This window comes from Thauera sp. ZXT1-4 (assembly GCF_052598215.2).
The window spans coordinates 1-113,437 of the sequence record NZ_JBQWSN020000010.1 but is presented as its reverse complement, the minus strand read 5'-3'; the positions used below and the strand labels follow the sequence as shown (position 1 = coordinate 113,437).

General features: G+C 66.5%; 99 protein-coding genes (1 of these 99 cut by a window edge). 39 read left to right on the top strand and 60 right to left on the bottom strand.

Features of this window, described 5'->3' with window-relative positions; all coding sequences use genetic code 11:
• The 3 genes from ACUH78_RS10095 to ACUH78_RS10085 form a co-directional block, all read right to left on the bottom strand.
• A protein-coding gene (locus tag ACUH78_RS10095; protein WP_418364902.1) for an aminopeptidase P N-terminal domain-containing protein crosses the window boundary here: on the bottom strand, nucleotides 1–1,172 show its 5' portion. It extends 184 nt beyond the left edge of the window; 1,172 of the gene's 1,356 nt are visible here — the first part of the coding sequence; the start codon lies at nucleotides 1,170–1,172; its stop codon lies beyond the left edge, outside the window.
• Between the two features lie 92 nt (nucleotides 1,173–1,264).
• Nucleotides 1,265–1,945 (bottom strand): N-acetylmuramate alpha-1-phosphate uridylyltransferase MurU, encoded by a 681-nt coding sequence (gene murU, locus ACUH78_RS10090; protein WP_418365001.1) that lies wholly within the window; start codon nucleotides 1,943–1,945, stop codon nucleotides 1,265–1,267.
• A gap of 17 nt (nucleotides 1,946–1,962) precedes the next feature.
• The gene (locus ACUH78_RS10085; RefSeq protein ID WP_418364903.1) at nucleotides 1,963–2,991 is read right to left on the bottom strand and encodes an aminoglycoside phosphotransferase family protein; all 1,029 of its coding nucleotides are present in this window, start codon (nucleotides 2,989–2,991) and stop codon (nucleotides 1,963–1,965) included.
• Between the two features lie 114 nt (nucleotides 2,992–3,105).
• Between ACUH78_RS10085 and ACUH78_RS10080 the strand changes: the two genes are divergently transcribed.
• From ACUH78_RS10080 to rsmA, 4 genes are read left to right on the top strand one after another with little or no spacing between them, the layout of a single operon-like run.
• Nucleotides 3,106–5,610: an LPS-assembly protein LptD gene (locus ACUH78_RS10080; RefSeq protein WP_418364904.1), complete on the top strand. Its 2,505-nt coding sequence runs from the start codon at nucleotides 3,106–3,108 to the stop codon at nucleotides 5,608–5,610.
• Between the two features lie 31 nt (nucleotides 5,611–5,641).
• A complete protein-coding gene (locus tag ACUH78_RS10075; protein WP_418364905.1) occupies nucleotides 5,642–6,958 on the top strand; it encodes a peptidylprolyl isomerase in 1,317 nt (438 codons plus the stop codon).
• A 5-nt stretch (nucleotides 6,959–6,963) separates the two neighbouring features.
• Nucleotides 6,964–7,974, top strand: coding sequence for a 4-hydroxythreonine-4-phosphate dehydrogenase PdxA (gene pdxA / locus ACUH78_RS10070; RefSeq protein WP_418364906.1), 1,011 nt, complete (start codon nucleotides 6,964–6,966; stop codon nucleotides 7,972–7,974).
• 24 nt (nucleotides 7,975–7,998) lie between these two features.
• On the top strand, nucleotides 7,999–8,802 hold the full coding sequence (gene rsmA, locus ACUH78_RS10065; protein ID WP_418364907.1) for a 16S rRNA (adenine(1518)-N(6)/adenine(1519)-N(6))-dimethyltransferase RsmA: 804 nt from the start codon (nucleotides 7,999–8,001) through the stop codon (nucleotides 8,800–8,802).
• A 148-nt stretch (nucleotides 8,803–8,950) separates the two neighbouring features.
• On the opposite strand, the gene ACUH78_RS10060 is transcribed toward rsmA, so the two are convergent.
• Nucleotides 8,951–9,142, bottom strand: a complete 192-nt coding sequence (locus tag ACUH78_RS10060; RefSeq protein ID WP_418364908.1) for a YgaP family membrane protein — start codon at nucleotides 9,140–9,142, stop codon at nucleotides 8,951–8,953.
• A gap of 267 nt (nucleotides 9,143–9,409) precedes the next feature.
• Between ACUH78_RS10060 and ACUH78_RS10055 the strand changes: the two genes are divergently transcribed.
• The gene (locus ACUH78_RS10055) at nucleotides 9,410–11,143 is read left to right on the top strand and encodes a PAS-domain containing protein (protein ID WP_435749682.1); all 1,734 of its coding nucleotides are present in this window, start codon (nucleotides 9,410–9,412) and stop codon (nucleotides 11,141–11,143) included.
• A gap of 22 nt (nucleotides 11,144–11,165) precedes the next feature.
• On the opposite strand, the gene ACUH78_RS10050 is transcribed toward ACUH78_RS10055, so the two are convergent.
• The 13 genes from ACUH78_RS10050 to ACUH78_RS09990 form a co-directional block, all read right to left on the bottom strand.
• Nucleotides 11,166–11,867, bottom strand: a complete 702-nt coding sequence (locus ACUH78_RS10050) for a Crp/Fnr family transcriptional regulator (protein ID WP_418364910.1) — start codon at nucleotides 11,865–11,867, stop codon at nucleotides 11,166–11,168.
• A 31-nt stretch (nucleotides 11,868–11,898) separates the two neighbouring features.
• Nucleotides 11,899–12,672: an exodeoxyribonuclease III gene (gene xth, locus ACUH78_RS10045; protein WP_418364911.1), complete on the bottom strand. Its 774-nt coding sequence runs from the start codon at nucleotides 12,670–12,672 to the stop codon at nucleotides 11,899–11,901.
• Complete coding sequence (locus ACUH78_RS10040; RefSeq protein WP_445333375.1) at nucleotides 12,669–14,789, bottom strand: M3 family metallopeptidase; 2,121 nt, start codon at nucleotides 14,787–14,789, stop codon at nucleotides 12,669–12,671. The genes xth and ACUH78_RS10040 overlap by 4 nt, the downstream gene beginning before the upstream one ends.
• Nucleotides 14,790–14,896: 107 nt before the next feature.
• A complete protein-coding gene (locus ACUH78_RS10035) occupies nucleotides 14,897–15,670 on the bottom strand; it encodes a DUF2189 domain-containing protein (protein WP_418364913.1) in 774 nt (257 codons plus the stop codon).
• Nucleotides 15,671–15,971: 301 nt separating this feature from the next.
• Entirely contained in the window at nucleotides 15,972–16,907 is a 936-nt protein-coding gene (locus tag ACUH78_RS10030; RefSeq protein ID WP_418364914.1) for a phosphoribosylaminoimidazolesuccinocarboxamide synthase, read from the bottom strand.
• Between the two features lie 85 nt (nucleotides 16,908–16,992).
• Nucleotides 16,993–18,288: a DUF3422 family protein gene (locus ACUH78_RS10025; RefSeq protein ID WP_445333374.1), complete on the bottom strand. Its 1,296-nt coding sequence runs from the start codon at nucleotides 18,286–18,288 to the stop codon at nucleotides 16,993–16,995.
• Nucleotides 18,289–18,592: 304 nt separating this feature from the next.
• Nucleotides 18,593–19,642 (bottom strand): class II fructose-bisphosphate aldolase, encoded by a 1,050-nt coding sequence (gene fba, locus ACUH78_RS10020; protein ID WP_418364917.1) that lies wholly within the window; start codon nucleotides 19,640–19,642, stop codon nucleotides 18,593–18,595.
• Between the two features lie 29 nt (nucleotides 19,643–19,671).
• On the bottom strand, nucleotides 19,672–21,762 hold the full coding sequence (tkt, locus tag ACUH78_RS10015) for a transketolase (protein ID WP_418364918.1): 2,091 nt from the start codon (nucleotides 21,760–21,762) through the stop codon (nucleotides 19,672–19,674).
• A gap of 25 nt (nucleotides 21,763–21,787) precedes the next feature.
• Nucleotides 21,788–22,669, bottom strand: coding sequence for a phosphoribulokinase (locus ACUH78_RS10010; RefSeq protein ID WP_418364919.1), 882 nt, complete (start codon nucleotides 22,667–22,669; stop codon nucleotides 21,788–21,790).
• Between the two features lie 18 nt (nucleotides 22,670–22,687).
• A complete protein-coding gene (locus tag ACUH78_RS10005) occupies nucleotides 22,688–23,776 on the bottom strand; it encodes a class 1 fructose-bisphosphatase (protein WP_418364920.1) in 1,089 nt (362 codons plus the stop codon).
• A gap of 75 nt (nucleotides 23,777–23,851) precedes the next feature.
• Nucleotides 23,852–24,763 (bottom strand): CbbX protein, encoded by a 912-nt coding sequence (cbbX, locus tag ACUH78_RS10000; protein WP_418364921.1) that lies wholly within the window; start codon nucleotides 24,761–24,763, stop codon nucleotides 23,852–23,854.
• A 190-nt stretch (nucleotides 24,764–24,953) separates the two neighbouring features.
• A complete protein-coding gene (locus ACUH78_RS09995) occupies nucleotides 24,954–25,379 on the bottom strand; it encodes a ribulose bisphosphate carboxylase small subunit (protein ID WP_418364922.1) in 426 nt (141 codons plus the stop codon).
• A 35-nt stretch (nucleotides 25,380–25,414) separates the two neighbouring features.
• A complete protein-coding gene (locus ACUH78_RS09990) occupies nucleotides 25,415–26,881 on the bottom strand; it encodes a form I ribulose bisphosphate carboxylase large subunit (protein WP_418364923.1) in 1,467 nt (488 codons plus the stop codon).
• 123 nt (nucleotides 26,882–27,004) lie between these two features.
• On the opposite strand from ACUH78_RS09990, the gene ACUH78_RS09985 reads away from it, so the two are divergent.
• Complete coding sequence (locus tag ACUH78_RS09985) at nucleotides 27,005–27,925, top strand: LysR family transcriptional regulator (RefSeq protein ID WP_418364924.1); 921 nt, start codon at nucleotides 27,005–27,007, stop codon at nucleotides 27,923–27,925.
• A gap of 64 nt (nucleotides 27,926–27,989) precedes the next feature.
• On the opposite strand, the gene fba (ACUH78_RS09980) is transcribed toward ACUH78_RS09985, so the two are convergent.
• The gene (gene fba / locus ACUH78_RS09980) at nucleotides 27,990–29,054 is read right to left on the bottom strand and encodes a class II fructose-bisphosphate aldolase (RefSeq protein WP_418364925.1); all 1,065 of its coding nucleotides are present in this window, start codon (nucleotides 29,052–29,054) and stop codon (nucleotides 27,990–27,992) included.
• A gap of 244 nt (nucleotides 29,055–29,298) precedes the next feature.
• Nucleotides 29,299–30,753: a pyruvate kinase gene (gene pyk / locus ACUH78_RS09975; protein ID WP_445333373.1), complete on the bottom strand. Its 1,455-nt coding sequence runs from the start codon at nucleotides 30,751–30,753 to the stop codon at nucleotides 29,299–29,301.
• Between the two features lie 254 nt (nucleotides 30,754–31,007).
• On the opposite strand from pyk, the gene ACUH78_RS09970 reads away from it, so the two are divergent.
• Genes ACUH78_RS09970 through ACUH78_RS09960 form a run of 3 tightly spaced genes read left to right on the top strand, consistent with a single transcriptional unit; the run spans nucleotide 31,008 to nucleotide 34,506 of the window.
• Nucleotides 31,008–31,772: a fumarate reductase cytochrome b subunit gene (locus ACUH78_RS09970; protein WP_418364927.1), complete on the top strand. Its 765-nt coding sequence runs from the start codon at nucleotides 31,008–31,010 to the stop codon at nucleotides 31,770–31,772.
• Nucleotides 31,769–33,772 (top strand): fumarate reductase flavoprotein subunit, encoded by a 2,004-nt coding sequence (locus tag ACUH78_RS09965; protein WP_418364928.1) that lies wholly within the window; start codon nucleotides 31,769–31,771, stop codon nucleotides 33,770–33,772. Before ACUH78_RS09970 ends, ACUH78_RS09965 begins: the two co-directional genes overlap by 4 nt.
• Entirely contained in the window at nucleotides 33,769–34,506 is a 738-nt protein-coding gene (locus ACUH78_RS09960; RefSeq protein WP_418364929.1) for a fumarate reductase iron-sulfur subunit, read from the top strand. The genes ACUH78_RS09965 and ACUH78_RS09960 overlap by 4 nt, the downstream gene beginning before the upstream one ends.
• A 63-nt stretch (nucleotides 34,507–34,569) precedes the next feature.
• Here ACUH78_RS09960 and ACUH78_RS09955 read toward each other — a convergent pair whose 3' ends face one another.
• From ACUH78_RS09955 to ACUH78_RS09935, 5 genes are all read right to left on the bottom strand, one after another.
• Nucleotides 34,570–35,754 (bottom strand): phosphoglycerate kinase, encoded by a 1,185-nt coding sequence (locus ACUH78_RS09955; protein ID WP_418364930.1) that lies wholly within the window; start codon nucleotides 35,752–35,754, stop codon nucleotides 34,570–34,572.
• Nucleotides 35,755–35,832: 78 nt separating this feature from the next.
• Complete coding sequence (gene gap, locus ACUH78_RS09950) at nucleotides 35,833–36,861, bottom strand: type I glyceraldehyde-3-phosphate dehydrogenase (protein ID WP_418364931.1); 1,029 nt, start codon at nucleotides 36,859–36,861, stop codon at nucleotides 35,833–35,835.
• A 142-nt stretch (nucleotides 36,862–37,003) separates the two neighbouring features.
• Nucleotides 37,004–39,019: a transketolase gene (gene tkt / locus ACUH78_RS09945; RefSeq protein WP_435749671.1), complete on the bottom strand. Its 2,016-nt coding sequence runs from the start codon at nucleotides 39,017–39,019 to the stop codon at nucleotides 37,004–37,006.
• Between the two features lie 127 nt (nucleotides 39,020–39,146).
• Nucleotides 39,147–40,022 carry a phosphoribulokinase gene (locus ACUH78_RS09940; protein WP_418364933.1) on the bottom strand — a complete coding sequence of 292 codons (876 nt, stop codon included), beginning with the start codon at nucleotides 40,020–40,022 and terminating at the stop codon, nucleotides 39,147–39,149.
• A 73-nt stretch (nucleotides 40,023–40,095) separates the two neighbouring features.
• Nucleotides 40,096–40,905 carry an inositol monophosphatase family protein gene (locus ACUH78_RS09935; RefSeq protein WP_418364934.1) on the bottom strand — a complete coding sequence of 270 codons (810 nt, stop codon included), beginning with the start codon at nucleotides 40,903–40,905 and terminating at the stop codon, nucleotides 40,096–40,098.
• A gap of 51 nt (nucleotides 40,906–40,956) precedes the next feature.
• Between ACUH78_RS09935 and ACUH78_RS09930 the strand changes: the two genes are divergently transcribed.
• The 4 genes from ACUH78_RS09930 (at nucleotide 40,957) to ACUH78_RS09915 (ending at nucleotide 45,128) form a co-directional block, all read left to right on the top strand.
• Nucleotides 40,957–41,679, top strand: coding sequence for a 16S rRNA (uracil(1498)-N(3))-methyltransferase (locus ACUH78_RS09930; RefSeq protein ID WP_418364935.1), 723 nt, complete (start codon nucleotides 40,957–40,959; stop codon nucleotides 41,677–41,679).
• 46 nt (nucleotides 41,680–41,725) lie between these two features.
• Nucleotides 41,726–43,207 (top strand): polyphosphate:AMP phosphotransferase, encoded by a 1,482-nt coding sequence (gene pap, locus ACUH78_RS09925; RefSeq protein ID WP_418364936.1) that lies wholly within the window; start codon nucleotides 41,726–41,728, stop codon nucleotides 43,205–43,207.
• Nucleotides 43,208–43,350: 143 nt separating this feature from the next.
• Nucleotides 43,351–44,709 carry an amino-acid N-acetyltransferase gene (gene argA / locus ACUH78_RS09920; RefSeq protein WP_418365002.1) on the top strand — a complete coding sequence of 453 codons (1,359 nt, stop codon included), beginning with the start codon at nucleotides 43,351–43,353 and terminating at the stop codon, nucleotides 44,707–44,709.
• Between the two features lie 146 nt (nucleotides 44,710–44,855).
• The gene (locus ACUH78_RS09915; protein ID WP_418364937.1) at nucleotides 44,856–45,128 is read left to right on the top strand and encodes an oxidative damage protection protein; all 273 of its coding nucleotides are present in this window, start codon (nucleotides 44,856–44,858) and stop codon (nucleotides 45,126–45,128) included.
• Nucleotides 45,129–45,231: 103 nt separating this feature from the next.
• Here the strand turns inward: ACUH78_RS09915 and phoU are convergent, their stop codons facing one another.
• The 6 genes from phoU to ACUH78_RS09885 form a co-directional block, all read right to left on the bottom strand.
• Nucleotides 45,232–45,927, bottom strand: a complete 696-nt coding sequence (gene phoU, locus ACUH78_RS09910; RefSeq protein WP_418364938.1) for a phosphate signaling complex protein PhoU — start codon at nucleotides 45,925–45,927, stop codon at nucleotides 45,232–45,234.
• Between the two features lie 100 nt (nucleotides 45,928–46,027).
• On the bottom strand, nucleotides 46,028–46,687 hold the full coding sequence (gene rpiA, locus ACUH78_RS09905; RefSeq protein WP_418364939.1) for a ribose-5-phosphate isomerase RpiA: 660 nt from the start codon (nucleotides 46,685–46,687) through the stop codon (nucleotides 46,028–46,030).
• 38 nt (nucleotides 46,688–46,725) lie between these two features.
• Complete coding sequence (moeA, locus tag ACUH78_RS09900; protein WP_418364940.1) at nucleotides 46,726–47,976, bottom strand: molybdopterin molybdotransferase MoeA; 1,251 nt, start codon at nucleotides 47,974–47,976, stop codon at nucleotides 46,726–46,728.
• Nucleotides 47,977–48,036: 60 nt separating this feature from the next.
• Nucleotides 48,037–49,236, bottom strand: coding sequence for a c-type cytochrome biogenesis protein CcsB (gene ccsB, locus ACUH78_RS09895; RefSeq protein ID WP_418364941.1), 1,200 nt, complete (start codon nucleotides 49,234–49,236; stop codon nucleotides 48,037–48,039).
• Entirely contained in the window at nucleotides 49,233–51,305 is a 2,073-nt protein-coding gene (locus ACUH78_RS09890) for a cytochrome c biogenesis protein ResB (protein WP_418364942.1), read from the bottom strand. The genes ccsB and ACUH78_RS09890 overlap by 4 nt, the downstream gene beginning before the upstream one ends.
• Before the next feature lie 140 nt (nucleotides 51,306–51,445).
• A complete protein-coding gene (locus ACUH78_RS09885) occupies nucleotides 51,446–52,075 on the bottom strand; it encodes a c-type cytochrome (protein WP_418364943.1) in 630 nt (209 codons plus the stop codon).
• 121 nt (nucleotides 52,076–52,196) lie between these two features.
• Here ACUH78_RS09885 and yihA point away from each other — a divergent pair, with 121 nt between their 5' ends.
• The 3 genes from yihA to ACUH78_RS09870 all read left to right on the top strand — a co-directional run bounded on the left by yihA (nucleotide 52,197) and on the right by ACUH78_RS09870 (nucleotide 54,681).
• A complete protein-coding gene (gene yihA / locus ACUH78_RS09880; RefSeq protein ID WP_418364944.1) occupies nucleotides 52,197–52,895 on the top strand; it encodes a ribosome biogenesis GTP-binding protein YihA/YsxC in 699 nt (232 codons plus the stop codon).
• A 234-nt stretch (nucleotides 52,896–53,129) separates the two neighbouring features.
• A complete protein-coding gene (gene hemB / locus ACUH78_RS09875) occupies nucleotides 53,130–54,146 on the top strand; it encodes a porphobilinogen synthase (RefSeq protein WP_445333372.1) in 1,017 nt (338 codons plus the stop codon).
• On the top strand, nucleotides 54,136–54,681 hold the full coding sequence (locus ACUH78_RS09870) for a GNAT family N-acetyltransferase (protein ID WP_445333371.1): 546 nt from the start codon (nucleotides 54,136–54,138) through the stop codon (nucleotides 54,679–54,681). The genes hemB and ACUH78_RS09870 overlap by 11 nt, the downstream gene beginning before the upstream one ends.
• On the opposite strand, the gene ACUH78_RS09865 is transcribed toward ACUH78_RS09870, so the two are convergent.
• From ACUH78_RS09865 to bioB, 3 genes are read right to left on the bottom strand one after another with little or no spacing between them, the layout of a single operon-like run.
• Nucleotides 54,657–55,304, bottom strand: coding sequence for a pyrimidine 5'-nucleotidase (locus ACUH78_RS09865; protein WP_435749664.1), 648 nt, complete (start codon nucleotides 55,302–55,304; stop codon nucleotides 54,657–54,659). The two genes, ACUH78_RS09870 and ACUH78_RS09865, sit on opposite strands and share 25 nt — an antisense overlap.
• Nucleotides 55,305–55,332: 28 nt before the next feature.
• A complete protein-coding gene (locus ACUH78_RS09860; protein ID WP_445333370.1) occupies nucleotides 55,333–56,256 on the bottom strand; it encodes a methyltransferase domain-containing protein in 924 nt (307 codons plus the stop codon).
• Between the two features lie 11 nt (nucleotides 56,257–56,267).
• Complete coding sequence (gene bioB, locus ACUH78_RS09855; protein ID WP_445333369.1) at nucleotides 56,268–57,263, bottom strand: biotin synthase BioB; 996 nt, start codon at nucleotides 57,261–57,263, stop codon at nucleotides 56,268–56,270.
• A 58-nt stretch (nucleotides 57,264–57,321) separates the two neighbouring features.
• Here bioB and ACUH78_RS09850 point away from each other — a divergent pair, with 58 nt between their 5' ends.
• The gene (locus ACUH78_RS09850) at nucleotides 57,322–58,041 is read left to right on the top strand and encodes a ComF family protein (protein WP_445333368.1); all 720 of its coding nucleotides are present in this window, start codon (nucleotides 57,322–57,324) and stop codon (nucleotides 58,039–58,041) included.
• 149 nt (nucleotides 58,042–58,190) lie between these two features.
• Complete coding sequence (locus ACUH78_RS09845; protein WP_445333367.1) at nucleotides 58,191–58,700, top strand: tRNA (cytidine(34)-2'-O)-methyltransferase; 510 nt, start codon at nucleotides 58,191–58,193, stop codon at nucleotides 58,698–58,700.
• An 8-nt stretch (nucleotides 58,701–58,708) separates the two neighbouring features.
• On the opposite strand, the gene ACUH78_RS09840 is transcribed toward ACUH78_RS09845, so the two are convergent.
• From ACUH78_RS09840 to ACUH78_RS09815, 6 genes are all read right to left on the bottom strand, one after another.
• Complete coding sequence (locus ACUH78_RS09840) at nucleotides 58,709–59,701, bottom strand: NAD(P)H-dependent glycerol-3-phosphate dehydrogenase (protein WP_445333366.1); 993 nt, start codon at nucleotides 59,699–59,701, stop codon at nucleotides 58,709–58,711.
• The gene (locus tag ACUH78_RS09835; protein WP_445333365.1) at nucleotides 59,698–60,189 is read right to left on the bottom strand and encodes an SH3 domain-containing protein; all 492 of its coding nucleotides are present in this window, start codon (nucleotides 60,187–60,189) and stop codon (nucleotides 59,698–59,700) included. Before ACUH78_RS09835 ends, ACUH78_RS09840 begins: the two co-directional genes overlap by 4 nt.
• A 10-nt stretch (nucleotides 60,190–60,199) precedes the next feature.
• Nucleotides 60,200–60,667: a protein-export chaperone SecB gene (secB, locus tag ACUH78_RS09830; RefSeq protein WP_418364954.1), complete on the bottom strand. Its 468-nt coding sequence runs from the start codon at nucleotides 60,665–60,667 to the stop codon at nucleotides 60,200–60,202.
• Nucleotides 60,668–60,742: 75 nt separating this feature from the next.
• Nucleotides 60,743–61,012, bottom strand: coding sequence for a glutaredoxin 3 (gene grxC / locus ACUH78_RS09825; RefSeq protein WP_418364955.1), 270 nt, complete (start codon nucleotides 61,010–61,012; stop codon nucleotides 60,743–60,745).
• 2 nt (nucleotides 61,013–61,014) lie between these two features.
• Nucleotides 61,015–61,431, bottom strand: a complete 417-nt coding sequence (locus ACUH78_RS09820) for a rhodanese-like domain-containing protein (RefSeq protein ID WP_445333364.1) — start codon at nucleotides 61,429–61,431, stop codon at nucleotides 61,015–61,017.
• Between the two features lie 50 nt (nucleotides 61,432–61,481).
• On the bottom strand, nucleotides 61,482–61,811 hold the full coding sequence (locus tag ACUH78_RS09815; protein ID WP_445333363.1) for an ArsR/SmtB family transcription factor: 330 nt from the start codon (nucleotides 61,809–61,811) through the stop codon (nucleotides 61,482–61,484).
• Nucleotides 61,812–61,949: 138 nt separating this feature from the next.
• Here ACUH78_RS09815 and ACUH78_RS09810 point away from each other — a divergent pair, with 138 nt between their 5' ends.
• The 4 genes from ACUH78_RS09810 to ACUH78_RS09795 are packed head-to-tail and all read left to right on the top strand — an operon-like array spanning nucleotide 61,950 to nucleotide 65,937.
• Entirely contained in the window at nucleotides 61,950–63,272 is a 1,323-nt protein-coding gene (locus ACUH78_RS09810; RefSeq protein WP_445333362.1) for a murein hydrolase activator EnvC family protein, read from the top strand.
• 46 nt (nucleotides 63,273–63,318) lie between these two features.
• Complete coding sequence (locus tag ACUH78_RS09805) at nucleotides 63,319–64,701, top strand: S41 family peptidase (RefSeq protein WP_418364959.1); 1,383 nt, start codon at nucleotides 63,319–63,321, stop codon at nucleotides 64,699–64,701.
• Nucleotides 64,702–64,724: 23 nt separating this feature from the next.
• Entirely contained in the window at nucleotides 64,725–65,174 is a 450-nt protein-coding gene (locus ACUH78_RS09800; RefSeq protein ID WP_418365003.1) for a hypothetical protein, read from the top strand.
• 10 nt (nucleotides 65,175–65,184) lie between these two features.
• Nucleotides 65,185–65,937 carry a HesA/MoeB/ThiF family protein gene (locus ACUH78_RS09795; RefSeq protein WP_445333361.1) on the top strand — a complete coding sequence of 251 codons (753 nt, stop codon included), beginning with the start codon at nucleotides 65,185–65,187 and terminating at the stop codon, nucleotides 65,935–65,937.
• A gap of 18 nt (nucleotides 65,938–65,955) precedes the next feature.
• Here the strand turns inward: ACUH78_RS09795 and ribD are convergent, their stop codons facing one another.
• The 9 genes from ribD to pmbA form a co-directional block, all read right to left on the bottom strand.
• Complete coding sequence (ribD, locus tag ACUH78_RS09790; RefSeq protein WP_445333360.1) at nucleotides 65,956–67,053, bottom strand: bifunctional diaminohydroxyphosphoribosylaminopyrimidine deaminase/5-amino-6-(5-phosphoribosylamino)uracil reductase RibD; 1,098 nt, start codon at nucleotides 67,051–67,053, stop codon at nucleotides 65,956–65,958.
• On the bottom strand, nucleotides 67,034–67,546 hold the full coding sequence (nrdR, locus tag ACUH78_RS09785; protein ID WP_445333359.1) for a transcriptional regulator NrdR: 513 nt from the start codon (nucleotides 67,544–67,546) through the stop codon (nucleotides 67,034–67,036). Before nrdR ends, ribD begins: the two co-directional genes overlap by 20 nt.
• 45 nt (nucleotides 67,547–67,591) lie before the next feature.
• Nucleotides 67,592–68,842 carry a serine hydroxymethyltransferase gene (gene glyA, locus ACUH78_RS09780; RefSeq protein ID WP_418364963.1) on the bottom strand — a complete coding sequence of 417 codons (1,251 nt, stop codon included), beginning with the start codon at nucleotides 68,840–68,842 and terminating at the stop codon, nucleotides 67,592–67,594.
• Nucleotides 68,843–68,993: 151 nt separating this feature from the next.
• Nucleotides 68,994–70,697 (bottom strand): TRAP transporter large permease, encoded by a 1,704-nt coding sequence (locus ACUH78_RS09775; protein WP_445333358.1) that lies wholly within the window; start codon nucleotides 70,695–70,697, stop codon nucleotides 68,994–68,996.
• A complete protein-coding gene (locus ACUH78_RS09770; RefSeq protein WP_445333357.1) occupies nucleotides 70,694–71,281 on the bottom strand; it encodes a TRAP transporter small permease subunit in 588 nt (195 codons plus the stop codon). The genes ACUH78_RS09775 and ACUH78_RS09770 overlap by 4 nt, the downstream gene beginning before the upstream one ends.
• A gap of 126 nt (nucleotides 71,282–71,407) precedes the next feature.
• Nucleotides 71,408–72,490, bottom strand: a complete 1,083-nt coding sequence (locus tag ACUH78_RS09765; protein ID WP_445333356.1) for a TRAP transporter substrate-binding protein — start codon at nucleotides 72,488–72,490, stop codon at nucleotides 71,408–71,410.
• A 110-nt stretch (nucleotides 72,491–72,600) separates the two neighbouring features.
• Nucleotides 72,601–73,263 (bottom strand): histidine phosphatase family protein, encoded by a 663-nt coding sequence (locus tag ACUH78_RS09760; protein WP_445333355.1) that lies wholly within the window; start codon nucleotides 73,261–73,263, stop codon nucleotides 72,601–72,603.
• Between the two features lie 80 nt (nucleotides 73,264–73,343).
• Entirely contained in the window at nucleotides 73,344–74,447 is a 1,104-nt protein-coding gene (locus ACUH78_RS09755) for a TRAP transporter substrate-binding protein (RefSeq protein ID WP_418364968.1), read from the bottom strand.
• A gap of 80 nt (nucleotides 74,448–74,527) precedes the next feature.
• Nucleotides 74,528–75,874, bottom strand: a complete 1,347-nt coding sequence (gene pmbA / locus ACUH78_RS09750; RefSeq protein ID WP_445333354.1) for a metalloprotease PmbA — start codon at nucleotides 75,872–75,874, stop codon at nucleotides 74,528–74,530.
• 65 nt (nucleotides 75,875–75,939) lie between these two features.
• Between pmbA and yjgA the strand changes: the two genes are divergently transcribed.
• From yjgA to ACUH78_RS09735, 3 genes are all read left to right on the top strand, one after another.
• On the top strand, nucleotides 75,940–76,551 hold the full coding sequence (gene yjgA, locus ACUH78_RS09745) for a ribosome biogenesis factor YjgA (protein ID WP_418364970.1): 612 nt from the start codon (nucleotides 75,940–75,942) through the stop codon (nucleotides 76,549–76,551).
• A gap of 70 nt (nucleotides 76,552–76,621) precedes the next feature.
• Nucleotides 76,622–77,212: a molybdopterin adenylyltransferase gene (mog, locus tag ACUH78_RS09740; RefSeq protein WP_445333353.1), complete on the top strand. Its 591-nt coding sequence runs from the start codon at nucleotides 76,622–76,624 to the stop codon at nucleotides 77,210–77,212.
• 5 nt (nucleotides 77,213–77,217) lie between these two features.
• Nucleotides 77,218–78,480 carry a methyltransferase gene (locus ACUH78_RS09735; RefSeq protein ID WP_445333352.1) on the top strand — a complete coding sequence of 421 codons (1,263 nt, stop codon included), beginning with the start codon at nucleotides 77,218–77,220 and terminating at the stop codon, nucleotides 78,478–78,480.
• A 114-nt stretch (nucleotides 78,481–78,594) separates the two neighbouring features.
• On the opposite strand, the gene msrQ is transcribed toward ACUH78_RS09735, so the two are convergent.
• Nucleotides 78,595–79,278: a protein-methionine-sulfoxide reductase heme-binding subunit MsrQ gene (msrQ, locus tag ACUH78_RS09730; protein ID WP_445333351.1), complete on the bottom strand. Its 684-nt coding sequence runs from the start codon at nucleotides 79,276–79,278 to the stop codon at nucleotides 78,595–78,597.
• A 24-nt stretch (nucleotides 79,279–79,302) separates the two neighbouring features.
• Nucleotides 79,303–80,238 carry a protein-methionine-sulfoxide reductase catalytic subunit MsrP gene (gene msrP / locus ACUH78_RS09725; RefSeq protein ID WP_445333350.1) on the bottom strand — a complete coding sequence of 312 codons (936 nt, stop codon included), beginning with the start codon at nucleotides 80,236–80,238 and terminating at the stop codon, nucleotides 79,303–79,305.
• A 198-nt stretch (nucleotides 80,239–80,436) separates the two neighbouring features.
• Here msrP and aroG point away from each other — a divergent pair, with 198 nt between their 5' ends.
• Entirely contained in the window at nucleotides 80,437–81,519 is a 1,083-nt protein-coding gene (aroG, locus tag ACUH78_RS09720; protein ID WP_445333349.1) for a 3-deoxy-7-phosphoheptulonate synthase AroG, read from the top strand.
• A 115-nt stretch (nucleotides 81,520–81,634) separates the two neighbouring features.
• Nucleotides 81,635–82,711, top strand: a complete 1,077-nt coding sequence (gene dinB, locus ACUH78_RS09715; protein WP_445333348.1) for a DNA polymerase IV — start codon at nucleotides 81,635–81,637, stop codon at nucleotides 82,709–82,711.
• 50 nt (nucleotides 82,712–82,761) lie between these two features.
• On the opposite strand, the gene ACUH78_RS09710 is transcribed toward dinB, so the two are convergent.
• Complete coding sequence (locus ACUH78_RS09710; RefSeq protein ID WP_418364977.1) at nucleotides 82,762–83,313, bottom strand: cob(I)yrinic acid a,c-diamide adenosyltransferase; 552 nt, start codon at nucleotides 83,311–83,313, stop codon at nucleotides 82,762–82,764.
• Nucleotides 83,314–83,467: 154 nt separating this feature from the next.
• On the opposite strand from ACUH78_RS09710, the gene alaS reads away from it, so the two are divergent.
• Both alaS and ACUH78_RS09700 read left to right on the top strand, forming a co-directional pair.
• The gene (gene alaS / locus ACUH78_RS09705) at nucleotides 83,468–86,089 is read left to right on the top strand and encodes an alanine--tRNA ligase (RefSeq protein WP_445333347.1); all 2,622 of its coding nucleotides are present in this window, start codon (nucleotides 83,468–83,470) and stop codon (nucleotides 86,087–86,089) included.
• Nucleotides 86,090–86,278: 189 nt separating this feature from the next.
• Nucleotides 86,279–86,683 carry an FKBP-type peptidyl-prolyl cis-trans isomerase gene (locus tag ACUH78_RS09700; RefSeq protein WP_445333346.1) on the top strand — a complete coding sequence of 135 codons (405 nt, stop codon included), beginning with the start codon at nucleotides 86,279–86,281 and terminating at the stop codon, nucleotides 86,681–86,683.
• 19 nt (nucleotides 86,684–86,702) lie between these two features.
• Here ACUH78_RS09700 and ACUH78_RS09695 read toward each other — a convergent pair whose 3' ends face one another.
• On the bottom strand, nucleotides 86,703–87,509 hold the full coding sequence (locus tag ACUH78_RS09695) for an ion transporter (RefSeq protein WP_445333345.1): 807 nt from the start codon (nucleotides 87,507–87,509) through the stop codon (nucleotides 86,703–86,705).
• 114 nt (nucleotides 87,510–87,623) lie between these two features.
• Nucleotides 87,624–88,601: a TerC family protein gene (locus ACUH78_RS09690; protein ID WP_435749650.1), complete on the bottom strand. Its 978-nt coding sequence runs from the start codon at nucleotides 88,599–88,601 to the stop codon at nucleotides 87,624–87,626.
• Nucleotides 88,602–88,967: 366 nt separating this feature from the next.
• Between ACUH78_RS09690 and ACUH78_RS09685 the strand changes: the two genes are divergently transcribed.
• Entirely contained in the window at nucleotides 88,968–90,308 is a 1,341-nt protein-coding gene (locus ACUH78_RS09685) for a hemolysin family protein (RefSeq protein WP_445333344.1), read from the top strand.
• Nucleotides 90,305–91,423 carry an AI-2E family transporter gene (locus ACUH78_RS09680; protein WP_445333343.1) on the top strand — a complete coding sequence of 373 codons (1,119 nt, stop codon included), beginning with the start codon at nucleotides 90,305–90,307 and terminating at the stop codon, nucleotides 91,421–91,423. The genes ACUH78_RS09685 and ACUH78_RS09680 overlap by 4 nt, the downstream gene beginning before the upstream one ends.
• Before the next feature lie 24 nt (nucleotides 91,424–91,447).
• Here ACUH78_RS09680 and ACUH78_RS09675 read toward each other — a convergent pair whose 3' ends face one another.
• Nucleotides 91,448–92,227, bottom strand: coding sequence for a ParA family protein (locus ACUH78_RS09675; protein WP_445333342.1), 780 nt, complete (start codon nucleotides 92,225–92,227; stop codon nucleotides 91,448–91,450).
• 363 nt (nucleotides 92,228–92,590) lie between these two features.
• On the opposite strand from ACUH78_RS09675, the gene ACUH78_RS09670 reads away from it, so the two are divergent.
• From ACUH78_RS09670 to dnaE, 4 genes are all read left to right on the top strand, one after another.
• Entirely contained in the window at nucleotides 92,591–94,885 is a 2,295-nt protein-coding gene (locus tag ACUH78_RS09670; protein WP_418364986.1) for an NADP-dependent malic enzyme, read from the top strand.
• An 88-nt stretch (nucleotides 94,886–94,973) separates the two neighbouring features.
• Nucleotides 94,974–96,188 carry a phospholipase A gene (locus ACUH78_RS09665; RefSeq protein ID WP_445333341.1) on the top strand — a complete coding sequence of 405 codons (1,215 nt, stop codon included), beginning with the start codon at nucleotides 94,974–94,976 and terminating at the stop codon, nucleotides 96,186–96,188.
• Between the two features lie 59 nt (nucleotides 96,189–96,247).
• Nucleotides 96,248–97,222, top strand: coding sequence for a quinone oxidoreductase family protein (locus tag ACUH78_RS09660; protein WP_445333340.1), 975 nt, complete (start codon nucleotides 96,248–96,250; stop codon nucleotides 97,220–97,222).
• Between the two features lie 110 nt (nucleotides 97,223–97,332).
• Nucleotides 97,333–100,857 (top strand): DNA polymerase III subunit alpha, encoded by a 3,525-nt coding sequence (gene dnaE / locus ACUH78_RS09655; protein WP_445333339.1) that lies wholly within the window; start codon nucleotides 97,333–97,335, stop codon nucleotides 100,855–100,857.
• A 45-nt stretch (nucleotides 100,858–100,902) separates the two neighbouring features.
• On the opposite strand, the gene ACUH78_RS09650 is transcribed toward dnaE, so the two are convergent.
• The 4 genes from ACUH78_RS09650 to ACUH78_RS09635 form a co-directional block, all read right to left on the bottom strand.
• Nucleotides 100,903–101,211, bottom strand: a complete 309-nt coding sequence (locus tag ACUH78_RS09650; RefSeq protein WP_445333338.1) for an acylphosphatase — start codon at nucleotides 101,209–101,211, stop codon at nucleotides 100,903–100,905.
• Nucleotides 101,204–102,895: a SulP family inorganic anion transporter gene (locus tag ACUH78_RS09645; protein WP_418364991.1), complete on the bottom strand. Its 1,692-nt coding sequence runs from the start codon at nucleotides 102,893–102,895 to the stop codon at nucleotides 101,204–101,206. The genes ACUH78_RS09650 and ACUH78_RS09645 overlap by 8 nt, the downstream gene beginning before the upstream one ends.
• Before the next feature lie 167 nt (nucleotides 102,896–103,062).
• Complete coding sequence (gene metG / locus ACUH78_RS09640; protein WP_445333337.1) at nucleotides 103,063–105,237, bottom strand: methionine--tRNA ligase; 2,175 nt, start codon at nucleotides 105,235–105,237, stop codon at nucleotides 103,063–103,065.
• A gap of 174 nt (nucleotides 105,238–105,411) precedes the next feature.
• Complete coding sequence (locus ACUH78_RS09635) at nucleotides 105,412–105,984, bottom strand: OmpA family protein (protein ID WP_445333336.1); 573 nt, start codon at nucleotides 105,982–105,984, stop codon at nucleotides 105,412–105,414.
• A gap of 185 nt (nucleotides 105,985–106,169) precedes the next feature.
• Here ACUH78_RS09635 and apbC point away from each other — a divergent pair, with 185 nt between their 5' ends.
• From apbC to ACUH78_RS09620, 3 genes are all read left to right on the top strand, one after another.
• Complete coding sequence (gene apbC, locus ACUH78_RS09630) at nucleotides 106,170–107,261, top strand: iron-sulfur cluster carrier protein ApbC (protein WP_418364994.1); 1,092 nt, start codon at nucleotides 106,170–106,172, stop codon at nucleotides 107,259–107,261.
• 166 nt (nucleotides 107,262–107,427) lie between these two features.
• Nucleotides 107,428–107,994, top strand: a complete 567-nt coding sequence (gene dcd, locus ACUH78_RS09625) for a dCTP deaminase (protein ID WP_048705906.1) — start codon at nucleotides 107,428–107,430, stop codon at nucleotides 107,992–107,994.
• Nucleotides 107,995–108,144: 150 nt separating this feature from the next.
• Nucleotides 108,145–110,388, top strand: a complete 2,244-nt coding sequence (locus tag ACUH78_RS09620; RefSeq protein ID WP_320368283.1) for an Orn/Lys/Arg family decarboxylase — start codon at nucleotides 108,145–108,147, stop codon at nucleotides 110,386–110,388.
• Between the two features lie 92 nt (nucleotides 110,389–110,480).
• On the opposite strand, the gene ACUH78_RS09615 is transcribed toward ACUH78_RS09620, so the two are convergent.
• Entirely contained in the window at nucleotides 110,481–110,978 is a 498-nt protein-coding gene (locus ACUH78_RS09615) for a dihydrofolate reductase (protein ID WP_418364995.1), read from the bottom strand.
• A complete protein-coding gene (locus ACUH78_RS09610; RefSeq protein ID WP_320368281.1) occupies nucleotides 110,975–111,769 on the bottom strand; it encodes a thymidylate synthase in 795 nt (264 codons plus the stop codon). The genes ACUH78_RS09615 and ACUH78_RS09610 overlap by 4 nt, the downstream gene beginning before the upstream one ends.
• A gap of 186 nt (nucleotides 111,770–111,955) precedes the next feature.
• On the opposite strand from ACUH78_RS09610, the gene ACUH78_RS09605 reads away from it, so the two are divergent.
• Complete coding sequence (locus tag ACUH78_RS09605; protein WP_510497561.1) at nucleotides 111,956–113,341, top strand: hypothetical protein; 1,386 nt, start codon at nucleotides 111,956–111,958, stop codon at nucleotides 113,339–113,341.
• The last annotated feature ends 96 nt before the right edge of the window (nucleotides 113,342–113,437 follow it).

Below are 113,437 nucleotides of genomic sequence, written 5' to 3'. Positions count from 1 at the left end.
AGGACCATTCCTTCGACCAGCGGCCGCCACTCGCCACCGAGCTTGTATTCACCGGCATCGTGCACGTCCATGCCCAGCCAGTGGCCGGTGCGGTGCATGTAGAAGCGGCGGTAGTCGCCATTCTCGAGCGCGCCGTCGAGGCTGCCCTTGATCAGGCCGAGGTCGAGCATGCCCTGGGCAAGCACCTTCACCGCGGCGTCGTGGGGCTGGTTCCAGTGCGCACCGGGACGGGTGGCCTCACGCGCAGCCGCCTGGGCGGCGAGGACGATCTCGTAGACCGCGCGCTGCGGGCCGGAGAAGCGACCGTTGACCGGGAAGGTCCGGGTGATGTCTGAGGCGTAGCCGTCGAGCTCGCAGCCGGCGTCGATGAGCAGCAGGTCGCCGTCGGCGAGCGGCTTGTCGTTGTCGACGTAGTGCAGCACGCAGGCGTTGGCACCACCGGCGACGATCGACGTGTAGGCCGGTGCCTGGCTGCCGGCGGCGCGGAAGGCGTGCAGCAGCTCGGCCTCGATCTCGTACTCGAAGCGCCCCGGCCGGGTGGCGCGCATGGCGCGGCAGTGGGCGTCGGCGGAGATCTGCGCGGCGCGGCGCATGGTTGCGAGCTCGGAGACGTCCTTGACGAGGCGCATTTCGTCGAGCTCGGCGCGCAGGTCGCGCACCGAATGCGGTGGAGTGAGGCCGGTGCGGGCCTTGTCGCGCACGGCGTTGAGTGCGCCGAGCACCTTCGCGTCCCAGTCGTTGTCGTAGCCAAGGCTGGTCCACAGCAGGGGCTGGTCGGCGAGGTAGTCTGGGAGGCGCTTCTCGAGGTCGCCGATGGTCCACGCCTCGTCGAAGCCAAAGGCCTTGCGCGCCGCGTCGGGGCCCCAGCGATAGCCGTCCCAGATTTCGCGTTCCTCGTTCTTCTCGCGGCAGAAGAGGATCTGTTTCGTCTCCTGGCCGGCGACGAGCACGACGACCGCCTCGGGCTCGCGGAAGGCGGTGAGGTAATAGAAGTAGCTGTCGTGGCGGTAGGCGTAGTGGGCGTCGCGGTTGCGCACGCGCTCGGGGGCGGTGGGCAGGATGGCGACGCCGCCGCCGGCAGCCTGCATGCGGGCGAGCAGGCGATCGCGGCGGGCACGGAAGGGTGCGACCGCCACGGCGGTATTCAGGTTCGGAGTCGTGGGAGCGTTCATGGGCGAGATTATGGCACTGGCAGGGAAACGGTCGAGCGTCGGGGCGCCGGCGCCGCGCCCCCTGCGGTTCGACGGGTGACCCGGTGCGAGGTTCAGCCTGCGCGGGTGAGTTGGCAATCGAGTTCCGCCAGGCGTTCGGGGGTGCCGACGTCGATCCAGCGGCCCTTGTGGTGCTCGCCGCGGACCTGGCCAGCGCTCATGGCGTCGCGTAGCAGTGGGGCGAGCTTGGCCGGGTTGTTGTCGGGCAGGTTGGCAAACAGCGCAGGGTGATAGGCGCCCAGGCCGGAGAAGGTGAGGCGCGGCTGGCCATCGGCGCGGATGCGGCTGTCGGCGGCGAGATGGAAGTCGCCGTCCGGATGGTGCGCGGGGTTGTCGACCAGCAGCAGGTGGGCGAGCGCGCCGTCGGCGCGCAGATCCGCGGCGGCGGAACGCAGAGCGGTGAAATCCGCGTCGCAGAACACGTCGCCGTTGACGACGATGAAGGGTGCGTCGCCGAGCAGCGGCAGGGCGTGGCGGATGCCGCCAGCGGTCTCGAGTGCGGTGGCCTCGGGCGACCACGCGATGCGCACGCCGAAGGCGGTACCGTCGCCGAGCGCTTCCTCCAGCCGGTGGCCGAGGTGGGCGTGGTTGATGACAAGCTCGCTGAAGCCGGCTGCGCGCAGGCGCTCGATGTGCCACACGATCAAGGGCTTGCCGCCGACGGGCAGCAGCGGCTTGGGCGTGTGGTCGGTGAGCGGGCGCATGCGCTCGCCGCGCCCGGCGGCGAGGATCATCGCTTTCGTCATCGCGCTCAGAAGGTGTAGCCGACCTGCACGTCCTCGGGCTCGAGGCGGTCGAGCAGCTTCAGCAGCGGGCCGAGGTCGCGGTAGCGCTTGCAGGCGCGGCGCAGGTAGTCCGTCACCAGCGGCATGTCGGCGAGGTAGCCGTCCTTGCCGTCGCGGTGATACAGGCGGGCGAAGATGCCGAGCACCTTGATGTGGCGCTGCACGCCCATCCACTCGAAGTCGCGGTGGAAGTCGGCGAACGCCTCGCGCACCGGCAGGCCGAGCTTTTTCGCGGTTTCCCAGTAGCGGACCAGCAGGTCGAGGATGAACTCCTCGTCCCAGCGGATGTAGGCGTCCTTGAACAGCGACACCAGGTCGTAGCTGATCGGGCCATAGACCGCGTCCTGGAAGTCGATGATGCCGGGGTTCGCGCCGCGGCCCTCGGCGGGTTCGAGCAGCATCAGGTTGCGCGAGTGATAGTCGCGGTGTACGAAGACCTGCGGTTCGGCGACGTTGGATGCGAGGATCTTGTCGAACGTCGCGTTCAGCGTGGCGGTCTCGGCTTCGGTCAGGGTGACGCCCTTGTGGCGGGCGATGTACCACTCGGGGAAGAGTTGCAGTTCGCGCATCAGCAGGGCGCGGTCGTACTCCGGCAGCACCCCGGGACGGCTGGCGGATTGGATCGCCGCCAGCGAACCGAGTGCGTCGGCGTACAGGTGCGCCGCGCGTTTCGGGTCGTCCTGCGCCTTGAGCGCCTGCAGATAGGTGGTCGAACCGAGATCGGACAGCAGCAGGAAGCCCTGGTCGAGGTCTTGCGCGAGCACCTCGGGGACGTGTGCGCCCGCGGCGCGGAAGAGCTCGGCCACGTGCAGCCACGGGCGCACGTCTTCCTTCTCCGGCGGAGCGTCCATGACGACGCGCGAAGGGTTGCCGTCGGCGAAGGTGACGCGAAAGTAGCGCCGGAAGCTGGCGTCGGCCGAGGCCGGTGCGAGTTCGAAAGGATGGCCGGGCAGCGTGGCGGCGAGCCAGGTCCTGAGTTGTTCGAGGCGATGCAAACCGGATCTCCGCGGGTGTTCGTGTAGAATCCGCGAGTTTATCAACACGGTGGTTCGGGTGGGCAGACGCACATTGCGAACAACGGAAAAGGCTTGATCCGCATGGCTCCGCGTATGGCTCCAAACACCCGCATTCGTCTGATTCCGCTGCTGTTGCTCTGCATGTCGGGCGCGGCCCATGCCGAGTCGCTGCCGGTGCTCAAGGTTTCGCCCGATCTGCTGCGCAGGCCCGCTGCTGCGCAGACGCCTCCGTCCCGCGCTCCGGCATCTGACGGGGCGGAAGGCAGCGTCCAGGGCGATGCCACGCTGCCGACCAAGCCGGTTGCGGCCGTGCCGCTCGCGCCCGCCACCGCGCCTGCGGTCGCACCGACCGCCGAGCCGGCCCCCGAGCCAGCCACTGAGCGGGCGAGGCAGGCCGGTTCACGGCAGATCCCGGCTGCGGGCGGAACGGCTGTGACTGCGCTGCGCATCCATGGCACGCGCGGGATCGAACTGGTCGCAGAAGGTGAGGCGGAACTGCAGCGCGACGATACCCTGCTCACGGCGGACAAGGTCACCTATCGCGAACTCACCGACGAGGTGGTGGCTGAGGGCAACGTGGTGCTCGACCGCGCGGGGGACGTCATTCGCGGCCCGCGTGCGCGGCTGGTGGTGGGCGACCGGGTGGGCGAGGTCGAGTCTCCGCAATACGAACTCTCACGCACGACGGCGCCCGCGCTGGCGGGCGATGCGCCTCGCACCGTCGCCGGCAGCGGCCATGCCGACATGCTCCGGCTGGAGGGCGAGAACCAGTACCGGCTCGAGAACGCGACCTGGACCACCTGCACCCCGAGCGATCCCGACTGGTACATCCGGGCCCGCGAGCTCGACCTCGACTACGACCGCGAGGTCGGCACTGCGCGTGGCGGCTCGATCGTGTTCATGGATACGCCGATCTTCTGGCTGCCATGGGCGGAGTTCCCGCTCAGCGGACAGCGCCAGTCCGGCCTGCTGCCGCCGACCTTCGGCTCGTCGAACAAGACCGGGCTGGATTTCACTCAACCGTATTACTGGAACATCGCGCCCAACTACGATGCCACCATTGCGCCGCGCTTCATGGGCCGGCGCGGCGTGCAGATCGGCGGCGAATTCCGCTATCTCGCCGAGGCCTATCGTGGCATCACGCGTGTCGAGTGGATGCCCGAGGACCGCGTGACGGGCGAGGAGCGGCGGCTGGGCTCGATCCAGCACCAGCACCGCTTTGCGCCGAATTTCTATGGCACGCTCGATCTGAACGCGGTATCCGACGACAGCTATTTCGAGGATCTTTCCTCAAGCGTCGGTGTGGCTTCGCGGGTGAACCTGCTGCGTGAGGGGCGCCTGATGTACTCCGGCGGCTGGTGGAACGCCACGGCGCTGGCACAGCGCTACCAGACCCTGAGCCCCGACGAGGAGGCACCCAACACCGAGCCCTACCGTCGCCTGCCGCAGATCGAAGTCAACGCGTTGCGCGCGGATCTACCGGGGGGGGTGTCCGCAGCGCTCGAAACCGAACTGGTGCGTTTCGAGCACAAGGACGCCAGGAAGGATCGCGACGAGGCGACCCGTTTCGTGGCCTACCCCCAGGTTTCGCTGCCGGTGCAGGGCGCAGCCTGGTTTCTGACCCCAAAGGCGGGGGTGCATTATTCCCGCTATGACATCGACCGCTCGCCCGCATCGACATTCGATACGACGTCGATTACGCGCTCGGTGCCGATCCTGTCGCTGGATTCCGGGCTGTTCTTCGAGCGCGAAACACAGCTCTTCGGTGGAGACTACCTGCAGACGCTCGAGCCTCGGCTGTACTACCTGCGCGTGCAGGACAAGGACCAGAAGGACATTCCGGTCTTCGATTCGAACCGCTTCGACGTGGGCTTCGCGCAGATCTTCTCAGAGAATCGCTTCTCCGGTCGCGACCGCATCGGTGATGCCAACGATCTGACCGCTGCGTTGACCACGCGCTTCATCGATTCCGATACCGGGGTCGAGCGCCTGCGCGCCCTGATCGGGCAGCGCTACTACTTCTCCGACCAGCAGGTCTTTCTGTACAGCGAGGACGAGTTGCGCCGTGCCGGACGCGGCAACGAAATCCTTGCCGGCCTGGGCGGACGGATCAACAAGCGCGTGTCGATCGACTCCTATCTGCAGTACAACACGCAGACCGGCCAGACCGATCGCCTGAATGCGAGCGTTCGTTACCAGGCGGGCTTTGCCCGCACGCTCAACCTGAGCTACCGCTATGCGCCCAACCTGCCGATCGACCGGGATATCGTCGGCGTCGAGGACATCGACGTCTCCGGCCAGTGGCCGCTCGCGCGCAACTGGTATGGTGTCGGGCGGGTGACGCATTCGCTCAAGGACAAGCGCGTCACCGAGGCGATCGCAGGTCTGGAGTACGATGGCGGCTGCTGGGTTTTCCGTACTGCGATGCACCGCTTTGCGATCGACGAGAGCAACGTAACCAACGCAGTCTTTATCCAGCTCGAACTGAACGACCTTGCCGGCATCGGCTCGAATCCGGTCAACCTGATCCGGCGCAGTGTGCCGGGCTATGGCAAGATCAACGACTCCTCGGCCGATCGTGTGTTCGGCGTCGAGTGAGCACCGTCCAGTGAATCCACACTCAATGAACATGAACCGACTCCTAGCCCGTTCCCGTGTCGCCATCGCCATCGGCCTGGCCGCAGCCGCACTTGCGCTGCCAGCCCATGCTGCACCGCGTGCGGTCGAGGTTGACCGTATCGTCGCCGTGGTCAACAACGAAGTCATCACCTCCCAGCAGTTGCGCGCGCGCATCGAGCAGGCCAAACGACAGCTCGGCCGCCAGGGCGTCGAGTTACCCCCGGACGAGGTGCTGGCGAGGCAGCTTCTGGAGCGTCTGATCGTCGAGCGTGCCCAGGTGCAGCTGGCAGGCGAGTCAGGCATGCGGGTCGACGACGCGACGCTCGAGCGCGCCATCGAGCGCATCGCCCAGAACAACAAGCTGTCGATCGAGCAGCTGCGTGCAGCGCTCGAGCAGGACGGGGTGGGCTGGAGTCGCTTCCGCGACGAGATCCGCACCGAGATTCTGCTCACCCGTCTGCGCGAGCGCGAAGTCGATAACCGTATCGTCGTGACCGATGCGGAGATCGACAACTTCATCGCCAACAATCCGGATGCGTTCTCGGGGCAGGAATTTGCGGTCGCCCACATCCTGCTGCGCACGCCAGAGGGTGCGTCGCCCGAGCAGATCGAGGCGGTGGCACGGCGTGCCGAACAGGTGATGATGCGGCTGCGTTCGGGCGAGGACTTTGCCCGCGTAGCGGCCGAGCTCTCGGATGCACCGGACGGCTTGTCGGGCGGGAACCTGGGCTGGCGCCCGCTCGACCGGCTTCCGGCGCTGTTCGCCGACGTGGCCAGAAACATGCGCCCGGGGGAGACCTCGCCGGTGCTGCGCAGCGCCGCGGGGCTTCACATCGTGCGTCTGGTCGATGTGCGCGGCGGCGGCGCCGACGCCGTCCAGCAACTGGAACAGACGCGCGCGCGTCATATCCTGATCAAGACCTCCGAAGTGCTCTCCGATGCCGATGCCGAGGCGAGGCTGCTGGCGCTCCGCGAGCGCGTGATCAACGGCGCGGATTTCGGTGAGCTCGCCAAGGCGAGCTCTGCGGACCTGTCCGCCGGTCGGGGTGGCGACCTGGGTTGGCTCAGCCCTGGCGATACGGTGCCTGAGTTCGAGCGCGCCATGGATGCGCTGCAGGCCGGCGAGGTCAGTATGCCGGTACGTTCGCCCTTCGGCTGGCACCTCATCCAGGTGGTGGAGCGCCGTGTCCAGGACGTGACCGAAGAACGCAAGCGCAACGCAGCCCGCATGGCGCTGCGCGAGCGCAAGGCCGAGCAGTCCTATGAGGACTGGCTGCGCCAGCTGCGCGACAGCACCTATGTCGATTACCGCCTCGAGCGGGAGTGAGCACGATGCCCGACACGGGTGCGCTACCCGTCGTCGTCACTAGCGGCGAACCAGCAGGGGTCGGTCCGGAGCTCTGCCTGCGCCTGGCCGAGCGTGACTGGCCGAGGCGCCTGGTCGTGCTCGCCGACATCGAGCTGATGCGCGCACGCGCATCCGCACTGGGGCGTGCCGTGCGCATCGTTCCGTATTGCCGCGAGGTGCCTGTCGCGCGCGGCTGCATCGAAGTGCTGCACCTGCCGCTCGCCCAGCCATCGCAGGCGGGTGTGCTGGAGCCGGCCAACGGCGCCTACGTGCTCGCCCTGCTCGATCGCGCGATCTCCGGTTGTCGCGAGGCCGAGTTCGCGGCCATGGTTACTGCGCCAGTGCACAAGGGCGTGATCTGCGAAGGGCTGGGTGCGCGTGACACCATGCCTTTCACCGGCCACACCGAATACCTTGCCGCGCATACCGGCACGGCACGCGTCGTCATGATGCTGGTGGGCGGAGGCATGCGCGTGGCGCTGGCGACGACCCACCTGCCGCTTGCCGCGGTTCCGGCAGCGATCACCCCCGCGCTGCTCGAAGAGACGCTTCGCATCCTGCACGCTGACCTGGTGCGCCACTTCGGCCTCCGGGCGCCGCGCATCCTCGTCGCCGGACTCAATCCGCATGCCGGTGAGGGCGGGCACATGGGCCGTGAGGAGATCGACGTCATCCTCCCGGTACTCGACAGGCTGCGCGCCGAGGGCATGCAGCTGACGGGGCCGCTTCCGGCGGACACGCTGTTCGTGCCGCACACGCTCGAGAAGGGCGACGCGGTGCTGACCATGTATCACGATCAGGGCCTGCCCGTGCTCAAGCATGCGAGCTTCGGTGGCGGGGTCAACGTCACGCTCGGCCTGCCGATCATCCGCACTTCGGTCGATCATGGCACCGCGCTCGATCTGGCCGGTAGCGGGCGCGCCGACCCGGGCAGCCTGTATGCCGCAGTCGAGCTTGCGCTTGCCATGGCGGCGGCCCGCAGTACGGCACACTGAGCCGGGCGACCGCGAGGGACTCATATGCAAGATTTCGAAACCGATGGCCATCGCGCCCGCAAGCGCTTCGGCCAGAACTTCCTTTCCGACCCCAACATCATCCGCAAGATCATCGATGGGATCCGGCCCCTGAAGGGTGATCTCATGGTCGAGATCGGCCCCGGCCTCGGGGCGATGACCGCTCCGTTGATCGAGCGCCTCGGGCATCTGCACGTCGTCGAGATCGACCGCGACCTGATCGCGCGCCTGCACGAGCGCTACACGCCGGCACAGATCACGGTGCATGAGGGCGACGCATTGAAGTTCGATTTTGGCAGCCTTGCCGCGGAGGGTGGCGCGTCCTTGCGCATCGTCGGCAACCTGCCGTACAACATTTCGACACCGATCCTGTTCCACCTCGCCAGCTTCGCCGACAGGGTGAAGGACATGACCTTCATGCTGCAGAAGGAAGTGGTAATGCGCATGGTGGCCGAGCCGGGTACCGAGGAGTATGGGCGGCTCTCCGTGATGCTGCAGTACCGCTTTCGCATGGGGCGGCTCTTCGACGTGCCCCCGACCGCCTTCCGCCCAGCGCCGAAGGTCATGTCCAGCATCGTGCGCATGGCGCCGCTACCGCTGGATCAACTCGGCGCGAAGGATGAGGCGCTGCTCGGTCGCATCGTCACTGCCGCGTTTGGCCAGCGCCGCAAGACGCTGCGCAACACGCTGCGAGAGTTCATGCATGAAGCCGATTTCGATGCGCTCGGCATTGATGCCGGGCTGCGGGGCGAGAAGCTCTCGGTTGAAGAGTACGTGGCAATCGCCAATCACTGCACGGTCCGTCACTGACCCATCGGGTATGGGTGTGCGGTACAGGCGCGCCGCGCGAGCGCACGCGCCCGTGCGGGCAAGGTGGTCGATTGCCACGTTCGCGGGCACGTGCGCTCGCGCAGGGCTTTTGCGGCAGGCATATCGTGCTGCCGCCGCCCCCGCAGACTTACTTCTTGTTCAGCGGGCAGGTGTTCATGCCGAGCAGGGTGTAGGCCGGGCACCAGCCCATCGCGCCGGTTGCCAGCGGCACGATGCCGATCCAGGCCCAGACCGGGCCGCCGAAAAGAGCCCAGGCGATCAGCGCCAGGCCAACGAGGATACGGATGATCTTGTCTGCGCCGCCAACGTTCGTCTTCATGTGGATTCTCCTTGCCTTGGATGATGGAAAGCAGCGTCATTGAACTACGCCGGACGGCTCCCCGTCTGTAACCTCGGTTACACAGCGCCTCCCTTCGCGTTGGCCGCTTTGCCGGCGCGGTGAAGCTTCAGGTGTGACCGGCGTCACGGTTGCTGCCCGATTCTCCCTCCCGCATCCGTGGATATGATTGCGCGGAACTGGCAGCAGGCTCATGATTTTTAGCTGAACGTGGGGTGCATTGCAAAATGCTTCGAAAGGGGAGGGGCGATGCTGAATACGCAGCAGGCTTGGCCTATGGGGTCGCAGACGACACCAGACGTCCTTCAGGCGATCATCGACTTCCTTCCCAGCGGCGTCAGTCTGTTCGATCGCGAACTGAACATGGTGTTGTGCAACCGTCAACTCCGCGAGCTGCTCGAATTTCCCGATGCGCTGTTCGAAAACGGCCTGCCTTCCCTGCTTGATCTCGCGCGCTTCAATGCGCGCCGTGGCGAATACGGCCCTGGGGATCCCGAGCAGATCGCTGAGTCGGTGGTCGCTCGCGCGCGCGAACGCGAGCCGCACGTTTTCGAGCGCAAGCGCCCCAACGGCCGGATCCTGGAGATTCGCGGCAACCCGCTGCCCGATGGCGGTTTCGTCACCATCTACACCGACATCACTGAACGCAAGAATGCCGAGGAGGAGGCCCGGCGCAGCGCGAATTACCTCGACGCAGTGGTGAACGCCTTGCCGCAGGGCGTCTCGGTGGTCAACGAGGCGCTCGACGTCGTGCTCTGGAACCGTGCTTTCGTGAAGCAGCTCAATCTGCCCGAAGACTTCATGAAGCCGGGCAGAACCTTTGCCGACGTGATCCGCTTCAACGCCCAGCGCGGTGAGTACGGGGACGTGGATCCCGAAGAAAAGGTGCGCGAGATGGTCGAGCTCGCACGCCGCTTCGAGCGCCACAGGATGGAGCGCAGGCGAAGCGATGGCGGCGTCATGGAAATCGAGGGGCGGATCGTGTTCGAGGGCGAACAGCCGGTCGGTTTCGTCACCACCTATACCGACATCACCGACCGGCTGCGCAATGCGGAAACCGTCCGCCGGGTGCGCGACCTGATGAGCGACGCGGTCAATTTCTCCCCGACCTACATCTGGGAAACCGGGCCGGACGGGCACTATACCTTCGCGCAAGGCATGGAAAAGATCCTCGGTCGTGCGGACGACGAGGTGCTTGGCACCGAGCGCTGGAAGCAGTTCTGCACTGAGCACTGTGGCAAGCCATGTGTCGGATCGGAGGTGGCGTGCCAGTGGCTGTCGCCGATCCGTGCCCACGCAGTGCTCGAGCGCTGCACGCTGATTACGCATAGCGCGGACGGCCGTCCAGTGTGGCTGTCGTCCAGCGCGCAGCCCGTGTTCGACGAGGGCGGGTGTTTCAACGGCTATCGCGGGGTGGATGTCGACATCACGGAGCTGACGCTCGCGCAGCAGGAACTCGAGCAGATGGCGCTGCACGATCCGATGACCGGACTCGCCAATCGTCGCAAGTTCTGCTCCCGCTACGACCTTGAGCTTGCGCGCCAGAGCGGAACGGGGAATCCGCTCGCACTGCTGCTCGTTGATGTCGACCACTTCAAGAGCATCAACGACCGGTTCGGGCACCTGGTGGGAGACGAGTGCCTGCGCCGGATCGCGAACCTGCTGTCGAGCGCCTTGCGCGTCACCGACCTGGTCGGGCGTTTCGGCGGCGAGGAGTTCATGGTGCTGCTCTCGGACACGGACCCGGAGGAGGCGCTGCAGGTGGCCGAGACGCTGCGGCGGGTGGTGGAGGCGTCCTCACTCGGCACCCCCGAAGGCGACCCTCTTGCGATCACGGTCAGCATTGGCGTGGCAGCGCGTCCTGCGTCCGATCGTCGCGATTTCGAGCAGGTTCTCACAGAGGCGGACCGCGGCGTTTACGCGGCCAAGCATGCCGGACGCAACTGCGTGTGCGCGGGCTGGAATGCTCCCGCGGAGGCTTGAGCAAGCTGACGGTATGCCGCGTTCAGGGCTTCAATGAGCCCTCGGTGACCAAGCGGCGCAATCCGGCCGGATCGACGATCTCCACCTGCTCGCGACCCAGACGCACGAGCCCCTGTTCTGCGAAGCTCTTCAGCAGCCGGCTGACGATCTCGCGTACGCTGCCCAGTTCGTCGGCCAGTTGCTGATGCGTGACGCGAAGCAGGCGTCCCTTGCCGAGCAGCAGTGCGGCCAGACGCTGGTCGAGCTTGCGGAACGCGACCTCCTCGATGAGTTGCATCAGGTCGGCGATGCGCTCGGCGAAGAGGTGGAAAACGAAATCGCGGAAGGGGCGTTCGATCATCATCTCGTCGAACACCGGCTTGGGCAGCAACATCATGAGGGTGTCGGCCTCGGTCATGCCACGCGCGTTGTAGGCCTCGTGGCCCAGCAGGCAGGACGAGGAGATGATGCAGGTCTCTCCGGCCCCGACCCGGTACAGGGGCAGTTCGCGCCCGCTGGGCGCGCACTTGCTGACACGCACCGAGCCGTCCACCACGAAGGGAAAGCCTTCGCATGCCTGGTGGTCGTCGAACAGCATGGTCCCTGCCGGGATACGCATCCAGTGCGCGCCCTGCAGCAGGCGCCTCCGCGCGTCCGCAGGGAGCGCGGAGAGCACCGGATAACGCTCTTCGAGCCGCTCTTCGTCGGTGGCGGGTGAGGCGGGAAGAGTGCAGCCTGTAGTCATCGGCACATTTTCACCGGTGGCGGACGATTCGTCACGCGCCCAGCGCCAACTCCAGCACCACGGGCGCGTGATCCGACGGCCGTTCCAGACGGCGCGGCGCCTTGTCCACCGTGCAGTTGCGGCAGGCCTCGCGCAGCGCGGGCGACACCAGCAGGTGGTCGATGCGCAGGCCGAAGTTGCGCCGGAAGGCCATCATGCGGTAGTCCCACCACGAGAACGCGCGCTCGGGCTGCTCGAAGAGACGGAAGGCGTCGACCAGTCCGAGATCCCGCAGCGCGCGGAAGGCGGCGCGCTCCGGTTCGGAGACATGGATCTCGTCCTTCCAGTCCGGGTGGGCGTCGCGGTCTTCCGGGGCGATGTTGAAGTCGCCCGCCAGCACCAGGCGCTCGTGCGTCTTCAGTTCCTCGCGCAACCACTCGGTGAGTGCGGCGAGCCAGCGCAGCTTGTACTCGAACTTGTCCGACCCCACCGCCTGGCCGTTGGGAAAGTAGCCGCACACCACGCGCAAGCCGTTGATGGTGGCGGCGATGATGCGCTTCTGCTCGTCCTCGAAGCCGGGGATGTTGCGCACCACAGTCGCCTCGTCGATCGGCTGCGGGCTGAGGATGGCGACGCCGTTGTAGGTCTTCTGGCCGATGAAGACGGCGTGGTAGCCGGCCGCTTCCAGATCAGCGACCGGGAAGGCCTTGTCTTCGAGCTTCAGTTCCTGCAGGCACAGCGCGTCGGGCTTGTTGGCCGCCAGCCAGTCGAGGACGTGCGGCAGGCGGACCTTCAGCGAGTTGACGTTCCAGGTGGCGATCTTCATGCCTGCGCCACCATGCCGCTGTGGCGCAGCAGCGCGTCGACTCTGGGCTCGCGGCCGCGGAAGGCCTTGAAGGAGTCGAGCGCCGGGCGGCTGCCGCCCACCGCGAGGATTTCGCGCCAGAAGCGCTCGCCGGTTTCGGGGTCGAGCAGGCTGCCACGGCCGGCGCCGGCTTCCTCGAAGGCCTCGAAGGCGTCGGCCGACAGCACCTCGGCCCACTTGTAGCTGTAGTAGCCCGCCGCGTAGCCGCCGGCGAAGATGTGCGAGAAGCTGTGCGGGAAGCGGTGCCAGGCGGGCGGGATCATCACCGCGACTTCGCGGCGCACCTCGTCGAGCAGGGCCATCACGCGCTCGATGGGCACCGGGCCGGCGGAGGCGTCGACCTCGCCGTGCAGGCGCAGGTCGAACATCGAGAACTCGAGCTGGCGCACGGTCTGCATGCCGCTCTGGAAGTTCTTGGCGGCGATCATCTTGTCGTAGAGCGCGCGCGGCAGCGGCTCGCCGGTGTCGGCATGCGCGGTCATGCCCTGCAGCACGTCCCATTCCCAGCAGAAGTTCTCCATGAACTGGCTGGGCAGCTCGACGGCGTCCCATTCCACGCCGTGGATGCCGGACACCGCGAGCTCGTCCACCTGGGTGAGCAGGTGGTGCAGGCCGTGGCCGCACTCGTGGAACAGCGTCAGCACGTCGTCGTGGGTGAAGGTGGCGGGCCGCTTTTTCGTACCCTCACCGACCGGGCCGGGGAAGTTGCACACCAGGTAGGCGACCGGCGTGTCGCTGCCCCAGGTGTTGCGGTGGCGGCTGCGCGCCGAGTCCATCCACGCGCCGCCACGCTTGGTGCTGCGCGCGTGCAGGTCGAGGTAGAAGTGGCCGACGAGTTCCGGTCCGTTCGCTCCCTCCTTCTCGATGCGGAAGAAGCGCACGTCCGGGTCCCACTTCGGCGCCTCGTCGGGAAGGATGTCGACGCGGTAGAGCGCGCGGATCACGCCGAACAGGCCGTCGAGCACCTTGGGCTCGGGGAAGTACTGCTTCACCTCCTGGTCGGAGTAGGCGTAGCGCGCCTGACGCAGCTTATCGGAGGCGTAGGCCACGTCCCAGGGCTCGAGGGTGTCCAGCCCCAGCTCGGCCCTGGCGAAGGCCTTGAGCTCTTCCAGATCCTTCTCGGCAAAGGGTTTGGCCTTGGCGGCGAGGTCGTGCAGGAAGCCGAGCACCTGTTCCGGCGTGTCGGCCATCTTGGGCACCAGCGAGACCTCGGCGAAGTTGCGGTAGCCGAGCATGCGCGCTTCCTCATCGCGCAGCGCCAGGATGCGGCCGATGAGCGGGCCGTTGTCGAGCTCGGGATTGCCGAGCTCGGAGGCGCGGGTGGCGTAGGCGCGGTACATGCGCGCGCGCAGATCGCGGTCGTCGGCGTATTGCAGCACCGGCAGGTAGGACGGCATCTGCAGCGTGAACTTCCAGCCGTCCTTGCCTTCCGCCTCGGCGGCGGCGCGGGCCGCGTGGCGGGTGTCGTCCGGGATACCGGCAAGACCAGCCTCGTCCGTGATCCACTCGGCGTGCACGTTGGTGGCGTCGAGCAGGTTCTCGGAGAACTTGGCGGCGAGCTGGGATTGCTCTTCCTGGATTTCCTGGAAGCGCGGCTTCTGCTCGTCGGGCAGTTCGGCACCGGACAGGCGGAAGTCGCGCAGCCCGTGCTCGAGGATGCGCTGGCGCACCGGCGACAGCGTGGCGAACTCGGGGCTGTCGTGCAGCGCCTTGTACTTCTGGAACAGCGCCAGGTTCTGCCCGACCTCGGCGTAGAAGCGGGAGATCTCGGGCAGCATGGCGTTGTAGGCCTCGCGCCACTCGGGCACGTCGAACACGCTGTGCAGGTGGCCGACGACGCCCCAGGCGCGGCCGAGGCGCTCGCCGGCCTCGTCCATCGGGCTGACGAAGCCGTCCCAGGTCGGCGTGGCGGGGTCGGCGGTGAGGCGCTCGATCAGCGCCCGGTTCTCGTCGATCAGGCCGCGGATCGCGGGTTCGACGTGTTCCGGCTTGATGTCCTCAAAACGCGGCATGCCCGTGAAGTCGAGCAGGGGGTTGGTGTTGGAAGGGGAGTCGGGGGTGGGCGTGCTCGGCTGCATCTTCTACCTTGTCTGTTCGTTCCGGCGTGGCCGGCCAAGGCGGCTATTCTGCCGCAAAAAAGACGGCGGGCGCCGCGCACGACGCCCGCCGCCGGAGCTGCGTGGATTCAGTGGACCAGATCGCGATACGCATGCCAGCTGGCGTGACCCACCAGCGGCAGCAGGATCACCATGCCGATCATCATGCTCGCGAAGCCGATACCGATGAGGGCAACGATCACCACGGCCCACAGCATCATGGTGTCGAAGTTGGTCTGGACGGCGCGCAGGCTGGTCATTGCCGCGGTGACGGTGTCGGTTTCGCGATCCATCACCATCGGGATGGCGATCGCCGAAAGAGAGAAGACGACGAGCGCCAGCACGCCACCGACGATGACGTAGGCCGCCAGGAAGTACAGGTTCGTGCCCGAACTCAGGAGCCCGCTGACGAAGTTGGTCACGTCGCTGACCTCGCCCCGGTAAAAGAGCGCGAACATGATCGCCGAAATGCGCTCCCAGGCAATGAGCGCAATGGCGAGGAAGGCGCCGAACATGGCCAGACCGTCAGCCTTTGCGGCGAGTCCACGCAGCGACCCTGAGAACGAGGTCTTGTGGCCCTTCTCGTGCCGCCGCGAAATCTCGTAGAGGCCCGCCGCGGTGATCGGTCCGATCAGCAGGAACCCGGAAATGGCTGCCATGAACAGGTAGGGTTTGTCCGCCGCATAGGACAGGATCGCGTAACCGACTGCAGCCAGGATCAGGCCGTAGGAGAGGCTCGCGCCCAGGTTCTCGCGCATGTCGTCCCAGCCCATGCGCAGCCACTGCATCGGACGGTCGGTGCCGATCGAGCGGATGTGGGGAAGCTTGAAATGCTGGTCCAGTGAGTCGTAGGGCTTGTCCATGTTGTTCTCCACATCTGCGTTGTTCTGGGGGCGTCGCAACCCGGCTGGACGTGCTTGCCGGGCGTGAATGTCCATGCAGGCGCTGGGTCTTCGTGTTTTTAGAATAGGACACGTACGAAGAGTTCGCGAATAAGAGCTGTTCCAGGTCCAGATAGGCTGATGCTATGCAACATGGGGTGTTCGACTGACCGCGGAGTGCGCAGGTGGGGGCTGAGACCGCGGGAGGCCGGGGTGGCAAGGCAAAAAAAGGGCGCCCCCCGGCACCCCTGTCTGGCGCTCGCGCGCTCGAGGTCTGTGCGGCTCAGGCCAGCTTCTGGCCGGTCAGGCGTTCGTAGGCCTCGCGGTACTTGCCCGCGGTGTGCTCGATCACGTCGGCAGGCAGCTTGGGGCCGGGCGCGGTCTTGTTCCAGTCCAGCGTTTCCAGGTAGTCACGCACGTACTGCTTGTCGAAGGACGGCGGGCTGATGCCCTCGCGGTAGCTGTCGGCCGGCCAGAAGCGCGAGGAGTCGGGGGTCAGCGCCTCGTCGATCAGGTGCAGCGTGCCGGCGGCGTCGATGCCGAACTCGAACTTGGTGTCGGCGATGATGATGCCGCGGCTGGCCGCGTAGTCGGCCGCCTCGGAATACAGCGCGATCGCCGCCTTGCGCGCTTCCTCGGCCAGCTGCGCGCCGGTCTTGCCAGTGCCGGCCAGCGCGTCCTTCATCAGCGCCTCGCAGCGTGCCTGCGCCTGCTCGAAGGAGATGTTCTCGTCGTGCTCGCCCATGTCGGCCTTGGACGACGGCGTGAAGATCGGCGCTGGCAGCTTGGCCGCCTGCTGCAGGCCGTCTGGCAGCGCGATGCCGCAGACCGCGCCGGTGGCCTGGTAGTCCTTCCAGCCCGAGCCGATCACGTAGCCGCGCACCACCGCCTCGATCGGCAGCGGCTTCAGGCGCTTCACCACCAGCGCGCGGCCGCGCACCTGCTCACGCTCGTCGGCGGCGACCACGGTCTCGGGGTCGATGCCGGTGAGCTGGTTCGGCAGGATGTGGGCGAGCTTGTCGAACCAGAAGTTCGCCAGCGCCACCAGCACGCGGCCCTTGTCGGGAATCGGGTCGGGCAGGACCACGTCGAAGGCCGACAGGCGATCGCTGGTCACGATCAGCAGCTTCTCGTCGTCGACGGCATAGATGTCACGCACCTTGCCGCGGCCGAGCAGCGGCAGGCTCTTGATGGAAGTTTCAAAAAGGGGCGTCGCCACGGTGGGGCCTCGGGTTGCTGGCAAAAGCGGGATTATAGGCGAGGCAGCGGGTGTGGGTCGCTCATGCGAAGTGCGATGAGGAGGGTCATGGGTGGGGGGGGGCGTCTTCCCTGCTCAGCAGCGTGCGCATTCGCCTCAGCCCCATATACACGAAGCCTGCGATCACAGGGATCGACACTGCGGTGATGATCTCGGGGGTCGCCGGGGCGATGAGTGACTTGGCGCCCTTGGCGACGTAATTCACCAGTTGCGAGGCGTAGTAGGTGATGGCGACCACGGACAGACCCTCCACCGTCTCCTGCAGATGGAGCTGGATCTTGGCGCGGCGGTTCATCTGCGCGAGCAGTTCCTGGTTCTGACGCTCGAGCTCGATGTCCACCCGGGTACGCAGCAGTTGCGAGTTGCGCGCAATGCGGCCCGAGAGGTCTTCCTGGCGGCGCGCGATGGTGGCGCAGGTGGCTATCGCGGGGGCGAGGCGACGCTCCATGAATTCACGGATGGTCGGGAAGCCGCCAAGGCGGGTTTCGCGCAGGTCATCCACGCGCTGCTGCACCAGGCGGTAATAGGCTGCGGCGGCGCCGAAGCGGAAGGTGGTGCGGGCGACCGAGCGCTCGATGTCCGCGGCAAGGCGGGTGAGGCGGCCGAGCACGGCGCGGTCGTCCTCGGCGCTGCGCGCGTCGCCCATGCCATCCATCAGGTCGGCGAGCTCGTCTTCTGCATGCGACAGCAGGCGTCCGACCTCCTTCGCCACCGGAAAGGCCAGCAGTGCCATGACGCGGTAGGTTTCGATCTCGACCAGCCGTTGCACCATCCGCCCGGCCTGACGCGGCGTGAGGCCATCGTCGAGGAGCACGAAGCGCGAGAAGCCGTCGTGGATATGAAAGTCCGTGAACACCCAGCCCGCGCATTCGGCCACGCGTGCTGCAACCAGCGTTTCTCCGCGTGGTGAGGCCTGATTGAGCAGGCTGTCGGGGTCGACGTCGTCGGTGCTGCGCACTTCGATGTGCGTTGCGGCAATGAGCTGGCCGGGGATGTCCCGGCGCCAGGCAGTAGGCACGGACAGGAGTGCGTTGTCTTCTGCGCCATCGCCAGGGTGGATTCTGCGGAAGAAGGTGTAGCTGGAGAACTCGTTATGGCGTTCCCACTTGAGGCGAAAGTCGCCAGCATCGAGCAGGAGGTGGCCGCTGTCGGTGCGTGGGGCCGGCAGTTCGAGCTGACCACAGAGCGCGGCGAGATGCGCGGTTTCGCGTTCTGCGCTGCCCTCGTGATGCAGGAAGGCGAGATAGGTGACGTATTCCGGGGTGTCGAGTGGAACCGGTGGGCGGGCGTGCACCTCGTCGTTCAGCGTCTGGCGCAGGGGGTGTTGTTCGAACAGGGACATGATGTCTGGGACGCGGTACGGGAGAGGAGCGGCCGGTGCGGTCGCAAGCGGAGCCGGTTACAAGCTTTCGCATTCTTGCCCAGCCCCTGCGGGGTGACAAGCGAGGGTTGGCGAAAATCGCGTTGCACCAGGGCAGGATCAGCGATGCTGCAAGAAAACGCCCGCTTCCGGGACGGGAAGCGGGCGCAAAGCCCGAAGGCAGGGAGAGAAGGAAGACGCACCGTGGGTACCTGCCGGTGCGAGCGGTGCGGGCAGATGGAGCGGCGAGCGCTGAGGGCGTATGCCGGACCGCGTTGCCGCAGGTTCAGATCGCGGTGCTGGCGTAGCGCCGCGCGAGCGCGTCCAGCGGCAGCGGCTTGATACGGCTGGCCTGCCCCGCGCAGCCGAAGGCCTCGAAGCGCTCGCGGCAGATGTCGCGCGCCGCGTCGCGGGCGGCCTTGAAGAACTTGCGCGGGTCGAACTCCTTGCGGTCGGTGGCCATTAGCCGGCGCATCGCGCCGCTCATCGCCAGGCGCAGGTCGGTGTCGATGTTGACCTTGCGCACGCCGCTTCGGATGCCCTGCACGATGGCCTCGACCGGCACGCCATAGGTCTCGCCGATGTCGCCGCCATGCTCGCGGAGGATGGCGAGCCATTCCTGCGGCACGCTGGAGGAACCGTGCATCACCAGGTGGGTGTCGGGGATGCGGGTGTGGATGGCGGCGATGCGGTCGATGGCGAGGATGTCGCCGGTGGGCGGGCGGGTGAACTTGTAGGCGCCGTGGCTGGTGCCGATCGCCACCGCGAGTGCGTCGACGCCGGTGGCGGCGACGAAGTCGGCGGCTTCGTCGGGGTCGGTCAGCATCTGGCTGTGGTCCAGCGTGCCCTCGGCGCCGACCCCGTCTTCCTCGCCGGCCTGGCCGGTCTCGAGTGAGCCGAGGCAGCCGAGCTCGCCTTCCACCGATACGCCCACCGCATGGGCCATCTCCACCACGCGGTGGGTGACCTCGACGTTGTACCCGTAGCTCGCCGGAGTCTTCATGTCCGCGCGCAGCGAGCCGTCCATCATCACGCTGGTGAAGCCGCTGCGGATCGATTGCTGGCACACCGCAGGGCTGGCGCCGTGGTCCTGGTGCAGGCAGATCGGAATGTCGGGCCACTGCTCGACCGCGGCCTCGACCATCTTCTTCAGGAAGGCCTCGCCGGCATAGCCGCGCGCACCGGCCGAGGCCTGCAGGATGACCGGGCTGTCCGTGGCCTCGGCGGCGAGCAGGATGGCGTGGATCTGCTCCATGTTGTTGATGTTGAAGGCGGGCACGCCGTAGCCGTGTTCGGCGGCGTGGTCGAGCAGCTGGCGCAGGGTGATCATGGCCATGGGATGGATCTCCGCAGGAAGTGGGCGGCTCAGTTCAGCGTCGCCTTCGCGGCGCGGGGCTGCGTGGATGCGAACGTGTTCTGAGGTGTGGATGTGATCAGGGCACGTGCCCGGGCGAGTACTGCGCCAGGGGTGAAGCCGAAGCGTTGCAGCAGGGCAGAAGCCGGAGCGGACTCGCCAAATCGATCGATTTCGATCACTTCGCCGGCGCAGCCGCCATCGCCGCAGATGTAGCGCCACCAGCCCTCGCCGCGTGCGGCTTCGATCACCAGTCGCGGCACGCCGGCGGGTAGCACGCTGTGCCGCCATTCGTCGGTCTGACGGTCGAAGAGCGTGGGGCACGGCATGGACACCACGCGCACACCCACCCCCTCGGCGGCCAGCGCCGCGTGCGCCGCCATCGCCAGCGCCACCTCCGAGCCGGTGGCGATGATGACGAGCGCAGGCGCGTCGGCATCGGCCAGCACGTAGCCGCCCCGCAGGATGGCCTGGATCTGCACTTCGTCGCGCGCCTGGTGCGGCAGGTTCTGGCGCGACAGGGCGAGCAGGGTGGGGCCGTCGCGGCGCGCGACCGCGGCGTTCCAGGCGGCCTGGGTTTCGACCGCATCGCACGGGCGCCACACGTCCAGCCCCGGGATCAGGCGCAGGCTGGGGATATGCTCGACCGGCTGATGGGTGGGGCCGTCCTCGCCCAGGCCGATCGAGTCGTGGGTCATCACATACACCACGCGCTGCTTCATCAATGCGCTCATGCGGATGGCGTTGCGGGCGTAGTCCGAGAACACCAGGAAGGTGGCGCCGAAGGGAATGTAGCCGCCATGCAGGGCGATGCCGTTGAGCGCAGCGGCCATGCCGAACTCGCGCACACCCCAGTTGATGTGGCGCCCGGGCGCATCTGCGCGCACGGCGCCGCAGCCAGGCCAGTCGGTGAGGTTGGAATGCGTCAGGTCAGCCGAGCCGCCGAGCAACTCCGGCAGCGCGCGTGCCAGGCGGCCGATGGCCTGCTGGCTGGCCTTGCGCGTGGCGACGGAGGCCGCCTCCTTCGCGACGCCGCGCAGGATGGCGTTGGACAGGATGCCGAAACCTACCGGCAGATCGCCCGCCGTGCGGCGGCGGAATTCCTCCGCTTCGTCCGGGAAGGCCTGGGCGTAGGCGCTGAGGCGCCGCGCCCATTCTGCCTGCTGCGCAGCCCCACGGGCGCGTGCGTCGAAGGCCGCGCGGACTTCACCCGGGATCTCGAAGGGGACTTGCGGCCAGTCGAGCGCGCCGCGCGTGGCGGCGATCTCGCTGGCGCCGAGTGGCGCGCCGTGGACGTCCGCTGTGCCGGCCCGACCGGGGCTGCCATGGCCGATGTTGGTGCGGCAGCAGATGAGCGTGGGGCCGGTGTCGGCCCGGGCGTGGCCCAGCGCCACCTGGATGGCACGATCGACGGCGGCGATGTCGTGGCCGTTCACCGCCTCGACCACGTTCCAGCCATAGGCGCGGAAGCGCGCCGGCGTGTCGTCGGCGAACCAGCCGGAGACGTCGCCGTCGATCGAGATGCGGTTGTCGTCCCAGAAGCAGATCAGCTTCGAGAGCCGCTGCACGCCGGCGAAGCTCGCGGCCTCGTGGCTGATGCCTTCCATCAGGCAGCCATCGCCGAGGAAGACCCAGGTGCGGTGGTCGACGAGGGTGTGGCCGGGGCGGTTGAACTCGGCGGCGAGCAGCTTCTCGGCGAGCGCCATGCCCACGGCGTTGGTCACACCCTGGCCGAGTGGACCGGTGGTGGTCTCGACGCCGGGGGTGTGGCCGACCTCGGGGTGGCCGGGGGTGCGGCTGTCGAGCTGGCGGAAGCGCTTGAGCTCGCCCAGCGGCAGGTCGTAGCCGCTGAGGTGGAGCAGGGCGTAGAGCAGCATCGAGCCGTGGCCGTTGGAGAGTACGAAGCGGTCGCGGTCGGGCCAGGCGGGGTCGGCGGGGTTATGGCGCAGGTGCCGGGTCCAGAGTGCCACGGCGATCTCGGACATGCCCATGGGCATGCCGGGGTGGCCGGACTGGGCGGCTTCGACGGCGTCGATGGCGAGGAAGCGCAGGGCGTTGGCGCACAGGGCGTCGATCGGGGCCTGGGTGAGTCGCATGTTCATCGTTATTTCTCCAATCGGGGAAGCATTACTGCGCCAGCGCCTTGCGGCGGCGGTCCATCAGGCGCCAGATGAAGGGGGTGAAGATGAGCTGCATGGCCAGTTCCATCTTTCCGCCCGGCACCACGATGGTGTTGGCGCGGCTCATGAAGCTGTCGTTGATCATGTTGAGCAGGTAGGGAAAGTCGATGCCCTTTGGGTTGGCGAAGCGGATCACCACCATGGATTCGTCGGCGGTCGGGATGGCGCGTGCGATGAAGGGGTTGGAGGTGTCCACCATCGGCACGCGCTGGAAGTTCACATGCGTGCGCGCGAACTGCGGGCAGATGTAATGCACGTAGTCGTGCATGCGGCGCAGGATGGTGTCGGTGACCGCCTCGGTGGAGTAGCCGCGGGTGCTCTTGTCGCGGTTGAGCTTCTGGATCCATTCGAGGTTGATCACCGGCACCACGCCGATGAGCAGGTCGACGAAGCGCGCGACGTCGATGTTCTCGTGTTGAACTGCGCCGTGCAGGCCTTCGTAGAACATCAGGTCGGTGCCGGCGGGGAGTTCCTCCCACGGGGTGAAGGTGCCGGGTTCCTGCTTGTACGGCTCGGCTTCGTCGGCGCTGTGCAGGTACTTGCGGCGCTTGCCGCTGCCCGACTCGCCATAGCTGCGGAACAGGGTCTCGATCTCGCCGAACAGGTTGGCTTCGGGGCCGAAGTGGCTCAACTGGCAGTTGCCGTCGAGGTCGCAGGCGGCGAGCTTCTCACGCATGGTCTTGCGATCGTAGGCGTGGAAGCTGTCGCCCTCGATGACCGCCGCAGTGACGCCCTCACGGCGGAAAATCTCCTCGAAGGTGCGCTGTACGGTGCTGGTGCCGGCGCCGGAGGAGCCGGTGATGGCGACGATCGGATGACGTTCGGACATGATGTCTCCCCGGGAGGCTTATGAAGCGAATGCGGTGTCGCGGAACAGCGAGCGCGTCTGGAACAAGGGCAGTTCGTCTTGCGGCCCACCGATCAGCGGTTCGCCGTGGTAGCGCTCGATGCGCTCGACCTCTTCCTTCGAACCGAACACGAAGCCGATGCGCTGGTGCAGCGATTCGGGCTGGACCTCGAGCGCCGGGCGCACGCCGGTGCTCGCGCGGCCGCCGGCCTGTTCGATGAGGAAGCCGACCGGGTTGCACTCGTAGAGCAGGCGCAGCCGGCCGGGCTTGGCCGGGTCCTTGCGGTCGCGTGGGTAGAGGAAGACGCCGCCACGCATCAGGATGCGGTGGGTTTCGGCGACCAGGGAGGCGATCCAGCGCATGTTGAAGTCGGCGCCGCGCGGGCCGCTGCGTCCGGCGAGGCACTCGTCCACGTAGCGTCGCACCGGGGCCTCCCAGAAGCGCGCGTTCGAGGCGTTGATGGCGAACTCGCGCGTGGTCTCGGGTACGCGGAGATCGGGGTGGGTGAGATAGAACTCGCCGATGATCGGGTCGAGGGTGAAACCGGCGACGCCGCTGCCGACCGACAGCACCAGCATGGTGGAGGGACCGTAGATGGCGTAGCCGGCAGCGACCTGGCGGTTGCCGGGCTGCAGGAAGTCTTCGGCTGGCGCGTCTTCGCCCGGCGTGGGTGCGCGCAGGATGGAGAAGATGGAGCCGACGGCGACGTTGACGTCGATGTTGCTTGATCCGTCGAGCGGGTCGAAGGCGAGCAGGTACTTGCCGCGCTGGTCGCTGGCGGGCAGCGGGATGGGGGCCTCGTTCTCCTCCGACACCATGCCCGCGAGGTCGCCGCCCCAGTGCGTGGCGCGCAGGAAGATCTCGTCGGCGAGCACGTCGAGCTTCTTCTGCTCCTCGCCCTGCACGTTGGCGCTGCCGTGGCTGCCGAGCACGTCGGCGAGCGCGCCGTGGGCGACCGCGCGCGAGATCGCCTTGCAGGCCTGGGCGACCTGCAGGATCAGGGCGTTGAACTCGCCGGTGGCATCGGGGTTGCGGCGGCGGTGTTCGATCAGGTATTCGGTGAGTGTGCTGCGCTCGAGGCTGAACATGGTGGTCTCCCCCGGCGTGGTGCCGGATTGGTGCGTGTCGTTATCAGTCGGGGTCGCGGGCCGGTGAGCGGTGCGTCACTGGGGGCCGGCGGCCTCGTCGGGCTGGAAGTGGCGGCTGGCGCGCACGTCGGCCTCGGTGATCGTGGTGAGCGCCTCGGCATCGACCGTGGCGCCGGACTCGAACAGGCGTAGGGCCTGGCGCAGGCGCATGCGGTCGAGCGCGTTGCGGATGCTGCGCGCGTTGGCGAAGTGGGGCTGGCGGCGGCGCAGCACGATGTATTCGTCGAAGGCGCGGCGCGCAGCCTCGTCGAAGCGGTAGTTCCAGCCGGCGAGCATGCGCTGGGCGATCTCGGCGAGCTCGCCATCGCTGTAGTCGGGGAAGTCGATGTGGTGGGCGATGCGCGACTTCATGCCGGGGTTGGATTCGAAGAAGCGCTCCATGCGCTCGGCGTAGCCGGCGAGGATGACGACGAGGTCGTCGCGCTGGTTCTCCATCACCTGCAGCAGGATCTCGATGGCTTCCTGGCCGTAGTCCTTTTCGTTCTCGGGGCGGTAGAGGTAGTAGGCCTCGTCGATGAAGAGCACGCCGCCCATGGCGCGCTTGAGCACGTCCTTGGTCTTGGGCGCGGTGTGGCCGATGTACTGGCCGACGAGGTCGTCGCGGGTGACGGCGACGACGTGGCCGCGGCGGCAGTAGCCGAGGCGGTGCAGGATCTCGGCCATGCGCATGGCGACGGTGGTCTTGCCGGTGCCGGGGTTGCCGGTGAAGCTCATGTGCAGCGAGGGGTGTTCGGTGGCCAGCCCGAGGCGCTGGCGCACGCGGTCGACGAGCAGCAGGGCGGCGATCTCGCGCACGCGGCGCTTGACCGGGGCAAGGCCGACGAGGTCGCGGTCGAGGGACTCGAGCACTTCGCCGATGCCGGCGTCGCGGAACTCGGCGCCGAGGTCGATGCTGGCGGGGGCGGGGGCCTTCTCGGGGGCGTTCATGGTCGCGTCTCCTGTCGGTGTCGGTTCATCGGAACGTGGGTGGGCGTGTGCGCGGGACCGCCGGCCGACCGGGTGATCTGCGCCGCTTGGCTGCGGAACTCGCGCGCTGCGCGCGCTCAGACAGTCCTCGCCGCGCTTCGCAGATCACCCGATCGGCCTGTGCCCGTGGGCTTACTGATGCGCTGTGTCGTCAGCTCGCATAGCGCGCGCCTTCCGGGTTGCGGCCGACGGCGTAGCTCTCCATCGTGTAGCGCAGGCTGCGACCCTTCGTTTCCTGGCGGGTGAGTCTGAAGCCGGGCTCGGCCGTGGGGCGCTGGACGATGAAGGACATGCGCACCGTCTCCCAGCCCTTGGTGGAGTCGAAGGCGTTGATGCGGATGTAGGTCTCGGGGTTGGCCTCGCGGCAGGCCTTGAGTTCGCCCATGACGCCGGCCGGGTCGCGCAGGTCGAACATCGGCAGGCTCCACATGTTCCAGTAGGTGTTGCGCGGGTGCGGGTCGTCGGTGAATTCGAGGGCGACCGCCCAGTTCTGGTCGAGGCAGTAGTTGATCTGCGCGGCGATCTGGGTGTCGGTGAGGTCGGGCAGAAAGGAAAAGCAGCCTTGGGTGATGCGCATGATGGGTCTCCTCGGTTCCGGTATGGGGCTGGGCTTCAGGCCACGCTGGCGGTCGGCACGAAGTCGGACGTGTCGGTGCTGGTGTAGTTGAAGGTGATCTCGCCCCAGGTATCGAGCGCGGCGCGCAGCGGCTGGCACCACTTGGCGGCGTCGGCGAGGATCTGCGGACCTTCGTTGAGGATGTCGCGGCCTTCGTTGCGGGCGAGCACCATGGATTCGAGCGCGACGCGGTTGGCGGTGGCGCCGGCCTGGATGCCCATCGGGTGGCCGATGGTGCCGCCGCCGAACTGCAGCACGCATTCGTCGCCGAACAGGTCGAGCAGCTGGTGCATCTGACCAGCATGGATGCCGCCCGAGGCGACCGGCATCACGCGCTTGATGCTGGCCCAGTCCTGGTCGAAGAACAGGCCGCGCGGCAGGTCCTGCCTGGTGAAGGTGTCGCGACAGACGTTGTAGAAGCCCTGCACCGTCATCGGGTCGCCTTCGAGCTTGCCCACCGCGGTGCCGGCGTGGAGGTGGTCAACACCGGCCAGGCGCAGCCACTTGGCGATGACGCGGAAGGACACGCCGTGGTTCTTCTGCCGCGTGTAGGTGCCATGGCCTGCGCGGTGCATGTGCAGGATCATGTCGTTGTCGCGGCACCAGTTGCTGATCGACTGGATCGCGGTCCAGCCGATGACGAGGTCGATCATGACGATGCACGATCCGAGCTCGCGGGCGAATTCGGCGCGCTTGTACATCTCCTCCATGGTGCCGGCGGTGATGTTGAGGTAGTGGCCCTTGGATTCGCCGGTCTGCGCCGCGGCCTGATTGACGCCCTCCATGCAGTACAGGAAGCGGTCGCGCCAGTGCATGAAGGGCTGCGAGTTGATGTTCTCGTCGTCCTTGGTGAAGTCCAGCCCGCCGCGCAGGGCTTCGTACACCACGCGACCGTAGTTCTTGCCGGAGAGGCCGAGCTTGGGCTTCATCGTCGCACCCAGCAGCGGGCGGCCGTATTTCTCCAGGCGCTCGCGCTCGACGACGATGCCGGTCGGCGGGCCGCGGAAGGTCTTCACATAGGCCACCGGCAGGCGCATGTCCTCGAGGCGCGCGGCCTTGAGCGGCTTGAAACTGAACACGTTGCCGATGATGGAGGCGGTGAGGTTGGCGATCGAGCCTTCCTCGAACAGGTCGAGGTCGTAGGCCACCCAGCAGAAGTACTGGCCTTCCTGGCCCGGCACCGGCTCGATGCGGTAGGCCTTGGCGCGGTACTTGTCGCAGGCGGTCAGGCGGTCGGTCCACACCACGGTCCAGGTGGCGGTGGAGGATTCGCCGGCCACCGCAGCGGCGGCCTCGATCGGATCCACGCCTTCCTGCGGGGTGATGCGGAACACGGCGAGCACGTCGGTGTCCTTGGGCTCGTAGTCGGCGTTCCAGTAGCCCATTTGCGCGTACTTGAGCACGCCGGCCTGGTAGCGCTTCCTGGGGTCGAGGATCTGCTGCGGGGTGTCTGCGGCGCCCATATCGTGTCTCCTTTGTTTGATCGGCTGCGAGTGGTGCTTCGAGCGGTGGGGTGACTGGACAATAAGGGCTTGCTCAAATAAGCTCCAATGACGTTTTTTGTGTATTTCAGATAAGGTTTTCTGATGAAGCTCGCCCAGCGCATGACCCTGAAGCAGCTACGCGCCTTGGTCGCCGTCGCCGACAGCGCCAGCTTCACGCAGGCGGCGCGGCTGCTGCATCTCACCCAGCCGGCGATCTCGATGCAGGTCCGTGACGCGGAGGCCATCGTCGGGCAGGTGCTGGTGGATGGGCGGCGCGAGGTGCGACTGACGCCGGCGGGAGAGCTTCTGGTGCGCGCGGCGCGGCAGGTGTTGCACAGCCTGGAACTGGCCGAGGTCGAGCTGAAAGCGAGGATGGGTGTGGCAGCGGGTACGCTGGACGTGGTCGCGATCACCACGGCGGAGTATTTCGTGCCCTATCTGCTCGCGGAATTTGGCCGCCGCTTTCCAGACATCACCTTCCGGCTCACAGTGGCGAACCGCGAGCACGTGCGCGCGCTGCTGCAGGAGCAGCGCTGCGACGTGGCGATCATGGGGCAGCCGCCGCGCGGCCTGGAGTTGCGGCGCATTCCCTTCGCGCCGCACCGGCTGTCATTCGTGGCGCGCCCGGATCACCGCCTCGCCGGGCGCAAGCGCATCCCGCCCGCGGCGCTGACCGAGGAGCGCCTGCTGTTGCGTGAGCAGGGCTCCGGCACGCGCGACAACCTCGAACGCTACCTGCGCACGCATGGCGTCAAGCCGCTGGCTGCGGATGAGCTCGGCAGCAACGAGACCTTGAAGCAGGCGGTGATGGCGGGCATGGGCATCGCCTTCCTGTCGCATCACACCTTTGCGATGGAGGTGGAAAGCGGGCGCCTGGTGCGGCTGGACGTGGCCGATACGCCGGTGATCCGGGAGTGGAACGTCGTCTCGCGCATGGACCGCCCGCTGACGCCAGCGCTCGATGCGCTGCTGGAGTTCCTGCAGACCGAGGCGGCAGAGATGATGCGGGCGATGGAGCGCTGAGAGCCGCGCAAGAAAAAACGCGCCACATGGGCGCGTTTCGAACTGCCTGGGAAGCCGCGACGACTCAGCGCACGATCTGCGTGAGTTCGCCGGCCTTGTAGCGCGCCGCCATTTTCTCGAGCGAGACCGACTTGATCTTGCTGGCCATGCCGGCGCAGCCGAAGGCTTCGAAGCGGGCCTTGCACACCAGCTTGGCGGCTTCGCGCGCCGGCTTGTTGAACTCGCGCGGGTCGAACTTGGAGGGGTTCTCGACCAGGAACTTGCGCACTGCGCCGGTCATCGCCAGGCGGATGTCGGTGTCGATGTTGATCTTGCGCACGCCGTACTTGATGCCCTGCACGATCTCCTCGACCGGCACGCCGTAGGTCTCCTTCATGTCGCCGCCGTACTGGCGGATGATCTCGAGCAGTTCCTGCGGCACCGAGCTGGAGCCGTGCATCACCAGGTGGGTGTTGGGGATGCGGGCGTGGATCTGCTTGATGCGCTCGATGGCGAGGATGTCGCCGGTGGGCTTGCGGCTGAACTTGTAGGCGCCGTGGCTGGTGCCGATCGCGATGGCGAGCGCGTCGCAGTCGGTCTGCTTGACGAAGTCGGCGGCCTGGTCGGGGTCGGTCAGCATCTGGCTGTGGTCGAGCGTGCCTTCGGCGCCAACGCCGTCTTCCTCGCCGGCCTGGCCGGTCTCGAGCGAGCCGAGGCAGCCGAGCTCGCCTTCGACGCTGACGCCGATGGCGTGCGAGAACTTCACCACCTCACGGGTGACGGCGACGTTGTACTCGTAGGAGGAGGGCGTCTTGCCGTCTTCCAGCAGCGAGCCGTCCATCATCACGCTGGAGAAGCCCGAGCGGATCGCGCCCATGCAGATCGCCGGGCTCTGGCCGTGGTCCTGGTGCATGACGATGGGGATGCTCGGGTAGGCCTCGACGGCGGCGTCGATCAGGTGGCGCAGGAAGGCTTCGCCCGCGTATTTGCGCGCGCCGGCCGAGGCCTGCATGATCACCGGGCTGTCGCATTCCGCCGCCGCTTCCATGATGGCCTGGACCTGTTCGAGGTTGTTCACGTTGAACGCGGGCAGGCCATAGCTGTGTTCGGCGGCATGGTCGAGCAGCTGGCGCATGGAAACGAGGGGCATGGAGTCTCTCCGGAAGGGGGCCGCGCTCGGCGGCAGTGCGATCGAAAGCCGGTATTTTAGCCTGTGTCGTGGCGAAAACGATCCTGCCCGTGTGGGGCGCGTTCGGGGACAGAGCTGGCAGGCAGGAGAAGCGGAGTTGTGGGGAGCGCGGGCGCCGGGGCTGGAATTGCTGGAGCGGGCCTGCCCGCGAATGCAGCGCCCGAGAAGGCGCCGCTTGCGGGCAGGCCCACCCCTGCAGCCAGCTTTACACCGGGTCGTCCAGGGTGCCCGGCATGTGGTGTTCGCCGACGCGTACGATCTTGAGCGTGTTGGTGCCGCCGGCACTGCCGATCGGCTCCCCGATGGTGAGCACGATGAGGTCGCCGTAGTCGACCACGCCTTGCTCGAGCAATACCTGTTCTGCCTCCCACAGGAGCACGTCACGGTCCTGGTGAGTCTGGCTCATCAGGAGCGGATGGACTTCGCGGTAGAGCGTCATCTGGTTGCGCGCCGAGACCTCGGGGGTGAGCGCGTAGATCGGCACGCCGGCGATCAGGCGGCTCATCCACAGCGCGGTGGAACCGGTCTGCGTCAGCGAGGCGATCGCCTTCACCTTGAGGTGGTAGGCCGTCCAGATCGCCGCCATTGCGATCGACTGGTCGATGCGGGTGAACACGCGGTCGAGCATCTCTCGGTCAAGCCCGGTGTCGTAGGACTTCTCCGCCTCCAGGCAAACGCGACTCATCGCCTCGATGACCTCTACCGGGAACTTTCCGGCGGCGGTCTCGGCTGACAGCATCACCGCGTCGGTGCCGTCGAGCACTGCGTTGGCCACGTCCGAGACCTCGGCGCGGGTGGGCACCGGGCTGGTGATCATGGATTCCATCATCTGCGTGGCGGTGATGGTGAGCTTGTTGCGGTCGCGCGCAGCGCGGATCATCTTCTTCTGCAGGGCCGGCACGGCGGCATCGCCCACCTCCACGGCCAGGTCGCCGCGTGCCACCATGATGCCGTCCGAGGCGTCCAGGATCTCCTCGAGGTTGGCTACGGCCTCGGTGCGCTCGATCTTGGCGATCAGCAGCGCCGAGCTGCCCGCCGCGCGCATCAGCTGGCGCGCCATGTACATGTCGGCTGCGCTCTTGGGGAAGGACACCGCCACGAAGTCCACCCCGATACGGGCGGCGGTGCGGATGTCGTCCATGTCCTTGCCGGTCAGCGCGGGAGCGGTGAGGCCGCCGCCCTGACGGTTGATGCCCTTGTTGTTCGAGAGTTCGCCGCCCACCTTCACTAGGGTGTGGATCTCGTGGCCGAGGACGCGCTGCACGATCAGCTTGAGGCGGCCGTCGTCGAGCAGCAGGATGTCACCCGGCTTCACGTCCTTGGGCAGATCCTTGTAGTCGAGGCCCACGCGCTGGACGTTGCCCAGTTCGCAGCGTGCGTCGAGGATGAAGGGGGCGTCACGGGTCAGTGTCACGCGGCCTTCCTCGAACCTACCGATGCGGATCTTCGGTCCCTGCAGGTCGGCGAGGATGCCGACCGGCCGGCCTGCCCGCGCGGATGCATCGCGAATGGCTTCCGCGCGCGTCACATGGTCTTCCGGCTTGCCGTGGGAGAAGTTCATGCGCACCACGTCGAGGCCGGCGTGCACCATGCGCTCCAGGGTGTGCAGGTCGGACGAGGCGGGGCCGAGGGTGGCGACGATCTTGGTATGGCGGGACATCCGGGCTGCTCCGGTCGGTTGGCTCCCGGCATTCTAGCAGTGCGCCATGCACGATCGCTGCCGTGCGATCCCATGGGCTGCCCCCGCAGGGCGCCCGGACGCAAGCGCGGCGCCTGAGCATTCGAGAGGAGCCCTGCACCCGTTCCGGGTGGGTCTATTGTGCGTTGCAACAAAAGCCGGTATAGAGTATCGCCATCCGCCTCCTTTCCTTTGCGGGCGCCCGGCGTGCCCCCTGCCGGATGCCTGCCTGACCGATGACTTCACCGCTTCCCGGATTCCGTTCCGCATCTTCCCCCTGGCCTGCCCGTCTCGATGTGTTGCAGAGCCTGTCGGGGCTCGCGCTCGCGCTCTTCATGTGGGTTCACATGGGCTTCGTTTCCGCGATCCTGATCAGCGAGGATTTCGCCTGGAGCGTGGCGCGGTTCTTCGAGGGCTACTTTTTCCTGCCGCGCCCGCAGGCCTGGCTGGTGTCCGTCTTCGTTGCGGGGATCACATCGCTGCTCGCGCTGCATGCGCTGCTGGCCCTGCGCAAGTTCCCGGCCGACTGGCGCCAGTACCGTATCGCTGCGCGGCACGGCAGCCGGCTGCGCCATGGCGACACCACGTTGTGGTTCGTGCAGGTGGTGACCGGCTTCGCGATGTTCTTCCTGGCGCCGGTACACCTGTACGCGATGTTCATGCACCCCGAACTTATCGGCCCGTATGAGTCCGCCGACCGGGTGTGGACCGGCGGTTTCTGGCCGCTGTACCTTGCGCTGCTGTTCGCGGTTGAGGTGCATGGCAGCGTGGGGTTATATCGGTTGGCGGTGAAGTGGGGGTGGTTCGAGGGTCGCGATGTGCGTGTGAGCCGGCGCCGGCTCAAGATCGCGATGTGGGCGCTGATCGCCTTCCTGCTCACCCTCGGTCTGACTACGCTGATGGCGGAGATCCGCCTGGGCATCGAGCATGCACCGCGTGCGGGTGAGCGCTATGTGCCGAGCTGGCAGCGCGGGGTGGATTCCGGAGCATTGCGGCAATGAGGATCGAATACACGGACGTGCTGGTTGTGGGTGGCGGGCTGGCCGGACTGCGCACCGCGGTGGGCGCGGCGCGGCGTGGGCTGCGGGTCGAGGTGCTGTCGCTGGTACCGGCCAAACGCTCGCACTCCGTCGCGGCGCAGGGCGGCATGCAGGCGAGTCTGGGTAATGCGACCAAGGGCTTGGGCGACAACGAGGATGTGCACTTCGAGGACACCGTGCGCGGTTCGGACTGGGGGTGCGACCAGCTTGTCGCACGCATGTTCGCCCACATGGCGCCCAAGGCGGTGCGCGAGCTCGCGGCCTGGGGGGTGCCCTGGAACCGGGTGCAGCGCGGCGCGCATGAGGTGGTGATCAACGGCGAGCGTGTCACGCTCACCGAACGCGATGAGGCCCATGGCCTGATCACCGCGCGCGACTTCGGCGGCACGCGCAAGTGGCGCACCTGCTACACCGCCGACGGCACCGGCCATACCATGCTCTATGCGCTCGGCGATCGCGCGGTGGCCGAGGGCATTCCGGTGCGCAACCGCAGTGAGGCGGTGGCGCTGATCCACGAGGGCGGGCGTTGCCAGGGTGTGGTGGTGCGCGATCTGGAGAGCGGCGAGCTGTACGCCATGCTCGCTGCGGCCACAGTGATCGCCACCGGCGGCTTCGGCCGCATCTGGGGGATTTCGACCAACGCGCTGATCAATGAAGGCATGGGGGCGGCGATTGCGCTCGAGACCGGGGTGGTACGCCTGGCCAACATGGAGGCGGTGCAGTTCCATCCCACAGCGATCGTGCCTGCCGGCATCCTCGTCACGGAGGGCTGCCGCGGTGACGGCGGTCTGTTGCGTGACGTCGATGGCCACCGCTTCATGCCCGACTATGAGCCGGAGAAGGCCGAACTGGCCTCGCGTGACGTGGTCTCGCGCCGCATGGCCGAGCACATGCGCCGCGGCAAAGGCGTGAAATCCGCCGCCGGCGAGCACCTGTGGCTGGACATCGCGGTGCTCGGCGCCGCCCACATCGACCACAAGCTGCGCGAGGTGAAGGACATCTGCCGCCACTTCCTCGGCATCGACCCGGCGCGCGACTGGATCCCGGTGCGTCCGACCCAGCACTACTCGATGGGCGGCATCCGCACCGACCACCGCGGCGAATCGCCCTCGCTGCGCGGCCTGTTCGCGGTGGGCGAGGCGGCGTGCTGGGACCTGCACGGTTTCAACCGTCTGGGCGGCAACTCGCTCGCCGAGACGGTGGTGGCGGGCATGCTGGTGGGCGAGTACGTTGCCGATTTCGTTGCGTCGCACGCCGGCGCCTTGAAGTTCTCGCCCGGACTCGCGCGCGAGTTCGTCGGCCGCGAGCGCGCCGCCCTGGAGGCGATCGCTGCGCGTCCGGTGCCCGCGCCGGGCGGGGACACCGTGGCCTCGCTGCGGCGCGAGATGGAGGTGACCATGACCGAGCACGTCGGCCTGTTCCGCAATGAGACCGGGCTGCGCGCAGCGGTTGCGACGCTGACCGACCTGCATGCGCGCGCGCAGCGGGTCGGCATCGCCAGCCGCCATCTCGACGCCAACCCGGAACTGGTGGCCGCCTACCGCCTGCCGCGCATGCTCGCGCTCGCGCTGTGCGCGGCGCAGGGCGCGCTCGAGCGCCGCGAGAGCCGCGGCGCGCATGCGCGCGAGGACTACCCGGCGCGCAACGACCGCGACTGGCTGCGCCGCACGCTGGCGTGGTGGCCGACGGGGGGCGCCGCGCCGGTGCTGGAGTACGAGCCGATCACGGTCGAGCACATGGAGCTGCCGCCCGGCTTCCGCGGCTACGGCACGCGCAACATCGTCGAGCACCCGGCCACCGCGCTGCGCGAGGCCGAGATCGAATCCATCCGTGCCCGCCTGGAGGGCGCCGGGCGCAGCCCCCTGCAGGCCGCGCTGCTGGATTTCCGCATGCGCCTGCCCGAGCGCTATCGCGGCGACAACGAACGCCTCGCCGGCATCGAAGAAGGAGCGCCGCGATGAGCCGCCGCCTGAAACTCTCCATCTTCCGCCACAACCCGCGCGACCCCAAGAGCGTGCCGCGCCTGGTCGACTATGAGCTCGACGAGCAACCGGGCATGACGCTCTTCATCGCGCTCAATGCGATTCGCGACACCCAGGCGCCGGACCTGAACTTCGATTTCGTCTGCCGCGCGGGGGTGTGCGGATCGTGCGCGATGGTGATCGACGGCCGCCCCGGGCTGGCCTGCCGTACGCTGACGAGCACCTTGCCGGCATCGTTCAGCTTGTATCCCCTGCCGGTGTTCCGGCTGGTGGCCGATCTTTCGGTGGATGTGGGGAGCTGGATGCGCGAACTCGCCGAGCGCCTGCAGACCTGGGCCCACCTGGATGGCGAGCCCGATCTTGATTGCCTGGAGGCGCGCATGGAGCCGGCGCTGGCCGAGGAGGTCTACGAGCTCGATCGCTGCATCGAGTGCGGCTGCTGCATCGCCGCCTGTGCTACCGCGCAGATGCGCGAGGGCTTCGTCGGTGCGGTCGGCCTCAACAAGGTCGCGCGCTTCCGCCTCGACCCGGCCGACACGCGCGACGACGCCGACTTCTACGAGCTCGTCGGCAACGATGCAGGGATCTTCGGCTGCATGAGCCTGCTGGCCTGCAACGACCTGTGTCCCAAGGAGCTTTCGCTACAGACTCAGCTCGCCTGGCTGCGGCGCAAGATGGCGGGGCAGGGCGTGCGCTGGCTGCGCCGGGCTTGAAGCGTCGCCATGACGAAAACGGCCGCCCCTGTGAGCGGCCGTTGCGCGGTGTCGGTGCAGGCCTCAGTCCTTGAAACGTGCTTCCAGCGCTGCGATCGCGGGCAGGGTCTTGCCTTCGAGGAACTCGAGGAAGGCGCCGCCGCCAGTGGAAATGTAGCCCACGTCGTCGGCGATGTGGAATTTCGCGATGGCTGCCAGGGTGTCGCCGCCGCCGGCGATCGAGAAGGCTTCGGAGTGGGCGATGGCCGAGGCCATCATCTTGGTGCCGCCGGCAAACTGGGGCAGTTCGAACACGCCGACCGGGCCATTCCACACGATGGTGCCGGCGTGGGCGATGATCTCGGACAGCTTGGCGGCGGTGCGCGGGCCGACGTCGAGAATGCGGTCGTGCGGGCCGACCTCGTCCACCGAGATGCGGTTCGCGCGCGCCAGGGCGGAGACTTCGTCGGCGACGACGACGTCTACCGGCAAGGGCACTTCGGCGCCGCGCGCCTTCATCATGTCCATGATCGCCTGCGCTTCCTTGACCAGCTCGGGCTCGGCCAGCGACTCGCCGATCCGCTTGCCGGAGGCGAGCAGGAAGGTGTTGGCGATGCCGCCGCCAACGATCAACTGGTCGACCTTGTCGGCGAGCGAGCGCAGGATGGTCAGCTTGGACGACACCTTGGAGCCACCGACGATCGCTACCAGCGGGCGCTTGGGGTCGTGCAGCGCCTTGCCGAGTGCGTCGATCTCGGCGCCCATCAGGATGCCGGCACAGGCCACCGGGGCGAAGCGGGCGATGCCGTGGGTGGTCGCTTCGGCGCGGTGGGCGGTGCCGAAGGCGTCATTGACGTAGAGGTCGCACAGCGCGGCCATTTTCTTCGCCAGTTCCTCGTTGTCCTTCTTCTCGCCCTTGTTGCAGCGGCAGTTCTCGAGCAGGACGACCTCGCCCGGTTTCACCTCGAAGCCGCCTTCGACCCAGTCGCCGACCAAGCGCACCGGACGCTGCAGCAGCTGGCCTAGGCGTACCGCAACCGGCGCCAGGGTGTCGTCGGGGCCGACCGTGCCCTCGGTGGGGCGGCCGAGGTGGGAGGTGACCATGACCGCGGCGCCATTCTCCAGACAGAACTGGATCGAGGGCAGCGACGCGCGGATGCGGGTGTCCTCGGTGATGTTGCCGGCATCGTCCTGCGGCACGTTGAGGTCGGCGCGGATGAAGACCTTCTTGCCGCGCACGTCGAGGTCGGTAAGTTTCTTGACTTGCATGATTCGCTCGTTCCCGGAAAAACGCCCTGCGTGGCAGGGCGTAGATGGTTGGCGGTTCTGGACCGGCTTGCCTGGCGCTTACTTGGCGTTATAGAAAGCGCGGGCAGCGTCTAGCATACGGCAGGAGTAGCCCCACTCATTGTCGTACCAGGCCAGGACCTTGACCAGCACGGAGCCGTCTTCGCCCTTGATGACGCGCGTCTGGGTGGCGTCGAAGGTGGAGGACACGGTGGTGTGGTTGAAGTCGGACGACACCAACGGCTCGTTATTCACCGCGAGGATGCCCTTGAGCGGGCCGTTGGCCGCGGCGGTCATCAGCTCGTTGATCTCTTCCTTGGTGGTGGCGCGCTCGGCGGTGAAGGTGAGGTCGACCAGCGAGACGTTGATGGTGGGCACGCGCAGGGCAAAGCCGTCGACCTTGCCGACGAGCTGCGGCAGCACCAGGCCGACGGCCTTCGCGGCGCCGGTCTTGGTGGGGATGATGTTGGCAGCGGCGGCACGCGCGCGGCGCAGGTCCTTGTGGCGCACGTCCACCGTGACCTGGTCGTTGGTGTAGGCGTGGATGGTGGTCATCAGGCCCTGCTTGATGCCGACGCTGTCGGCCAGGATCTTGGCGACCGGGGCCAGGCAGTTGGTGGTGCACGAGGCGTTGGAGACGACGGTCATGTCGCTGCGCAGCACTTCTTCGTTAACGCCCATGACGATGGTGGTGTCCACGTCGTCACCGCCCGGGGCGGAGATCAGCACGCGCTTCGCACCCTGGTCGAGCAGGGCCTGGGCCTTGGCCTTGGTGGTGTAGGCGCCGGTGCATTCAAGCAGCACGTCCACGCCGTGGCTACCCCAGTTCACGCCCTTGGGGTCCTTGGTGGAGTAGAAGGGGATCTTCTTGCCGTCGATGATGATGCAGTCCTCGCCCTCGGTCTCGACCGAGGTCGCGAAGCGGCCGTGGGTGGTGTCGTACTTCAGCAGGTGGGCGTTGGTGGCCAGATCGCCGGAGGCGTTGATGGCGACCACTTCGAATTCGTTCTGCAGGCCCTGCTCGTAGATGGCACGCAGCGTGCAGCGACCGATACGACCGAAACCGTTGATGGCGACCTTGATGCTCATCGATGCTTCTCCCTGGAATGAGGATAAAGATTGAAAACCGGGTGTGCGTCCTTGTTGCTGCCCCGCCGGCAGGCGCCGGGTCGAGCCCTGATGTGCAGCGGGAGCGGTCCGCTTCCGGAGCCGCTCCCGCGCCTGGGTCTCGTCAGAGCACCGCTTTCACTGCCTGCACCACCGCATCCGCGGTGATGCCGAAATACTTGAACAGCTCGCCGGCCGGCGCCGACTCGCCGAAGCGGTCGATGCCGATCACCCGGCCTTCAAGGCCCACGTACTTGTACCAGCCGTCGGTGCAGCCGGCCTCGACCGCGACGCGCGGCAGGCCGGCGGGCAGCACGCTGGCCTTGTAGGCGGCGTCCTGGCGGTCGAAGATGTTGGTCGAAGGCATGGACACCACGCGCACCGCCACGCCTTGTTCGGCCAGGGTCTTCTGCGCCGCCATGGCGAGTGCAACTTCCGATCCGGTGGCGAGGATCACCGCCTGCGGCGTGCCGCCGGCCGCGTCCGCAAGCACATAGCCGCCCTTGCGGATTGCAGCGACCTGTTCCGCCGTGCGGGTCTGGAAGGGCAGGTTCTGGCGTGAGAAGCACATCGAGGTGGGGCCATCCTTGCGCTCGATCGCGCTTGCCCAGGCCACGGCGGACTCGGTGGTGTCGCAGGGGCGCCATACGTCCATGTTGGGGATCAGGCGCAGGGTGGCGGTCTGCTCCACCGGTTGGTGGGTGGGGCCGTCTTCGCCGAGGCCGATCGAGTCGTGGGTGAACACGAAGATCTGGCGCACCTTCATCAGCGCGGCCATGCGCAGGGCGTTGCGCGCGTACTCGCTGAACATCAGGAAGGTGGCGGTGTAGGGGATCAGGCCGCCGTGCAGCGCGACGCCGTTGGCGATCGCCGCCATGCCGAACTCGCGCACGCCGTAATACACGTAGTTGCCGCCGCTGGTTTTGCTGACGCCCTTGGCGCCCGACCACAGCGTGAGGTTGGAGCCGGCGAGGTCGGCAGAGCCGCCGAGCAGCTCGGGCAGCTTGGGCGCGTAGGCTTCGATGCTGTTCTGGCTGGCCTTGCGGGTGGCGATGGTCTCGGCCTTGTCGGTGACCTTGGCGAGCACCGCGGCGACGTGGGCATCCCAGTCGGCCGGCAGCTCGCCGGCCATGCGGCGTTCGAACTCGGCGGCGAGCTCGGGGTGGGCGGCACGGTAGGCGGCGAAAGTGGCGTTCCACTGGGCCTCGAGCGAGGCGCCCTTGGTGCGTGCGTCCCAAGCGGCGTAGACGTCGGCCGGGATCTCGAAGGGCGCGTGGGTCCAGCCGATGTGGGCGCGGGCAGCCTCGATTTCGGCCGCGCCGAGCGGGGCGCCGTGCACGTCGTGGCTGTCCTGCTTGTTGGGGGCGCCGGCGCCGATGATGGTCTTGCAGCAGATCAGCGTCGGGCGCGAGGGGTCGGCCTTGGCCTGCTGGATGGCAGCCTCGATCGCCACCGGGTCGTGGCCCTGCACGTCGCGGATCACCTGCCAGCCGTAGGCCTCGAAGCGCTTGGGGGTGTCGTCGGTGAACCAGCCCTGCACATGGCCGTCGATGGAGATGTCGTTGTCGTCGTAGAAGGCGACGAGCTTGCCCAGGCCCCAGGTGCCGGCGAGGGAGCAGGCTTCGTGCGAAATGCCCTCCATCAGGCAACCGTCGCCGAGGAAGACATAGGTGTTGTGGTTGACGATCTCGTGGCCGGGGCGGTTGAACTCGGCGGCGAGGATCTTCTCGGCGAGCGCCATGCCGACCGCGTTGGTGATGCCCTGGCCGAGCGGGCCGGTGGTGGTCTCGACGCCAGGCGCGTAGCCGTATTCGGGGTGGCCGGGCGTCTTGCTGTGCAGCTGGCGGAAGCGCTTGAGCTCCTCGATTGGCAGGTCGTAGCCGGTCAGGTGCAGCAGTGCGTAGATCAGCATGGAGCCGTGGCCGTTCGACAGTACGAAGCGGTCGCGGTCGGCCCACTTGGGGTTGGCCGGGTTATGGCGCAGGTGATGGCGCCACAGCACCTCGGCGATCTCGGCCATGCCCATCGGCGCGCCCGGGTGGCCGGAGTTGGCCTGTTGCACGGCGTCCATCGCCAAGGCGCGGATCGCACCGGTGATGGGGTTGAAGACCGGGGGCTGGACGTTGCGGGTCGGCTGCATGCTGTTCTCGGGCCGGAGGCCACCATCGGAAAAACCGGAATTATCCCTTAAAAGGCCCCGGGGATGCCAACGCTGTGCCGCACTATCAAGGCGGCCCAGAGTGGGAGGATCGCTGCAGGCTTTTGGATCAGGCGTACTGCCGGCGGCGCTCCATGAGCCTCCAGATGAGCGGGGTCAGGATCAACTGCATCGCCAGGTCGAGCTTGCCACCCGGAATGACGATGGTGTTGGCGCGGCTCATGAAGGCATCGTGGATCATGCGCAGCAGGTAGGGGAAATCGACGCCGCGTGGATCCTTGAAGCGGATCACCACCATGGACTCATCCTGGGTCGGCACGTCGCGCGCGATGAACGGGTTGGACGTATCGACCACCGGCACGCGCTGGAAGTTGATATGGGTGCGGGCGAACTGGGGCACGATGTAATGCACGTAGTCGTGCATGCGGCGCAGGATGGTGTCCTGCACGGCCTCGGGGGTGTAGCCGCGCAGCTTGGTGTCGCGGTGCAGTTTCTGGATCCACTCGAGGTTGATCGTCGGCACCACGCCGATGAGCAGGTCGACATGGCTGGCGATGTCCACTTCCTCGGTCTGCACCGCACCGTGCAGGCCCTCGTAGAACAGGCAGTCCGTCCCGACCGGAAGATCCTCCCATTCGGTGAAGGTGCCCATGGGCAGGTTCCAGCGCATCGACTGGGCTTCGTTGTGGATGTAGTAACGGCGGCGGCCGGTGGCGGCTTCGCCATAGGCGCGAAACAGGCGTTCGAGCTCGGAGAGCTGATTGGCTTCGGGGCCAAAGTGGCTGATGCCGCGCTGGCCGACCCGCTCCGCGTCCTCGATCAGCGTCTTCATCTCGTCGCGGGTGTAGCGGTGAAAGCTGTCGCCCTCGACGATGGCGGCATTGACATTCTCGCGGTGAAAGATCGCTTCGAAAGTGTGCTTGACCGTCGTCGTACCCGCGCCGGACGAACCGGTCACGGCGATGATCGGGTGCTTCAGGGACATGATGGGCTCCGTCGCAGGCGCAGGGTCGGATAAGCGGCGCGCGGGCGCCGCAGGCGGTTCGGTGTGGCGGGGTTCAGGAGTGCGCCTTGATCCAGTTCGACCAGTCGGTGAACAGGGCGGGCGAGGCGGCGGCGATCACGCCGCGCTTGATCGCGGGGCCGGACATCAGCGCGCCGCCGTCCAGTGCCTCGGCAATGCCGCCCGCCTCGGCCAGGATCAGGCGTCCGGCAGCGTAGTCCCACAGCATCTGCCCGCCATGCACATACACGTCGAGCCGGCCGGCGGCGACGAAGCACCATTCGAGCGCGCTCGAACCGAAGTTTCGCTGCGAGTAATAGGGCGGCCGCACCGCCAGTTCGTCGCCGAGGTGATGGCTGATGCGCTTGAAGTCCACCCCCGCCACGGCGTCGCACAGGCTGGTTGCGCCGGCGCGCAGGGGCAGTTCGGTGCCGTTGAGATAGGCCCCCGCGCCGCGCGCGGCATAGAAGGACTCGTCGGTGATCGGGTTGTAGACCACGCCGATCACCGGCTCGTGGTGGATCAGATAGGCGATCGATACCGCGAACAGGGGGATACCGTTGGCGAAGTTGGTGGTGCCGTCGATCGGGTCGATGCACCACATCCCGCGCGCACCCTCGTTCCACACGGTTGCCTGCTCGGCGGCGCTCATCTCCTCACCCAGCACGGCGCCCGGGAGGAACTGCGGCAGTGCCTCGGTGAAGCGACGCTGTGAGGCGAAGTCGGCTTCGGTGAAGAGCGAGCCGTCGGCCTTGCGATTGCGCGCCGACTTGAGATAACGGGGAAGGATCTCGTCGCGCGCGATGTCGCGAACCATGGATTCCAGGGCGCGTGCGCGCGCCAGGCGCTGGGCTGCTGTAGGCATCGGGGCCTCCTGGCCGCTCGGGCGGCCTGTGCTGAGGCCTATAATCTTACGATGATTTCACGCTTCCACTTTCCTGGTCGCCTGCCCGAGGCGGGTGAGTTCGAGTTGCCCGAGGCGCTCGCCCATCATGCGGCGAGGGTGCTGCGCCTGCGCGATGGCGAGGCCGTGGTGCTGTTCGACGGCCACGGCGGCGAGGTCGATGCGACGCTCGCGATCCACGGAAGGCGGGTTTCGGCGCGGCTCGGTGCGCGGCGAGATACCGAGCGCGAGTCGCCTCTGGAGGTGGTGCTGGTGCAGGCGCTCGCGTCCGGCGACAAGATGGACTGGGTGGTGCAGAAGGCGGTCGAGCTGGGCGTGAGCGCGGTTCAGCCGGTGCAGGCCGAGCGCTCGGTGCTCAGGCTTGCTGGCGAGCGTGCGGAGAAGCGCGCCGCCCATTGGCAGCAGGTTGCAGTGGCCGCATGCGAGCAATGCGGGCGCAACCGCGTGCCGGTGGTGCTGCCGGTGCTGGGCCTGCCGGCCTGGCTGGCAGGCCACCGCGGTGGGCTGAACTACGTGCTTGCGCCGGGCGGTGCGGCCGGCTTCGCCGACGAGCCGGCGCCTGCCGGATGCGTACGTCTGCTGGTTGGGCCGGAGGGGGGCTGGAGCGAAGCGGAACTGGCGGCCTTCGATGCGGCCGGCTGCCGGCGCGTGCGGCTGGGGCCGCGCATCCTGCGCACCGAAACGGCCGGCCTGGCGGCGATCGCTGCGATGCAGGCGCGCTGGGGCGACTTCTGAGCCGCCACTGCGGCACCACTGCAGCACTACGAAAAGGGAGAAGCTGATGTTCGAATCCGCCGAACTCGGCCACCACACCGACCCGGAAACCTTCGATGCCGCCGTCCCCGGGCTGCGTGCCGAACTGCTCGATGCGCAGTTCGATCTGCTCGATCTCAAGCAGTTCGCGGTGGTCGTGCTCATCAACGGTGTCGACAAGGCCGGCAAGGGCGAGACGATCAATCTGCTCAACGAGTGGATGGATCCGCGTCACATCGAGACCTGGGCCTTTGATACGCCCACCGCAGAAGAGTCCGATCGCCCCTTCATGTGGCGCTTCTGGCGCGCGCTGCCGCCGCGCGGCAGGATCGGCGTGATGTTCAGCAACTGGTACACGCAGCCGATCCGCGACCGTGTGGAGAAGCGCAGTGGCAAGGCCGAACTGGATCAGCGCCTGGACGAGATCCGTCGCTTCGAGGCCATGCTCGCGCACGAGGGCGTGCTGCTGATCAAGTTCTGGTTCCACCTCTCCCGCTCGGCGCAGAAGAAGCGCCTGAAGGACCTGGAGAAGGACGAGCGCACGCGCTGGCGTGTGACCGAGCGCGACTGGAAGTACTTCGAGCTCTATGATCGCTACCGCGAAGTGGCAGGTCACGCCCTGCGCACGACCAGCACCGGCGAGGCGCCGTGGCTGATCGTCGACGGTTCCGATCCGCGCTTTCGCACGCTGTTCGTCGCACGCACGCTGCTGGCCGCGCTGCGCAGGCGTCTTGATGCGGCCTCGCAGCACTGGATGCCGCGCCTGTCCGCTGCGCCGCTGCCGCCGTGCATCGATGGCCTGAACGTGGTCGACAGCCTCGAGCACCCGCGCATGAAGCGCAAGGAGTACGACGAGCTGCTCGAACCCCTGCAGGGGCGCCTGGCCTTGCTCACGCGCTCGGAGGTCTTTCGCCAGCGCAACCTGGTGCTGGTGTTCGAGGGCATGGATGCAGCGGGCAAGGGCGGTGCGATCCGTCGCGTGGTGGGGGCGCTCGATGCGCGCCAGTACCGCATCGTGCCGATTGGCGCGCCCACCGAGGAAGAGCGCGTCCAGCCATACCTGTGGCGTTTCTGGCGACATCTCCCGCCGCGCGGCAAGGTGGTGATCTTCGACCGCTCCTGGTATGGCCGGGTGCTGGTGGAGCGTGTGGAGGGGTTTTGCTCGGAGGCTGACTGGATGCGTGCCTACTCCGAGATCAACGACTTCGAGGAGCAGCTGGCCGATGCCGGAGCAATCGTGGTCAAGTTCTGGATGGCGATCACCAAGGATGAGCAGCTCGAGCGTTTCAAGGCGCGCGAGACCGAACCGCACAAGCGCTTCAAGATCACCGCCGAGGACTGGCGTAACCGCGAGAAGTGGGACGATTACCGTCGTGCCGTGTGCGATATGGTCGATCGTACCAGCACCGAGCGCGTGCCCTGGACGCTGGTCGAGGCAGACGACAAGCACCATGCCCGCATCAAGGTGCTGCGCACCCTGTGCGAGCGGCTCGAGGCGGAGCTCGGCTGATCGCCCGGCCGCGTTCGGGCTAGAATCCGCACATCCGATTCCGTATGTGCCGGCGAAGTCCCGCCGGCCGCTTTCCTCGTGGTGACCGTGTGAGCAAGTCCGCCAGTACAACGCCTTCGACGAACTCCGCGCCGGGCCTCGACATGCCGGCGTCCTCCGCGCCCGTGCCTGCGCCGGTGCCGGTGGTCGATGACGCCACCGCACAGTTCGTCGCCTGGGTGCGCGGGGCCGCGCCCTATATCCATGCTTTCCGCGGCCGCACCTTCGTCGTCGGCTTTGGCGGTGAGGTCGCGGCCGGCGCCCGGGCGCAGAGCCTCGCATACGACTGCAACCTGCTCGCCGCGCTCGGCATCCGCCTGGTACTGGTGCATGGCGCGCGTCCGCAGATCGATGTTGAGCTCGCGCGCAGGGGGCTCGAGCCCCGCTTCCACCACGGCCTGCGCGTCACCGATCCGGAGGCGCTGGAGTGCGTCAAGTCGGCCATGGCGGTGACCCGGCTCGAGGTCGAGGCGCTGCTTTCGCAAGGCCTGCCGAATACCCCGATGGCCGGCAGCTACATCCGTGTCACCGGCGGCAACTTCATCACCGCGCGCCCGGTGGGGGTGGTCGACGGGGTGGATTACCAATACACCGGCGCCGTGCGCAAGATCATCGCCGAGGAGATCAACGCCGACCTGGATCAGCAGAACGTCGTGCTGATCACGCCACTGGGTGTGTCGCCCGCGGGGGAGATCTTCAACCTTGCCATGGAGGAGGTGGCCGAGGCGGTGGCGATCGCGCTCAAGGCCGAAAAGCTTATTTACCTGTGCGATGCGCCGGGACTGCTCGATGCGCAGGGCGCGTTGATCGAGTCGGTGACGGCGGACGAGGCCGAGCGTGCATTCGAGGCGGGCGAAGGGCTCACGGAGGACATGCACCTGTTCCTGCCCTGCGCGATCCGTGCGGTGCGCAAGGGCGTGGCGCGTTGCCACCTGATCGACCACGATCTCGATGGCGGCCTGCTGCTCGAATTCTTCACCCACGCGGGCGTCGGTACGGTGGTGTCTCGAGACCCGCTGTTCCGCGTGCGCGAGGCGACCGTGGACGACGTTGCCGCGCTGGTGGCGCTGATCTCGCCGATGGAGGCCGATGGCACGCTGGTGCGGCGCGGGCGCGAACTGCTCGAGCAGGAGATCGACCGCTTCACTCTGGTCGAGCACGATGGCGTGCTTGTCGGCTGCGCGGCGCTGTATCCCTTCAGTGAGGAAAACGCGGCTGAGCTGGCCTGCCTTGCGGTCACGCCCGAGTACCGGCGCGCCGGCCTGGGCGACCAGTTGCTGAAGCGCATCGAGCGCCGCGCGCGCATGCAGCGCCTGGAGCGCCTGTTCGTGCTCACCACGCGTACTTCACACTGGTTCCGCGAGCGCGGCTTCAGCGAGATCGGCCCGGAGGCCCTGCCGCGCCAGAAGCGCGAGCTCTATAACTACCAGCGCCGCTCCAAGGTGTTCGTGAAGAGCCTTTGACCGGACGCGCTCCGCCGGATGTGCGAACGCCGGTGCGGCGGATCAAGCGGGCAGGGATGAGGTGGCCGGGATGAGGTGGCCGCGGTGAATGGGCTAGAATGCGGCCTTCACGCTTCTATGAACCCGCAAGCAGAAAGGATCGAAACATGGCACGCATGGTGAACTGCATCAAACTGGGGCGCGAGGCCGAAGGTCTGGAGCGGCCGCCGGTGCCCGGCGAACTTGGCAAGCGCATCTACGAGAGCGTTTCGCAGGAAGCCTGGCAGCAGTGGGTCAAGTACCAGACCATGCTGATCAACGAGAACCGGCTCAACCTGATGGATGCGCGTGCGCGCAAGTATCTGGCCGAGCAGATGGAAAAGCACTTCTTCGAAGGCGGTGCAGACCAGATTGCCGGCTACGTGCCCCCGCAGCCCTGAGCTTGCACGCAGCTCTGGTGCGCGCGGCGGACTTGGACAGACGAAAAGGGGGAGGGCCTCGCGGCGCCTCCCCCTTCGCTTTTTCGGCAGGTGAAGCGGGCGCTCAGGGCTTTTCGCCGAGCTGCGCCTGCGCCTTCTCGAAGCGGACATCCTCGCCGCGGGCGAGGTAGACCACGTGCTCGGCGATGTTCAGGGCGTGATCGCCGATGCGCTCGATCGACTTGGCGATGAAAAGCATTTCGAGGCTGTTCGTGATCGTGCGCGGATCTTCCATCATGTAGGTGATGAGCTGGCGCATGATGCTCTTGAAGCCGGCATCGACGTCGGCGTCCTTGCGCTTGATCGTGTCCACGCTGCTCGTGTTGGCGCGTGCGAGGGCGTCCAGCGCCAGTTGCAGCATCTCGAGCGCCATGGTGGCGCACTGCTCGAGTCCGACGCGCGGGGTGAAACTGCTCTCGGCGGTGTGCAGCCGCCGTGCCGCCTTGGCGATCTTTTTCGCCTCGTCGCCGATGCGCTCGAGATCCGACACGCTCTTGATGGCGGTCATGACCAGGCGCAGATCGCTTGCGGCGGGCTGGCGGCGGACAATGATGTGGTTGCACTCGTCGTCGAGACGGATCTGCTCGAGGTTGATCGCCTTGTCGCCGTCGATGACCTTCTCGAGCAGCACCAGGTCGCCGGTACGCAGGCCCAGGAGGGCATTCCGGGTCTGTTGTTCGACCATGCCGCCCATCTGCAGCACGCCGCGGCGGATTTCCTCGAGTTCGACGTCGAACTGCTTGTAGGTGTGTTCGGTCATTTCTGTAATCGGCCTGTTCGGGAAGCCAGCAGGCTAGCAGGGCATTGTTAAGCTTTTGTTGCGCGCAACGAGGCTGAAACCACGGTTGTGAATCCGGTGCTCAACGCTGCAGGCGTTCCACGCCCGCGGAGCCTGCCAGCACCAGCACGTCCGCGCCGCGCTCGGCGAAGAGGCCGTTGGTGACCACGCCCACGATCTGGTTGATGCGGGTTTCCGTCGCGACCGGATCCGTGATCGACAGGCCATGCACGTCCAGGATCAGGTTGCCGTTGTCGGTGACGAAGTCCGCGCGTACCTTGGGGTCGCCGCCCAGCTTGCGCAGCTCGCGCGCCACGTGGCTGCACGCCATCGGGATCACCTCGACCGGCAGCGGAAAGCGGCCGAGCACGTCGACCCGCTTGCTGGCGTCGCAGATGCACACGAAGCGCCCGGATACGGCCGCGACGATTTTCTCGCGCGTGAGCGCGCCACCTCCGCCCTTGATCATCGCGAAACCGCCATCGATCTCGTCGGCGCCGTCCACATAGACCGGCAGGTGTTCGATGCCGTTGAGATCGAACACCTCGATACCATGGGCGGCGAGGCGTTTCGAGCTCGCTTCGGAGCTGGACACCGCGCCACGGATGCGCTCGCGCATCCCGGCAAGGCCGTCGATGAAGTGATTCACCGTGGAGCCGGTACCCACGCCGACGATGCTACCCTCCACGATGTAGTCGAGTGCGGCGAGCGCGGCGGCTTTCTTGAGTTCGTCCTGGGTCATGATGTGCTGGTGTTGTGTGCGGCGCGTGGTCTGAAGGGTCAGACAAGACCGTGGAAGGGTTGAACGAGAACGGTATCTCCCGGCTGCACGTTCGTGCAGTCTTCAGGAAGGACCACGAAGCAGTCTGCTTCGGACATCGAGCGCAGGATCCCCGAGCCCTGCGCACCGGCGAGGGTTGCCGAGAGCCCGTCGCTGTCGCGGTTCAGGCAGGCACGGAGATACTCCACCCGCCCGGGCTGCTTACGCAACGCGAAGGCTGCATGTACCGGGAAACGCTCGGCGGGTGGGAGCGGATTCACCCCCATGAGCTTGAGCAGGGCATCCTGCACGAACTGGTAGAACGTCACCATCACCGCGACCGGATTGCCCGGCAGGCCGAACAGCACCGCGTTGCCGATGCGCCCGAAGGCCATGGGGCGCCCCGGCTTGATGGCCAGCTTCCAGAACGCGACCTCGCCCAGGCGGGTCATCATCTCGCGGATGAAATCTGCCTCGCCGACTGAGACGCCACCGCTCGTGATCACGACGTCCGCTGCCTGCGAGGCTTCGCGGAAGGCGGCCTCGAGCGCCTCGGGCCGGTCGGGTACGACGCCGAGATCGAGCAGGTCGCAACCGAGCCGCGAGAGCGTGCCATGGAGCGTGTAGCGGTTGCTGTCATAGACCTGACCGGGGCCGAGCGCCTGGCCGATGGAAGCGATCTCGTCTCCGGTCGACAGGATCGCGACGCGCAGACGTCGGTGCACGCAGACCTCCGCGATGCCGAGCGATGCGATCAGGCCGAGCTCCGCCGGGCCGCAGCGCTTGCCTGCGGCAACGGCCACGCCGCCCTCGGCGAGGTCTTCACCCGCGCGGCGCAGGTTCTGTCCGGGTTTCTGGCCGGCTGGAATGCAGACCTTGTCATGCTCGCGACGCGCCACTTCCTGCATGACGATCGTGTCCGCGCCTTGCGGGATGCTTGCGCCGGTCATGATGCGCACCGCCTGGCGGTGGCCTACGATGCCCGAAAAGGGCCGTCCGGCATAGGCGGTACCGACCACGTCGAGCAGGGTCTCCGCCCCCGCAGCGAGGTCGGTCGCGCGCACCGCGTAACCGTCCATGGCGGAATTGTCGTGTGCAGGGACGTTGTAGGGCGCGATCACGTCCTCGGCCAGCACGCGCCCGAGCGCGGCGCGCACGGTCACCCGCTCGCGCCCGCCGACCGGGGTCAGCGCTGCCAGGATGGTGCGCCGGGCGTCCTCGACGCTGAGGAAATTGCGGCTCGGGTAGCTGCCTGCGGGGGCTGAAGTCATGCTTCGGATTCCGGGTAGGGGGGGCTTGCTCCGCATCTCGGTGGGTCCCTGTTCGCGCGATTACAGCGCGCCGTAGGAGTGCAGGCCGGTGAGGAACATGTTGACGCCGACGAAGGCGAAGGTGGTCACGAACAGACCCACGACCGCCCACCAGGCCAGCACCGCGCCACGCAGGCCCTTGGTCAGGCGCATGTGTAGCCAGGTCGCGTAGTTCAGCCATACGATCAACGCCCAGGTTTCCTTCGGGTCCCACTGCCAGTAGGTGCCCCAGGCTTCGGCGGCCCAGAGCGCGCCCAGGATGGTGGCGATGGTGAAGAATGCGAAGCCGATCGCGATCGCCTTGTACATCACGTCCTCGAGCACGCGCAGTGCCGGCAGCCGGCTGGCGAGGAGGCCGCGCTCGGCGAGCAGGTAGGCCGTGCCGACCATCGCCGCGACCGCGAACGCGCCGTAACCGATGAAGTTGGTCGGCACGTGCACCTTCATCCAGTACGACTGCAATGCGGGGATCAGCGGCTGGATCTCGTGCGCCTCTCGGGTGAAGGTGTACCAGAGCAGGAACGCAACCGCGGCGGAGAGGACGATCATCACGAAGGCGCCCATGCGCCGCGTTGCATAGCGGCCCTCATAGTAGAGGTAGAGCAGGGCGGTCATCAGCGTGAAGAGGACGAACACTTCGTACAGGTTGCTGATCGGAATATGGCCGATCTCGGGTCCGAGCAGGTAGGACTCGTACCAGCGCACAAACAGACCCACGGTGCCCATGACTGCGGCGATCCAGGTCAGCGTGGAGCCAGTGCGCTCACCGAAGTCCGAGCGCGCGAGCAGACCGATCCAGTAGGCACCCGTGGCGATGAAGATGAGCGCGCTCATCCACATGATCGCGGTCTGGCTGGAGATCAGGTACTTGAGGAAGAAGGTCTGCTCGGCGCGCGCCAGATCGCCCTGATAGAGCGCAATGCTCGCCAGCGACAGCACCGCCACGGCGGCGAGGAAGCTGCGGAAGGGCTTCCAGTACCAGCCGATCGCGGCCAGCACCGGTACATGCAGGATCAGCACGATGTCGTCGTAGACGTCCATCGCGTGCTGGTAATGGACCAGTGCGATGACCGCTCCGGCCACCAGCGCCAGTGCGTATAGCCAGTCGAAGAGATCAAGTTGGCGCAGCCAGTGTTTTGGCGCGCGCTGCGCTGGTGGCACAGAAGCGGCAGCGGCGGGGTGAGAGGGGGCTGCGGGGGAGGGACGTGCGATATCCATCATGCACCTTTGACCGATTCGGGAACGGGGGCGGGCGGAGCCGCGCGCAGGGCGGCAGCGAGGCCTTCCACGTGGCGCTGGAAGGTTTCGTCGACGTCCAGTGCCTTGCGATTGGAGGACATGGCGACGAGGATTTCGTTCGCCTTCACCAGTACGAAGAAGCGGCGTTCGCGGATGTAGAGCATGGCGAACACGCCCAGCACGAGTAGCAGCGAACCAATATAGACCAGCGGCTGACCGGGGGAGCGCGTTGCCTGCAGCACGGTCGCGAGCCGCTCCTCGAAGCTGTCCAGCTGGAGGTAGGCCGGCGAGCCGTAGAACAGGCTGTCCGAGATCGCAGCGATGCTGTCGTTGACGTAAGTGGCGCGCGCGGGGCTCACTTCCGCGGCGTCCAGGCCAGCGTCCGCGCGGACCTGCATCCAGGCCTCCCACGCTGCGCCCTGCAGTACGCGCACCAGCACATCGGCGGCCTGGCCACGCTCGGCCTCGGGGACGGTGCGTTCGATGAAGGCGCCCAGGGTCTCGTAGCCGCGCTCGGCGAAAAGCTCCAGCGTCTGGACCGCGCTTTGCGCGAGCGGCGCGCGCATGGCTTCGGCGTTCTGTCCGCCGGCAAAGGTGCGGGCGGCGAAGCGCTGCGCCAGCTGCGCGCGCTGGGTCGGGTCGAGCAGCAGGTTGCGTACCGCGAACCAGGTGTCGACGCTGCCGGCCTCGTCGAGCGGGATGCGCATGTAACGGAAGCTGTCGGCCTGGCTGTCGCGCAGGCCGGTATACAGGAACCAGCGCCCGTCCTGCTCGATCGGCAGCATGTAGTTGTGGAACTCCCGCGCCTGCCCGGCTTCGTCGCGCAGCCGGTAGGTGAAACTCGGGCCGACGTTACGCATGTCGCGCGGGCTGACGGTCCGGGCCCCACTACCGAGGTGCTGCTCGAGCCTGGCCAAGCCCTTGGCCGACTGCACGTCCGCACCTTCACCGGTCGCGAGATCCTCGACGTTGAAGGCCTTGAAGTCGATGAATTCCAGGGTGTAGCGGAACGCTTCGTCGTGGAACGGGAGGTTCTCGCCGACCGCGCCCTCGAGTTCCGTCAGCACGCCGGCACGCCCCGGCAGCAGGCTCCTGGCCACGAGCCGGAGCCGGGAGCCGCCGTCCTCGAAGCTCGACTGATAGAGGGTAATGCCCTGCAGTGTGAGCGGCTTGTTCACCTCGATCGTGTGTGCGGTGGATTCGCCGCTCATGCGGTTGGCCACAACGATGTCGCTGGCGAAGCGCTTTGGCATGCCATTCTCGTAATGGTCGATGTGGAAGCGCTCGAGTGTGATGTTGAAGGGCAGTTCCTGCAGCAGGATCCCGTCGCCGGCGCGCAGCACGGCGAAGGTGGTGGTGCGCCCCTCGGGGATGTAGACGTCGCCTCGGAAGCTGGGGTTGTCGAGGTCGAGGCGTGCCGATTCGGGGATGTCCGCGATCAGCTGGTTGGCTGCGGTGGGCTGCTTGTCGCCCAGCCAGGTCGTAACGCGCAGGGGGAGGTCGCCGTCGAGCAGGCCGCCGACGCAGATCAGTACGATCGCGCCATGGGCGAAGAAGTAGCCGACGCGGCCGATGCTGCCTTGCTTCGCGGCGATCAGCGCACCGTCGCTGCGCGCGTTGCTGCGGCTGTTGAAGCGGTGCTGGCGCAGGTATTCCTCGATACGTGTCTGCGCCTCGGGCAAGTCCAGCGTTGCACTCAGGCTGGCGCGGTGGGCGAACTGGCGCAACGAGGCTTCGCGCGCATGTTCGCGGAAGCTGCGTATCTCGCGCAGCATGGGCGCGGTCTGGCGCACGATGCACAGCGAGGTCGACAGCACCAGGAAGGCCAGGATGACGATGAACCAGCCGGCGTTATAGACCGAATACAGGCCGAGCTTTTCGAAGACGGGAAACCAGAACGGACCGAACTGGTTGAGATAGGCGTTCAGTGGGTCGTTCTGTTTGACGACCGTGCCGATCACCGAGGCGATCGACAGGATCGTCAGCAGGGCGATGGCGAATCGCATCGAGCTCAGGAGCTCGAAGAGGGCGCGCGCGGTGCCGCGTTGCATCCGGACCTCGGTGAGAAGGGTCGGGTGAGCGGCGGCTGGGGCGACGCGCGAACGCGGCGTTCGAGGCGGGCTGCCGCCTCACCGGACCGGCAGGGCGGGGCGGCGGGTGCCGCCCCCGGGTGTTGCGGGTGCGCTGAAGTTCAGCGCAGGCCGGCAGCGTAGTCGGAGACGGCCTTGATCTCGGGATCGGTCATCTTGATCGCGATTGCACGCATCATGTTGTTCGGGTCGTTTGCGCGCACGTTGTCGCGGAAGGCCTTCATCTGCGCATCGAGATACTCGGCGAACTGACCCGACAGGCGCGGATACTGCGCCGGCATGCCGGAACCGGCGGGGCCGTGACAGGCGGCACAGGCGGGGACGCCCTTCTCGGGGATGCCGGCGCGCCAGATGTGCTGCCCGAGTTCGATCGTCTCGAGGTTCTGCGCCGCTTCCGGCTGAAGTTCGAAGCCGGCGAAGTACTGGGCGAGGCCGCGCATGTCAGCTTCTTCCAGGCCGGCCACCATCGCGCCCATGATCGCGTTCTCACGCACCGGCGGGTTGCCGTTCCAGCTCTTGAATTCGCGCAACTGCTTGAAGAGGTAGTCTTCGTGCTGGCCGGCGATCTTCGGGTTTGCCGGAAGTGCGCTGTTGCCATCGATGTTGTGGCAGGCAGCACAGACGGTCTCGGCGGTCTGTTTTGCCTTGGCGAGGTCCGGAGCCTGGTCCTGGGCCTGAAGGCTGCCGGCAAGCAGCAGCAGCGACGAGAGCAGCAGGGAACGCTTGATCATGATGTCCTCGGAAAGCCGTGAGTGAATGTTTCAAACGCGGTATTCTAATACAGGAAAGCCTGATTGCGCGATGCGATGGAGGCTTTCTTCCATAGCCAACCGCCTTTTCGCCCCTTCCTAGATGCCTTTGTTCCGCAACGCACAATTCGAGATATCGATCGCCAAGCCCTCCGGCTTGCCGCCACCGTCCGGCCCGGAAATCGCCTTCGCGGGGCGCTCGAACGCCGGCAAGTCGAGCGCGATCAACACGCTCGCTGGTCATGTGCGACTTGCCTTCGTCTCCAAGACGCCGGGGCGCACCCAGCTTCTCAACTTCTTCCGGCTCAACAGCGGCGCGCTGCTTGTTGACCTGCCCGGCTACGGCTACGCGGCGGTGCCCGAGAAGGTTCGCCGCGAATGGGCAGGCCTGATCGAAACCTACCTGAAGAAGCGTGAGAGCCTGATCGGATTGGTGCTGATCATGGATTCGCGCCATCCGCTCACCCCGCTCGACCGGCAGATGATCGATTGGTTCGCGGTGTCCCGGCGTCCCATTCATGTTCTGCTCACCAAAAGTGACAAGCTCTCGCGCGGAGCGGCTGCGGCGGTCCTGCAGGAGGTACGCCGCGCGCTCGCGCCGCTGGGTCCGCAGGTTACGGTGCAGCTGTTTTCCAGCCTGAAGAAGAGCGGCGTGGAGGAGGCCGAGAAAGTGATCGGCGGGTGGCTCCTGGGCGACCTGCAGCCAGCGCCCGACGACTCCGGGGGTGAGGCCGATGCGGGTGACGCCTGCGTGCCGGCCGAGGGCCTGGAACAAACAAAAGCCCCCGACCAGGGGACATAGTCGGGGGCCAAAAATGCCTCACCGGGCGTGAGGCACCCGCTCAGGGAGGTGAAGCGGGAGATGGCCGGCGCGCGGCGCCGGACACCATCTGCTTGCTAAGATGGAGACTCTTGCGCGAAGTTCCGTGTTTTTTGCATTCGCGGTCTTCGCACCCGGTTCCCGGGCGCCCTTGCGTCGCGACACGGCGGGGCTGCGGTCGGACCGGACCCGACCCATGATTTGAGAGAGAACACGATGCGACCCACTGGAGCGTTTCCCTCCACCCGCATGCGCCGCATGCGCCGCGACGAGTTTTCGCGCCGTCTGATGCGTGAGAACGTGCTTACGAGCAATGACCTGATCTACCCGGTGTTCGTGCTCGATGGCAGCGCACGCACCGAGGGTGTGCCTTCCATGCCGGGCGTCGAGCGCGTTTCGATCGACAATCTCCTGCGCGTGGCCGACCAGGCGCTGGCGCTCGGCGTGCCGGCGCTGGCGCTGTTCCCGGTGATCGACGCTGCCGGCAAGACCGACGGTGCCGAGGAGGCCTGGAACCCCGAGGGCCTGGTGCCGCGGACCGTGCAGGCGCTCAAGGCGCGCTTCCCTGAGCTTGGCGTGATCACCGATGTCGCGCTCGATCCCTACACCAGCCATGGACAGGACGGCCTCATCGATCCGGCCGATCCGCGTGGCTACGTGATGAACGACGAGACGCTCGAGGCGCTCGCCAAGCAGGCGTTGTGCCACGCGCAGGCTGGCGCCGACGTGGTTGCCCCCTCGGACATGATGGATGGCCGCATCGGCCGCATCCGTGCCGAACTCGACGCGGGCGGGCACATTCATACACGCATCCTGGCCTACTCCGCCAAGTACGCTTCCAGTTTCTACGGCCCCTTCCGCGATGCCGTCGGTTCGGCCGGGAACCTGGGCAAGGGCAACAAGCACACCTATCAGATGGACCCGGCCAACAGCGACGAGGCGATCCGTGAAGTCGCGCTCGACATCGCCGAGGGCGCGGACATGTTCATGGTCAAGCCGGGCATGCCGTATCTGGACATCGTGCGGCGAGTGAAGCGCGAGCTAGAGGTGCCGACCTACGTCTATCAGGTGAGCGGCGAATACGCCATGCTCAAGGCGGCTGCAGCCAATGGCTGGCTTGACGAGCGTGCCTGCGCGATGGAAGCGCTGCTCTCGTTCAAGCGTGCCGGCGCCGATGGCATCCTGACCTACTATGCGCTCGATGCCGCACGCTGGCTCAAGGATGGCGACTGAGGTCGGCTCGTCGGGCCACGACCTCAGTCGCGGCACCGCCAGCACGCGCGCGCTGACCGCCGCCGACCTGGATGCGGTACTCGCCGTGCAGCGGGCTGCGTATGGCGACGCCTATCAGGAGTCTGCTTCCGTGCTGGCGCGCAAGCTTGCCCTTGCGCCTGAGGCGTGTTGGATTGCCGAGCTGGACGGGCGCGGCGTCGGCTATGTGCTCGCGCACCCGTGGGCAGGCATCGCGCCGCCCGCGCTGCATGCCGAACTCCCGCGCTTGCCCGAAGGGGAGCGGCTCGCCTTCCTGCATGATCTGGCGGTGTCTCCTGAGGCCCGTGGCGCGGGCGTGGCAGCCGCCCTGCTCGATCGCGTGCGCGACTGGTGTGCGCGTGCGGGCCTGCGGCGCATGGTACTGGTCGCGCTGGAAGACGCCGTCGCCTTCTGGCAGCGGCACGATTTCGTGCCGATCGACCAGCCGGTGCCATTGGGCTACGGCGATGGCGCCCGCCTGATGGCGGCCCGTCAGCCGAGCAGCCGCCCAAGCTGACGCTGCAGCGAGAGGATGTTCGGAATGCGCAGGTCGACGTAGGACGGCGTGCGCAGTCCTCCACCCACCAGTACGGTGCGCATGCCCAGGCGCTTGGCGGTGCGCAGGTTGACCACGGAATCCTCCAGCATGATGCACTGTGTTCCACGCAGGCGCTGGCGGTGCAGCAGGGTCCGGTAGGCGCGGATGCCGGGCTTGGGTTGGTAGCCCAGGTCCTCGATGCCGATCACGTCCTCGAACAGGCGGTGAATGCCCATGATGCGCAACACGGCCTCGGCATAGTGGCGCGGCGCGTTCGAGAACACGATCTTGCGCCCGGGCAGATGGCGGAGCATGCCGCGCAGCGCACGCTCGAACACCATCATCTCGTGCAGGCGGTCGAAGCGGTGCGTCTCGACCAGGAAGTGATCGGGGTCGGTGCCATGGTGCCGCATCAGTCCGAGCATGGTGGCGCCGTAGCGGTGCCAGTACTGGTTGCGCAGCGCGTTGGCATCGTCGGGCGCCAGACCCAGGTGCTGCTCCAGGTAGCGCGTCATGCTGCGGTTGATGTGCGGGAAGATGTGCGGGCTGGCGTTGTGCAGCGTATTGTCGAGGTCGAACAGCCAGACGGGTTGGGTGGGCATCTTCGTCCTTGGTGCAGGGGCGGTAATGTCAGCGAGCCGTGCGGCGGGGTTCGAAGCGCACGACGCTGCGCCCGTCCTCGGTCGTCCTCGGGGGGGCCTTCCAGGCGTGGCCCTGGATGATCTCGAAGGTGGCAGGCAGGCGGCCGTCGTGGCGCAGGCGTTCGTAGCTGGCGCGTGCCTCGGCCCATTCCCTGCGCCCGGACAGGCCGCGTGGACGTCCATCGGCCGCGTTGGCGCCTCCGCTGGCGCGTAGATCGGCCATCAGGCCGTCGAGGTCGGCGTAGGTCAGGGTCAGGATCTCCATGTCCATCACCGGGTCGGAAAACCCGGCCTCGATCAGCGTGTCGCCCAGGTCATGCATGTCGATGAAGCGGTGCACGCGATCGCCCCTTCGTGCGGGCAGCGCTGCCCGCAGCTCGCGTAGCGTGTCCGGGCCGAAGGTGGTGAACATGAACAGGCCGCCCACCTCCAGCGTGCGATGTACTTCGCGGAATACCGGAGAAGGATCGTCGAGCGCGGGAAGCATGAGGTTGGACCACACCAGACCGAGGCTGGCGCGGGCAATCGGGAGCTTGCGGGCGTCCGCAAGCAGGTGCGGCAGGGCTGGAGGGGGGCCGAGCAGGCGTCGCAGCAGTCCGCCGCGTCCGGCCGTCGGTCGCACACGGGCGCCCGCGCGATCGAGCATGGCGGGCGCGAAGTCGGCTGCGAGCAGCAGCGCGTCGGGGAAGCGCTCCGCAAGGCGCGGCAGGTCTGCGCCGGTGCCGCAGCCCAGGTCCAGGACGCGGCGAGGCTCGACGCGGATGTAGTCCAGGCGCTCGTCCATGCGCCGTGCCACTTCGCGCATCAGGGGGCCGGAGTCGTCGCTGCTGGCGGCGGCGCGCTCGAAGCGGCGCCGCAGCAGGTGATGGTCCAGCGCGAACGCGCTGCTCGAGTCGGCGCTGGAGGTGGGCATGGGCTGGTCGCTCAAATCGCGCGCAGGCCCAGTCGTTCGAACAGGCGGTCGTCGCGGTCGGCGTCGGGGTTGTCGGTGGTGAGCAGGCGCTCGCCGTAGAACATGGAGTTTGCACCGGCCATGAAGCACAGCGCCTGAAGTTCGTCGCTCATCTCCTGCCGGCCGGCCGAAAGACGGACGAAGCTTGCCGGCATCGTGATGCGGGCAGCGGCGATGGTGCGGACGAACTCGAAGGGGTCGAGGGCTTCGGCCTCGGCGAGGGGGGTTCCCGGAATCGCCACCAGGTTGTTGATGGGCACGGACTCCGGGGGCTTGGGCAGGTTGGCGAGCTGGGCGATCAGTGCGGCTCGCTGGAGCCGCGATTCGCCCATGCCGATGATGCCGCCGCTGCAAACATTGATGCCGGCCGAACGTACGCGCTCGAGCGTGTCCAGGCGGTCCTGCATGGTGTGCGTGGTGATCACGCGGCCATAGAACTCGGGCGCGGTGTCGATGTTGTGGTTGTAGTAGTCGAGCCCGGCCTGGGCGAGCTGCTCGGCCTGGCCATCCCTCAGCATGCCCAGGGTCACGCAGGTCTGCAGGCCGAGTGCCTTGACTTCGCGCACCATCTCCACCACCGGCTCCAGATCCCGGTCCTTCGGGCCACGCCAGGCTGCACCCATGCAGAAGCGCGTTGCACCGCGGGCCTTTGCCGCGCGTGCCTTGTCGAGCACCTCGTCGATCGGCATCAGCTGCTCGGGCTCGAGGCCCGTGTGGTGGCGCTTGGACTGGGAGCAGTAACCGCAGTCTTCCGAGCAGCCGCCGGTCTTGATCGAGAGCAGGGTCGAGCGCTGGATCGCGCTGGCGTCGAAATGCGCACGGTGGACCTGCTGGGCACGGAACACCAGATCGAAGAAGGGCAGGTCGAAGAGCGCCTCGACCTCGGCGACGGCCCAGCGTTTCCGGTCGGCCGGCTCGGCCCGGCGGGGTTCATCGATGCGCTGGAGGATGGCGGAATGCGTTGTCATTTCTGGCCCGTCAGGCTGTAATTATGGAGGCCCGCATGTTCTTCCAAGGACGGAAACCTTGTCAAATTCAACACACGCGCTGCGCGCGCTCTGGCTGCAGGTCGTCGATCTGCTCGCGCCTCAGGACTGCTTCCTGTGCGGGGTGCGCACCGAGGGCATGGCCCTTTGCGCCGCGTGCAATGCGGGTCTGCCGCGCCGGCCTGATTCAGCCTGTCCGTGCTGCGGCCTACCCGGACTGAACGGGGGTGTGTGTGGTGCCTGCGCCCGCGAGACGCCTGCCTTCGATGCAACCCTGGCGGTGTTCGAGTTCGCCTTTCCGGTGGATGTCATGGTGCATGCGCTGAAATACCAGCGTCGCCTGGCGCTGGCCGAGTTTTTCGGGCAGGCGCTGCTTGAGCGTGGTGCGGGTTTTGTCGAGGGTGCGGACCTGCTCGTTCCGATGCCGCTGCATCCGCGCCGACTGGCCGAGCGCGGCTTCAATCAGGCGGTTGAGGTCGCCCGGCCGGTGGCGCGTGCGTGTGGTTTGCCGCTCGGACTGGCCGTGGTGAACAAACTGCGCGACCTCCCGCCGCAGGCGGGGCTCGATCGCGAGGCTCGACTGCGCAGTCCGCGCGGCGCTTTCGGGGGCAGCACGTCCCTGGCGGGGCAGCGCGTGATCGTGGTCGATGACGTGATGACCACCGGCGCCACGCTGGATGAACTGGCGCGCTGTCTCAAGCGCCAAGGGGCGAGCTGGGTGGGCAACCTGGTCGTCGCCCGCACGCTGACGCCCGGCTGAAAGGTGCATCCCGCGCCTCGCCTGTGCTGGTCTTTTCTGGTCGGGGCACGATGCGCTCGATGCTGCGTGGCGTTAGACTCCCGTCCAGCATTTCGCGTCCAGCGTCTGTTACGAAGCCGGGTGCGTATCCATGATCATGTATCCCGCAGATGTTCGAAATCGTCCTCTATCAGCCCGAAATCCCGCCCAATACCGGCAACATCATTCGCCTCGCGGCCAATACCGGTTCGCGTCTGCATCTGGTGGCGCCCCTCGGCTTCGATCTTTCCGACCGGCATCTGGCGCGTGCGGGGCTGGACTATCACGATCTCACCTGCGTCACGGTGCACGGGGACTGGGATGCCTGTCTGGCGGCGCTTGCGGGCAGGCGCATGTTTGCGCTCAGCACCCGGGGAAGCGAGCGCCATGACCGGGTGGCTTACCAGCCCGGGGACGCGCTGGTCTTCGGACCCGAGAGCCGCGGCCTGCCCCAGACCGTGCTGGATGGATTTCCGGCCGGACGGCGGATCCGCATCCCGATGCGGCCGACGAACCGCAGCATCAACCTGTCGAATGCAGTGGCGGTCGTGGTGTACGAAGGCTGGCGTCAGCGTGGTTTTGAGGGTGCGGCCGGGGTGGATGAGGCTGCTCCTGGCGCAGCAGCCGTGGCCGCGCCGTAGCGCCTCGCTCACTCCTCGCGCGGGTCGCGTGCGAGCAGGCGCTCGACTGCGCTGCGCGCATTCATGCCGTGGTGGAGCAAAGCGTCGATGGCCTCGCAGATCGGCATCTCCACGCCGTGCCGGTGCGCAAGCTGTACCACCTCGCGCGCGGTGGAGACCCCTTCGGCGACGTGGCCGAGCTCACGCAGGATGTCGCCCAGACTTTTCCCCTCCGCCAAGGCCAGGCCAACGCGCCGGTTGCGCGAAAGATCGCCGGTGCAGGTCAGGATCAGGTCGCCCATGCCGGCGAGCCCCATCAGGGTCTCGGAGCGGGCACCCAGCGCGCGCGCCAGACGGGTGATCTCTGCCAGGCCGCGCGTGATCAGCGCTGCACGTGCGTTGAGCCCGAAGCCCATGCCGTCCGAAACGCCGGCGGCGATCGCCATCACGTTCTTGACCGCACCGCCGACCTCGCAGCCGACGAGGTCGGTGTTGGCGTAGATGCGCAGGCGCGGCTGGTGCAGCACGCCGACCCAGTGGCGCGCGAATTCGCCGTCACGTGCGGCGAGCGCGACCGCTGCCGGCAGGCTGCGTGCAACCTCCGCTGCAAAGCTCGGCCCGGTGAGGGCTCCGCAGGGTGCAGTGGCGCCGAGTTCCTCTTCAACGATCTCGTGCGGCAGGCGGCCACTACCCGCTTCGAAGCCCTTGCACGCCCACAGCAGGGGGGTGTTGGGCGTCAGCGCGCGCAGCGCGCGTACCGTGCTCCGCAAGCCGGCCAGGGGGGTGACCACCAGGTGCAGTTCGGCATGGCGGGCGGCGTGTTCGAAGTCGGGGTCGATGGCGAGCGCGTCATGCAGGCGCACGCCGGGAAGGTAGCGAAGGTTCTCGCGGTTCTCCGCGATGCTGGCCAGCTGGGCGCGGTCGCGCGCCCACAGTCGAACATCGTGCGAGGCGCTGAATGCCTGGGCGAGCGCAGTGCCCCAGGCGCCCGCGCCGAACACCGTGATCCGGCAGCGGCTCACAGGCCCCAGACCTCATTTGCGCGCACGTAGCCCTCCAGGCCTTCGGCATGGCGCACCCGCGCCCAGCCCAGTTGGGCCGGTTCGACGAGTTGCAGCACGACGTTGCGTGTCGCCTCGAAGGCCGCCTGAGCGTCGGCCTGCGGCTGGTGCCGGATGGTCGCGCGCTCGGCGGTGACGATGACGGTACGCTGCTCGCTGAGCGCGTGGCTCTCGACCCAGTTCAGGGTGCCTTCGGGCTCGCGCACCCGTAGCCAGCCGCCTTGGGTGACGACTACCTCGACCGGGGTGCCGGGGAGCAGGCGGAAGAGCGCGCGGGCCTGGGGGGAAGGCGCGTCGTGCATGACCAGCGAGGGGCCGGCGGACTTGTACTGGATTCCGGGCCCGCCTGCCTGCGCACCCGCGAGGCTGGAGGCCGAGCAAAGCGCGAGGAGGGTGGCGAGGCGCAGCCCCGGACGGCGCTTTGCAGTGCTGCTGGGCGTGCGCTTCATGGGGGATTCCTTACTGGATCGGCACTTCACCGTCGGCGCGCGCGGCGGCTTGCTGGCGCTGCGACTGGTAGAGCGTCTCGAAGTTGACCGGCGCGAGCAGGACTGGCTGGAAGCCTGCGCGGGTGACCGCATCGGACACAGCCTCGCGAGCGTAGGGGAAGAGAATGTTGGGGCAGCCGATCATCATCACCGGTTCGAGGTCGTCCTGCGGCACGTTGCGGATCTGGAAGATGCCTGCCTGTGCAACCTCGATCAGGAACAGGGTGCGGTCCTCGCTGATCTTGGCGTCGACGGTCACGGTGAGCGTGATCTCGTACACGCCATCCTCGATGGCGCGTCCGGCGGTGCTCAGCTGCACATTGATCTGCGGGTTCTCGCGCTCGAGGAAGATCTGAGGTGCGCCCGGTACCTCGACGGAGAGGTCCTTGACGTAGAGTTTTTCGATCGAGAAGACGGGCTGGGTGTTCTGTTCAGACATTGGGATGGATCCGGGTTGGAGTGGATTGGTGATGGGTGCGCCGGCCGGGGACACGCCGGCAGAATGTTCAGGCGGTCAAGCGGATTCGCCCTGCAGAAGCGGGTCGAGGCGGCCGGCTTCTTCGAGCGCGAAGAGGTCGTCGCAGCCGCCGACATGGTAGTCGCCAATGAAGATCTGTGGAACCGTGCGCCGACCGCTGAGCTTCATCATTTCCTCGCGGCGGACGGGGTCGAGGTCGACGCGGATCTTCTCGAGCCCGGCCACGCCCTTGTGCATCAGCAGCTGTTCGGCGCGGATGCAGAAAGGGCAGGTCGCGGTGGCGTACATGCGGACGTGGGGCTGCATGCTCATTTTCGCTTGCGGCTCACCGGATGGCCGGCCTTCTGCCATTCCATCATGCCGCCACGCAGGTTGTAGATGCGGGTGAAGCCGGTCTTGCGGAGCTGGGCGGCGCAGCTGTTGGCGCGGCCGCCGGTGGCGCAGCACAGGATCACCGGGTGATCTTTCAGCTTTTCCAGCTCCTTGCCACGGCGCTCGAACTCGCCCGATGGGATGTGGCGTGCGTTCGGGATGTGGCCCTGGGCGTATTCGCCCTGCTCGCGCACGTCGATGACGATCGCATCCTCGCGGTTCACGAGCAGCGTTGCCTGGACCGGGGAGACCTGGCTTTCGTCGCCGCGGCTGCGGATCAGCTCGACCATCAACCAGGCCCCGGAGACGGCTGCAAGGGCCGCCCAATGCCAATTTTGTTGCAGGAATTCCACTTGAAAGGGGCTCCGTCAGGGTGGGAAGGAATGCGTGAATGAGCGCGTGCTCAGCTTCCGGATGCGTCCACGCCGCAGAAGACCTCGCGCATCAGCACGATGAGCTGGAGCGTGCGCTGATCGCCGACGCGGTAGAAGACGCGATTGGCGTCCTTGCGCGTCTGCAGCACGCCTTTGTCACGCAGGATCGCGAGGTGCTGCGAGACATTGCTTTGCGAGGTGCCGACGGCATCGACGATTTCCTGCACGCACTCCTCTCCGTCGCCGAGTACGCAGAGGATCTTGAGGCGCAGGGGGTGGGCGATGGCCTTGAGCGCGCGGGCCGCTGTTTCGATGTGCTCATGGCGGTCGATGAGCGTGAGGATGTCATTCTGGTTCACGATAGGGGCGGCGCGGGCAAAACGTTAGTATAAAATATTGCGTTGCGCCCATGCAGAACATCCTGCAAGCAAGGGTTTACCACCAGTTTCGTGCCAGCCTCCACTCCTCCCATTTCTCCATCGCGTCCGGGACGCAGCATGCCGCGCCCACGTTTTTGTGGATTGTTCGTCTGCGCCTGGTTTGTTGGCGCCTTGTGGTGCGTCTCGCCCGCGCAGGCGCAGCCTCCTTCCGGCCAGATCGACGAGCACCGTTCGGATCTGGCTGATCTGAAGCAGCGCATCCGCGACCTGCAGCAGGAGATGGCCCGTACGGAGGCAAGCCGTTCCGAAGCGGCGAAGGCGCTTGCCGAGGCCGAGCGCGCCGTGTCGCGTGCAGCCAGGGAGCTCGCGCAGCTTGAGGCGGAGCGTAAGGATGCGGAGAAGAAGCTGGGCGTGCTGGAGGCCGAGCAGCGCGAAACCGCGGGGCGCATCGACAGCCGGCGCAGTGAGCTTGGTGAATGGCTGCGCCGCCAGTACGTGCATGGCGCGGCCGACGGCGTGGCGCCCCTCCTGTCCGCCCGCGACCCGAACCAGCTTGCGCGCGATGCACACTATCTCGAGCACCTCGGGCGGGCGCGCGTCGCGCTGATCGATGGCTTGCGCGCCGACATGCGGGAGACGCAGCGCCGTTCTGAGGAAATCCAGCAGCGCCGCGACCGGCTCGCGACCCTCGAGGACGAGCAGCGTGCGCGCAGGAAGTCCCTCGAACACGAGCAGCAGCAGCGCAAGCAGGTGCTGGCGAGGGTTGCGGGCGAGCTCCAGGCGCAGAAGAAGGCGGTCGGCAGCCTGCAGCAGGACGAGAAGCGTCTCGGGCAGGTCATCGACACGCTGGTGAAGCGCGCCCGTGCCCAGGCGGAGCGTGAGGCCGCCCGGCTGCTCGCCGCGCAGCGCGAGGCCGAGCGCAAGGCGGCGGAGCAGCCCACTGCCTCGGCCGCGGGCAATGCGCGGCCGAGCCTCCCGCGCAGGGTGGAGCCGGTGGTGGGCGAGGTGCGCGCCGCGGCAGCGCCGACCCCATCCGGGGTGCGCTTCAAGGATCTGCGCGGCCAGATGCGCTTTCCGGTGCGGGGCGAACTTGTCGGGCGCTTCGGCGCTCAAAGAGCCGAGGGTGGCACGACCTGGAAGGGGGTGTTCATCCGCGCCGGTTCGGGGATGGAAGTGCGTGCGATCGCGGGCGGAGAGGTGGTCTTTTCGGACTGGTTGCGCGGGTACGGAAATCTCATCATCGTCGACCACGGCAGTGACTACCTTTCCATCTACGGTAACAACGACACCCTGCTCCGGGATGTGGGCGAGCGCGTGGGCGGTGGTGACGTGATCGCCAGCGTGGGCGCAGGCGGAGTGGGCAACGAATCGGGTTTATACTTCGAAATCCGCCACGGCGGTCAGCCGCTCGACCCGATGCAGTGGGTGCGGCTCAACTGACCGAAGGCAAGGCCGGCCAAGTCGCCGGCGCATCAATGGAGTTCTCATGCGCAGCAGCAAGCTGAAACAGTTCGGCCTCGTGATGACCGGCATGGTCGCCGGCGTCCTGATCAGTCTCAATTTTTCCGCCAGTGCCGACCGCAGCGTGCAGGTGCCGCTGCCGGTCGATGAGTTGCGCGCGTACGCGGATGTGTTCAACGCGATCAAGCAGGGCTACGTCGAGCCGGTCGAGGACAAAAAGCTCATCACCGATTCGATCAGCGGCATGCTGTCGGGCCTGGATCCGCACTCGGCCTACCTCGACGCGGAGGCGTTCAAGGATCTGCAGGTGGGTACCCAGGGCGAGTTTGGCGGCTTGGGCATCGAGGTCGGCATGGAGGATGGCTTCGTGAAGGTCATCTCCCCGATCGAGGACACCCCCGCGTTCCGTGCCGGAGTGCAGGCGGGCGACCTGATCGTCAAACTTGACGACACGCCGGTCAAGGGCATGAGTCTGAACGATGCGGTCAAGCGCATGCGCGGCAAGCCCAAGACCGACATCACGCTGACCATCATGCGCAAGGGGCAGTCCCAGCCGATCGTCATCACGCTCACGCGCGAGGTGATCAAGGTCCAGAGCGTCAAGTCGAAGCTCATCGAGCCGGGTTATGCCTATCTGCGTGTCGCGCAGTTCCAGGAGAACACGGCCGTTTCGGTGGTGGATCACCTGAACAAGCTCGCCGCCGAGGGGCCGATGCAGGGTCTGGTGCTCGACCTGCGCAATGATCCGGGCGGCCTGCTGCACGGTGCAGTCGGGGTGTCGGCGGCGTTCCTGCCGCAGGATACGCTGGTGGTGTCGACTGACGGTCGCACCGAGGATGCGCGCCGCGAATACCGCGCCGCTCCGGCCGACTACCTGCGCGGAACGCGGGACGACTTCCTGCGTCGCCTGCCTTCGGTGGCGCGCGAAGTGCCAATGGTGGTGTTGGTCAACGCGGGTTCGGCTTCGGCTTCGGAGATCGTGGCCGGCGCGCTGCAGGATCACAAGCGGGCCACGGTGATCGGCACCCAGACCTTTGGCAAGGGGTCGGTGCAGACCATCCTGCCGCTCAACAACAACACCGCGATCAAGCTCACGACGGCGCGCTATTACACCCCCAGCGGCCGCTCCATCCAGGCAAAGGGCATCGAGCCCGACGTCATCGTGGAGGAAAGCGCCAACGGCTCGAGCCGCCGCGTGCGCGAGGCTGACCTGCTTCGCCATCTCGGCAATGATCGTGACCCCGAGGCCGAAGCCAAGGCCGCCGCCGAGAAGGCGGAGGGCAAGCCCGCCGAGAGCGAGGAAGAGACGGAGCCGGTGCGTTTCGATTTCGGAGGGGAGGACGACTACCAACTCCAGCAGGCAATTCGCCTTCTCAAGGGTGAGCAGATCGTCCAGAATGAAAAATAAACCATGAGGATGGGAGGGGAATGATGCGCAGGGAGACCGCCTACAAGCTGGCTGGCAGGCATCACGACCGTCCCTTGCCTGGCGCCGACATCCACAAGCAGCGTGAGATCCGCTTCAAGGGCCTGCCTCCCGGGCAGGTCGAGCGGGCCTGGAAGGCGCTTCAGGCGTTGAAGGGCCTGCAACTAGAGCGTGACGACGAGACCCTGACGATCGTCGTGCGTTACTCGGTGCTCGACTATTCGCTCGAGACGCTCGAGGACGCCCTGCGTGATGCCGGCTTCGCGCTTGAGAATTCGCTTTACGTCAAGCTGGTGCGCGCCCTGGTGTATTTCTGCGAGGAAACGCAGCGCCACAACCTGCTTTCGCCCGAGCGGCTGATCAAACAGTCGCACGAGGTGTACATTCAGGCCTGGGACCACCAGTTGCACGGTGATCACGACGACACGCCCCCCGAACTGCGCGAGTACAAGTAGCCTCCATTCGATGAACGACGATCAACTGCTGCGCTACAGCCGCCACATCCTGCTGCCCGAGGTCGATGTCGAAGGGCAGCAGCGCTTGCTTGATGCGCGTGCGCTGATCGTCGGGGCGGGCGGACTGGGTTCGCCGGCAGCGATGTACCTCGCGGCAGCGGGTGTGGGCACACTCGCCATTGCAGACGACGACGAGGTCGATCTCACCAATCTGCAGCGCCAGATCCTCCACAGCGCCGACCGGGTGGGGGCGCCCAAGGTGGTTTCTGCGCGCGAGACCCTGCATCGGCTCAATCCGGAGACCCACATCGATCCGATCCGGCAGCGCCTTTCGGGCGCGGCGCTGGAAGAGGAAGTCGAGCGTGCCGACGTGGTGCTCGACTGCAGCGACAATTTCGCCACCCGCCATGCGATCAACCGCGCTTGCGTGCGCTTGCGCAAGCCCCTGGTCTCCGGGGCCGCGATCCGCTTCGACGGGCAGGTTTCGGTGTTCGACCTGCGCAACTCCGACGGCGCCTGCTACCACTGCCTGTTTCCCGAGGGGGAGGATCTGGAAGAGGTTCGCTGCGCGGTGATGGGGGTGTTTGCACCCATCGTCGGCATCATCGGCACGATTCAGGCGGCCGAGGCCCTGAAGCTGCTGATCGGCTGCGGCACCACCCTGGATGGGCGCTTGCTGCTGCTGGACGGGCTGTCCATGGAGTGGCGCAGCGTCTCGCTTGCACGCGACCCGGGCTGCGCGGTTTGTAGCCGACGGGCCTGAGCGGACCGAGCCTGCTTTTCAGGCAGCGGAGCGCGGACGGGCGATCAGGCGCAGATCCGGCCCGATCATTCGCAGGTCGCGGATGTCGAGCCGCGTGGCGCCCTCTAGGGCCGCGAGTGCGGGCAGGTTGAACAGTCCGTGTGCCGCGTCCCCGACCAGCATTGGCGCGAGGTACAGCAGCACTTCGTCCACGCAACCTTCGCGCATCAGCGATCCATTGAGTTTGAAACCGGCTTCCACGTGGATCTCGTTGAGACCGCGCGCGCCCAGTTGCAGCAACAGTTGGGGGAGATCCACCTTGCCCGCGGCATCGGGCACGATCAGTACCTCGTGGCCACGGTCGCGTAGCGCGGTGATGCGCGCTGCGTCCGCGCTTGCGGTGGCAATCAGGATGGGCGCGCCCTGAAGGATGCGCGCAGCGAGTGAAACCTGCAGACCTGCATCGACCAGGATGCGTAGCGGCTGTCGCGTGCAGGGGACGTCGCGCACGGTGAGCTGGGGGTCGTCCTCGCGCACGGTACCGATGCCGGTAAGGACCGCACAGGCGCGGGCGCGCCAGCGGTGGCCATCGGCACGGGCGGCGGCACCGGTGATCCATTGGCTGACGCCGTTCTCGAGCGCGGTCTTGCCGTCCAGGGTGGCTGCGGCCTTCAAGCGCACCCAGGGCCTGCCGCGCGTCATGCGGGACACGAAACCGATGTTGAGTTCGCGCGCCTCATCTTCGAGCAGGCCGTACTCGGTGCGGATGCCCGTCGCGCGCAAGCGCTCCAGACCGCGACCGCCAACCAGGGGGTTGGGGTCCACCATGGCGACCACCACGCGCGTCACGCCCGCGTCGATGAGCGCATCGGCGCAGGGCGGTGTGCGGCCGAAGTGCGAGCAGGGCTCGAGGGTCACGTAGGCGGTGGCGCCGCGGGCTGCGCCCGCCGCTGCGCGCAGGGCGTGGATTTCGGCGTGCGGCTCGCCGGCGCGCTCGTGCCAGCCTTCGCCCACGATCTCCCCGTCGCGCACCAGCACGCAGCCGACGCGCGGATTGGGGGAGGTAGTGTCCAGGCCGCGGGCTGCGAGTTGCAGCGCGCGCGCCATGGCAGCATGGTCAGCCGCCGAAAAGGTCATGCTCGGGGTCGGATTCGGGTTTGGAAACCTTGGCGCGGCGTGGACGCGTCTGCACCTCGCGGATCACTTCGGAGAACTCATCGACGTCGGCGAAGTTTCGATACACCGACGCGAAGCGGATGTAGGCGACCTTGTCCAGCTTCTTGAGCTCCTTCATGACCAGTTCGCCGATCCTCTCGCTCGGCACTTCCTGTTCGCCCAGCGCCAGCAGCCTGGCCTCGATGCGGTCAAGGGCGGCGTCGATCGCCTCGATTGTCACCGGGCGTTTGCGCAGGGCCAGCTTCATGCTTCCGGCGAGCTTGGCGTGGTCGAACTCGGTCCGGTTGCCGTTGCGTTTGACGATGTGCGGCATCTTCAGATCGATGCGCTCGTAGGTGGTGAAACGCTTGTCGCATTTCACGCAGCGACGGCGACGCCTCACGACGTCGCCGTCCTCGTTCTCGCGAGTGTCGGTGACCTGGGTGTTCGGATCACCGCAGAAAGGGCATTTCATGGGCTGCGCGGCGCATGGGGGCGTCGACCGCCCCCTTTGTGCGCCTTACTCGCCGTACACCGGAAATCTTGCGCACAGCTCGGCCGCCTGGGCGCGCACGCGTTCGATCACGCCCTCGTCGTCCGGCGCATCCAGTACGTCCGCGATCATGTGTGCGACCTTCTCGACCTCGATCTCGGTAAAGCCCCGGGTGGTAACTGCCGGCGAGCCGATGCGGATGCCGGAGGTGGTGAAGGGCTTCTCGGGATCGTTCGGGATCGAATTCTTGTTGACCGTGATGTGGGCCTTGCCCAGCGCTGCCTCCGCAGCCTTGCCGGTGATCTTCTTGTTGCGCAGGTCGACCAGGAAGACGTGGGACTCGGTGCGGCCGGAAATGATGCGCAGGCCGCGCTCCTCGCCCAGTACGCGCGCCATGACGCGGGCGTTGGCGATCACCTGTTCCTGATAGTTGCGGAACTCGGGCGAGGCTGCTTCCCTGAAGGCCACCGCCTTGGCTGCGATGACGTGCATCAGCGGACCACCCTGCAGGCCCGGGAAGATCGCCGAGTTCAGCGCCTTCTCGTGTTCGGCCTTCATCAGGATCACCCCGCCGCGTGGGCCACGCAGGGTCTTGTGGGTCGTCGAGGTGACGACGTCGGCGTGCGGCACCGGGTTGGGGTAGAAGCCTGCAGCGATCAGGCCGGCGTAGTGGGCCATGTCGACCCAGAAGATCGCGCCGACATCCCTCGCCACCTTTGCGAAACGCTCGAAGTCAATGCGCAGCGAATATGCCGACGCGCCGGCGACGATGATCCTCGGTTTCGTCTCGTGGGCGAGGCGCTCCATCGCGTCGTAGTCGATCTCTTCCTTCTCGTTCAGGCCGTACGCAACGACCTTGAACCACTTGCCCGACATGTTCAGCGGCATGCCGTGGGTGAGGTGGCCACCTTCGGCCAGGCTCATGCCCATGATGGTGTCGCCCGGTTTCGCGAAGGCCATCAATACGGCCTGGTTTGCCTGCGAGCCGGAGTTGGGCTGCACGTTGGCGGCTTCGGCGCCGAACAGGGCCTTGAGGCGGTCGATCGCGAGCTGCTCGGCCACATCCACGTGCTCGCATCCGCCGTAGTAGCGCTTGCCCGGATAGCCCTCGGCGTACTTGTTGGTGAGCTGGGAGCCCTGGGCTTCCATTACCGCGTGGGAGACATAGTTTTCCGAGGCGATCAGTTCGATGTGGTCTTCCTGGCGCTTGTTTTCGGCCTGGATGGCGGACCACAGTTCGGGGTCGAATTTGGCGAGGGTGTCTTGCGAGGAGAACATGTCGGAAGCTCGAAGAAGGATTTGTTCGGCCGCAGGCGCATGCTCGCCTGCGGGCTGGGTTCAGCGCGGGAGTTTATCACGTGCGCGCATGCACAAAAAAAGGCGCGCATCGAACACGATGCGCGCCTCGTGAGGATCTCCGTCGCTGGGCTTACCAGCCGCCGTTCCCCACCCCGCCGCCGTTGCCGCCGCCGTCATTCCAGCCACCACCGAAGCTGCCGGGGATCTCGAGTTGCATGGAGTCGGGGTCGAATTCAACCGGCTTGTCGAGGCTGAAGGTGACGATCTCCGGGAAGACCAGCAGCAAGGTGAGCATGAACAGCTGGATGAGCACGAAGGGGATCGAGCCGCGGTAGATGTCCATCGTCTTCACGCCTTCCGTTTCGCGTCCTGTGACGCGATCGAGGAAGGGCTTCGCGGGTGCGACGCTGCGCAGGTAGAAAAGGGCGAAGCCGAACGGCGGGGTCAGGAAGGAGGTCTGCAGGTTCATCGCCAGCATCACGCCGAACCAGATCAGGTTGATGTCGAGCTTTTCGGCCACCGGTGCCAGCAGGGGGACCAGAATGAAGGCGATCTCGAAGAAGTCGAGGAAGAAGCCGAGCACGAAAACCATCAGGTTCACGAACAGCAGGAAGCCGATCTGGCCACCCGGCAGCTTGTCGAACAGGTGCTCCACCCAGAGCTGACCGTCGACCGCGATGAAGGTGAAGCTGAACAGCGTCGAGCCGATGAGGATGAACAGCACGAAGGTCGACAGGCGGGCAGTCGACTGCAGCGCATGCTTGAGCAGCGGCATGTCGAGCCGGCGTCGCATCAGCGCCATCAGCAGCGCGCCGACCGCACCCATGGCGCCGCCTTCGGTGGGAGTGGCTACGCCCAGGAAGATCGTGCCCAGCACGAGGAAGATCAGCGTGAGCGGCGGAATCAGCACGAAGGTGACGCGCTCGGTGATGCGCGACAGCAGGCCAAGGCGGAAGAGCTTGTTCAGGGCGGCGCCAAAAAATGCGATCAGCGTGCCGACGGTCAGCGAGACGACCACTGTTTCGTCCGTGGGGGGCGTGCGCTCCACACCCGAGATGGCGGAGGCGATGTCGGCGTAGAAGTAGCCGAAGGCGACCGTCAGGACCGTGACGAAGATGGAGAAAACGCCCAGCGAGCGCATGCCTGAGCTGCCGTCCGGTTCTCTATACTGGCGTGCCTCGGGTGGCAGTGCGGGCACCATCTTCGGCTTGAACATGGCCAAGCCGATGATGAAGAGCACGTACATGCCGATCAGCATGAACGCCGGCAGGAAGGCTCCGCGGTACAGGTCGCCGACGCTGCGGCCAAGCTGGTCGGCCATCACGATCAGCACCAGTGAGGGGGGCACGGCCTGGGCCAGCGTGCCCGAGGCGGTGATCGCGCCCGAGGCGATCGCGCGGCTGTAGCCGTAGCGCAGCATGATCGGCAGCGAGATCAAGCCCATCGAGATCACCGACGCGGCAACCACGCCGGTGGTGGCGGCGAGCAGCGCGCCCACGAGGATGACCGCGAGTGCGAGCCCCCCCCGGATCGGGCCGAACACCTGGCCTACGGTGTCGAGCAGATCCTCCGCCATGCCGCTGCGTTCGAGAACCAGACCCATCAGGGTGAAGAAGGGGATCGCAAGCAGCGTGTCGTTCTGGATGATGCCGAACACCCGCAGCGGCAGGGCCTGAAAGAGGCTCACCGGCAGCAGGCCCATCTCGATGCCGATGAAGCCGAACATCAGCCCCGTTGCCGCTAGCGCGAAGGCGACCGGAAAGCCGCTGAGCAGGAAGATCGCCAGCGCGAGAAACATCAGCTGCGGCAGGCTGGAAGAGAGCATTTCGATCATTTGCGGGTCTCGCTGACGGAGGCGAGGGCGATCTCGGTCGCGTCGGCGACCTCATCGACGGCCGCCAGAAGCGGATTGGGCGCGAGTCCCCTGAGGAAGGCGACCCGCTTGATGAGTTCGGAGATCGCCTGCAGCCCCAGCAGGGCGAAGCCGGCAGGAACAAGGGCGTAAACCGGCCAGCGGATCAGGCCGCCCGCATTGGAGGACATCTCGTTCGAAAGATACGCGTTCTTTACCAGCGGCCAGGAGAACTCGATCATGAACCAGCACATCGGGAGCATGAACAGCACGATGCCGACGATGTCGATGATGTTTCGGGTACGCATGGACAGGCGGCTGGCGAGCACGTCGATGCGCACATGGGCGTTTTGCAGGAATGCATAGCCTGCACCGAGCAGGAAGACGGCCGCAAACAGGTACCACTGGATTTCGAGGTAGGCGTTGGAGCCGATGTTGAACACCTTGCGCGCGATCGCGTTCGTGGCGCTGATCAGCGTGGCGGCGAGCACGAACCACATCGTGGACTTGCCCACGATGCGTGTCAGCCCGTCGATCAGCCTGGATAGGCGGAGGAGGTTTCCCATGGGGTGGCCTGGATGCGGTGGTCGGACGACACTGCCGGACGCTGCGTGATGCAGGCCCGGTCAGCGAGGAGTCGAAGATGCAGAAACGGGCGCTTCCCGCGCAGAAGCCGGGAAGCGCCGCGCATCTTAAAGCTTTTGTGCGGCCATGTACTGCGAGTAGTTGCCTTCGGCGACCGCAAACCACTGCACCTGGTCAGCCATGAAGCGGGAGTAGTCGGGGAAGACCTTTTGCCAGTTCGGGTTTTTCGCCGCGATCTCCTCGTACACTTCGCGCGATGCCTTGAAGGCGGCATCCATCACGTCACGCGGGAAGCGGTTCAGCTTGGCGCCTTCGGCCACCAGTTGCTTGAGTGCGCCCGGGTTGCGCCCATCGTAGCGCGCCTGGCAACGTACATGCGCGTCGGCTGCCGCGAGTTGGACGATCGCCTGATACTCCTTGGACAGGCTGTTCCACTGCTTGTCGTTGATGTAGACGGAGAACTGGGTGCTGCCTTCCCACCATGCGGGGAAGTAGTAGTTCTTCGCGACCTTGTAGAGGCCGAGCTTGAGGTCGTCGTAGGGGCCGATCCACTCCGCGGAGTCGATCGTGCCTTTCTCCAGCGCCTGGTAGATTTCGCCGGCAGGGATGTTCTGGGGCACGGCACCGAGCTTGCTCAGCACGCGACCGCCGAAACCGCCGATGCGCATCTTCAGGCCGTTGATGTCGGCGACCGAGTTGATCTCCTTGCGGTACCAGCCGCCCATTTGCGCGCCGGTGTTACCGCAGGGCAGGTTTACGATGTTGTATTGCGCGTAGAACTCGCGCATGAGCTTGAGGCCATCGCCCTCGTTCATCCAGGCGGTCATCGCACGCGAGGCCATGCCGAAAGGCACTGCGCAGTCGAGTGCGAAGGTCTCGTCCTTGCCGAAGAAATAGTAGGGCGCGGTGTGAGCGCATTCCACGGTGCCCTGTTGCACGGCGTCGACTACGCCGAAGGCGGGGACCAACTCACCGGCCGGATAGACGGTGATGTTGAACTTGCCGCCGGTCGCGTCGGAAACGTTCTTCGCGAAGATCTCCGATGCCCCGAAGACCGTGTCGAGCGACTTCGGGAAGCTTGACGCGAGGCGCCAGCGGATCTGTTCCTGCGCGTGCACGATGGCGGGGGCGGCGCCGGTCGCGAGAATGCCGGCCATACCGGCGCCCTGAATGAATTTGCGACGTTCCACGATGTCTCCTTTGGTGTTGGTTTGCAACCGCGACCGATTATAAGGAGCGTGCCAGTACTGGCGAAAACCGAGGAAAACCCTTATCCGAGGGATTTTATGGATATGGCGTTTTATGCGTTCGGCAATTCGTCGCGAGCGCCTTCGAGGTGCGTCTGCTCGGCCCAGCGCAACAAGCGCCAGCGGTCGTCGGTCCGCTCGATCCAGTTGAGCGCTGCGTTGGGGATGGAAAAATCGCGCGGTGCGTGCAGGTCCTTGCGGGCTGCGATGCGGTGCACGATGTCGAGCACCCCCCCGTGGGTCACCACCAGCACCTGCTCGCCCGGGTGGCGGACGGTGATCTCGTCGAGCACGCTGTGCACCCGCGCGGCGAAGTCCTCCAGGCTCTCGCCGCCCTCGGGAAAGGCGAAGCCAGGGTCGCGCTGCACGAAGCTGCGGTACGCGTCCGGGTGCAGGCGCTCGGCCTCATCGTAGGTGAGTCCCTGAAACAGTCCGTAATGACGCTCCCGCAGGCGCGGCTCCGTGACGACGGCCAGGCCATGGCTGTTGGCGACCGCGGTCGCCGTCTGTTGTGCGCGGCAGAGATCGCTGCTGTAGAGCGCGGCGAAGCGAAGGCTGCCGAGGCGCATCGCGGTGGCTTCGGCCTGGCGGTGGCCGAGCGGATTGAGTGGAACGTCCAGATGTCCCTGCAGCCGGCGTTCCGCGTTCCAGGCGGTTTCGCCGTGACGCACGAGGCAGAGACGGCAGCTTGATGCGGTGAGGGGCGAGGCGTGCATGTAGGGACTCGGGGCGTGCGAAAAAAGGAGGAGCCCGCGCGGGGCTCCTCGGGTGCTGCGGATGCCGGGAGCGGCGAAGCTCAGCGCACCGACTGCATGAAGCGGTCGTAGGTCGCTTCAGCCACGCCGAACCAGGCGTTCTGCGACTGGCGGTACTTGACGAACTCGGTGTAGATCTTCTTCCATGCCGGGTTCTTCGCCGACTCTTCGTCGTACAGTTCCTGGCTGATCTCGTACGCCTTCTGCATGATCTCGTTCGAGAAGCGCTGCAGCTTGACGCCCTGCGCGAGCAGGCGGGCGAGGGCCTGCGGATTCTTGTGGTCGTAGCTGGCGGTCATCAGGATGTGCGCTTCGCGCGCGGCGGCGCGGAAGGCGGCCTGGTACTCCGCGGGCAGCTTCTCCCATTCCTGCTTGTTCACATAGAAGTGAACCGCAGGCCCCGGCTCCCAGAAACCCGGGGCGTAGTAGTAGGGCGCGACCTTGTGGAAGCCCAGCTTCTCGTCGTCGTACGGGGCGACGAACTCGGCAGCGTCGATGGTGCCCTTCTCCAGCGCGGCGTAAATGTCGCCCGCGCCCAACTGCTGCGGAATCGCACCCATGCGCGCGAGGATCTCGCCGCCGATGCCAGGGATGCGGAATTTCAGGCCCTTGACGTCATCGACCGTGTTGATCTGCTTGCGGAACCAGCCACCCATCTGCACGCCGGTGTTGCCGCCGAGGAAAGAGTAGACGTTGTAGTTGCTGTAGAACTCGTCGAGCAGTTCCTGACCGCCGCCGGCGATGATCCAGGCGTCCATCTGGCGCGCGTTGAGGCCGAAGGGAATGGCGGTGCCAAAGCCGAAGGCCTTGTCCTTGCCGGTGTAGTAGTAGGAGCAGGTGTGGCACATCTCGACGGTGCCCTGCTGCACCGCGTCCAGCGCCTGCATGCCCGGCAGCAGTTCGCCGGCCGGATAAACGCGGATGTCGAACTTGCCGCCGGTGATCTCGCGCAGGCGGTTCGCGAGCAGGTCGGCGCTGCCCATCAGCGTGTCGATGCTCTTGGGGAAGCTCGAGGTCATTCGCCACTTGATCTCGGGCAGGCCGGTCTGGACTGCGGGGGCGGCGATGGCTGCCGTCGAGGCTGCGCCGGCAGCGCCAGCGGCCAGGCTGGCGCCTGCCTTCTTGAGGAATGAGCGACGTTCCACGTTATCTCCTTGCGGGTGTGTTGAATGCGCAGACGATTATATAGACCCGCGTCTGCTTCCGGGATTTGCATGCGCTGGTTTCAGCGACCGGCCACCTTCATGTGCTCGATCAGCACCGAGCCGCACTGCTTGGCGCTGCGCGGCAGGGCATCCTTGCCAATGGCGACGATGCTGCGGAACATCTCTCGCAGGTTGCCGGCAATGGTCACCTCCTCGACCGCATGCTTGATGCGGCCTTTTTCGACCCAGAAGCCTGCCGCGCCACGCGAGTAGTCGCCCGTTACGTAATTCACGCCGTGGCCGAGGAGTTCGGTCACGAGCAGGCCCCGGTCCATCTGCCGGATCAGGCTGGCGAGATCGTGCTCCCCGGGGTGCACGATCAGGTTGTGGGAGCCGCCGGCGTTGCCGGTGGTCTGCATGCCCAGCTTGCGGGCGGAGTACGCGGACAGGAAATACCCTTCCAGCACGCCGTCGCGGACCACCTCGCGGTCACGGGTGGCGACGCCGTCGCTGTCGAAGGGGCTGGAGCCGAATGCCTTGCGCAGGTGAGGGCGCTCGGAGATGTTTACCGTTGCCGGAAAAAGCGGCTGGCCGAGGCTGTCGAGCAGGAAGCTTGCCTTGCGATAGAGCGCGCCGCCGCTGGCTGCCTGCACGAAATTGCCCACCAGAGACACCGCGAGCGGTGCCTCGAAGATCACCGGTACCTCGCAGGTGCGGATCTTCTTCGCGCCCAGGCGAGCGAGCGCGCGCTCGCCGGCCACCCGGCCGATCTCTTCGGGCGACAGCAATTCGGCGGGGTCGCGGCGGGCGTCGTACCAGAACTCGCGCTGCATGCCGTCGCCCTCTCCGGCGATCACCGAGCAGGACAGGCCGTGACGTGTGGTGGCGTAGCCGCCCACGAAGCCGTGGCTGTTGGCCGAAACGAAATGCGACTGCTGGATCGATGTGTTCGCGCCTTCGGAGTTGGTGATCTTCGGGCTCACCGCGAAGGCCGATTCCTCGCAGCGGCGCGCGAGTTCGATCGCTTCCGCGACGTCGATCGCCCAGGGATGGAAGAGGTCGAGCTCCGGAAGCTTCTTCGTTCGTGCCATCAGCGCTGCATCGGCCAGCCCTGCGCAGGGGTCGGGGGCCGTGAAGCGGGCGATCGAGATGGCTGCCTCGACTGTGGCCTTGAGTGCCTTCTTCGAGAAATCGGAGGTGCTCGCGTAGCCGCGTTGCTGACCGAGATAGACGGTGACGCCGACGCCCTTGTCGCGGTTGTACTCGATCGTGTCGACTTCGCTCCGACGGACCGCAACGGACTGGCCGAAGCCCTCCGATACGTCGGTCTCGCAGGCCGATGCGCCGAGCTTCTTCGCGTGCTTCAGGATGTCGCCGGCGATCTCCGCGAGATGTGCCTGCGAGAAGGAAAAGCCTTGACTGGACATGGAGGGGTCGTCTGCGTGCAAAGGCTATAATCTTAACCCGATCAAGCCAGCCCCCCACGCACGCAATGCGCTCAGAATCGCGCCGCCACGGCCAAGCAGAACCCGAATCCGAAGACGACTTCCTTGAACCGCCGAGCAAGAGCAGCCGCAAGCGCGAGATGCAGGCGCTGCAGGACCTCGGCGAGCAGCTTGTTGCGCTCTCGCCCGAGCGACTCAAGAAGGTGCCGTTGCCCGAAACCCTGTACGAGGCCATCCGCGCCGCGCAGGGCTTCAAGATGGAAGCCCGCCGCCGCCAGTTGCAGTACATCGGCAAGCTCATGCGCAAGATCGACCCCGAGCCCATCCAGGCTCAGCTGGAGATCTTCGCCGGCAACTCGGCTGCCGAAGTGGCGAAGATGCACCGTCTCGAGCGCCTGCGAGAGCAACTGCTGGCAGACGAGCAGACCATCGGTACCATCGCCGAGACCTGGCCCGAGGCCGACCTGCAGTACCTGCGCACCCTGCGCCGCAATGCGCTCAAGGAGCGCGAGGCGGCGAAGCCGCCCAAGTCCTTCCGTGAGATTTTCCGCGTGCTGCGTGATCTGCAGGCGGCACAGGAGGCCGCCGAGGAAGAACTCGCCGTGCTCGGGCTGCCGATGGGCGACGATGTCGACGAGGATGCACCGCCACAGGCATGAACAATGCGGCTGACTGCCGCGCAGTGTGCCGCACAGACCTTCAGGCACAAGAACCACAGAGAGCGATTCCATGAGTGAACACATCCGCATCGGCCTGGTGTCGATCAGCGACCGCGCCTCGGACGGCACGTACGAAGACCAGGGCATCCCAGCGCTGAAGGACTGGCTGGGGAGGGCGCTCACCTCGCCGTGGGCAGCCGAGACCCGCCTGATCCCCGACGAGCGGGCGCGGATCGAGCGCACCCTCGTCGAGCTCGTCGACGATGTTGGCTGCAACCTGGTGCTCACCACCGGCGGCACCGGCCCGGCGGTACGCGACGTGACGCCCGAAGCGACCCTTGCCATCGGTGACAAGGAGATGCCCGGCTTCGGCGAGGAGATGCGCCGCATCAGCCTCAACTTCGTGCCCACTGCCATCCTGTCGCGCCAGGTCGCGGTGATCCGCGGCAAGTGCCTGATCATCAACCTTCCGGGCCAGCCCAAGTCGATCCGCGAGACGCTCGAGGGCGTGCGTGATGCCGACGGCAGCGTGCGTCATGTTGGCATCTTTGCCGCGGTGCCCTACTGCATCGACCTCGTTGGCGGCCCGTACATCGAGACGGATGGCGCAGTGATCAAGGCGTTCCGCCCCAAGCACGCAATTCGGCCGAAGCAGGCCTGAAGACGGTGAGCACGCCGACCGAACTGTTCTGGGAAGAGGTGGCTGAAGACGGCGGCGTGCGTGCTTGCAGCGCACGCTGGCGCTCCGAAAGCGGCCAGGCGCCGCCACGCCGCGTGGTGGTCGCGGATGACACCACCAAGGCTGACACAGCCTGGCGGCTGGCCTGTGAGGGCACTGCGCTGCTGTGGCGCGGCGACTATCACAACGCCCGCCAGTTGCTGCAGGCCATGGCGCGCCGCGCCGACGCCCGCCCGCGCAAGCAGGGCAAGGCAGGCAAGCGGGGCAAGCAGCCTGTTTCGCCTGCGCAGGCCTTCCACCTCCACCGCATGGCGCAGGCGCAGCGCGCACGCACGCTGGGCATGCTGTTGATTCCCTTCGAGGTCGGTGGGCGCATTCCGCTGCGGCGTGCGCCCGAGGTGCTTGAGGTCGTCGCCGAGGCCGTGTCCGGCACGCCCGATGGGGATCTGGCGGCGGCGCCCTTCGTGATGTCGCTGCGCGAACTGCTCGGTCTCGTCGGTGCGCACGAGTGGCGGCGCAAGGGCGTGGACATCCCGCTGCTCGGTGCGCGGATCCACCCCTGGTACGGCGTGTATTCGCCGATCCGCGGTGAGTACCTCGACCTGATCGCGCGCGCGCGCCTGCCCGCGAAGACGCAAGCCTTCGACATCGGCACCGGCACCGGCGTCATCGCCGCGTTGCTCGCGCGCCGCGGGGTGTCGCGCGTGGTGGCCACCGACGTGTCGCCGCGCGCGCTGGGCTGCGCGCAGGAGAACCTCGCCCGCCTCGGCCTGCTGGCGGAGGCTGCGCAGCAGGACAGCCCCTGCGGTGCTGATTCGAGCGCGACCTCTGCTGCCCATCAAGCGCCCACGGGTCGCATCGAGTTGCTGCTGACCGATCTCTTTCCGCCCGGTCGGGCGCCGCTGGTGGTGTGCAACCCGCCCTGGGTGCCGGCCAAGCCGAGCGCTGCGATCGAACACGCTGTCTACGACCCCGACAGTCGCATGCTGCGCGGTTTCCTCGCCGGTTTGGCGGAACACCTCGAGGAGGGCGGGGAGGGCTGGCTGATCCTGTCCGATCTCGCCGAACACCTCGGGCTGCGCAGCCGTGTCGAGCTCCTGGGCTGGATAGACGCTGCCGGATTGCGCGTGCTCGGCCGCGAGGACATCCGTCCGCGCCACCGCAAGGTGGCCGACGCCGAAGATCCGCTGCATGCGGCGCGTGCAGCGGAAACAACCTCGCTCTGGCGCTTGGGCGTCGCGGAGCGCTGAACGCGGAATCCGCTCAGCGCACCGCACAGCGGCACCTTCGCTTCGAGCGACCCTGCGGGAAACGGTTTTCCGTCTTCCCGGGCGCAGATAAATGCCCCCGGAAGCAAGGAAAACCTACTGTCGCGGCACCAGTCGGATCACCTTCTTTTCCAGATGTTTCGCCGTCGGCGGCACCGAGAGCTGCCGCCGACGCTCGACCTCGCGCCACCAGGCGCGCAGACCGAGCAGCACGGCGAGGATGCTCGCATAGAGCAGCGGCTCGCTGATGTCCGCCTTCACCAGCCACCAGAAGTGCACAACCGCGAAGATCGCGACCGCGTAGGTGGAGCGGTGCAGCGACTGCCATCGGCGCCCGCCGAGGCGACGGATGGCAAAGCTGTTCGAGGTGGCGGCGAGCGGGATCATCAGCACGAAAGCCGCGAAGCCGACGGTGATGAAGGGCCGGTCGAGGATGTCGAGTGCAATTGCGTTCACGTCGAAGAACTGGTCCAGCCACAGGTAGATCGCGAAGTGGGCCAGTGCATAGGCGAACGCGAACAACCCCAGCATGCGGCGCAGGCGCAGCAGCCAGTGCAGGCCGCTGAGGCGGCGCAGCGGAGTCACCGCCAGCGTGATCAGCAGCAGGCGCAAGGCCCACTCGCCCGTGGCGTGGGTGAGCGTCTCGATCGGGTTGGCGCCGAGCGTGTTCGCCTGCCAGCCGAGCGCGAGATGGATCGCGGGCAGCAGGCAGAGGATGAAGAGGAGAGTCTTGACGGCTACGATCAGGCCCGCGGAGGGTGCCTTGAGAGAGAGGGTCATCGCTTGGGTGGAGCGCAGTGCTGCTCAGTAGAATTTTTTCAGGTCCATGCCCTGATACAGGCCGGCGACCTGGTCGGCATAGCCGTTGAACATCTGCGTGGGGCGCTTGCGTACCTCGCCGATCCGGCGCTCGCTGTGCTGGCTCCAGCGCGGGTGGCGCACCTGCGGGTTCACGTTGGAATAGAAGCCATATTCCTGCGGTGCGAACTTGTTCCAGGCGGTGGCCGGCTCCGTTTCCGTGAGGCGGATGGTGACGATGGATTTGGCACTCTTGAATCCGTATTTCCACGGCACGACCAGACGGATCGGTGCACCGTTCTGGTTCGGCAGCACCTCACCATAAAGGCCGACGGAAAGGATGGTCAGCGGATGCAGCGCTTCGTCCAGACGCAAGCCTTCGGTGTAAGGCCAGTCGATGACGTCCGTATTCATCACTTTGGGGTCGTAGTGGGTGACGAATTCGACATACTTCGCGCTGCCCAGCGGTTCCACTTCCTTCAGCAGCGCGGCGAGCGGGAAGCCGACCCAGGGTACCACCATGGACCAGGCCTCGACGCAGCGCAGGCGGTAGATGCGCTCCTCCAGCGGGGCAAGCTTGAGCAGGTCATCGATGTCGAAGTTGCGCGGCTTGCCGACGAGGCCCTCCACGCGCACCGTCCACGGGCGCACCTGCATGCGGTGCGCGTTCGCGGCCGGATCGCCCTTGGCGGTGCCAAACTCGTAGAAGTTGTTGTAGGTCGTCAGCGCATCGTAGGGCGTGGGTTCCTCGGACGTGCTCAGCACCGAGGGCTGGGTGTGCAGCTTCGTCGCGGCGTGGGCCATGCCCGGGATGCCGTGCCACGCGGCTGCGCCCGCGATCAGGCCCGCGCCGCTGCGGGTCAGGAATTCACGCCGGCGTGCGAAAAGGGCCTGTGGGGTGATTTCGGAAGGCAGGATGTCGGCCGGCTTCTTGATCAGCATGGTCGGGGTTCTCCGGGTTGGGGCGTGCGTTTGAAGATGCCGGGCGTCATGCGTCGTGGCGCCGCGTGCAGTGTACGAACAGACGATCGAAACTTCGATCGGTTCATTGCATCATGCCGATAGGGGGCGCGTTGCCCAGTGCCCGCCCGCTTTCCGCTAAAATCGACTTCCCCGCAAAGTTTCGAGCAAAGGCCAAGCATGACCGCCTCCATCAAGGTGCATATCGACGACGTCCGTATCCAGGAGATCAAGGAGCTGGTGCCGCCTGCGCATGTGCTGCGCGAGTTTCCCGCGACCCCGAAGGCCGCGGAAGTCGCGTACGAGGCGCGGCAGGCGATCCATCGCATCCTCTACGGCGCGGACGACCGGCTGCTGGTGGTGATCGGGCCGTGCTCGATCCACGATCCGGAGGCGGCGATCGAGTACGCCAACAAGCTCAAGGCGGAGGCCGAGCGGCTGAGTGGCGATCTGCTCATCGTCATGCGGGTCTACTTCGAGAAGCCGCGCACCACGGTGGGCTGGAAAGGGCTGATCAACGATCCCGGCCTCGATAACAGCTTCCGCATCAACGACGGCGTGCGGTTGGCGCGCAAGCTGCTGTGGGAGATCAACGAGCTTGGCCTGCCGGCGGGCACCGAGTTCCTCGACATGATCACCCCGCAATACATTGGCGACCTGATCTCCTGGGGCGCGATCGGTGCGCGCACCACCGAAAGCCAGGTGCACCGCGAACTCGCATCGGGCCTGTCGTGCCCGGTCGGGTTCAAGAACGGCACCGACGGCAACCTGCGCATCGCGGCCGACGCGATCAAGGCGGCACAGGCGCCGCACCACTTCCTGTCGGTGACCAAGGCCGGTCACTCGGCCATCGTGTCAACGCGCGGCAATGAGGATTGCCACGCGATCCTGCGCGGCGGCAAGGAGCCCAATTTCGATGCAGTCAGCGTCGATACGGCTTCCAAGGCGCTCGCCGAAGCGGGGGTGTGCAACAAGGTCATGGTCGACTTCTCGCATGGCAACAGCCGCAAGCAGCACCGCCTGCAGATCGAGGTCGCGGAGAACGTTGCCGCACAGCTTGCCGAGGGCGAGGACCGCATCATGGGGGTGATGGTCGAGTCGCACCTCAAGGAGGGGCGTCAGGACCTCGTGCCGGGCAAGGCGCTCGAGTACGGCAAGAGCATCACCGACGCCTGCATCGGCTGGGAAGACAGCATCGACGTCCTCGAAACGCTTGCCGAGGGCGTGCGCCAGCGTCGCATCAAGCGCGCCGCCGAGTTCTGACCGGCTGCCGCGCCGACGAGCGCTACTGGGGCCTGCCACGTGCAGGCCCTTTCAACTTACGGCGGCCGGTGCCGCGCTCGATCTCCGGCCCGCCTTTCCCCGTACGGCTGCGCGCATGAGAGAACCCACGCGCAAGATCATCCATTGCGACTGCGACTGCTTCTACGCCTCGGTCGAGATGCGCGACGACCCGGCCCTGCGCGGCAGGCCGCTCGCGGTGGGCGGGCGTGCGGAGACGCGCGGCGTGATCGCCACCTGCAACTACGAGGCGCGTGCCTTCGGCGTGCATTCGGCGATGCCCACGGCACGGGCCTTGAAGCTGTGCCCGCAGCTGATCCTGCTACCGCCCGACTTCGATCGCTATCGGGAGGCCTCGCGCCGAATCCTCGCCATCTATCGCGACTACACGCCTCTGGTCGAGCCCTTGTCGCTCGACGAGGCTTATCTGGATGTCACCGGCGTGGACCGCTGCCACGGCTCGGCTTCGCTGATGGCCCAGGAAATTCGCGAACGCATCCGCGACGAGGTGGGCATCACCGCCTCGGCCGGCATCGCGCCCAACAAGTTCATCGCCAAGGTGGCGAGCGACTGGAACAAGCCCGACGGACAGTTCGTCGTGCGTCCGCAGGACGTCGACGCCTTCGTGGCCGCGCTGCCGGTAAAGAAGATCTTCGGCGTCGGCAAGGTTACGGCGGCGAAGCTCAATGGACTCGGCGTGCGCACCTGCGGTGATCTGCGCGCCTGGAGCGCAGCCGACCTGACCCATGCGTTCGGCAGCTTCGGCGCCAGCCTGTACCGGCTGTGCCGCGGCATCGATGAGCGCCCGGTGCAGCCCGATCGCGCGCGCAAGTCGCTGTCAGTGGAGACCACCTACACGCCCGACCTGCGCGATCTGCCCGCCTGCCGTGCAGCGCTGCTGGAACTGCTCGCGGATTTCAGCCGCCGCTTCGAGCGCGCGCGCGACCGACCGCCGGTACACAAGGTTTTCGTGAAGGTGCGTTTTGCGGATTTCAGCCGTACCACGGCCGAGTGCGTGAGCAGTGCCCCGGAAGAGACCACATGGCTGCGGCTGCTCGACGAGGCGCATGCGCGGGGTGCGATGCCCGTCCGGCTGCTGGGCGTGGGGGTGCGCTTCGGCGAGCGGGTCGAGGGGGGCACCGATGTGCTGCAGGGTTCGCTGTTCGAATCCTGAGCGCGCGGACCTTCCGGCTGGTGTGGCCGCGCGGCCGGGATCGGGTTTGCTCAGGCGTTCTTGCGCTTCTGCCACAGCACGTCGCCGCGCCCGCCGGCACGGTTGAGCACGCGGCCGAGCACGAAAAGTAGATCGGAAAGGCGGTTGAGGTACTGGCGCGGAGCGTCATTGACGGCCTCTTCCAGCGCCAGCGCGACCAGTGCGCGCTCGGCGCGGCGGCACACCGTGCGGGCGTGGTGGGCATAGGCCGCGGCACGGGTGCCGCCGGGCAGGATGAAGTCCTTGAGCGGCTCGAGGTCCTCGTTGAAGCGGTCGAGCTCTTCTTCCAGGTGGGTCACCTGCTTGTCGGTGATCATGCTCATGCCCGGGATGCACACCTCGCCGCCGAGGTCGAACAGGTCGTGCTGCACGTCTGTGAGTAGGGCACGCACGTCCTCGGGCAACTCCTCGCACAGCAGCAGGCCGACGATGGCGTTTGTCTCGTCGACCTCGCCCAGCGCGTGGATGCGCAGGCTGTTCTTGGAGACGCGCTTGCCGTCGCCCAGGCCAGTGGTGCCGGCGTCGCCGGTGCGGGTGTAGATCTTGGAGAGGCGGTTACCCATGGTGTGCTCGTGTCCCGTTGTTGGTTGACGTTCGCGTCAATTATAGGCGAAGGCTGGCGCTCCGCGGGGCGGCAATTGGTGCGCTTAAGCTCATGATAAACTTGCGCATTCGCCTGCAGCCAGGGCATCCCGTCCAGAAAACACGCAAACTTCCATGAAATCCGCCGAAATCCGCGACGCCTTCCTCAAGTTCTTCGAATCCAAGGGCCACCAGATCGTGGCCTCCAGCTCGCTCGTGCCGCACGAGGATCCGACGCTGCTGTTCACCAACGCCGGCATGAACCAGTTCAAGGACGTGTTCCTCGGCTTCGACAAGCGCGCCTACACCCGCGCCACCACCTCGCAGAAATGCGTGCGCGCCGGCGGCAAGCACAACGACCTCGAGAACGTCGGCTACACCGCGCGCCATCACACCTTCTTCGAGATGCTGGGCAACTTCAGCTTCGGTGACTACTTCAAGCGCGACGCGATTTCGTACGCCTGGGAGCTGCTCACCGAGGTCTTCAAGCTGCCCAAGGACAAGCTCTGGGTCACGGTGTACGCCGAGGATGACGAGGCCTACGACATCTGGACCAAGGAAGTCGGCGTACCGGCGGAGCGGGTGATCCGCATCGGCGACAACAAGGGCGCGCGCTACGCCTCGGACAACTTCTGGATGATGGGCGATACGGGACCTTGCGGCCCGTGCACCGAGATCTTCTACGACCACGGCGAGCACCTCTGGGGCGGCCCCCCGGGATCGCCTGAGGAAGACGGCGACCGCTACATCGAGATCTGGAACAACGTGTTCATGCAGTTCAACCGCGACGAGCAGGGTGTGATGCATCCGCTGCCCAAGCCCTCCGTCGATACCGGCATGGGCCTCGAGCGCATTTCGGCGGTGCTGCAGCACGTGCATGCCAACTACGAGATCGACCTCTTCCAGGCGCTGATCAAGGCCGCGGCGCGTGAAACCTCGGCCGCCGACATGGAATCGCCCTCGCTAAAGGTACTCGCCGACCACATCCGCGCCTGTTCCTTCCTGATCGCCGACGGCGTGATCCCGGGCAACGAAGGCCGCGGCTACGTGCTGCGCCGCATCATCCGCCGTGCCATCCGCCACGGCTACAAGCTCGGCGCGCGCGCTGCCTTCTTCCACAAGCTGGTGCCGGACCTGGTCGGCGAGATGGGCAGCGCCTATCCCGAGCTCAAGGATGGCGAGCGCCGCATCATGGACGTGCTGCGCCAGGAGGAAGAGCGCTTCTTCGCCACCATCGAGAACGGCATGGCGATCGTCGAGGCCGAGCTCGCCGCGATGGAGAAGGCGGGTAACAAGGTCTTCGACGGCGATACCGCCTTCAAGCTCCACGACACCTACGGCTTCCCGCTAGACCTCACCGCCGACATCTGCCGCGAGCGCGATGTGACCGTGGACGCCGCCGCCTTCGATGCTGCGATGGCGCGGCAGAAGGAGCAGGCGCGTGCCGCCGGCAAGTTCAAGATGGCCGCCAATCTGGAGTACGAGGGGCCCGAGACCACCTTCCACGGCTACACCGCACTCGAGGAGAAGGGCAACATCCTCGCCCTGTACAAGGACGGCGCACCGGTCAATGAGCTGCTGGAGGGCGAGATGGGTGTGGTCGTGCTCGACCACACGCCGTTCTACGCCGAGTCCGGCGGCCAGGTCGGCGACCGCGGCGAGTTGCGTGGCGCCGCGGGCATCTTCGGGGTGGAGGACACCCAGAAGATCCAGGCCGCGGTGTTCGGCCATCATGGCGTGGTGCGTACCGGCAAGCTTTCGGTGGGGCAGGGCGTGACCGCCCGGGTGGACGTCGCCGCCCGCGCCGCCACCGCGCGCAACCACTCGGTCACCCACCTGATGCACAAGGCCTTGCGCGAGGTACTCGGCGCCCACGTGCAGCAGAAGGGCTCGCTCGTCGATCCGGACAAAACGCGTTTCGACTTCGCTCACACCGCGCCGATGAGCGCCGAGGAGATCCGCGAGGTCGAGGAGATCGTCAACCGCGAGGTCCTCGCCAACAGTGCGACGCAGGCCGAGGTCATGGCGCTGGAAGCGGCACAGAAGTCCGGCGCGATGATGCTGTTCGGCGAGAAGTACGCCGACGAGGTGCGCGTGCTGTCGATCGGCACCTCCAAGGAGCTGTGCGGCGGCACCCATGTCACGCGCACCGGAGACATCGGCCTGTTCAAGATCGTCGCCGAGGGCGGTGTCGCCGCCGGCATCCGCCGCGTCGAAGCGATTACCGGCGAGAACGCGCTGCGCTACGCCCAGGAGCAGGAGCGTCGCGTGCAGGGCATGTCGGCGCTGCTCAAGGTGCAGCCCGACGAGGTCGCCGAGCGTGTCGCCGGCATCCTCGACAACGTGCGCGCGCTCGAGAAGGAGCTTGCGCGCCTCAAGGGCAAGCTCGCCGCCAGCCAGGGTGACGAGCTGGTGAGCCAGGCGGTCGAAGTGGGTGGCCTCAAGGTGCTCGCCGCCGTGCTCGAGGGCGCCGACGTGCCCACCCTGCGCGACACCATGGACAAGCTCAAGGACAAGCTCAAGTCGGCTGCGATCGTGCTGGCGAGCGTGGGCGAGGGCAAGGTCAGCCTGATCGCCGGCGTTACCGCCGACCAGACCGGCAAGGTCAAGGCCGGCGAGCTGGTCAATTTCGTCGCGCAGCAGGTCGGCGGCAAGGGCGGCGGCCGCCCCGACATGGCCCAGGCCGGTGGCACCCAGCCGGAGAACCTGCCGGCGGCGCTGGCGGGGGTGAAGGACTGGGTGGCCGGGAAGCTGTAAGCATCCGCATGCTGTGCCGAGGGCGCGAGAACTGCGCTTTCGCGGTCTTGCCCCTGTCCCGCCTGGTCGGAGCGATCGAGTCGGGCCGGGGGCGTGAGATCGTCATCGCCTGCAACGGCCACCCTGCCGCCCGGCCCGTGGCACGCCACTCCGACACCATCATCAGGATCTGAACCTTTGGAGTTCGTCATGCGCCGATCGATTTCCCTTCTTGCCCTGCTTCCGTTCACCGCCGCGTTCGCCGCCGGTCCACAAACTACGACCCTGGCTTCGGGTGTCACCGTCGAGACCTACCGCGTCGGTGAGACGGGTACGTCGCCCACGCTGGCCGACGTGGTGCGTGTGCATTACCAGGGCACGCTCGCTGACGGCAAGGAGTTCGACAGCTCCTACAGCCGTGGTCGCCCGGCCGAGCTGCCGCTCGAAGCGTTGATTCCATGTTGGCAGGAAGTGCTGCAGCAGATGAAGCCGGGCGGCGCGGTGCGCATCGTATGTCCGCCCGAAACTGCCTACGGCAGCCGCGGCGTGCCTGGCCGCATCCCGCCTGACAGCACGCTGAACTTCGTCATCGAACTGCTTGAGATCAAGCGCTGAGGTTTGCGTCTGCGGTGGGTCACGGGTGTGGTGGGCGGTTGCGATCGGCCTGCCGCAATTCCGCCAGTTCGGCGCGGATCGCGCGCAGTTCGGCCAGCAGCGCTTCGTGGTCCATGCTCACCAGTTCGCGGGTCTGCTCCTGCTCCTCGTGCTCCACCGCGCTCATCGAATCGACCACGATGGCGATGAAGAGGTTGAGCACTGCGAAGGTGGTGAGCAGGATGAAGAGGACGAAGAAGATCCACGCGTAGGGGTAGGTCTCCATCACCGGACGGGCGATGCCCATCGACCACGACTCCAGGGTCATGACCTGGAACAGGGTGTAGAAGGACTCGCCGAGGCTGCCGAACCACTCGGGGAAGCCTGCGCCGAAGAGCTTGGTGGTCATCACGGCGGCGACATAGAACACCAGCAGCAGCAGCGTGAGCACAGAGCCCATGCCGGGGATGGCCTTGAGCAGTGCATTGACCACCTTGCGCATCGAGGGCACCACCGACACCAGGCGCAGCGCGCGCAGGATGCGCAGCGAGCGCAGCACCTGGAGGCCTTCTCCGGTAGGGGCGAGCGTGACTGCGACGATGGTGAAGTCGAACACGTTCCAGCCACTGCGGAAGAAGCGCAGACGGTAGACAAAGAGCTTGAGTGCGAGCTCGACGACGAAGATCGCCAGCGCCGTACGGTCGAGCGCGAGCAGCAGACCGCCCGCCTTCTGCATGGCGGAGGACGAGGTTTCGAGGCCGAGTGTGATCGCGTTGACGACGATCACCGCGATGATGAAGCGCTGGAAGGCGGAGGATTCGACAAGGCGTTGGAGGCTTGCGGTCATTTCAAGTCCCGGGTGTGTGTGGTTTGAGGGGGAGAGTAGGATGGAATTGCGGAGCCTCGCAGGCGGGGAACGGCTGCTTGCCAGCCTCCGTCCTGCCCCGGCTGCCGGGGCGTGTCAGCGCGTGCGTGCGAGGGGCGCTGATTTCGCCTTGCGGGCCGTGTACCACAAGCTGGCGAACATCGAGCAGGCGAGGATGGTGGCCACGACCGACAGCGACACCAGTACCGGGATCTTGAACCAGTCGACGATCAGCATCTTGGTGCCGATGAAGACCAGGATCGCGGCCAGGCCGTACTTGAGCAGCTCGAAGCGGTCGCCGAGGTCGGCGAGCAGAAAGTACATTGCGCGCAGGCCGAGGATGGCGAACAGGTTCGAGGTCAGCACGATGAAGGGGTCGGTGGTGATCGCGAAGATCGCAGGGATGCTGTCGACCGCGAAGATCACGTCGGAGATCTCGACCAGCACCAGGGCGAGGAAGAGCGGCGTCATCTTGCGCATGCCGTCGCGCATCACGAAGAAGTGCTCGCCCTCCAGCTTCTCGGTGATCGGGTAGTGGTTTCGGATCCAGCGAATGAAGGGGTTCTTGTTCAGATCCGGGTCGTGCTCGGAGAACCAGGCCATCTTGATGCCGGTGGCGATCAGGAAGGCACCGAAGATGTAAAGGACCCAGTGGAACTCGCTGATCAACCAGCTTCCGGCGAAGATCATGATGGTGCGCAGCACGATCGCGCCGACGATGCCGTATAGCAGCACGCGGCGCTGCAGTTCGAGCGGCACCGCGAAGAAGCTGAAGATCATCATCCATACGAAGACGTTGTCGACCGCGAGCGATTTCTCGACCAGATAGCCGGTGACGAAAGCGAGCGTCTGTTCGTTGGCGAACGGACGCCCGGCGCTGCCGTCGAGGTGCCACCACAGCCCGGCGGCGAACAGCATTGCCACCGTCACCCAGGCGATCGACCAGCCTGCCGCCTCCTTCAGCGACACGCGGTGCTGCTTGCCGCCGCCGAAGGCGAACAGGTCGACAAGCAGCATCGTCACCACAATGGCGGCAAAGGCCGCCCACAACCACCACGTTCCGATCGATTCCACCGCGCACTCCGCACAAAAAACGAAAAGGGCCTGCTCCCGAAGGACACAGACCCTTGCGCGCTGTGATGCACGGACCTTGCCCTAGGGCAAGGTCTTGCTTGCAACGGATTCGATCGTTGCCCCCGGCACCGGGAGACGATCTTGCGACCGGTCTGCCGTGATGACGATGCCGAGGCGAAAAAGCTACTCCCCTTGATGGGGCGCGAGTGTGTCTGGTGCACCACGGCAAAGTCAAGGGGGTTTGCGAACGCTCGCGGGGCCGCCTGGTCGACACCTGCCCGGGGCTCGGGCATGATCGCCGGCGTCCGGCGCCGTTCCCATTTCCCCACAGGCACTCTGCGCCCTCATTTCAATCGACCAGAACTCATGGAAATCGTCTTCCTCGTTGCGCTCATCGTCCTCAACGGCGTCTTCGCCATGTCCGAGATCGCGCTGGTAACTGCGCGCCGGGCACGGCTGGCACGCCTGGCGGAGGACGGTGACGGCTCGGCTGCGGTGGCAATCAAGCTCGGTGAGGATCCAACCCGATTCCTGTCGACGATCCAGATCGGTATCACATCGATCGGTATTCTCAATGGTATCGTCGGTGAAGCAGCGCTCGCCGGCCCGCTCGCCGACTGGTTGCAGGGGGTGGGCATGGAACAGCGGGTGAGCGAGATCGGCTCGACCGTGCTGGTCGTGGTGGTGATCACCTACGTCTCGATCGTGGTCGGCGAGTTGGTGCCCAAGCGTATCGGGCAACTCAACCCGGAGGGCATCGCCCGCCTGGTAGCGCGACCGATGAGCCTTCTGTCGGCGGCTTCGCGACCTTTCGTCTGGCTGCTTTCCGGCTCGACCGCGTTGATGCTGCGCCTGATGGGGCAGCGCGAAAGCGGCGGCCCGAGTGTCACCGAAGAGGAGATTCACGCCATGCTGGTCGAAGGCTCAGAGGCGGGCGTGATCGAGAAGAGCGAGCACGACATGGTACGCAACGTGTTCCGCCTCGACGACCGGCAGATCGGATCGCTGATGGTGCCGCGCGCCGACATCGTCGCCCTCGACGTCGAGCGTCCGCTTGCGGAAAACCTCGAACTGGTCGCGGCGGTGTCCTTCTCGAGCTTCCCCGTGTGCCGCGGCGGTCTCGATGACATCCTGGGCATCGCCAGCACCAAGCAACTCTTCAACCAGTCGCTGTGCGGCCAACCGATCGACCTGATGCGCGACCTGCTGCCTGCCGTCTACGTGCCCGAATCGCTCACCGGCATGGAACTCCTCGATCAGTTTCGTGCTTCGGGCACCTATTCGGTGTTCGTCATCGACGAGTACGGCGAGATCCAGGGCATGGTCACGCTGCACGACGTGATCGAGTCGGTGACCGGTGAGTTCCTGCCGCAGGGCAACGAGGAAGAGGCCTGGGCGGTGCAGCGTGAGGATGGTTCCTGGCTGCTCGAGGGGCTGATCCCGATCGTCGAACTGAAGGACCGGCTCGGCATCCGGACGGTGCCGGAAGAGGAGAAGGGGCGCTACCACACCCTGTCGGGCATGGTCATGTGGTTGCTCGGGCGCGTGCCCAACACGGGCGACATCGCTACCTGGGAGAACTGGCGCTTCGAGGTCGTCGACCTCGACGGCAAGCGCATCGACAAGGTGCTGGCGACCGCGCTGCCGGCGGCACCCGAAGAGCAGGCGAAGGCAGCGTCGCCGCTCGAGGGGGGTGAGGCGGCATGATCGACCAGGTCGCCGAAAAAATCGCTCGCCGCGTCATCCTCGCGTTCGTGCTCGGCGGCCTGTTGCTGCTGAGCTATGCGGTGCTGCACATGTTCATCGTTCCAGTAGCGTGGGCGGTAATCATCGCCTTCGCGACCTGGCCGGCCTATCGGCGCCTGCGTGCGGCCATGCCGCGCTATCCGACCTCGAGCGCGCTGCTGATGACGCTGCTGCTGAGCACTGCCTTCGTGCTGCCGGCGCTGTGGATCGGCATGCTGCTGCAGAGCGAGCTGGCGCTGGCGATCGCTGCGATGACGGCACAGATCAAGCAGGGTGCGCTGGTTCTGCCGGAGTTCGTTCGCACCCTGCCGTGGGTGGGGGATGCGCTGCAGGGCCTGCTCGACGAGCTCACACACGACCCCGAAGCACTCAAGGCGCAACTGACCGACTGGGTGCGGCGCGGCAGCGATCAGGTTGTGGCGCTGATCGGCGACGTCGGTCGCAACGCAGCCAAGCTGGGCTTCGCGCTTATCACGGTGTTCTTCCTGTATCGCGATGGCGACCGCGTGCTGTCCCAGGTGCATGGGGTGCTGCGCCATTTCCTCGGCGAGCGTGTCGATTCCTACCTGGGCGCGGTCGGCGGCATGACCAAGGCCGTAGTCTGGGGGCTGATCGTGACCGCGATCGGCCAGGGTTTCGTTGCGGGCCTGGGGTACTGGTGGGCGGGCGTGGCGGCGCCGGTGCTGTTCGGCGCGGTGACCGCGGTGATCGCGATGGTGCCCTTCGGCACGCCCTTCGCGTGGGGTTCGATCGGCATCTGGCTGCTGGTGACCGGGAACACGGTCGAGGGTGTGGGCCTGCTGCTGTGGGGTGCGCTGGTGGTGAGCTGGGTGGACAACCTCATCCGCCCGCTGGTGATCAGCAGCGCGACGCGCATTCCCTTCCTGCTCGTGATGTTCGGCGTGCTCGGCGGACTGGCGGCGTTCGGGCTGGTCGGGCTGTTCCTCGGCCCGGTCGTGCTCGCGGTGCTGATGGCGGTGTGGCGCGAGTGGATTGATGAGTCCGAGTTCGGGCGGTTGACCGGCGTGCAGCCGCCCGCGGTCGAGGACACGGGCGGGGAGCAGGCGCCGCGCTGAGCGATGGCCCGCCCGGGTGCCGGCTCAGGCGCCGTACTTGCGTACCAGCGTGTCGTGCAGGGCGACGAATTCCTGTGCGAGCTTGTGCTTCGGGTCGAGGTGGATCATCGGCTTGGCCTGTTCGTGCGATTCCTTGATCTTCACCGAAGCCGACAGGTAGGGCTGCAACACCGGCAGGCCTTCGTCGATCAACTCCTGCACCACCTTCTGCGGCAGGCTTGCGCGGGGCTGGAACTGGTTGACCACGATGCCCTCGATCTCGAGCTTGCGGTTGTGGTCGGAGCGGATCTCCTGCACGTTCTCGAGCAGCGAATACAGCGCCTTGCGCGAGAATTCGTCGCAATCGAAGGGGATCAGGCAGGCATCGGCCGCGATCAGCGCCGAGCGCGTGAAGAAGTTCAGCGCCGGCGGGGTGTCGATGTACACGCAGTCGAAATCTTGCGCCAGTTCTTCCAGGGCATCGCGCAGCTTGTAGATCTTGTAGCGCGATTCGAGCTTGCCTTGCAGTTCCTCGAGCTGGGGGTGCGAGGGCATCACGTGCAGGCGCTCGAACGGGCTGGCGACGATGAATTCTTCGGTGTCGCGCGGGTTCAGCTTGAAGTTCAGCGTCTGGTCGAAGAAGTCGGCGAGCGTTGCTTGCAGATCCTCGCCGCTGGCGCCGAGCAGATACTGCGTGGAGTTGCCTTGCGGGTCGAGATCGACGACGAGGGTGCGCTTGCCCTGCTGGGCGCTGATTGCCGCCAGGTTGCAGGCGATGGTGGATTTGCCGACCCCGCCCTTCTGATTGAACACCACTCGACGCATGCGTTTCTCCCCGTTATGGCTGCGGTTTCGGCCTGGCGCCGCTGCCGCAGCCCGCATTCTGCCAAAACATGGGGCGCTCGGGGGGCGCGGAAAATGCCTCGCCGATATGCGGCAGTGCACATGAGCCCTGCCCAAGGGGGTGCCGCTGCGGTAAACTTTCGCGACGTCAATCGAGGCCGTTCCCGCGCTCGGGGTTTCAAGACCCCCCGGATGCGAACAACAACAAGCAAGCCTTGCGAACATCCCGAACGATGCATGCGTGTCCGAGCTGCCCGGCCGGCACGTGCCGCGCTGGTCGTCGCCGACCGGCGCCGCGCCACCATACCGCCACAAAACACACCTCACTGCTGAAGAGGGTAGATCATGGATCAGGATTTCATCGCCGCAGCGCTCGACTATCACCGCTCCCCCACCCGCGGCAAGATTTCGGTCGTGCCCACCAAGGGCCTCACCAACCAGCGCGACCTTGCGCTCGCCTATTCGCCCGGCGTCGCCGCGGCCTGCGACGCGATCGTCGCCGACCCCGCCGAAGCCTTCGAACTGACCAGCCGCGGTAACCTCGTCGCCGTCGTGACCAACGGCACCGCCGTGCTGGGACTGGGCAACATCGGCCCGCTCGCTGCCAAGCCGGTGATGGAAGGCAAGGGCTGCCTGTTCAAGAAGTTCGCCAATATCGACGTCTTCGACATCGAACTCGCCGAGAACGACCCCGACAAGCTGATCGAGATCATCGCTTCGCTCGAGCCCACGCTGGGCGGCATCAACCTCGAGGACATCAAGGCGCCGGAGTGCTTCTACATCGAGAAGAAACTGCGTGAGCGCATGAAGATTCCGGTCTTCCACGACGATCAGCACGGTACCGCCATCATCTCCGCCGCCGGCCTCGTCAACGGCCTCAAGGTGGTGGAGAAGGACATTGCAGAAGTCAAGCTGGTGTGCTCCGGGGCCGGCGCTGCGGCGATCGCATGCCTCGACATGATGGTCAGCGTGGGCCTGCGCCGCGAGAACATCTACGTCTGCGACTCCAAGGGTGTCATCTGGGAAGGCCGCGAAGCCAACATGGAGCCGACCAAGGCGCGCTATGCGCAAAAGACCGACGCACGCACGCTGGGCGACGTGATCGCCGGCGCCGACGTCTTCCTGGGGCTGTCCACCGCTGGGGTGCTCAAGCCCGAGATGGTGGCGAAGATGGCCGACAAGCCGCTGATCTTCGCGCTCGCCAACCCCAATCCCGAGATCCTGCCGGCCGACGCCAAGGCCGTGCGCCCGGACTGCATCATCGCGACCGGCCGTTCGGACTTCCCGAATCAGGTCAATAACGTGCTGTGCTTCCCCTTCATCTTCCGCGGTGCGCTGGACGTGGGCGCCACCACGATCAACGAGGAGATGAAGCTGGCCTGCGTGAAGGCGATCGCCGAGCTGGCCGAAGCCGAGGCCAGCGACATCGTGGCGAGCGCCTACGGCGGACAGGAGCTGAGCTTCGGCGCCGAGTACATCATCCCGAAGCCCTTTGATCCGCGCCTGATCGTCAAGATCGCGCCTGCGGTGGCGAAGGCCGCGATGGATTCGGGGGTTGCGACCAAACCGATCGAGGACTTCGATGCCTACGTGTCGAGCCTGAACGCCTTCGTCTATCAGTCCGGCATCGTCATGAAGCCGGTGTTCGCCGCAGCCAAGGAGGTGCCGGCCGAGCAGAAGCGCGTGATCTACGCCGAGGGCGAGGACGAGCGCGTGCTGCATGCAGTGCGCGTGGTGCTGGACGAGGGGATTGCCAAGCCGATCCTGATCGGCCGCCCCGAGGTGATCGAGATGCGCATCAAGAAGCTCGGCCTGATCCTGCAGCCCGGGCGCGACTTCGAGGTGGTTAACCCGGAGTCCGATCCGCGCTACCGCGAGTTGTGGACCGAATACCACCGCCTGATGAGCCGTGACGGCGTGACCCCCGAAGTGGCGAAGGCCAAGATCCGCCGCGACACCACGCTGATCGGCGCCATGCTGCTGCGCCGCGGCGATGCGGATGCGCTCGTGTGCGGCACTTTCGGCACCTACGACTACCACCTCGAGCAGGTGCGCAACGTCATCGGCCTGGCGCCGGATGCCAAGCTCTTCGCTGCCATGAACCTGCTGCTGCTGCCCAAGCGCATGCTCGCGATCGCCGACACCTATGTGAACGAATCGCCGAGCGCCGAGGAGATCGCCGAGATCGCCCGCATGGCGGCCGCGGAACTGCAGCGCTTCGGCATCGAGCCGAGCGTGGCGCTGCTGTCGCACTCGAGCTTCGGCAGTTCCACCTCCGCCTCGGCGCGCAAGATGCGTCGTGCCTGCGAGATCCTGCACGAGACTTCGCCGGAGCTGAACGTGGACGGTGAGATGCACGGCGATGCCGCGCTGTCGCAGGAGATCCGCGATGCGCTTTACCCGGACTCGCACCTGCAGGGGCAAGCCAACCTGCTGGTGATGCCGAACCTCGATGCGGCGAATATCTCCTTCAACCTGATGAAGGTGGCCAATGGAGACGGCGTCTCGGTTGGACCGATGCTGCTCGGCGCGGCGAAGGCGGTGCATATCCTCACGCCGTCGGCGACCGTCCGCCGGCTGGTGAACATCACCGCGCTGGCGGTGGTCGACGCCAAGGAAACGCGCGCCAGTCAGGGTTGATGCGCACGGGGCGCATGGGCTCCGTGGATATCCTTCATCGTTGGGGCAGTCCTGTTTGGGGCTGCCCCGCTTTGTTTTCTGACCTTCCGTGCTTTCTCCTTTTCCGATGATGAACGGCTCTCGATCCGCTCGCTTCCTGCGCCTCCCGGGGTGCGCGCTCGCGCTGCTCCTGTGTGCGCTACCCGCAGCCGCCGCGGACTGGCTGCTTGCCGCTGCCGACCCCCAGGCGGTGCCCGGACAGAACTTCGAGCTCGTAGTGGTGGGCGGGGCCGGCGAGGATGCGAGCCACTGGCCGCAACGTCTGCCCGCCACGATCCAACTTCCCGGTGCGGGGCCGCGGATCGCCTTGCACCTGGTTGCGATCGGGCCGGTCGAGGCGGGGGCCACCCAGCGGCGCTACTTCGTACGCTGGCCGATGGAGGTGACGGGCGTGGTCCGTATCGTGCTCGATGAGCATTCCTCTGCGCGCCTGCTCGTCGACGCCAGGGCGGACACGCAGCGCGTGGAGCCAGCCGCGGTGCAGGCGGAGCAGGGCCTCGACCCGCTCGCTCCTGTAGCAGCGGTGGCGCCGGATGCGGCGCCCGTCGAGCCTTCGGCCATCGGTTTCCATGAACCGATGTACTTCCTCGTCGGTGGCAAGGATCCGACATCTGCCCGCTTCCAGTTCAGTTTCAGATACCGGATCTTTGACGCCCACGGGGTGGTGGCAGAGAAGATTCCGGTGGCTCGCGGCCTCTATTTCGGCTTTACCCAGACTTCGCTGTGGGATCTGGAGTCCGAATCCAAGCCGTTCCGCGATTCGAGCTTTCGCCCGTCGTTGTTCTACCGCTTGGCGCTGGACGATCCCGACCGTCGCGGTTCGCTTGCGCTCTACGGGGGTTACGAGCACGAGTCGAATGGCCGGGAGGACAGACCCTCGCGCAGCATCGATACCTTGTTCCTTCGCGCCGATGCACGCTTGCGGCTCGACGATAAGGGAACCTACCTTGGCATCGCCCCCAAGCTCTGGACCTACCTGGATCGCGAGGACAACCCGGACATTGCGCGCTACCGCGGCTATGGTGAACTCGGTCTGCGCCTCGGGCGCGACGACGGGTTGATGTTCTCTACGCTGCTGCGTCGTGGCACGGCCGGCAAGATGGGGGCGCAATACGACCTCTCCTATCCGATCCGGCGCAGCGTGTTCTCGGGGGTGGGGGCCTTCGTGCACGTGCAGGCGTACAAGGGATATGGTGAGACCCTGCTCGAGTACGACGAGAACAAGGAAACGCAGTTCAGGGTCGGCGTTTCGCTGGTACGCTGACTGCCCCCAAGGCCTGCCGCAGGGCGCCTGCGGCGCACAGGACAGAGAAGGAGAATCCGATGACCCATGCCATCCGCTTTCACCGCACCGGCAGCCCAGAAGTGTTGCAGTGGGAGGCGGTCGATCTGCCGCCGCCCACCGCGGGCGAGGTGCGTCTGCGCCACCATGCCGTCGGGCTGAATTTCATAGACACCTATCATCGCAGCGGGCTCTATCCGCTGCCACTGCCTTCCGGCATCGGTCTGGAGGCTGCCGGCGTGGTCGAGGCGGTGGGCGAGGGCGTGGACGCGTTCGCACCGGGCGACCGCGTCGCCTACACCAGCGGGCCGCTCGGCGCCTATGCCGAGGCGCGCAACATCGAGGCCCGCCATCTGGTTCGCCTGCCCGAGAACATCTCCTTCGAGCAGGGTGCGGCGATGATGCTGCAGGGGATCACCGCCCACTATCTGCTGCATGCCACTTACCCGGTGAAGGCGGGCGAAACTATCCTGGTCCATGCCGCGGCCGGCGGTGTGGGTTCGATCCTGGTGCAGTGGGCCAAGCTGCTCGGTGCCACCGTGATCGGCACGGTGGGCAACGAGGAGAAGGCCGTGCGTGCGCGGGCGCTGGGTTGCGACCACGTCATCGTGTACAGCCGCGAGGACTTCGTCGGCCGTGTACGTGAGATCACCGCGGGCGAGGGGGTGGCGGTGGTGTACGACTCGGTCGGGCGTGACACCTTCCTGCACTCGATCGCCAGCCTGCGTCGGCGCGGAACGATGGTGAGCTATGGCAATGCCACTGGCCCGGTCGCGCCCTTCGACTGCGCCTTGCTGCAGAAGTCCGGGTCGATTTTCGTGACTCGGCCAGGGCTGTTCGACTATATCGCCACCCGTGATGAGCTGTGCGAGCGTAGCGCCGCACTCTTTGAGGTGGTGGGCAGCGGTAGGCTCCGGGTCGAGATCAACCAACGCTATGCGCTCTCTGATGCTGCGCAGGCGCATCGCGACCTCGAAGCACGCAAGACCACGGGCTCGACGATCCTGCTGCCCTGAAGCGGGCGCGGTGGGCGGCGGGCGCCGCCCGCCCGGGGCGGGTGCAAAAGGTGTAACGGAGTCGTTATCGGGCGCCGGTCCTTGCGCCCGCCTCGGGTAAAATTTGCGCCATGAATCCTGCAGCCCACCCTCCGGCCGAATCGAGCCTGGCGCCGAGCGCACCGCGCTTCGTACACCTCCGGGTCCACTCCGAATACTCGATCACCGACGGCATCGTCCAGCTCGACCAGGCGATCGCCGCCGCCGTCGAAGACGGCATGCCGGCGCTCGGCATGTCGGATCTGGCCAATCTGTTCGGCATGGTCAAGTTCTACAAGGGCGCGCGCGGCAAGGGCATCAAGCCCATCGTCGGCGTGGATGCCTGGATCCAGAACGAGGCCGAACGCGACAAGCCCCACCGCGTGCTGCTGATCTGCAGGAACCGCGCGGGCTATGGTCAGCTGTGCGAGCTGCTCACGCGCGCCTACCTCGAGAACAAGCACCGCAGCCGCGCCGAGATGCGCCGTGAGTGGTTCGAGGGCGGCGCCGCCAGCGAGCTGCTGTGCCTGTCGGGCGCGATGAGCGGCGACATCGGCGCGGCGATCGCCGCCGGCAACCTCGCGCTCGCCGAGCAGCTCGCCGCCGACTGGGCGCGACTGTTCCCGGACGCTTTCTACATCGAGCTTCAGCGCGCCGGGCACCCCGGCACAGAGGGCTACATCCGCCACGCTGTGGACATCGCCGGCCGGCTCGGCCTGCCGGTGGTGGCCACGCACCCGGTGCAGTTCCTCAAGCGCGACGACTTCAAGGCCCACGAGGCGCGGGTGTGCATCGCGCAGGGCTACGTGCTGGCCGACAAACGCCGGCCGCGCGACTTCACCGAGGAGCAGTACCTCAAGAGCCAGGCGGAGATGTGCGAACTCTTCGCCGACCTGCCCGAGGCGCTCGAGAACGCGGTCGAGATCGCGCGCCGCTGCTCGTTGACGGTGCAGCTGGGCAAGAACTTCCTGCCGCTGTTCCCGACCCCCGAGGGCATGACGCTCGATGACTTCCTGGTCGCGGAGGCGAAGAAAGGCCTGGAAGAGCGCCTCGTCCAGCTCTACCCGCACCCCGAGGAGCGCGAGCAGCAGCGCCCGCGCTACGAGCAGCGGCTCAAGTTCGAGACCGACACCATCATCCAGATGGGCTTCCCCGGCTATTTCCTGATCGTGGCCGACTTCATCCAGTGGGGCAAGAACAACGGCGTGCCGGTCGGCCCGGGGCGCGGTTCGGGCGCGGGCTCGCTGGTGGCCTATTCGCTCAAGATCACCGACATCGACCCGCTCGAGTACGCGCTGCTGTTCGAGCGCTTCCTGAACCCCGAGCGGGTGTCGATGCCCGACTTCGACATCGACTTCTGCCAGGACAACCGCTACCGCGTCATCGAGTACGTGCGCGAGCGCTACGGCAAGGACGCGGTGAGCCAGATCGCCACCTTCGGCACCATGGCCTCGAAGGCGGTGGTGCGCGACGTCGGTCGCGTGCTCGACCTGCCCTACGGCCTGTGCGACCGGCTGTCGAAGCTGATCCCGATCGAGGGCGCCAAGCCCGTCTCGCTCAACAAGGCCTACGAGATGGAGCCGCAGATCGGCGAGATGATGGCCGATGGCAACGACGGCGAGTCGGTGCGCGACCTGTGGAGCCTCGCGCAGCCGCTGGAAGGGCTATCGCGCAACGTCGGCATGCACGCCGGCGGCGTGCTGATCGCGCCCGGCAAGCTCACCGACTTCTGCCCGCTCTACATCGCCGACGGCGACGACGCCACCCCGGTGTCGCAGTTCGACAAGGACGACGTCGAGGCCGTAGGCCTGGTGAAGTTCGACTTCCTGGGGTTGCGCAACCTCACCATCATCGAGCTCGCGCTGGAGTACGTGGCGCGCCTGGAGGGCAGCCGGCCCGACCTGATGAGCCTGGGCTTCGAGGATCCTGCCGCCTACCAGATCCTGAAGGACGCCAACACCACGGCGATCTTCCAGGTCGAATCGGACGGCATGAAGAAGCTGCTGAAGAAGCTCGCGCCCGACCGCTTCGAGGACATCATCGCGGTGCTCGCGCTCTACCGGCCCGGTCCGCTCGGCTCGGGCATGGTGGACGACTTCATCCTGCGCAAGAAGGGCCAGCAGGAGATCGACTACTTCCACCCCGACCTCAAGGCCTGCCTGGAACCGACCTACGGTGTGATCGTGTACCAGGAACAGGTGATGCAGATCTCCCAGATCATCGGGGGCTACACGCTCGGTGGCGCCGACATGCTGCGCCGCGCGATGGGCAAGAAGAAGGCCGATGAGATGGCCAAGCACCGCGCCACCATCGCCGAGGGCGCGAAGCAGAAGGGCTACGATCCGGCGCTCGCCGAGCAGCTCTTTGACCTGATGACCAAGTTCGCGGAGTACGGCTTCAACAAGTCGCACACCGCGGCCTACGCGGTCGTCACCTACCACACCGCCTGGCTCAAGGCGCACCACTGCGCGGCCTTCATGGCGGCGACCATGTCGTCCGACCTGGACAACACGGACACGGTCAAGATCTTCTACGAGGACACCCTCGCCAACAGGATCGCGGTGCTGCCGCCAGACGTGAACGCCTCGGACTACCGTTTCGTTCCGGTGGACCGCAAGACCATCCGCTACGGCCTGGGCGCAGTGAAGGGCGTGGGCGAGCCGGCGGTGCGTGCGATCCTCGCCGCGCGTCAGAAGGGTGGCGCTTTCCGTGAGCTGTTCGACTTCTGCGAGCGCGTCGACCGCCGCATGGTGAACCGCCGCGTCATCGAAGCGCTGATCCGCGCCGGTGCGATGGATACGCTCTCCGGCCACGCCGGCCTGGACCGCGCGCAGTTGATGGCGACCGTGGCGCTCGCGATGGAGGCGGCCGAGCAGGCGGCGGCCAACGCGATGCAGGGCGGGCTCTTCGACCTGATGCCGGAAGCTGCCGGCGCGGCGCCCGCGTTCGCGAAGATTCGCCCGTGGAGCGAACGCGAGCGGCTCAAGGAAGAAAAGCTCGCGATCGGCTTTTTCCTTTCCGGACATCCCTTCAACGCCTTCAAGCCCGAGGTACGGCGCTTCGTGCGCCGCACGCTGGCTCAGCTCGAACCCTCGCGCGACATCACCATGCTCGCCGGCGTGGTCATGGAACAGCGCACCAAGGTCGGCAGCCGCGGCAAGATGGCCTTCGTGCAGATCGATGACGGTACCGAGCCGCGTGAAGTCACGGTGTATTCCGAGGTGCTCGATGCCAGCCGCGGCAAGATCGTCACCGACGAAGTGGTCGTGGTCGAGGCCAAGGTCAGCAACGACGACTTCTCCGGCGGGCTGCGCATCATCGCCGACCGCATCCTGACGCTCGGCGAGGCGCGCAGCCGCTTTGCGCGTGCGTTGGCCCTGCGCATCAACGGCGAGGTGGGCGCAAGCGGTGGCCCGGTGGCTGCGGCCGGCAAGTTGCAGACCCTGCTCGAGCCTTTCCGCGAAGGCGGTTGCCCGATCCGGGTGAGCTACCGCAACCAGGCCGCCGAGGCCGAACTGCCGCTCGGCGACGAGTGGCGGGTGCGGCTGGAAGACGCGCTGCTGGAAAGCCTGCGCGACTGGTTGGCGCCGGAGGCCGTCGAGGTGATCTACCAGTAAGGCGCGGGACCGGGGCGGCAGATACCGGGCCGCCGCGCTGCGGTCTCACGCCGTCGGACGTTGTTCGAAGCCCTCGATGGCGTCCGCGTCGGCCGCGCTGATCTCGATGCGCGCCACGTCGGCTTTCGGCGGCCCTTGGCGTGCCCAGTCGATGAAGTCGTCGATGCGCGCCTGGGGGCCGATCACAAGTGCCTCGACCCAGCCTTCGTGACGATTGCGCACCCAGCCGCGCAGCCCTAGGCGGGTAGCCGCGGCCTGCGCGCTGGCGCGGTACCACACGCCTTGCACCTTGCCATGGATGGCGAGCAGGCGCGCGACGGCGCCCTCCGAAGACGGATCGTTGAGGTCAGACATAGGCAATCTCCGGTTCCTTGCCGCTCAGCAGGCGCGCGCGGGCGACGGCCTCTTCGAGCGTGGCGGTGATGTTGTCGTCGCCCAGCCTGTCGAGGAAGCCCGAGCGGAACACGATCGATCCCGGCTGCGAGCCGAGCTGGCAGAGAATGAGTTGCGCCCCGCGCTTCTGCAGGTTGCGATGCAGGGTCTGCAGGATGTCGAGTCCGGTGGTGTCGAGGTTGAGCACCCGGTCCATGTCGAGAATGACCACATCGGGGTGGCCGTCCTGCATCAGCAGCAGGTTTTCGAGCTTGTTGGCGGCACCGAAGAACAGACTGCCGGAGAGCTTGTAGGCGAGCACGCGCGGTGTGCCGTCTGCGCGCAGCTGGGTCTCCGCGCCGTCCAGTTCGGGCAGCGTGATGCGCTCGATGCGGGTGAGATCCGACATGCGGTACATGAAGAACAGGCTCGCCAGCACCATGCCGATCTCCACCGCCAGCGTGAGGTCGAACACCACGGTGATGAAGAAGGTGCCGAGCAGGATCGTCCGGTACTGCAGCGAGTAGCGCGCCAGTTCGCGCGGCGCGAAGGCATGCCATTCGCCCATGTTGATCGACACGATGACCACGATCGCCGACAGCGTGGCGAGCGGGATGTGGCTGGCGGCGGGAGCGAGCGCGAGCACGATCGCCAGCAGTACGCCGGCGTGGATGATGCCGGCGACTGGGGTGCGCCCACCGGTGCGGATGTTGGTGGCGGTGCGTGCGATCGCGCCGGTGGCGGCGAAGCCACCGAACAGCGGCGCGGCGACGTTGGCGATGCCTTGTGCCATGAGTTCCTGGTTGGGGTCGTGGCGGTCGTCGATCTGGCTGTCGGCCACCCGCGCCGAGAGCAGGGATTCGATCGCGCCCAGCAGCGCGATCGTGATCGCCGGGGCGATCAGCTTGCCGAGCATCGACAGGCTGAGCTCAGGCAGGCCGAAGGCCGGGATCTCCTGCGGGATGCCGCCGAAGCGGCTGCCGATGGTGTCGACCGGCAGGGCGAGCAGCGCATTGACTGCGGTCATGACGATGAGAACGGCCAAGGGACCTGGCAGGCGCCGCATCCAGGCGACCCGCCGCGCCTGGCGGTTCCAGCCAATGAGGATGACGAGCGACACGACCGCCACCGCCAGCGTGGGCAGGTGCAGGGTCGGCAGGGCGTCGATCAGCGCCGCCATCTTGGCGAAGAACTCGCCTGGCAGGTCGGTGATCTGCAGGCCGAGGAAGTCCTTGATCTGCGAGATGAAGATCACCACCGCGATGCCGTTGGTGAAGCCGATCACGACCGACAGCGGGATGAAACGGATCATGTTGCCCAGGCGCAGCGCGCCCATGGCGAACAGCAGCACGCCCGACATCATCGTGGCGATGAGCAGGTTCTGCACGCCGAGGTCGGCGACGATGGCGTAGATGATCGGGATGAAGGCGCCGGTGGGGCCGCCGATCTGCACCCGGGAGCCACCGAGCAGCGCGATCAGGAAGCCGGCGACGATCGCCGTCCAGATGCCGGCGGTGGGCGACATGCCCGAGGCGATCGCGAAGGCCATCGCCAGCGGCAGCGCGAGTACGCCAACGGTAATGCCCGAGGAGAGGTCGCCGATGAAGGTGGCCCGGCCATAGCCGGGCAGCGTGTCGAAGAGTTTGGGACGGAAGTCGAGTTTCATGCTTTCTCCGCTGCGTACTGGTTCAGGACGGGGCACGAGGCCCATGCGGCGCCGCCTTCGGATCGAGGGCCGACGCGAGCGGCGGAGAGACTCACCCTCGGCCCGCGTGGTGCAGGACGATCCAGCGTTTCGAGGGTGTGAGCGGCATGGCGGCTACTCGTGGCGGATCACTTCACCTTCATGCCCGGCACCGCGCCGTCGTCGGGCGACAGGATGAAGAGGCCCGGCGTGGCGCCTTCGGTGTCCGAGGCTGCGAGCACCATGCCCTCGCTCATGCCAAACTTCATCTTGCGTGGTGCGAGGTTGGCGACCATGACCGTCATGCGCCCGACGAGTGTGGCCGGGTCGTAGGCCGACTTGATGCCGGCGAAGACCTGGCGCGGCTTGGCATTGCCGGCTTCGTCGGTTTCGCCGATGTCGAGCTGCAGGCGGATCAGCTTGTCGGCGCCTTCGACGTGCTCGGCATCGACGATGCGGGCGATGCGCAGGTCGACCTTGGTGAAGTCGTCGATCGAGATGTGGGGCGATGCCGTCTCGGCCGCCTGCGCGGCGTGCTGCTGCTTTTCGGCGTGGCGCTGCTGGGAAGACGCCGCCTTGGCGTCCTTCGCCTCCTTCGGCGGGGCGGCGGGGGCGAGTGATTCGCGGTTGGCGTCGAGCAGCGCGTCGATCTGCTTGCGCTCGACGCGGGTCATCAGGTGGCTGTACGCTTGGATGGCGTGGCCTTCAGGCAGCGGCGCCCATTCGCCCTGCCAGTCCATCGTCGGGATGGTGAGGAAGGCCTCGACCTGCGCGGCCAGCGCCGGCAGCACCGGCTTGAGGTAGCGGGTGAGATCGCGGAACATCGTCAGCGCGGTGCTGCACACCGTGTGCAGGTGCGCTTCCTGGCCTTCCTGCTTGGCGAGTTCCCACGGCTTGTGGTCGTTGACGTACTGGTTGGCGACATCGGCCAGGCGCATGATCTCGCGCAGCGCGCGGCTGTAGTCGCGCTCGTCGTAGGCGGTGGCGATCCGGCCCTCGCTCCATGCGGCGGCGAACTCGGCACAGGCGGCGGCATCAACTTCGCCCAGCTTGCCGTCGAAACGTTTGCCGATGAAGCCGGCGCAGCGGCTGGCGATGTTCACGAACTTGCCGACGAGGTCGGAATTGACCTTGGCGATCATGTCGTCAAGGTTGAGGTCGACATCTTCCATGGTGCCGTTGGACTTGCCGGCGAAGTAGTAGCGCAGCCACTCGGGGTTGAGCTTCTGCGCGATGTAGGAGTGCGCGGTGATGAAGGTGCCGCGGCTCTTGCTCATCTTGGCGCCATCGACGGTGAGGAAGCCGTTGACGCACAGCTGGCTGGGGGTGTTGTAGCCGGCGAACTTCAGCATCGCCGGCCAGAACAGGGCGTGGAAGTAGAGGATGTCCTTGCCGATGAAGTGCACCATCTCGGTGCCGGCCGTGGCGGCGCGGGCGGCGTCCGTGTAGTCCTCGACGGTAATCGTCTCGCCCGCGGCGGCGCGCTTCTCGACGAGGTTGCGGAAGCTGGCGAGGTAGCCGATCGGCGCGTCCAGCCACACGTAGAAGTACTTGCCCGGCGCGCCCGGGATCTCGAAGCCGAAGTAGGGCGCGTCGCGCGAGATGTCCCAGTCGGAAAGCTTGTTTTCGCCTTCCTCGCCGAGCCACTCCTTCATCTTGTTGGCGGCTTCCGCCTGCAGGCGGCGCTCGCCGGCGGTGTTGGTGCCGCGCGTCCATTCACGCAGGAAGGCGACGGCGCGCTCGTCGGAGAGGCGGAAGAAATAATGCTCCGAAGTCTTCAGCACCGGTTTGGCGCCGGACACCGCGGAGTAGGGGTTCTTGAGCTCGGTGGGAGCGTAGGCCGCGCCGCAGGCCTCGCAGTTGTCGCCGTACTGGTCGGCCGCGCCGCACTTGGGACATTCGCCCTTGATGAAGCGGTCGGGCAGGAACATCTCCTTAACCGGGTCGTAGTACTGCTCGATCGAGCGCGTGTCGATCAGGCCGCCGGTCTTCAGCTTGCCGTAGATGTCCTCGGCGTAGAAGCGGTTCTCGGGGCTGTGCGTGGAGTGGTAGTTGTCGAAGGCGACGCCGAAGGCGGTGAAGTCACGCAGGTGTTCGCCATGCACGCGGTCGATGAGCTGCTCGGGGGTGAGGCCTTCCTTCTCGGCGCGCAGCATGACCGGCGTGCCGTGGGTGTCGTCCGCGCAGACGTAGTGCACCGAATGGCCCCGCATGCGCTGGTAGCGCACCCAGATGTCGGCCTGGATGTAGCCCACCAGGTGGCCGAGGTGGATGTCGCCGTTGGCGTAGGGCAGGGCGTTGGTGACGAGGATCTTGCGAGACATGATGTGTGCGGACGGGCCTGCTGAATAAAGTCAGGAGTTTAACAAAGCGGGCGCCCGCACTGACTGGTCGCGCGCAAGGATCTGGGTCTGCTCGCGAATCGGGTGCTCCGGGCGCCTTCTCTTCATGAACACGTCCTCCACGGCGGGCAGGGGGCGGTTGGATGCACCTGATGCTCAAGGTTGCCGGCTGAGGATCAGTTCTACCCGACGGTTCCGCGCGCGTCCTTCATCGGTGGCGTTGCTGGTGAGCGGGTCAGCTTCGCCATGGCCGTCCGCGCTCAGGCGTTCCAGCGCGATGCCGCGCTGGCGGAGGTGCTCGGCGACCGCTTCGGCCCGGGTGATCGACAACTGCAGATTGACCATCTCGCTACCCTGGCTGTCCGTATGGCCGACCACCTTCACCGCCGCACCCCCTTCGCCGGCGAGGACGGCTGCGAGCGTATCGAGCGCCTTGGCCAGGGGTGGGCGGATCTCTGCGCTGCCGCTCGCGAACCCGTCGGGCACCGGAATCTGCAGGCGTAGCCCCTGGACTTCGGGGCTGCCGATCTCGATGCCGTGCACCTCGGCGGTGGCTGTGAGCAGGCGCTGGCGGAGCGCCGGCCAGTCCGGCTCGGGCGTGCTCACGCGCACGAGTGCATGGCGATTGATCGGGTCGGTGGGTTCGGGGGCGGGGAGGGTCGCGCAGGCGCCGAGCAGCAGGACGGAACCGACAAGGGGGAGGAGACGGCAGCAGCGTTGCGTATTCATGGAGGGCGTGGATGGATGCCTCTTGGGGGACGCCTGCCGTGGCAAGGCGTCGCGCCAGATCGTGGGTGCAGCGGAACTGCAGGAATAAACCCTGTTCAGAACGCGGGTGAGCGAATGCTCCCGCTCCGGTATGATTCTGCCGCTTTCACCCCGCAGCGGGTGCACCGATTTTCGAGGAAAACGCGATGAGTCTTGATCAGCAAACCGTAAACGAAGCGCTCAAGCAGGTGATCGACCCGAATACCGGCAAGGATTTCGTGGCTGGCCGCAGCATCCGTAACCTGAGCGTAGAGCACGGCGCAGTCCGTTTCGATGTCGAGCTCGGCTATCCGGCCAAGAGCCAGCATGAGCCCATCCGTGCCCTGTTGAGCGAGGCCGTGTCGAAGCTGCCCGGTGTCCAGCGCGTCGAGATCAAGGTGACCAGCAAGGTCGTGGCGCACGCGGTGCAGCAGGGTGTGAAGCTGCTGCCGGGTGTGCGCAACATCATTGCCGTCGCTTCGGGCAAGGGCGGCGTGGGCAAGAGCACGACTGCGGTGAATCTCGCGCTGGCGCTGTCGGCCGAAGGTGCTCGGGTCGGCATCCTCGACGCCGACATCTATGGTCCCTCGCAGCCGCAGATGCTGGGCATCGGCGATCAGCGTCCGGTGTCGGCAGACGGCAAGACCATGATCCCGCTGCAGGCCTACGGACTTCAGGCCATGTCGATCGGCTTCCTGATCGACCCTGATACGCCGATGGTCTGGCGGGGGCCGATGGCTACGCAGGCGCTGAACCAGATGCTCAAGGACACCGCCTGGGACGATCTCGACTACCTCGTCATCGACATGCCGCCGGGCACCGGCGACATCCAGCTCACCCTGTCGCAGAGCGTTCCGGTGACCGGTGCAGTCATCGTCACCACGCCGCAGGACATCGCCCTGCTCGATGCGCGCAAGGGCGTGAAGATGTTCGAGAAGGTGGGTGTGCCCATCCTGGGTGTGGTGGAGAACATGAGCATCCACATCTGTTCGAAGTGTGGCCACGAGGAGCACATCTTCGGCCACGGCGGTGGCGAGAAGATGTGCGCGGATTTCAATGTGCCCTTCCTCGGCGCGCTTCCGCTGGACATCCAGATTCGCAGCGAGGCCGACGGTGGCTCGCCGACCGTCGTCGCCGACCCCGAGGGGCGCATCGCCTCGACCTACAAGCAGATCGCGCGCCGGGTCGCGGTGCGCATCGCAGAGCGCTCGAAGGACATGACGCACAAGTTCCCGAACATCGTCATCAAGAGCACCTGAACCCGGGTGCTTCCGGGGCGGAGCGCCACGGCGGCCGTCCCGGTGTGCGGTGCAGCAACAATGCCGTGGCGAGGTCTTTCCCCGCTGCGGCGCTTGTCCTACACTACGCCGCTTTTACGACCGGCCCTGCTGCCGGCCGCAACGCACTCCGCTGGAACCCGCGCCCATGTCCATCAAGTCCGACAAGTGGATCCGCCGCATGGCCCAAGAGGCCGGCATGATCGAGCCCTTCGCGCCGGAGTTGGTGCGCAGCAACGACAGCGGCCGCATCGTCTCCTACGGCACCTCGAGCTACGGCTACGACGTGCGCGTGGCAAACGAATTCAAGATCTTCACCAACATCAACTCGACCATCGTGGACCCCAAGGACTTCGATGCGCGCAACTTCGTCGATTTCACGGGCGACGTCTGCATCATCCCGCCGAATTCCTTCGCACTGGCGCGCACGGTCGAGTATTTCCGCATTCCGCGCAGCGTGCTGACAGTGTGTCTGGGCAAGAGCACCTACGCGCGCTGCGGCATCATCGTGAATGTCACCCCGCTCGAGCCAGAGTGGGAAGGCCACGTGACGCTCGAGTTCTCCAACACCACGCCGCTGCCGGCCAAGATCTACGCCAACGAAGGCGTGGCGCAGATGCTGTTCTTCGAGTCGGACGAGGTGTGCGAGACCTCTTACAAAGATCGCGGTGGCAAGTATCTCGGCCAGACTGGCGTCACCTTGCCAAAGATCTGAAGCGACGACGCGCAGAGAGGATGCATCCACGGGGCCGCCTGACGGCCCCTTGTACTTTTCCGAAGCACTTTCGGTAACGCGCAGGCAACCCACGACGGCTACCCTGCCCATTTTGTCCGTCCCGCAAGGACACCGCTGGAGAGGACCAGGATGAGATTTCACTTCCCCATCATCATCATCGACGAGGATTTCCGCTCGGAGAACACCTCGGGACTGGGGATCCGCGCGCTGGCGAAGGCGATCGAGGACGAAAGCATGGAGGTGCTCGGTGTCACCAGCTATGGCGACCTGACCTCCTTCGCGCAACAGCAGAGCCGCGGCTCTGCCTTTATCCTGTCGATCGATGACGAGGAGTTTTCCTCGCCCGAGGCTTCGGCCAAGGCCATCGCCGATCTGCGCGCCTTCGTCGTCGAGATTCGCTTCCGCAATGCCGACATCCCGATCTTCCTGCATGGCGAGACGCGCACTACGCGCCATATCCCCAACGATGTGCTGCGCGAGATGCACGGCTTCATCCACATGTTCGAGGACACACCGGAGTTCATCGCGCGCTACGTGGTGCGGGAGGCGAAGAACTACCTCGATTCGCTGGCGCCGCCCTTCTTCCGCGCACTGGTGCACTACGCCGCCGACAGCTCGTATTCGTGGCACTGTCCGGGGCACTCGGGCGGGGTCGCCTTCCTGAAGAGCCCGGTGGGCCAGATGTTCCACCAGTTCTTCGGCGAGAACATGCTGCGTGCGGACGTCTGCAACGCGGTGGACGAGCTTGGTCAACTGCTCGACCATACCGGTCCGGTGGCGGCCTCGGAGCGCAATGCGGCGCGCATTTTCAACTGCGACCACCTGTACTTCGTCACCAACGGCACCTCGACCTCGAACAAGATGGTGTGGCACACCACGGTGGCGCCCGGCGACATCGTCGTCGTCGACCGCAACTGCCACAAGTCCATCCTCCACTCGATCATCATGACCGGTGCGGTGCCGGTGTTCCTGACGCCGACGCGCAACCACTACGGCATCATCGGCCCGATCCCGCTGGAGGAGTTCTCGATCGAGAACATTCAGAAAAAGATCGAGGCCAACCCCTTCGCTCGCGAGGCGAAGAACAAGAAGCCGCGCATTCTGACGATGACGCAGTCGACCTACGATGGCGTGGTCTACAACGTCGAGACCATCAAGGAAATGCTCGACGGCCAGATCGACACCCTGCACTTCGACGAAGCCTGGTTGCCGCACGCCGCCTTCCACGATTTCTACGGCGACTATCACGCGATCGGCGCGGATCGTCCGCGGTGCCGCGAGTCGATGGTGTTCTCCACCCAGTCGACCCACAAGCTGCTCGCCGGCCTGAGCCAAGCCTCGCAGATCCTGGTGCAGGACTCGCAGACTCGCAAACTCGACCGCGACATCTTCAACGAGGCCTATCTGATGCACACCTCGACCTCGCCGCAGTACGCGATCATCGCGTCCTGCGACGTGGCGGCCGCGATGATGGAGGCACCAGGCGGTACCGCGCTGGTGAACGAATCACTGTCCGAGGCGGTGGAGTTCCGCCGCGCGATGCGCAAGGTGGACGCCGAGTTCGGCGAGGACGAGTGGTGGTTCAAGGTCTGGGGGCCGGATTATCTCGCCGAGGAAGGCATCGGTCACCGTGACGACTGGACCCTGAAGGCGGGCGAGCGCTGGCACGGCTTCGGCAACCTGGCCGAAGGCTTCAACATCCTCGACCCGATCAAGGCCACGATCATCACCCCGGGTCTCAACATGGACGGCGACTTCGCCGAACACACGGGCATCCCGGCGGCGATCGTCACCAAGTACCTGGCGGAGCACGGCATCATCGTCGAAAAGACTGGCCTGTACTCCTTCTTCATCATGTTCACCATCGGCATCACCAAGGGCCGCTGGAACACGATGGTGACCGAGTTGCAGCAGTTCAAGGACGACTACGATCGCAACCAGCCGTTGTGGCGGGTGATGCCCGAGTTCATTGCCAAGCACCCCCGTTACGAGCGCGTCGGCCTGAAGGATCTGTGCAACCAGATCCACAGCTTCTACAAGGACCACGACGTTGCCCGACTGACCACCGAGATGTATCTCTCGGACATGGTGCCGGCGATGAAGCCTGCCGATGCCTTCGCGAAGATGGCCCACCGTGAGATCGAGCGTGTGGTGCTCGACGAACTCGAGGGCCGCGTCACGGCGATGCTGGTCACGCCCTATCCGCCGGGTATCCCACTGCTGATCCCGGGCGAGCGCTTCAATGCCACGATCGTGCGTTACCTGAAGTTCGCGCGCGACTTCAATGCGCGCTTCCCCGGCTTCGAGACGGACATCCACGGTCTGGTCAAGGGCGAGGACGGCCGCTACCACGTCGATTGCGTGAAGGGATGAGCGCTGGCGCCCGGGTACCTGGGCGCTTCGATTGAAGAAGGAAGAAGGGCCGCGGATTGCGGCCCTTCTTCATGGTGTGTGGTGTCGGGGGCTCAGCGTCGCCGGTACTGCACGAAGTCGAAGTCGTACTCGTTCTCTTCGTCTGCGCTGCGCGCTTCGCGCCGGTCTTCCACGAATTCGGACAGATCGAAGGGCGGGAAGTGCGCATCCCCTTCGACGTCCGCCCAGACTTCGGTGAGCTCCAGTCGGTCAGCCAGGGGAAGTAAAGTGTCGTAAAGCTGCGCGCCGCCGATGACGAACAGCGTGCCGCTGTCCATAGCGGCTGCGATCGCAGCCTCCGGGCTGGCAAAGACTTCGGCGCCGTCGGCGTTGAAGTCTTTGCTGCGGGACACCACCATGTTGCGCCGCCCGGGCAAAGGACGTCCGAGCGATGCCCAGGTCTTGCGCCCCATCAGGATGGGGTGCCCCATGGTCAGCGCACGGAAACGCTGCAGATCCGCCTTCAGCCGCCAGGGTAGGCCATTGTCGCGGCCGATCACGCCGTTGCGCGCGACGGCGGCGACGATGACGATCTCGGGGGTCTTGCTCATATGGCCACCGGAGCCTTGATATGTGGGTGGGGATCGTAGCCTTCGAGGCTGAAGTCCTCGAAGCGGAACGCGAATATGTCCTTGACCGTAGAGTTGAGCCGAAGTTGCGGCAGCGCGCGCGGCGTGCGCGACAGTTGCTCCCGCGCCTGATCGAGATGGTTCAGGTAAAGGTGGCAGTCCCCGCCTGTCCAGATGAAATCGCCCGGTTCGAGATCACACACCTGTGCCACCATGTGCGTCAGCAGCGCGTAGGACGCGATGTTGAACGGGACGCCCAGGAAGATGTCCGCACTGCGCTGATAGAGCTGACATGAGAGCCTGCCCTTTGCCACGTAGAACTGAAAGAGTGCGTGGCAGGGGGGAAGCGCCATGCGGTCTACCTCCCCCGGATTCCAAGCCGAGACGATGTGGCGGCGGGAGTCCGGGTTGCTCCGGATGCCATCGATCAGTCGGGCGATCTGGTCCACGCGGGTGCCATCGGCGTTCTCCCAGCGGCGCCACTGCTTCCCATAAACCGGGCCAAGCTCACCGTCCTCGTCTGCCCATTCGTCCCAGATCGAGACCCCGTTTTCCTTGAGGTAACGGATGTTGGTGTCGCCCTGGAGGAACCAGAGCAGTTCATGAATGATGGAGCGGGTGTGGAGCTTCTTCGTCGTCAGGAGTGGAAAGCCTTTCTGCAGGTTAAAGCGCATCTGCCAACCGAACACCGACACGGTACCGGTTCCGGTTCGGTCGGTCTTGCCGTCGCCGTGCTCGAGCACGTGGCGCATCAGGTCGAGGTACTGTTGCATGGGGGCCCTCGCAAAAGCCTCGATTCTAACGGGTGAGTACCCGCTCCTGCCATTTGAGCCGCGGCGTCGCGACAGCCCATATGATCTGGACATTGCGCGGCTGCGAGGCGCAGAATGCCGCAAACACATCGGCGGGTAGGGTGTGCCCCTGAGCGGCGTCCTCTGCCCGCCCATTCGGAGACCGTCTTGCACGCCCCCAGGCCTCTCGATTATTCCCCTGTTGCCGTCTTTGCCGGTGCCGGAGACGTTGTTGCCGGCTTTCATGCAGCGGCGTTCGCGTTGCGCTCGCTTGCCGGACCCGGTCATGAGAGCGCGGGGGATGCAGCATTCGGCATCGTCTGCAGCTATGGCGATGCCTTCGGAGATGCTGTCGCTTCCTCTGCTCCGGGAGCCGGTGCCGGGCGTGTTCGGGATGCGGGCTGGGCTGTGCGCTGGGTGGCCAGCGTACGTGACTGCGCGATCGCCTTGAGTGATGCGTACTGGGCGTCGTGCAGGGGCGCGGATGGTTCGGCGCCCGCTGCGTACCGCCTGCGTCTGGCGTCGAGCGCTGCGGAAGTGGTCAAGTGGTCCGCCTGCAGCCGAAGCCGCCCGCCCCTGGATGTATGGGGGCGTCTGGCCGTTCTCTTCACTGACGCTCCCGAGTCGTATGGACGACTGGTCGGGGGCGACCTGCCGGGCATCGGGCGAGAGTATCTGCGTGCGATCGCTTACCATAGCGCGGGTCTTGACCAGATGGTGCTTGATACGGCGCTCGCGGCCTGCGCATTGATCGACCGTGCGCTGCCCTTCATCGAGTTGTCCCGCAAGAAGAGTCTGCCGCTCCAGTATGTGGTTTCGCCACCGGATGCGCCGATGCCGGAGCGCCGGGCGGGAGAGCCGTCGTCGGGAGCGTGGCATTTCCAGGCGGACGCTGCAGGTGAGCTTCTGCGCGGATTCCGGGAGGCGCTCGAGCGTGGGGAAGTGCCGGCAGCACTTGCGGGGCAACCCCTTCCGGCACTGCACGATGCCGTCGAGGCGCTCCTCCGTAGATGGTCTGCGGACCCGCCCATCCGTCTGCGTCGACGCTTCCCTCAGGAAGCCGAGATCGACGTGACGCATGGGTTCGAGAACTGCCTTGCCGTACTGGATGAGCGTGCCTCAATCTCACGCCAGAGGTGCCGCACACTGGACTTCAGCCATAGCGGCTTGCACTTTTCCATGGACCTTGAACCCCCGGGGGGCTGGCCTGACATCGGAGGGCTTGTTGCTGTGCATTTCGTAGATGGGCAGGGCTGGCAGCTTGGGGTCGTCCGCCGGCTTGGTTTTGGGCAGCCGCTGACGGACCTTGGTATCGAACTGATTGCGCGTAAACCGCAGGCTGCGGATCTCGATGACGGGCGCTCGCCGGTGCGCTGCATTCTGTGCGACGAAGTATTGAAAGGGGAGTTGGTGCGGGTGGTGCTGCCATCCGACTGCGAGTTCGTATCGGAGCGAGTCTTCCTGCGCTCAGTTGCGGGCTTGTTCACCCTGCGCAAGCTCCAGCAGGAACTTGTCGAGCGAGACTATCGTATCTGCACCTTCCAGGTGCTCTGATCCGCCCGAGTGGGTCGTTTAGGTTTTTGTGCAGATAGTGCTTGACGTTGTTTCTGCTGGGTCTATAATGCGCACCTCTTCAGCGCTGCAGCGGTT

Bases quoted from the DNA above. Each gene is read 5' to 3' on its own strand.
- murU (WP_418365001.1), bottom strand. From the start codon at position 1,945: ATGATCCTCGCCGCCGGGCGCGGCGAGCGCATGCGCCCGCTCACCGAC.
- ACUH78_RS10080 (WP_418364904.1), top strand. From the start codon at position 3,106: ATGGCTCCAAACACCCGCATTCGTCTGATTCCGCTGCTGTTGCTCTGC.
- ACUH78_RS10075 (WP_418364905.1), top strand. From the start codon at position 5,642: ATGAACCGACTCCTAGCCCGTTCCCGTGTCGCCATCGCCATCGGCCTG.
- pdxA (WP_418364906.1), top strand. From the start codon at position 6,964: ATGCCCGACACGGGTGCGCTACCCGTCGTCGTCACTAGCGGCGAACCA.
- rsmA (WP_418364907.1), top strand. From the start codon at position 7,999: ATGCAAGATTTCGAAACCGATGGCCATCGCGCCCGCAAGCGCTTCGGC.
- ACUH78_RS10060 (WP_418364908.1), bottom strand. From the start codon at position 9,142: ATGAAGACGAACGTTGGCGGCGCAGACAAGATCATCCGTATCCTCGTT.
- ACUH78_RS10055 (WP_435749682.1), top strand. From the start codon at position 9,410: ATGCTGAATACGCAGCAGGCTTGGCCTATGGGGTCGCAGACGACACCA.
- ACUH78_RS10050 (WP_418364910.1), bottom strand. From the start codon at position 11,867: ATGACTACAGGCTGCACTCTTCCCGCCTCACCCGCCACCGACGAAGAG.
- xth (WP_418364911.1), bottom strand. From the start codon at position 12,672: ATGAAGATCGCCACCTGGAACGTCAACTCGCTGAAGGTCCGCCTGCCG.
- ACUH78_RS10040 (WP_445333375.1), bottom strand. From the start codon at position 14,789: ATGCAGCCGAGCACGCCCACCCCCGACTCCCCTTCCAACACCAACCCC.
- ACUH78_RS10035 (WP_418364913.1), bottom strand. From the start codon at position 15,670: ATGGACAAGCCCTACGACTCACTGGACCAGCATTTCAAGCTTCCCCAC.
- ACUH78_RS10025 (WP_445333374.1), bottom strand. From the start codon at position 18,288: ATGTCCCTGTTCGAACAACACCCCCTGCGCCAGACGCTGAACGACGAG.
- fba (WP_418364917.1), bottom strand. From the start codon at position 19,642: ATGGCCATGATCACCCTGCGCCAGCTGCTCGACCACGCCGCCGAACAC.
- tkt (WP_418364918.1), bottom strand. From the start codon at position 21,762: ATGAACATGCGACTCACCCAGGCCCCGATCGACGCCCTGTGCGCCAAC.
- ACUH78_RS10010 (WP_418364919.1), bottom strand. From the start codon at position 22,669: ATGTCCGAACGTCATCCGATCGTCGCCATCACCGGCTCCTCCGGCGCC.
- ACUH78_RS10005 (WP_418364920.1), bottom strand. From the start codon at position 23,776: ATGTTCAGCCTCGAGCGCAGCACACTCACCGAATACCTGATCGAACAC.
- cbbX (WP_418364921.1), bottom strand. From the start codon at position 24,763: ATGAACGCCCCCGAGAAGGCCCCCGCCCCCGCCAGCATCGACCTCGGC.
- ACUH78_RS09995 (WP_418364922.1), bottom strand. From the start codon at position 25,379: ATGCGCATCACCCAAGGCTGCTTTTCCTTTCTGCCCGACCTCACCGAC.
- ACUH78_RS09990 (WP_418364923.1), bottom strand. From the start codon at position 26,881: ATGGGCGCCGCAGACACCCCGCAGCAGATCCTCGACCCCAGGAAGCGC.
- ACUH78_RS09985 (WP_418364924.1), top strand. From the start codon at position 27,005: ATGAAGCTCGCCCAGCGCATGACCCTGAAGCAGCTACGCGCCTTGGTC.
- fba (WP_418364925.1), bottom strand. From the start codon at position 29,054: ATGCCCCTCGTTTCCATGCGCCAGCTGCTCGACCATGCCGCCGAACAC.
- pyk (WP_445333373.1), bottom strand. From the start codon at position 30,753: ATGTCCCGCCATACCAAGATCGTCGCCACCCTCGGCCCCGCCTCGTCC.
- ACUH78_RS09970 (WP_418364927.1), top strand. From the start codon at position 31,008: ATGACTTCACCGCTTCCCGGATTCCGTTCCGCATCTTCCCCCTGGCCT.
- ACUH78_RS09965 (WP_418364928.1), top strand. From the start codon at position 31,769: ATGAGGATCGAATACACGGACGTGCTGGTTGTGGGTGGCGGGCTGGCC.
- ACUH78_RS09960 (WP_418364929.1), top strand. From the start codon at position 33,769: ATGAGCCGCCGCCTGAAACTCTCCATCTTCCGCCACAACCCGCGCGAC.
- ACUH78_RS09955 (WP_418364930.1), bottom strand. From the start codon at position 35,754: ATGCAAGTCAAGAAACTTACCGACCTCGACGTGCGCGGCAAGAAGGTC.
- gap (WP_418364931.1), bottom strand. From the start codon at position 36,861: ATGAGCATCAAGGTCGCCATCAACGGTTTCGGTCGTATCGGTCGCTGC.
- tkt (WP_435749671.1), bottom strand. From the start codon at position 39,019: ATGCAGCCGACCCGCAACGTCCAGCCCCCGGTCTTCAACCCCATCACC.
- ACUH78_RS09940 (WP_418364933.1), bottom strand. From the start codon at position 40,022: ATGTCCCTGAAGCACCCGATCATCGCCGTGACCGGTTCGTCCGGCGCG.
- ACUH78_RS09935 (WP_418364934.1), bottom strand. From the start codon at position 40,905: ATGCCTACAGCAGCCCAGCGCCTGGCGCGCGCACGCGCCCTGGAATCC.
- ACUH78_RS09930 (WP_418364935.1), top strand. From the start codon at position 40,957: ATGATTTCACGCTTCCACTTTCCTGGTCGCCTGCCCGAGGCGGGTGAG.
- pap (WP_418364936.1), top strand. From the start codon at position 41,726: ATGTTCGAATCCGCCGAACTCGGCCACCACACCGACCCGGAAACCTTC.
- argA (WP_418365002.1), top strand. From the start codon at position 43,351: ATGCCGGCGTCCTCCGCGCCCGTGCCTGCGCCGGTGCCGGTGGTCGAT.
- ACUH78_RS09915 (WP_418364937.1), top strand. From the start codon at position 44,856: ATGGCACGCATGGTGAACTGCATCAAACTGGGGCGCGAGGCCGAAGGT.
- phoU (WP_418364938.1), bottom strand. From the start codon at position 45,927: ATGACCGAACACACCTACAAGCAGTTCGACGTCGAACTCGAGGAAATC.
- rpiA (WP_418364939.1), bottom strand. From the start codon at position 46,687: ATGACCCAGGACGAACTCAAGAAAGCCGCCGCGCTCGCCGCACTCGAC.
- moeA (WP_418364940.1), bottom strand. From the start codon at position 47,976: ATGACTTCAGCCCCCGCAGGCAGCTACCCGAGCCGCAATTTCCTCAGC.
- ccsB (WP_418364941.1), bottom strand. From the start codon at position 49,236: ATGATGGATATCGCACGTCCCTCCCCCGCAGCCCCCTCTCACCCCGCC.
- ACUH78_RS09890 (WP_418364942.1), bottom strand. From the start codon at position 51,305: ATGCAACGCGGCACCGCGCGCGCCCTCTTCGAGCTCCTGAGCTCGATG.
- ACUH78_RS09885 (WP_418364943.1), bottom strand. From the start codon at position 52,075: ATGATCAAGCGTTCCCTGCTGCTCTCGTCGCTGCTGCTGCTTGCCGGC.
- yihA (WP_418364944.1), top strand. From the start codon at position 52,197: ATGCCTTTGTTCCGCAACGCACAATTCGAGATATCGATCGCCAAGCCC.
- hemB (WP_445333372.1), top strand. From the start codon at position 53,130: ATGCGACCCACTGGAGCGTTTCCCTCCACCCGCATGCGCCGCATGCGC.
- ACUH78_RS09870 (WP_445333371.1), top strand. From the start codon at position 54,136: ATGGCGACTGAGGTCGGCTCGTCGGGCCACGACCTCAGTCGCGGCACC.
- ACUH78_RS09865 (WP_435749664.1), bottom strand. From the start codon at position 55,304: ATGCCCACCCAACCCGTCTGGCTGTTCGACCTCGACAATACGCTGCAC.
- ACUH78_RS09860 (WP_445333370.1), bottom strand. From the start codon at position 56,256: ATGCCCACCTCCAGCGCCGACTCGAGCAGCGCGTTCGCGCTGGACCAT.
- bioB (WP_445333369.1), bottom strand. From the start codon at position 57,263: ATGACAACGCATTCCGCCATCCTCCAGCGCATCGATGAACCCCGCCGG.
- ACUH78_RS09845 (WP_445333367.1), top strand. From the start codon at position 58,191: ATGTTCGAAATCGTCCTCTATCAGCCCGAAATCCCGCCCAATACCGGC.
- ACUH78_RS09835 (WP_445333365.1), bottom strand. From the start codon at position 60,189: ATGAAGCGCACGCCCAGCAGCACTGCAAAGCGCCGTCCGGGGCTGCGC.
- secB (WP_418364954.1), bottom strand. From the start codon at position 60,667: ATGTCTGAACAGAACACCCAGCCCGTCTTCTCGATCGAAAAACTCTAC.
- grxC (WP_418364955.1), bottom strand. From the start codon at position 61,012: ATGCAGCCCCACGTCCGCATGTACGCCACCGCGACCTGCCCTTTCTGC.
- ACUH78_RS09810 (WP_445333362.1), top strand. From the start codon at position 61,950: ATGCCGCGCCCACGTTTTTGTGGATTGTTCGTCTGCGCCTGGTTTGTT.
- ACUH78_RS09805 (WP_418364959.1), top strand. From the start codon at position 63,319: ATGCGCAGCAGCAAGCTGAAACAGTTCGGCCTCGTGATGACCGGCATG.
- ACUH78_RS09800 (WP_418365003.1), top strand. From the start codon at position 64,725: ATGCGCAGGGAGACCGCCTACAAGCTGGCTGGCAGGCATCACGACCGT.
- ACUH78_RS09795 (WP_445333361.1), top strand. From the start codon at position 65,185: ATGAACGACGATCAACTGCTGCGCTACAGCCGCCACATCCTGCTGCCC.
- ribD (WP_445333360.1), bottom strand. From the start codon at position 67,053: ATGACCTTTTCGGCGGCTGACCATGCTGCCATGGCGCGCGCGCTGCAA.
- nrdR (WP_445333359.1), bottom strand. From the start codon at position 67,546: ATGAAATGCCCTTTCTGCGGTGATCCGAACACCCAGGTCACCGACACT.
- glyA (WP_418364963.1), bottom strand. From the start codon at position 68,842: ATGTTCTCCTCGCAAGACACCCTCGCCAAATTCGACCCCGAACTGTGG.
- ACUH78_RS09775 (WP_445333358.1), bottom strand. From the start codon at position 70,697: ATGATCGAAATGCTCTCTTCCAGCCTGCCGCAGCTGATGTTTCTCGCG.
- ACUH78_RS09770 (WP_445333357.1), bottom strand. From the start codon at position 71,281: ATGGGAAACCTCCTCCGCCTATCCAGGCTGATCGACGGGCTGACACGC.
- ACUH78_RS09760 (WP_445333355.1), bottom strand. From the start codon at position 73,263: ATGCACGCCTCGCCCCTCACCGCATCAAGCTGCCGTCTCTGCCTCGTG.
- pmbA (WP_445333354.1), bottom strand. From the start codon at position 75,874: ATGTCCAGTCAAGGCTTTTCCTTCTCGCAGGCACATCTCGCGGAGATC.
- yjgA (WP_418364970.1), top strand. From the start codon at position 75,940: ATGCGCTCAGAATCGCGCCGCCACGGCCAAGCAGAACCCGAATCCGAA.
- mog (WP_445333353.1), top strand. From the start codon at position 76,622: ATGAGTGAACACATCCGCATCGGCCTGGTGTCGATCAGCGACCGCGCC.
- msrQ (WP_445333351.1), bottom strand. From the start codon at position 79,278: ATGACCCTCTCTCTCAAGGCACCCTCCGCGGGCCTGATCGTAGCCGTC.
- msrP (WP_445333350.1), bottom strand. From the start codon at position 80,238: ATGCTGATCAAGAAGCCGGCCGACATCCTGCCTTCCGAAATCACCCCA.
- aroG (WP_445333349.1), top strand. From the start codon at position 80,437: ATGACCGCCTCCATCAAGGTGCATATCGACGACGTCCGTATCCAGGAG.
- dinB (WP_445333348.1), top strand. From the start codon at position 81,635: ATGAGAGAACCCACGCGCAAGATCATCCATTGCGACTGCGACTGCTTC.
- ACUH78_RS09710 (WP_418364977.1), bottom strand. From the start codon at position 83,313: ATGGGTAACCGCCTCTCCAAGATCTACACCCGCACCGGCGACGCCGGC.
- alaS (WP_445333347.1), top strand. From the start codon at position 83,468: ATGAAATCCGCCGAAATCCGCGACGCCTTCCTCAAGTTCTTCGAATCC.
- ACUH78_RS09700 (WP_445333346.1), top strand. From the start codon at position 86,279: ATGCGCCGATCGATTTCCCTTCTTGCCCTGCTTCCGTTCACCGCCGCG.
- ACUH78_RS09695 (WP_445333345.1), bottom strand. From the start codon at position 87,509: ATGACCGCAAGCCTCCAACGCCTTGTCGAATCCTCCGCCTTCCAGCGC.
- ACUH78_RS09685 (WP_445333344.1), top strand. From the start codon at position 88,968: ATGGAAATCGTCTTCCTCGTTGCGCTCATCGTCCTCAACGGCGTCTTC.
- ACUH78_RS09680 (WP_445333343.1), top strand. From the start codon at position 90,305: ATGATCGACCAGGTCGCCGAAAAAATCGCTCGCCGCGTCATCCTCGCG.
- ACUH78_RS09675 (WP_445333342.1), bottom strand. From the start codon at position 92,227: ATGCGTCGAGTGGTGTTCAATCAGAAGGGCGGGGTCGGCAAATCCACC.
- ACUH78_RS09670 (WP_418364986.1), top strand. From the start codon at position 92,591: ATGGATCAGGATTTCATCGCCGCAGCGCTCGACTATCACCGCTCCCCC.
- ACUH78_RS09660 (WP_445333340.1), top strand. From the start codon at position 96,248: ATGACCCATGCCATCCGCTTTCACCGCACCGGCAGCCCAGAAGTGTTG.
- dnaE (WP_445333339.1), top strand. From the start codon at position 97,333: ATGAATCCTGCAGCCCACCCTCCGGCCGAATCGAGCCTGGCGCCGAGC.
- ACUH78_RS09650 (WP_445333338.1), bottom strand. From the start codon at position 101,211: ATGTCTGACCTCAACGATCCGTCTTCGGAGGGCGCCGTCGCGCGCCTG.
- ACUH78_RS09645 (WP_418364991.1), bottom strand. From the start codon at position 102,895: ATGAAACTCGACTTCCGTCCCAAACTCTTCGACACGCTGCCCGGCTAT.
- metG (WP_445333337.1), bottom strand. From the start codon at position 105,237: ATGTCTCGCAAGATCCTCGTCACCAACGCCCTGCCCTACGCCAACGGC.
- ACUH78_RS09635 (WP_445333336.1), bottom strand. From the start codon at position 105,984: ATGAATACGCAACGCTGCTGCCGTCTCCTCCCCCTTGTCGGTTCCGTC.
- apbC (WP_418364994.1), top strand. From the start codon at position 106,170: ATGAGTCTTGATCAGCAAACCGTAAACGAAGCGCTCAAGCAGGTGATC.
- dcd (WP_048705906.1), top strand. From the start codon at position 107,428: ATGTCCATCAAGTCCGACAAGTGGATCCGCCGCATGGCCCAAGAGGCC.
- ACUH78_RS09620 (WP_320368283.1), top strand. From the start codon at position 108,145: ATGAGATTTCACTTCCCCATCATCATCATCGACGAGGATTTCCGCTCG.
- ACUH78_RS09615 (WP_418364995.1), bottom strand. From the start codon at position 110,978: ATGAGCAAGACCCCCGAGATCGTCATCGTCGCCGCCGTCGCGCGCAAC.
- ACUH78_RS09610 (WP_320368281.1), bottom strand. From the start codon at position 111,769: ATGCAACAGTACCTCGACCTGATGCGCCACGTGCTCGAGCACGGCGAC.